Genomic DNA, 115,343 nt, shown 5'->3' on the forward strand with positions numbered 1-115,343 from the left:
TTGCGTGCAGCCGATGGGATGGGCGGCGGTGGACGCCGCAAGCTCCCGCATCGCGGTCGCGCCGTTCGGAAAAATCTGGAGGCGCGACGCGACCTCGTAAGCGATGCCGAGCTGATCCAGCACCTTTGCGACGTGCTGCCCCGCCGTCGAGGCTTTCGTGTCCGGGACGTAGATCGCGTCGGCGCTGCGCAGCACCTCGCGCAGGTCAGCCTCGGTCTTCACGGTCACCTTGGGATCGCGGCTGCGGACCGCCAGCGCGGTCTCGACCCGCCCGACATCCGAGATCGAGGAGGGGGTGACGAGCTTCTCCGCGGCAAGCTTTGCAAGCAGCGCCTGCGTCAGGATCACCAGATCGGCCGCCGTTCCCGCCCGCAGCTTGTCGGCCATGATGCCGACGGCGCCGAACTCGCCGTCGATGCCGAAGCCGGTCTGTGTCTTGAAGAGATCACTGAGGCCGCGCACCAGGCCTTGTGCCGCGCCTCCGCTCAAAATGGTCACCGTCGTCACGATGCCAGCTCCATGGCTGCAATGATCTTGTCGCGGGTGATCGGCAGGTCGCGCACCCGCACGCCGAGGCAATCGTAAACGGCATTCGCGATCGCGGCCGTCACCGGGCCGTGGGCGGCCTCGCCGGCGCCGACCGGCTCGATCTCCGGCCGCTGAACGATCTCGACATCCACCATTGGCACCTCGCTGAAGGTGAGGATCGGATAGTCGGTCCAAGACGTCGATGTGATGCGCGTTCGGTCGAAGCGGACGCGTTCCTTCAGCACCCAGCTCGTCGCCTGGATCGCGCCGCCCTCGATCTGGTTGATGACGCCGTCCGGGTTGATGGCCTCGCCGACATCGACCGCCAGCGTCAGCCGCTTGACGCGGATGTCATCGGTGCCCTCGATCTCCGCAATCGCGGCACAATAGGCCCCCGTGTTCTTGTAGCGGGCGAAGCCGACGCCATGACCGATGCCGGCCTGCTTCTGCGGTTTCCACTGCGCGCGGCGTGCCGCGGCCCGGACGACGTCCTTCGCGCGCTCGTCGCGCAGATGACGCAAGCGGAACGCGATCGGGTCTTCGCCGCGCAGGGCTGCGATCTCGTCGAGCAGGGACTCGATGGCGAAGACATTGCCTTGTCCGCCGAGTGTTCGCAGCGCCGAGGTCCGCACCGGCATGGTCAGCAGCCGATGGCTCGTGATCGTCCAGGCCTTGAGGTCGTAGAGCGGAACGGAGTTGCGGTCGCCGCCACCGCCATTGGTTGCGGGCGGATTGGTCGAGATCATGCGCGGCCAGGGATTCGCGATCTCGGTTGCGGCAAGCAGCGCGGGCTGGGCCGCGCGCCCGGGCCGCGCCGCGTGGCCGTTGCTCCAGATCGCATGGCGCCAACCGACGATCTCGTTGTCCGCATCGAGATCGGCCTCGATCTCGATCGCCATCGCCGCGCCGAACGGCGCATGGGACATCTCGTCGTGGCGCGACCACTGCACCCGCACCGGACGGCCGCCGGCCGCTTTCGCCAGCAGCACGGCATCGAGCGCGACATCGTCGGCGGCATTGTGACCGTAGCAACCCGCGCCCTCCATGTGCTCGACGACGATGTTTTCTGCCGGCAGCTTGAGCACGATCGCGAGGTCGGCGCGCAGCAGATAAACGCCCTGGCTGTGCGTCCAGACATGGACGCGATCACCGTCCCATTGTGCCATCGCACAGGACGGGGCGATCGAGGCATGCGCAATGTAGGGACGGATGTATTGCCGGCGGAGGGTGTGAGCAGCTTTATCGGTCGCTGCTACGGCCCTGGTATCAATGATGGTCGTTTCGACCGGTTGGCTCTTCAGAAACCCGGCCAGATCATCTTCGTCGGGCAACGGCTCACCGGCCGACCATGTCGCGCCCTTGCGCAAGGCCTTCAGCGCGGCTTCCGCCGCGGCCTCGCTGTCGGCAACCACGCCGGAAAAGCCGCCGTCGCGAACGATCGCGACGATGCCGGGAACGGCTCGCGTCGCCGTCTCATCGAGCGCGATCAGCCTGGCGCCCGAGATGTCCGGCCGCAGCACGCGTCCGTGCAGCAAGTCCGGCAGCGGACAGTCATGAATAAAGCGCGGCCGTGCGAACACCTTGTCGGGAATGTCGACGCGCTGGACCGAATGTCCGGCCACAGTGCGCTTGGCGACAATCTTCGCTGTCGCGCCCGAAATGGCGTCGTGGTCGAGCGAGACGTCGCCGGCCAACTCCCAATAGCTGGTCCTGACATTGCCGGGGCCAGAGATCGTGCCGTCATCGATCTCGAGCAGCGACGCATCGACACCCAGACGCTCCGATGCCGCGGTGAGGAAGCGCTGGCGGACCTCGGCACAGACCTGACGCAGCGCGCGACCGGATTGCTGGACCGAAAGGCTGCCCGAGGTGACGCCTTCGTTCGGGCTTGCCGCCGTGGAGGCGCGGATCATCTCGATGCGGCCAATATCGACGTCGAGTTCGTCCGCTGCGATCTGCGCCAGGGCGGTGACGATGCCCTGGCCGATCTCGACCTTGCCGGGCGAGATCGCGACACGGCCATCGCCGTTGAGCTTCACCCAGGATGACAGCTTGGGATTGGCCGCAAGGCTGACCGGCAGTGGCGGGGCAGGGGGGGCCGAACTCATGATGTCGCCATCTCCGACGCCGCCCGCAGCACGGCGCGGACGATGCGGTTATGAGATCCGCAACGGCACAGATTGCGATCAAGCGCGGTTCTCACCTCCGCCTCCGTCGGCGACTGATTGCGCTTCAGCAGCGCCGCCGCGCTGATCATGATCCCCGAGACGCAATAGCCGCATTGCATCGCCTGCTCAGCGATAAAGGCGCGTTGCAGCGGATGCGGTTGCTCCGCCGTGCCGAGGCCTTCCACCGTGACGACCTCCTTGTCCGCGACCGACCACATCGGCATGTCGCAGGAGGCCATCGCGCGATCGTCGACCATGACATGGCAGGCGCCGCACTCGCCGGCCCCGGAGCCGAAATGCGGACTTGTGACGCCGAGCCGGCCGCGCAGCACATCGAGCAGCGTCTGATCCGGATCGGCATCCACAGCCGCCGCCGTACCGTTGAGCTGGAATTGAATGGTGGGCATTGTCGCTCTACGGCTTCAGGACTTGTCGAACTTCTTGACCACGTCGGCCCATTTTTCGATGTCGCCGCGCAGGAATTTGTCGAATTCCTCCGGCGTCATCGACATGGGCATCGCGCCCTGCGCAGTCCAGAGCTTGACGATGTCGGGCCGCTTCACCATTGCGTTCACGGCGGCATTGAGCTTGTCGATCACAGGTTTCGGCGTGCCGGCCGGAGCCATCAGGCCGAGCCAGATCGTCGCTTCGTAGCCTGCTACGCCCGCCTCGATCGCTGTCGGCACGTTCGGCAGTACCGCTGAGCGCTGCTTGCCGGTGGTCGCGAGCGCGCGGACCTGGTTCTCGCCGATGTTCGGCGCCATCGCCGGCACCGCGTCGATCATCATCTGCACCTGCCCGCCGATCACGCCGCTGCGGGCCTCGCCACTGTTGCGGTAAGGGACGTGGACGAGGTCGATGCCGGCCATGGCTTTGAACAGCTCACCGGCCATGTGATAGGGCGTACCCTGGCCGGAGGAGGCGTAGTTCAGTTTGCCCGGCTGTGACTTGGCGAGCGCGACGAACTCGTGCAGCGTCTTCGCTGCGACTTGCGGGTTCACCACGATGACGAGATCGGAAGAGTTCACCGGTGCGATCGGCGCGAGGTCGCGCATCAGCTCGTATTTGCGCTTATCCGGCGTCAGCAGGGATTCGTTCGCGGTCTGGGTGTTGGACATCATCAACAGCGTGTAGCCGTCGGCGGGTGACTTCGCCGCTTCGACCGTGCCGATGACGCCGCCCGCGCCGGTGCGGTTCTCGACCACGAAGGGCTGGCCAAAACTCTCCTGAAGCGCATTGCCGATCTGCCGGGCCGCGACATCGGCCGGCCCGCCGGCGCCGAAGGGCACGACGATCCGGACCGCGTGATTGGGATAGTCTTGCGCCAGGGACGGGGGCGCGGAGAAGGCGCTGAGCAGGCCGGCGGCCAGCGCCAGCATGAATTGTCGGGCCGTCACACCCACTTCCCTGATGTCGTTCTTGTTGGCCGGCACTGTAGCGGCACGGGAGGCGGACTGTCGACGCCTCACAGGGCCGATGCGGCCTGGAATATCCTGCGGCTTCGGTGTGGCGGCGCCGCTCTTCGCGGTCGCGGCAGGAACCGGCGGCGCGTGATTTGAGCAAATCGAATGGGCGTTGCCGGATAAATACCCTCGGCTGACAGGTATTTTGGTGTTACCAAATTGGACATGAACCAGCACGCCAAGATCGAAATCCGCCACTCAACCTGTCCGCATGATTGCCCGTCGGCCTGTGCCCTCGATATCGAGGTGGTCGAGGGGCGCAGCATCGGTCGTGTCCGCGGTTCGAAAAAGCAGACCTATACGGCCGGCGTGGTCTGCGCCAAGGTCGCCCGTTATGCCGAGCGCATCCATCATCCTGAAAGGCTGATGTATCCGCTGCGCCGAACGGGTGCGAAGGGCTCCGGCCAATTCGCCCGGATCACCTGGGACGAGGCGCTGGACGAGATCGCGGATCGCTTCAACCAGGCCGAGCGCGAGTTCGGTGCGGACTCGATCTGGCCTTATTATTACGCCGGCACGATGGGGCTGGTGATGCGCGACGGCCTCAACCGCCTCACGCATGTGAAGAAATATTCGCGGTTCTATCAGACCATCTGCGCCAATGTCGGCCGCATCGGCTTTGCGATCGGCACCGGCAAGATCGCCGGCGTCGATCCGCGTGAGATGGCGCTGTCCGATCTCGTGGTGATCTGGGGCACCAACCCCGTCAACACGCAGGTCAACGTGATGACGCACGCCGCCCGTGCGCGCAAGGAGCGTGGCGCCAAGATCGCGGCCGTCGACATCTACGACAACGAGACCATGAAGCAGGCGGATATCAAGATCATCCTGCGGCCCGGCACCGACGGCGCGTTTGCCTGCGGCGTGATGCATGTCCTGTTCCGCGACGGCTATGCCGACCGCGCCTATATGGACAAGTACACCGATTGCCCTGGCGAGCTCGAGGCGCATCTGAAGACCCGCACGCCGGAATGGGCGTCCGCGATCTCGGGCGTGCCGGTGGCGGAGATCGAGGCTTTTGCCAAACTGGTCGGCGAGACCAAGCGGACCTTCTTCCGGCTCGGCTATGGCTTCACCCGCTCGCGCAACGGCGCGGCGCAGATGCATGCCGCGAACTGCATTCCCGCGGTGACCGGTGCCTGGCAATATGAAGGCGGCGGCGCCTTCTTCAACAATTATGCGCTGTGGCACTTCGACGAATCCATCATCGAAGGTCACGACGCCATCGACCCAACCATCCGCGCGCTCGACCAGTCGCAGATCGGCCGCATCCTCACCGGCGATTCCGAGGCCCTGCAGGGCAAGGGTCCGGTCAAGGCGCTGCTGATCCAGAACACAAACCCGATGACGGTGGCGCCGGAGCAGGCGCTGGTGCGCCAGGGTTTTGCACGCGAGGATTTGTTCGTCGCGGTGCACGAGCAGTTCATGACCGAGACGGCCGAGATGGCTGACATCGTGCTGCCTGCGACGATGTTCATGGAACATGACGATCTCTATTACGGCGGTGGTCACCAGCACATCTCGGTCGGGCCGAAGCTGATCGACCCGTCCGGGGAATGCCGCTCCAACCACGAGGTCTTGCAGGCGCTGGCGCCGCGGCTTGGCGCCAGGCATCCGGGGTTCGAGCTGACGCCGCGTGAATTGATCGACGCGACGCTGAAGCTGAGCGACCACGGCGACATCGCCGGTCTCGAAGCCGACCTCTGGCGCGACCTGCAGCCGGACTTCCGCACGTCGCATTATCTCGACGGCTTCGCCCATGCCGATAGGAAATTCCATTTCAAAGCCGATTGGGCGCATCCCCCGTTCGGCCAGAAGATGGGTGACTTCGACAAGATGCCGTCGCTGCCGGACCATTGGGCGGTGATCGAGCATTCCGACCAAGCCCATCCGTTCCGGCTTGCCACGAGCCCGTCGCGCAGCTTCCTCAACACCACCTTCAACGAGACGCCGTCCTCTCAGGCGCGCGAGGGCAAGGCGAGCGTGATGATCCATCCGCTGGATGCGGCCGCGCTCGACATCGCCCATGGCGACGCCGTGACGCTCGGCAACACCCGCGGCGAGACAACGCTGATCGCCACGCTGTTCGAGGGCGTGCGCCGCGGCGTGCTGATCGCGGAGTCCGTTCATCCCAACAAGAACCATATCGGTAATCGCGGCATCAACATGCTGACCGGCGCGGACACGATCGCGCCGATCGGCGGAGCCGCTTTCCACGACAACAAGGTCTGGATCAGGAAAGCGGTCGCGGCTTAAGCCGCGACCGCGCTTGGATCGCAAGTTTGTGTCGAGGCGCTAAAGCGGCACCGCGCCGCAAATTGCCCTTGCACCTTCCGCCCGAGCTGCCGCAAATGGCCGCTAAACGGGAGCCAAGGAAGCGAGCGTGCCATGACCGACACCACAGCCGTGATCACCGAGAAGCGCGGACAGGCGCTCTGGATCACCATCAACCGGCCCGAGAAACGCAACGCGCTGAATGGCGAGGTCATCGCCGGCATCGCACGCGGCTATCGCGACGCGCATGACGACAAGGACGTTCGCGTCATCGTGCTGACCGGCGCGGGCGACAAGGCGTTCTGCGCCGGTGCGGACCTGCAGAACTCCGGCGCGGCTTTCGCGATGGATCATTCGAAGCCGAATGTCGACTATGCCGATCTGTTGCGCTTGTCGCAGAACGCGACCAAGCCCGCGATTGCGCGCGTTGGCGGCGTCTGCATGGCCGGCGGCATGGGCCTGCTCTGCATGACCGACATGGCCGTCGCCGCCGATCACGTCATCTTCGGCCTGCCGGAAGTCAAGGTCGGCGTGTTCCCGATGCAGGTGTTGAGCCTGTTGCAGTCCATCGCCCCGCCGCGGCTCGTCAATGAGTGGGCGCTGACCGGCGAGCCGTTCGATGCGAAAGCGGCATTGGCAGCGGGCCTGCTGAACTACGTCGTGCCCACGGCCGAACTGGATGCCAAGGTCGACTGGCTGATCGGCCGCATCGTCGACAAGTCCCCGACCGCGATCCGTCGCGGCAAATACGCGATGCGCGCCATCGCCTCGATGTCGTTCGACGAGAGCATCGCCTACACCGAGAGCCAGATCGCGCTGCTCGCCATGACCGAGGACGCCAAGGAAGGCCTGAAAGCGTTCAGCGAGAAGCGCAAGCCGGTGTGGACGGGACGGTGAGGATAGGATTCTTCCGGGTCACTTGTTAACCCGTCATCCTGAGGCGCGAGCGATGGGGCGCGTCGCGCCCCATCGGGAGCCTCGAAGGATGTCCAGCCGAGATGCAGCCGGGCCGTCGCCCTTCGAGGGCCGCTGAAGAAGCGGGCACCTCAGGGTGACGGTGATGGTGTAGCGCTGGGCGCCCCAGAATGATGGGCTACCCCGCGTTGGCCTTCAACCCCGCGGCCTGGATGCCGGCCACCGCGCACGCCTCGTCATTGTCCGAGGTGTCGCCGGAGACGCCGACGGCGCCGAGCAGCGTTGGGCCGTCCATGATCAGCACGCCGCCGGGGACCGGCACCAGCGCGCCCTTGGCCATGGTGTTCACGGCATCGATGAAATAGGCCTGCTCCTGCGCGCGCTGGAACAGTGCGCGAGAGCCCATGCCCAATGCGAGCGCGCCATAGGCCTTGCCGTGCGCGATCTCGGCGCGCATCAGGCTGGTGCCGTCCTGCGCCGCGGCGATCTTGAGCACGCCGCGGGCGTCGAGGATGGTGACGACGAGCGGCTTCAGCTTCAACTCGGTGGATTTCGCGAAGGCGGCGTCGAGGATCTTGCGGGCGGTGTCGAGGGTGAGGTCAGCCATGGCTGGTTTCCTTTGCGAGGGGAGGGATTGTGGATTGGGTCTTCGCACGATCAAGGCTCATCGCCAGCACGCGCGCGACGTGAAGCGCCTCGCGCTGGGCGCCATCGTGGATCTGGTGCCGACAGGAGGTGCCGTCGGCAACAACGAGCGTATTCTGGTCCGCGCGTCGCACGGCGGGCAATAGCGAGAGCTCCGCCATCTCGATCGAGGCATCGTAGGTGTCCGCGCCATAACCGAAGGCGCCGGCCATGCCGCAGCAGCTCGACTCGATGGTCTCGACCTCGAGGTTGGGAATGAGGCGCAGCACCTGCTCGACCGGCCGGAACGCGCCGAAGGATTTTTGATGGCAATGGCCGTGCACCAGGGCTTTGTCGGCAACGCTGCCGAGCGGCAGTTGCAGCCGGCCGGCCTCGGCCTCGCGCACCAGGAATTCCTCGAAGGTCAGCGCGTGGGCGCCGACGGCCTTGGCGTCGTTGTCCTGGCGCAGCGAGGCGAGCTCGTCGCGCAGGGTCAAAAGACAGCTCGGCTCGAGCCCGACGATCGGCACGCCGCGCGCGGCAAACGGCGCGAAGGCGGCGACAAGACGATCGAGCTCGACTTTGGCTTCGTCGACGAGACCGGCGGACAGGAAGGTCCGGCCGCAGCACAGCGGACGGCCACCGCCTGCGGGTTTCGGCAGATGCACGCGATAGCCGCCGGCCGCGAGCACGCGCAACGCGGCCTCGAGGTTCTCGCGTTCATAGATGCGGTTGAAGGTGTCGGCGAACAGCACGACCTCGCGGCCGGTTTCCGGTCCGACCGCTTCGGCCGGCGGCACGAACACGTCGCTGCGGAAGGCGGGCAGCGCGCGGCGGGCGCTGATGCCGGCAAAACGCTCGAACAGCTTTCGCAGCAGCAGGCTGCGGTTGCGCAAATTTGCCAGCGGAGCGAAGCGCGACGCGAGGCCGGCATAGCGCGGGAGGTAGCCGACCAGCCGGTCGCGCAAGGTCAGGCCATGCGAGGCGGCGCGCGCGGCAAGCACCTCGATCTTCATCTTGGCCATGTCGACGCCGGTTGGGCATTCGTGGCGGCAGGCTTTGCAGGACACGCAAAGCTTTAACGTCTCCATCATCTCGTCGGAGGAGAGCGCACCCGCGCCAAGCTGGCCGGAGATCGCGAGGCGGAGCGTGTTGGCGCGCCCTCGCGTCACGTCCTTCTCGTTGCGCGTCGCGCGGTAGGACGGACACATCACGCCGCCCTCGAGCTTGCGGCAGGCGCCGTTGTTGTTGCACATCTCGACCGCGCCCTGAAAACCGCCGCCGGCCCCGGGATAAGCGGACCAGTCGAGTTTTGTCTTGAGCTCAGCGACGCGATACTCAGGCTTGAAGCGAAACAGCGAGCGGTCGTCCATCCTGGGGGCGTCGACGATCTTGCCGGGATTGAGCACGCCCTCGGGATCGAAGCGCTGCTTCACCTCGCGGAAGTCGGCGACCAGGCGCTCGCCGAACATCGTCTCGTGGAATTCGGAGCGCACCAAGCCATCGCCGTGCTCGCCGGAATGCGAGCCCTTGTATTCGCGCACCAGTTCGAAGGCTTCCTCGGCGATGGCCCGCATCGCCTTGACGTCCTTCTCCAACTTCAAATTCAGCACGGGCCGCACATGCAGGCAGCCTTCGGAGGCGTGAGCATACATCGTGCCGCTAGTGCCGTGCTTGGCAAACACCTCGCCCAGCCGCGCGGTGTAGTCGGCGAGATGCGGCAGCGGCACGGCGCAGTCCTCGACGAAGGAGACCGGCTTACCCTCCTGCTTCATCGACATCATGACGTTGAGGCCGGCGGCGCGGAAATCGGCGATCCCGCTCTGCAGCGCGGGTTCGGTGATTTCCACCACGCCGCCCCATTTGCGCTTGTCGTTGTTCCAGCCGAAGCCGAGATCGCCCATCAGCTCGCCGAGCTGCTTCAGGCGCACGAAATTGTCCGCCTGATCCTCCTCGGCGAACTCGACCACGAGCACCGCATCCGGATCACCCTTGATCGCGGCGGAGATGATGGGCCGGAACATCGCGATGTCGCGGCCGAGCGCGAGCATGGTGCGGTCAACCAGCTCGACTGCAATAGGCTTGAGCTTGACCAGATGCTGGGCCGCGTCCATCGCCTCGTAAAAACTGCCGAAATGGCAGATTCCGAGCACCTTGTTGCGGATCACAGGCCACAGCTTCAGCTCGACCTTGGTGGTGAAGGCGAGGGTGCCCTCGGAGCCGACGAGAAGGTGGGCCATGTTGTTGCGCGCATTGCGCGGCACCAGCGCATCGAGATTGTAGCCGCCGACACGACGCTGCACTTTTGGAAAGCGCGCGGCGATCTCCCCGGCCTCTCGGGTGCCGAGATCGAGCATGTCGCGGAACAGGGCACGCGCGCTGTCGTTCGCACCGAGATCGGAGAGATCGCGCGACACCTCGCCGAAGCGGCTCAGCGTGCCGTCGGCGAGCGCGGCCTCCATCGACAGCGTGTTGTCGCGCATGGTGCCGTAGCGCAGGCTACGGCCGCCGCAGGAATTGTTACCGGCCATGCCGCCGATGGTGGCGCGCGAGGCCGTGGAGACGTCGACCGGAAACCAGAGGCCGTGCTTTTTCAGCTGGCGGTTGAGGTCGTCGAGCACGATGCCGGGCTCGACCACGCAGGTGCGCCCTTCGACGTCGAGCGACAGGATCCGGTTCAGGTGCTTCGAGAGATCGACGACGAGGCCGTCGTTGACGGTCTGGCCGCATTGTGAGGTGCCGCCGCCGCGCGGGGTCACCTTCAATCCCTCGTCGCGGGCGATCGCCAGCGTCTTGAGGGCCTCGTCCATGGTGCGCGGCACCACCACGCCGTAGGGCATGATCTGGTAGAAGGAAGCGTCCGTGGCGTAGCGGCCCCGGCTGAAAGCGTCGAACAGGACGTCGCCGGTCAGGTCCCGGGCCAGACGTGCCGCAAGGCCGTCCTTTTTGGCCGATTCTTGTGATTTCCCGGGCACTTCCGCCGCCATGGTCCGCTCTTGCCTGTTCGCCGCCCCCGTCTTGCCTCCGGTCACGGCCCTTGGCAAGGCGAGCCCTGCTTCTTGTGCATTGACGGACCCCGCCCGGCGAGGGACAAGCCCGGCGAATAGTGATATTCGAGCGGCTCGCGCAGCGCCCTTCGGTCCGAAAGGCTCGAAGTCGAGCTGGGCTCAAGCCAGACTCAAAGACCGGGAAGGACGCCGATGACCGTGCATACTGGAAGGCATTTTCTCCAGATTCCAGGACCGACCAACGTGCCCGACCGGGTGCTGCGGGCGATGGACATGCCGACGCTGGACCATCGCGGTCCGGAGTTCGCCGAGCTCGGTTTCGCCGTCCTCGCCGGCATGCAGCGGGTGTTCCGCACCAAGCAGCCCGTGATCATCTTCCCCTCGTCCGGCACCGGCGCCTGGGAAGCCGCGATGGTCAACGTGCTCGCGCCCGGCGACAAGGTCCTGATGTGCGAGACCGGCCAGTTTGCGGTGCTGTGGCGCGGCATCGCCGACAAGTTCAAGCTCGACGTCGACTTCATCCCGGGCGACTGGCGCCATGGCGCCGATCTCGCCGAGATCGAGAAGCGCCTTGTCGCCGACAAGCAGCACACCATCAAGGCGGTCTGCGTCGTCCACAACGAGACCTCGACCGGCTGCGTGACACCGCCGCCGGAGGTGCGCAAGCTGCTCGACCGGGTCAAGCATCCGGCGCTGCTGATGGTCGACACCATCTCCGGCCTCGGCTCGATGGAGTACGAGCACGATGCCTGGGGCATCGACGTCTCGGTCGCCGGCTCACAGAAGGGCCTGATGCTGCCGCCGGGCCTCGGCTTCAACGCCGTCTCGGAGAAGGCGCTCGCGGTGGCCAAGGCCAACCCCGGCATGCGCTCCTATTGGGATTGGCAGGAGGTCATCGGCTTCAACAAGCTCGGCACCTTCCCCTATACGCCCGCGACCAATCTGCTCTACGGCCTGCGCGAGGCGATCAAGATGCTGGAAGAGGAGGGGCTCGAGAACGTCTGGACACGCCACAAGCGCCACAGCGCGGCGACGCGTGCCGCAATCAAGGTCTGGGGCCTGGAGACGCAGTGCGCCGATCCTGCCGCGCATTCGCCGGCGCTGACCGGCGTGCGCGTGCCTGATGGCCACGATGCCGACGCCTTCCGCAAGGTGGTGCTGGAAAACTTCGACATGTCGCTCGGCACTGGCCTGAACAAGGTCAAGGGCAAGGTGTTCCGCATCGGCCATATCGGCCATTTCAACGACCTGATGCTGATGGGCACGCTCGCCGGCGTCGAGATGGGCCTCGATCTTGCAAAGATCCCGCACCGGAGCGGCGGCGTGTTGGCGGCCATGGACGTCCTGAAGGGACGTGACGCGGTGCCGATGGCCAAGGCTCAGGTGGCTTAAGGGCTCAGGTGGCCTGAAGCCTCAGCTTGCCTGAACCAACTTCGAGAAAAGAGAGCGCGCGATGAACGCACCGACGACTGCCAGCGAAGACCTGCTCTACTCCGTCACGGACGGCATCGCGCGGATCACCTTCAATCGCCCGCAGGCGCGCAACGCACTGACCTTCGCCATGTACGAGCGCATGGCGGAGATCTGCCAGGAGATCAACGCCGACCGCTCGATCAAGGCGCTGATCCTGACCGGCGCCGGCGACAAGGCGTTTGCCTCCGGCACCGACATTTCCCAGTTCCGTGCGTTCAAAACCGCGCAGGATGCGCTCGACTATGAGGCCCGCATCGACCGCGTGCTCGGCACGCTTGAGCAGTGCCGCGTGCCCGTGATCGCGGCGATCGCGGGGGCCTGCACTGGCGGCGGCGCCGGAATTGCGGCCTGCTGCGACCTCCGCATCGGGACTGAAACGACGCGCATCGGGTTTCCGATCGCGCGTACGCTCGGCAACTGCCTGTCAATGTCGAATATCAGTCGCGTCGTCTCGCTGGTCGGCCCCGCCCGCACCAAGGATCTGATCTTCAAGGCGCGCCTCGTCGAGGCGCCGGAAGCACTGGCGCTCGGTCTCCTCAACGAGATCGTCCCTGATGTCGAGACGCTGCAGCGCCGCGCCGACGAGACTGCCAGGCTCGTGGCGAGCCACGCCCCGCTGACGCTTGAAGCGACCAAGGAGGCAGTGCGCCGCATCCGCCGCACGCTATCGCGCGAAGAGGGCGAGGATCTGATCCTCAAGGCCTATATGAGCGAAGATTTCCGCGAGGGAATGGACGCCTTCCTCAACAAGCGCACGCCGAACTGGAAGGGCAAGTAGCGCGGATCCCGCTTGGCTTCGTCAGCCAAAAGTCATAGGCGGCGCGATGCGCGCCGGCTTGAACTCGCCAGCATTCGTCCGCAAAATGCATCGAATTCCTGGCAACAAGCCAAACAATAACCAGGGGACGAAACTCGTGCGAATTCTAGTGAAAACTGTTGGCGTTGCAGCAGCGTTATCGTTGAGCACCCCGGCCTTTGCCGGCTGGGAGCCGACCAAGCCGGTCGAGATCGTGGTGGCGGCAGGCGCCGGCGGCGCCTCCGACCAGATGGCGCGGATGATGCAGGCCGCGATCCAGAAGAACAATCTGATGAAGCAGCCGATCGTGGTCTCGCTCAAGGGTGGGGCTTCCGGCGCCGAAGCGCTGATGTACATGAAATCCAGCGAGGGCGACCCCAACAAGGTGCTGATCGCCTATTCGCTGATCTACATGCTGCCGCTGTCGGCGAAGATCCCGTTCAACTGGCGTGAGCTCACCCCGGTTTCGGTGATCGCGCTCGACCAGTTCGTGCTGTGGGACAACAGCGCGGGTCCCAAGACGGTGAAGGAGTTCGTCGCCGCCGCGAAGGCGGCGAGCGCGCCGTTCAAGATGGGCGGCACCGGCTCCAAGCGCGAGGATCACGTGCTGACCGTGTTCCTCGAGCAGAAGACCGGCGCGAAATTCTCCTATCTGCCCTACAAGTCCGGCGGCGAGGCGGCGACCCAACTCGTCGGCAACCACACCGAATCCAACGTCAACAATCCATCCGAAAATCTCGAAGTCTGGCGCGCGGGCCAGGTGCGTCCGCTCTGTGTGTTCGACAAGGAACGAATCTCCTACACCAGCAAGGTGACGGAGACGCAGTCCTGGGCCGACATCCCGACCTGCAAGGAGGAGGGCGTCGATGTGCAGTATCTGATGCTCCGCGCGACGTTCCTGCCGGGCAAGGTCACGGCGGAACAGCAGGCGTTCTATGTCGAGCTGTTCCACAAGGTGACGCAGACCGCGGAATACAAGGACTACATGGAAAAGCAGGCGCTGAAGCCGATCTTCCTCACCGGCAAGGACATGGTGCAATTCCTCGAGGAGGACGATGCAGTCAACAAGTCGCTGATGACGGAAGCTGGATTCGTCGCGAAGTAGCTTTTGCTTCTCCCTTTCCCCGCAAGCGGGGATAGGGGGGAATTGAACTTACTCCGTCCCCAACGGCTCATGTCCAAAACCGATCTTGAAATCGTCGTCGACGATCCGACCGCGCCCGAGGACGACTCGCCTTCCGTCGTCTCCTCTGGCACGATCGAGATATTCGTCTGTCTCCTGTTGCTCGCGCTGGCCGCCACGCTCGGCTACGACAATTGGCGCACCGGCGCCTCCTGGGATTCGACCGGGCCGGAGCCCGGCTATTTCCCGTTCTATCTCTCCGTCATTCTCGGTGGTGCCAGCCTCTACGGCCTGATCGTGGCGCTGGTCGCGCACCGCGCGGCAGCTGAGACCTTCGTCACGCGTGCGCAGGCCCGCCGCGTGATGGCGGTGTTCGTGCCGACGCTGCTGTTCTGCCTGGCGACGCAGTTTCTGGGCCTCTATGTCGCGAGCTTCCTGCTGATCGCCAGCTTCATGCGCCTCGTCGGCAAGATCGCGCTGTGGAAGTCGCTGCTCACCGCTGTCGTATTCACAGCGATCATGTTCGTTACCTTCGACATCGCCTTCGACGTCATCATGCCGAAAGGGCCGCTCGAAGCGGCCTTCGGCCACTAAAGCGGGCCCGCGATGGAAGCTTTCGGTCTCTTGCTTCACGGCTTCGCCGTCCTGCTGACGTGGAAGACGCTCGTGCTGATGATGGTCGGGCTGGTGCTCGGCATCTTCGTCGGCGTCTTGCCCGGGCTCGGCGGGCCCAACGGCGTTGCGATCCTGCTGCCGCTCACCTTCACGATGGATCCGACCTCGGCGATCGTGATGCTGTCCTGCATCTACTGGGGCGCGCTGTTCGGCGGCGCGATCACCTCGATCCTGTTCAACATCCCCGGCGAAGCCTGGTCGGTCGCGACCACTTTCGACGGCTATCCGATGGCGCAGCAGGGCAGGGCGGCGGAGGCGCTGACGGCGGCGTTCACGTCCTCTTTCATCGGCTCGCTGGTCGCGGTGCTCCTGATCACCTTCCTCGCCCCGATGATCTCGTCCTTTGCGTTGAAGTTCGGCCCGCCCGAGTTCTTCGCGGTGTATCTGCTGACCTTCTGCTCCTTTGTCGGGCTGGGGCGCGAGGCCAAGCACAAGACCGTCATCTCGATGTCGCTGGGGCTGTTGCTCGCCGGCATCGGCATGGACACGGTGTCAGGCAATCTGCGCATGACCTTCGGCTCGTCCGAGCTGCTCCGCGGCATCAACTTCCTCGTCGCCGTCATCGGCCTGTTCGGCATCAGCGAGATCCTGCTGACGATGGAGGAGCGCCTGGCGCTGCGCGGACACGCGGCGAGCATTTCGTTGCGCGTCGTGCTGAGTGTGTGGAAGGACCTGCCGAAATACTGGGTGACGCTGCTGCGCTCCTCGTTCATCGGCTGCTGGCTCGGCATCACCCCGGGCGGCGCGATCGCAGCCTCCTTCATGGGCTACAATCTGGCAAAACGCTTTGCCAAGAATCCAGAGAGCTTCGGCAAGGGCCGCATCGAGGGCGTGTTCGCGCCGGAGACGGCGGCGCATGCCTCCGGCACCGCGGCGCTGCTGCCGATGCTGGCGCTCGGCATTCCCGGCTCCGGCACCGCCGCGATCCTGCTCGGCGGGTTGATGGTGTGGGGGCTCAATCCGGGACCGCTGCTGTTCGTCGAGCACAAGGATTTCGTCTGGGGCCTGATTGCCTCGATGTATCTCGGCAATGTCGTCGGCCTCGTGCTGGTGCTGACGACGGTGCCGATCTTCGCCTCGATCCTGCGCGTGCCGTTCGCCGCGGTGGCGCCGATGATCGTGGTGTCCTGTGCGATCGGCGCCTATGCGATCCAGAACGCGATGTTCGACATCTGGCTGATGCTCGGATTCGGCCTCGTCGGCTACGTCTTCAAGAAGATCGGCATTCCGCTGGCGCCGTTCACTCTGGCCCTCGTGCTCGGCAATCGCGCCGAGGATGCCTTCCGTCTGTCGATGATCGGCGCCGGCGGCGACCTCAAGGTGTTCTGGTCGAATGGCCTGGTCGGCTCGATCACGACCTTGGCGATCGTGCTGCTGTTTTGGCCTGTGATCGACGTCTTGCTTGCCCGTGTCGGATTGACGCAGCGTTCCGAACCGGAGCCACCTCGAGGGGAATCTCCTCTGGATTCAAGTGCATAGGGGGATGGCTTGGTCCTAGGCCTTACACGCCCCGATTGTTTCCCGTTATTGCTGGCGTGGCACAGCCGTCGGGCGCTCCCTCCTCGTATGTTTTCATCACAAAATTGTGCGGAGGAATTGCGATGAAGCGGATTGTGGTTGGAATGGCGGCGGCGATGTCGCTGTTTGCGACGGGCGCACTGGCTGCCGACCTGGCCGCGAGGTCCTATGTCAAGGCGCCGGTCATGGTTGACCCGGTCTGGAGCTGGACCGGGTTATACGTCGGCGCCAATGGCGGTTACAGCTGGGGCCCCTCGCGCACCGACGTCTCCTCCTTCAATTCGGCAACAGGTGCTGCGATCGTGCCGCCCGCCGGCTCCATCACCAATGCGTCGTTCGACACACGGTTCTGACGATTGATCAGCATCTCCAGTGGTTCGGCACGGTTCGCGGCCGCGTCGGCATCCTGGCGACGCCCAAGGTGCTGTTCTACGGTACCGGCGGTCTGGCCTTCGGCGAAATCAAGACGACGGGCACCATGACCGGCTTCACGCCCGCCGGTGTCGCGATCGCCTCGGTCGCATCCAATTCGACGACGCGCGCGGGCTGGACCGCCGGCGTCGGCGTCGAAGGCAAGATCACCCAGAACTGGAGCGCCAAGCTCGAATATCTCTACATGGATCTCGGCAGCTTCTCGTCCGGTCCGTTCACGCTGGCGCCGCTCTCCACAATCAGTGCCAACGTCTCGTCGCGCTTCACCGACCACATCCTGCGCGCCGGCATCAATTACCAGTTCGGTGGCCCGGTGGTCGCCCGCTACTAAGAACAACTGAGGCGTCAACAAGAAGCAAAGCCCGGCTCGAGCCGGGCTTTGTCGTTTCTGTCCTGATTTTAGGAAATGGCGCAAGGCCGACAGTCGGACGGAGCGATTGACTTGTTGCGGTCGCGCCACATCTGCGGCCTGATCTGCTCTGGTTGGACCTGCGAAGCCGTATGCGTCGAGCGCCTCCCGACGCCATCGTGCCAGTCCGCGAAAATCCATCCGACCATCAAATCCTGCTGAAACAGCAGCGATTTCGAGAACGCTTGGATAGTGCGCGCACGCCTTCCGCGCGCAACTGTCCGCTCGCATCCCACAAACGACTGACATTCGTTCGCACGACGCGGAGCGATGCGCTCTTCCCTAGGGTCGCGACACTGAATCGCCGGCCTCGCGCGAGGAAGCGAGCAGGCAACACCTTTTGTCGAGGGAAGATTGATGACACGAACTCTGCTGGTTGCGGTCGCGACCGCCATGCTGCTAGCACCGCCTGCCTTCGCCGCTGATCTCGCGGTGCCGCACATTTATACCAAGGCGTCGCCGGTGGCCGTGGATCCCGGCCACAATTGGAGCGGCTTCTACGCCGGCATCAATGTCGGCCATGGCTGGGGACGCTCGGCCACGACTGCTGATTTCATCGACAGCGGAGCTGGCGCGCTGCTGAATTCGAGCGCCGGCAAGTTCGATCTCAACGGCGTCAGCGGCGGCGGACAGATCGGCTACAACTGGCAGCGCGAGATGTTCGTGATCGGCTTCGAGGCTGATTTCCAGGGCAGCGGCCGGAAGGGCCGTGTCGACGCGCTGTGCGCCGGCGCGCCGGCGGGTTTGCAGGACGGCGTCTGCACGCCGGGTCATCGCGGCGACAACACGTTCGATCCCGCGCTGCCCGTGACCTTCAATCTCGTCCAGAAGCTCGACTGGTTCGGCACTGTCCGCGGCCGGCTTGGCGCGGCGGTGACGCCGCGCGTGCTGTTCTACGGTACCGGTGGTCTTGCTTATGGCCGCGTCTCCACCTCGGGCAGCATCGCCGCGACCAATGTCAGCGGCAGCCCTGGGAGCGACGACAACCTGGCGTTCACGCCCGTCGCGGCAAATTTCAGCAGCAGTACGACGAAGATCGGCTGGACCGCAGGTGCCGGCATCGAAGGCGCCTTCGCCGACAATTGGAGCGCCAGGCTCGAATATCTCCATGTCGATCTCGGAACCGTCTCAGGTTCGCTCGCAACGCCAGTGATCGCGCTCAGCGGCGCGCCCCTGGTCGTCGGCTATCGCTCGCACATCACCGACAACATCCTGCGCGTCGGCGTCAACTATCGCTTCAGCGGCACCTGAGCGGCGACGTGGCTCCGCGAGTCAAAAGCCCGGCGAGCGCCGGGCTTCTTCGCTGGCCGATCTCTAACGAAGCACTCACACCACTTTGGCGTCCCGGAGCTTGGCGATCTCGTCGGCGTCGAAGCCGAACTCCTTCAGCACTTCGTCGGTCTGCTCGCCGAATTCCGGCGGCCGCGCCACCATCCTGCTCGGCGTGCGTGACAGCGTCACGGGCTGGCCGACCAGACGGATGTCGCGATCCTCGTCATTCGGCACCTCCTGCGCGATGCCGAGATGCTTGACCTGCTCGTCTTCGAACATCTGGTCGATGGCGTAGATCGGCCCGCAGGGCACGCCGGCCTCGTTGAGTTCACGGACCCAGGTCTCGGTGGACTTCGTCAAGGTACGCTTCTCGATCTCGGCATTGAGCGCGTCGCGGTTCTTGGAGCGGGCTGGCGCGGTCAGATAGTCGGGATGGCTGTAGAGCTCCGGCGCGCCGATCGCCTGCGCGCAACGCTCCCAGATCCGGCCGCCCGTGGTGGCGATGTTGATGTAGCCGTCCGAGGTCTTGAACACGCCGGTCGGAATGCTGGTCGGGTGGTTGTTGCCGGCCTGCTTGGCCACTTCCTTCTCCATCAGCCAGCGCGCGGCCTGGAAGTCGAGCATGAAGATCTGGGCCTGCAGCAGCGAGGTCTGCACCCACTGGCCCTTGCCCGAGACCTCGCGCTCCAGCAGTGCGGTAAGGATACCCATGGCACAGAACAGGCCGGCGGTGAGGTCGGCGACGGGAATGCCGACCCGCATCGGGCCTTCGCCGGGCGCGCCGGTGATCGACATCAGCCCACCCATGCCTTGCGCGATCTGATCGAAGCCCGGCCGCTTGTGGTAGGGCCCGTCCTGGCCGAAGCCCGAGATGCTGCCATAGACGATGCGGGGATTGACCTTGGCGAGGCCCTCATAATCGATACCGAGCTTCTTCTTCACGTCGGGGCGGAAATTCTCAACCACAACGTCGGCCTTGGCGGCGAGGCGCTTGAACACGGCGAGCCCGCGCTCGTCTTTCAGGTTCAGCGTCATCGCCCGCTTGTTGCGATGCAGATTCTGGAAGTCAGAGCCCCGCCGCGGCCCGCCCGGCTGCTCGCCGCCGGCATCCTCGGTCAGCGCGTCGATCTTGATCACGTTCGCGCCCCAGTCCGCGAGCTGCCGCACGCAGGTGGGCCCGGACCGGACGCGGGTCAGATCGAGCACGGTGAAGCGTGACAGGGCTTCCGAGGCATGCGGAAAGGGCATCTTGATGGGCTCCGGGACAGATTGCGGGCCTACCATAGTGCCGTAAGACCATGCGGCAAGACATCAAGCGGCAGGTCAGGGCCGCGCCGATGCCGCCTGGCGAAATGCAATGCCTGGGGGCGCCCGCAGGATCAGCGCGCCAGCTGTTTCAGCTGGGCGCGCGCCTGCTCGGCCAGCGGGTCATCGCCGTGGCGCGCAATGAACAGCTCGAACGCCTCCCGCGTTCCCTTGCGACGGGCGGATTCATACTCCTCCGCGACCGCAGCCGAGGGGTCGCGGGCCATTGGAACGGAGGGCGCACGCCCCGCTGTGCCGCCTTGTTTGCCGCTCTCGTCCGCATTGGCTTTTCCGACCATGACAGGCAGTCCTCCGAAGGGCAGTTGGCCCGGCCCGGCGAGCGCCATCAAGGCGCCGAACAGACCGGCCGAGAGGGAACGTCGTTTCATGATTTCACTCGCGACACGGCAGCTGGCCGGAACCGACGTCCTTGTCCTGATCCGTATGAATACGGAATTTGATGGCTAACACGGCCTTATGGAAGGAGTCTGGACCGACTCGCCAAAATTAAACCAAACGTTTACTCCTGAAGCTAGAATCACCTGTCGCGCCCCGAATCGAACGGGGTTTGCTGTTTCGGAGATTCCCTTGGCTACCGCCGTCACCGTTAGTGCGACCAACAACGCTGAAATCGACGGCCTGCTGTCGGGCTACAAATGGTCCGGGGCGATCACCTACAGCTTTCCGGACGCTGCAAGCGACTACGCCAATCCCTATAGCGGCGGCGACGCTGAGCCGACGACTTCGGGTTTTGCCTCGGCGCCGAGTCAGATGCAGGCGGCGATCAATTACGCGATCGGACTGATCCTCGGCTACACCAACGCCAACATCCAGTACGCCGGGACGAACGGCGCCGACATCATGGTCGCGCAGTCGCCGGCCGCCAGTCCGACCTCCTATGCCTATTACCCCGGCAACTACGCGCCCGGCGGCGACATCTGGTTCGGAACCGCCTACAACTATTCGCTGGCTGCGCTCGGCAATTATTATTTTGCGACTGCGTTGCACGAACTCGGGCACGCCCTTGGCTTGAAGCACAGTCAGGAGGCAGGCGGCCCCGCCAATGTCGCGGTGCCGAGCGCGCACGACGACAGCGAATATACCGTCATGAGCTATCGCAGCTATGTCGGTGCTTCGACCACGAGCGGCTACACCAACGAGGCCTATGGATATTCGCAGACCTATATGGCCAACGATATCCTCGCGCTGCAGACGATGTACGGCGCGGACTACACGACCCAGGGCGGGACTACCGTCTATACATGGAGCCCGACCACCGGACAGGAGTTCATCAACGGCGCCGGCCAGCAGGCCGACAATGGCGGTGCCGGAGGCTCGGCCAATCGCATCTACGAGACGATCTGGGATGGTGGCGGCGTCGATACCTACGATCTGTCGAACTACACGACGAACCTGAGCATCAATCTCAATCCAGGTGCGTCGTCCGTGTTCTCGTCGGTTCAACTCGCCAATCTCGGAAACGGCCATTACGCGTCGGGCAACGTCTACAATGCCTATCTCTACAACAACGACGCGCGTTCCTACATCGACAACGCCATCGGCGGCTCCGGCAGCGACACGATCATCGGCAATGCCATCGCCAACGTACTGAACGGCGGCTCCGGCAACGATACGCTGACAGGCGGCGGCGGCAACGACACCGTCACCGGCGGCTCGGGCACCGACACCGCGGTGTATTCGGGCAACAAGGCGAACTACGCGATAACCTACAGCACGATCACGCAGAGCTTTACTGTGGTTGACCAGCGATCCGGTTCTCCCGACGGAGCTGACACCGTGAGCGGTGTCGAGTCTTTCCGGTTCGCTGATGGTGTGACGGTAAGCTCCGTCCTGATGGGGCCTCCTCAGCCCGATCTGTCCGAGTACCTCGCCGTCAGCCAGAGTTCCGTTCCGGCCGGAGGTAACCTGACGGTTGACGCCTACAACATGAATCTCGGTGATGACGTGGCGGGGCCATCCACCGCGCGGATCTATCTCTCCACCGATGCGACGATCACCAATTCGGACACCCTGCTCGCGACAGTGTCGAGCTCGATGACCCTTGCGACGGTGAACCAGCCCGGCTACTACGACCATCAGACGATCCTAGTCGCGCTTCCCGGCAATTTGGCGCCTGGCACCTACTATATTGGTGGTCTCGCCGACTACAACAACCAGCTTGGCGAACGCGACGAGACCAATAACACCTACAATGTGGCGCAGATCACGGTGACGGCGGCAGGTCATCCTGATCTGTCCGAATATGTGGCGGTGGACAAGACGACAGTTGCCGCCGGCAGCGGCCTGACAGTCGATGTCTACAACATGAACCTCGGCAACGCCGTGGCCGGGCCCACAACGGCTGGAATCTATGTTTCCGCCGACGCGACGATCACAACGTCGGATACGCTGCTCACGACGATCGCGACGTCGTCGACGCTGGCGACCGTCAGTCTACCCGGCTATTACGATCATCAGACGGTCGCTGTGACGCTGCCGGGTGGTCTGGCGCCCGGTACCTATTACATTGGGGGACTTTCCGACTACAATAATCTACTCAGCGAGAGCAACGAGGCCAACAATAGCTACAACGTCGTTCAGGTCACGGTGACTGCGCCGGCGCAGCCTGATCTCTCCGAATATGTGGCTGTGAACAAGACGACTGTTGCGGCCGGCGACAGTTTGACCGTCGACGCTTACAATATGAACCTCGGCAACGCGGTGGCCGGGCCTACGACGGCTGGAATCTATATTTCTGCCGACGCAACGATTACAACGTCGGATACGTTGCTCACGACGATCGCGACATCGCCGACGCTGGCGACCGTCAGTCTGCCCGGCTATTACGATCATCAGACGATCACTGTGACGCTGCCGGGCAGTCTGGCGCCCGGTACCTATTACATTGGGGGACTTTCCGACTACAACAATCTACTCAGCGAGAGCAACGAGGCCAACAATAGCTACAACGTCGTTCAGGTCACGGTGACTGCGCCGGCGCAGTCTGATCTCTCCGAATATGTGGCTGTGAACAAGACGACTGTTGCGGCCGGCGACAGTTTGACCGTCGACGCCTACAACATGAACGTCGGCAACGGAGTGGACGCGACCCCGACGACTGCCGGTATTTATCTCTCGACCGATGCGACGATCGCCACGTCGGACACGCTGCTCACGACGATTTCGACATCGACCACGCTGGCAACGGTGAGCCAGCCTGGTTACTACGACCACCAGACGGTCACGGTAACGCTGCCCGGCAATCTGGCGCCAGGCACCTATTACCTCGGCGGCATTGGCGACTACAACAATCATCTGACCGAGAGCAACGAGACCAACAACACCTATAACGTCGTGCAGGTTACGGTGACCGCGCCGGCGCAGCCTGATCTGTCCGAATATGTGGCAGTGAACAAGACGAGCGTTTTGGCCGGCGACAGTTTGACGGTCGACGCTTACAACATGAACCTCGGCAACGCGGTGGCGTCTCCGACGTCCGCCGGCATTTATGTCTCGACTGATGCGACGATCACGACGTCGGACACGCTGCTCACGACGATTTCGACATCGGCCACGCTGGCAACGGTGAGCCAGCCCGGCTATTTCGATCATCAGACGGTCACGGTGACGCTGCCCGGCAGTCTGGCGCCGGGCACGTACTACATCGGCGGCCTTGCCGACCATAACAGTCACCTCGCCGAGAGCAGCGAGACCAACAACGCCTACAATGCGGTGCAGGTCACGGTGGCTGCCGCGAGCAGCCCGGCCGCAACGCAAGCGACAGCGGCTTCGTCACCGCCGGCGCAGACAACGACGAATGTCCAGGACAACTTCGCGCTATCCCAGACGAGCAGCGGGCCAGCGAGCAGCGGAGCGCATTGGGGGGATCAAGGCCAACTCACGCAAGCCGTCTCGGCGCTGGCGACCGGGATTCAGCAATTGGCGGACACGACGGACACTCATTTCGTATTCGCGAATGTATCGGACGCCGCGCAGCCCCATATCAGCGATTATCACCTGATCTGATCGATACGCGCGCGTACTGCAGCTCTGGATTCTCGGGTTTCCCTGCACTAGTCTGGCGGCCCGGTAGCAAGCGGGCGAGAGGAAGACCTTCGATCGAGGGCTTCGCCCGGCGGTTTTGCGGGGACGGATGGGCGGTTTGACTCGACGAGGACTCTGGGCGTTGCTGATGCTCGCGCTTGTGCTTGCTGCCCCAGCGCACGCCCAGTCGTTCCGCCAAGGCGTCTCCGCCTTTCAGCGCCAGGACTATGTGACGGCCTCCCGCATCTTCATTCCGCTCGCCGAGCGCGGCAATGCGGCTGCGCAGTCCTATCTCGGCCTCTTGTTCGAGACCGGCCGCGGCGTGCCGCAGAACTACATCGAAGCCGCGATGTGGTATCGGCGGGCGGCCGAGCAGGGCGACAGCCGCGCCCAGCATTCGCTGGGCCTGCTCTACGATCGCGGCCACGGCGTGCCGCAGGACATCGTCGAGGCCTCCAAATGGCTCAATCTGTCGACGGCTGCGGCACCCCCGCCAGCGCGGGAGGCGCGGGCCAGGATCCGCGATGCCGTGACGTCGAAGATGACGCGCGGGGAGATCGCCCAGGCCCGCCTGCGCGCGCTGGAATGGGCGCCGAGCCGAGAGCACTGATCCGCGGACCTTCTCAGAAAATGGTGCGCGATCGACGGCGCTCAGCTCCGGTGGAAGCCGCTATCGCCATGATGACATCATGCCAGTGTTTTGCCCGACATGTCAAAGGGGCTTTGTAAAATCCGAAACTATTCGTGCCTCCGTCAAGCCATTGATAAAGCTGAGGTCGTCTACTGTGCATGGGGTTGTTTTCACGTTTTTGATGAGAGCGCCGTCGGAATGACGATGGATCGGATCATCCTAGCCCGGCCAGCCGCCGAGCCACTTCGCGTACCAGCTCTCGCCCAACCAGCCGACCCAGATCGCCGGCGCCAGGAATAGTCCGAACGGCAGGAATGCCGTGGCGCGGAGCCGCTCTCGTCGCAGCGCGGTACTGGCGACATAGGCGCCGATCGCGAGCAGCGCCGCAAGCTCGATCACCGCGGCCACCGTCGCGAGATCGAGCCAGGCCCCACAGACCGCGGCGAGCTTGACGTCGCCAAGCCCAAGCCCGTCACGGCCGCGCCAGCGCCGGTAGAGCAGCATCAGCAGCAGGAGCGGGAGTGCGACCGAACTGGCGCGGACGACCGCCCAGAGCAGCGCCTCGGCGCCCGTCTCCGGCGTCAAGGCGCCGGCGCGGAGCAAGGCGAGCGCGAAGGCCGCGCCCGTCAGCTCGTTTGGAATAAGGTAGTGGCGGGCATCGTTCGCAGCGACCGCGATGCGCCCTCACTGATCCCGTTGATCGAGCAGTCCCAGCATTTTACCCGCGCGACCTTCTACGCCCCGACGACGCGTGGCCCATCCGATCCCGGCGAACGCTTCCACATCGAGGCGCGGATCGAACCGAGGAACGCGCCATGAACAGGATCATGAGCAGCGCCAAGGCCGCAAACGGAAATGCGGTTGAGCGGGCGCTCGTCGGCTCGCCACTGATCGCGGTCACGCTCTATCTCGCGATCACCGGCGGGCTGTTGCTGATGGCGGGGCTGTCGATTGCCGAGGTCATCGCCCACCGTCAGGCGCTGGCGCAGACCTCCGACCTGCTCGACCAGCTGCGCGGCCGGAAGAGCGGCGCCAAGAGCGCCGCGGCTCTCTCCGCCGAGCATCCCGGCACGCCGTTTCTGGAGGGGCCGACCGTGACGGTCGCGGGCGCCAATCTGTTGCAGCGGGTTGCCGCCGCGGTCGCCGATGTCGGCGGCTCGGTCCAGTCCTCGCAGGTCGACGTAACAGGCGCGCAGACCAAGGACGGCTTCGTCGGCCTCGTCGTCAGCTGCGAGCTGGAGCAGCCCGCGCTCCAGAGGCTACTGTACGATCTCGAAGCCGGCATGCCGTTCCTGTTCGTCGACCAGCTCGACGTCCAGGTGCCGCAGACCACGGCGCTGAGTGATTCGGCCACCGGCCGCGTCAGGGTGATTTTGGGCGTCTCCGGCCAATGGCAGGCGGGGAAGTAGGGCGGCCTCCTCAACTCACGACGTCCGGCTCACCAAGCGTACTTGAACACGCCCTTGCCGGAATAGCTGGCGACATTGCCGGAGAACTCGCCGTCGAAGGTGCCGGCGATCGAGAAGCCGCTCAGCCATTTCATCTCGGCGCTGGCGCTGACGAGCGCGGAGTCCGCGTCGACCCGGGCGCCGTTCACGACGAAGCTGGTGCCCGGCAGGGTCTGGAACAGCGCGGTGACGGCGCGGCCCGGATTGTAGTCGTGCGCCCAGGCGGCGCGACCGCGCAGCGTCAGCACGCCGTTCTGCATCGCGTACGACTTGTCGGTGCGCAGGCCGAGCTCGGAGCGGGTGTCGGTCAGCGATTGCGAGGCATAGTTCAACGCGAACAGTCCGCCGCCATTGAGGCTGACTTCGGAGTAGTTGGGCAGGTTGAAGTTCGTCACCTGCGCCGCCGCATAGGGGGTGAGGCCGATCATCGGCGTCGCGAAGCGGTAGCCGCCCTCGAAGCGGGCTGAGAAGGTGTCGGCTTTGAAGCGGCCCTGCAGCTGGTCGAAGCCGCCGGGCGCCACGGTGCGGTTGGTGGTCACGTCGTGCCAGCCATAGGCGAGCGCGGCGGAGACATAGGCCGGTCCGAAATTGTGCCGGCCGTAGACGCCGGCCTGGAACAGGTCTGCTGAGCCCGAGCCCATCGCATTGGCGAGCGAGTAGCTCAGTCCACCGCCGCCGAGCGCGAAGCCGACCAGCGTGTCCACCGAAACCCTGTAGTCGGCGCCGGCCGCGCCGCCCCAGACCCGTGCGGTCAGGTCTTGCGAGCCGACTGGCGCATTGCCGCCGACTTGTGCCGATCCGCCATAGCCGGCAGTCCAGAGGCTCCAGCGGCTGGCCGGCTGCGAGGCGAGCAGCGGGGCCTTGGTCGCCATTGCATAAGCCTCGCGCTCGCGCGCGTTGGCCGGGCGCATGGACGCATAGGCGGCCGCGTCGTCGCTCTCGGCGAATTGCGCGACGCTGCCGGCCTTGGCGAAACCGCCCGAGCGGCCGATGACGGTCGGGTCGAGCATCAGATTGAGGAACTGCCCGTCGGCATTGATCGCGGACTGGATGATGCCCGTGCCGAGTTCGCCCGAGGCCGTCGTCAGCCCGGCCGGCGTCAGCGCAGCGAAGGCTGCCGGAATGCCGCCGGTCGAGTTGAAGAAGCTGGTCAGCGTGTTTGCAACGTTTTGCTGGTTGACGGTGAGGCCGCCGCCGCTCGGCGCGAAGTTGAGGCCGATGTTGAGGAACACATTGCTGGTGCCGTAGCTCAGCGACGCGTTGATCGTCGGCATGTTGGAGACGACGGCTGGATTGAAGGTGGTGCCGCCGAAACCGCCGGTCGCCGACAGGATCGTGTACTGCTTCTTGATCGTGCCCGAGGCGAACATCGCGCTCACTGTCGCGTTGCCGAGCGTGGCCGCGCCGTTGACATTGGCGAGGCCGGCATTGCTGGAGGAGACCTGCACGAGATAGGTCGAGGCTGCCGTGAAGCTCAGGAGGCCGTTGATCGTCAGCGGCGCGAAAGGGGTCGCCGCGCTGCCTGGGGCGAGCGTACCGCCAATGATCGCGACGCCGGCAGCCGTGCCACTGCCGGCGAGTGTGCCGCCCGTGTTGACGGTGGTCGGGCTCAGGATCGAGCCGTCCACGATCAGTTTGCCGCCGTTGATCGTGGTGGCGCCGGTATAGGTGTTGGCACCGGACAGTGTCTGCGTGCCGCCGGTCAGCGTGAGGCCGCCGCCGGCGCCGGCATCGTCGATCACGCCCGCGAAATTGCCGATGCCGTTGGTGATCGTCAGCGTGTTGGCGCCGATGTTGACGTTCCCGGAGCCCGCCAGCGACTTGATCGAGGTGCCGGCGCTCAGGGCCGAGATGTCGAAGAAGCCGTTGGCGACGACATTGCTCGAGGTCGCGATGCTGCCATCGTTGCCGCCGAAGTTAATGAGATCGAGTTCGCCGCCGCTCGCGATGGTCGTGGTGCCGGTATAGGTGTTGGTGCCGTAGAGCTGCTGGGTGGCGCCGTTGGCGATCGCGACATTGCCGCCGGCGCCGCCCGCAATGCCGCCATCCTGAATGACGCCGCCGAAGAAGCTGCCACCGGTGATCGTCAGTGTCTTCGATCCGAGTGCGACGATGCCGCCAGCGGTCAACGAGAACAGAGCGTTCACCGACGTGCCGGAGGTTGTTTGCGAGATGTCGAACATACCGCCTGCGCCTGGCGTGAACGTGACGCTCGCCGAATTCGCGATTGATCCGCTGCCTTTCAGCGCTAACGTCGCGCCGGCATCGATCTGCGTCGTATTGGAGTAAGTATTCACACCGGAGAGGGTCTGCGTTCCGCCGAAAACCTCAAGCCCGCCTGTGCCCTGGATCACGCCTGCGAATTCGGTCGAACCGTTGGTGATGAACAGCCCGTTGCCGCCCATGTTGACGACGCCGCTCGTGCTGCCGGCAAGTGTCGTGATCAGGTTGAACGCAACCGAGGATGCAGAGATGTCGAACGTCGCGTTCACCGTGACGACGCTGGAGCTCGCGATGCTGCCGAAGCCCGAGATCGCCAGTGTTCCCGCCGAGATCGTCGTCGCGCCCGTGTAGGTATTGGTGCCAATCAGCGTCATCGTGCCGGTGCCGACCTTGGTCAGTCCGCCGCCGGTGCCGGAGATCACGCCGTCGACCTGGGTCGAGGTGTTGAGGCTGCCTGTGGTGAGGGTCTTGGCGCCGAGCACGTAATTGCCGGCGCCTTCGATCGAGCCGGCGGTCATGCCGATGCTGGTAAGGCCCGACATGTCAAAGATGCCGCCGGTATTGGTGATGAAGCGAGCATTGCCGCCGGTCGTGGTGCCGGTGAAGCTCGTGGTGGCAAGATTGTTCGTGGTGATCGTAGAACTGCCCGCGGTGGCGGAACCGGCGAAGCTCAGCGAGCCGTCATTGCTGATCGTCGCGGTGCCTGCCGTGGCGTTGCTGATGAAGGCCAGGAAGCCGGTGGCGGTGTTGGTGATGGCGGCACCGCCTGCCGAACTCGAATCACTGAAGTTCATCACCGCGTTGTTGGCGATCGTTGCGGTTCCGGCATTGCTGCTGCCGTTGAACTCGACGTCGCCGTTGCTGGTGATGTTCGCCGTGCCCGCAGTGCTGGTATCGTTGAAAATCATCGCGGCCCCGCCGCCGACACTGAACGTGACGGCATTGGTGCCGCCGCTCGCGCTGCTCGAATTCGTGAACACCGTGGTCGAGCCGAGGTTGAACGTCTGGGCGTTGGTCGAATTGTTGGAGATGCCAGCCCCGTTCACCAGGAAGATATCGCTGGTCGTGATCGTGTAGGCCGGGGCGTCGGGCGAAGCGGTGAAGATCACGCTGCCGATATTGACGATGCCGCTGCTGGTGATGTTGGTGTCGGCCGACGTCGAAAAGGTCGCGATGCCGTCCGGCACGATCGGAGTGGAGGTCCAGTTCGCTCCGTCGGTCCACTCGCTGCTCCCGCCAACCCATGTGCCGTCCTGAGCTTGCGCGGCGACGATGCCGAGCGCAGTGGTCGCCAGCAGGGTCGCCAAGGAGTGGCGCGCGACGGATCGCAGCCCGTATCCGATCCGCCCACCAGCCTTTGTCGGTCCAGCCATCCGGTCTTCTCAAATCAGCAAAGAAATCATCGCAAACGTGCAACAGCGGCACGTGGCAAGCCCCGCGCCATTCGATGATCCCATGGCGCTGCAGCGTGCGGCAATGAACGGATGTCCATCTGCGCCGGGTCCTTCCTGTTCCGGCTTGCATTTTCAGCCAACGTGGCCGTCGGGCAACATATTGATGCATTGCAGCATTTGCCGCTGGAATGGGAGCCCGGAGGGCTCGCGGAGCGCGGCGGGTTGATGACACCCCCGATCGGAACTAGTTTGGCGGGGACGGCTGTCGGTTCTTTCAAGCGGCCGGTGGTCTGAGGGGAATGTCGATGGCCCGGTGGTTGAGACCGTCAGGATTGGCCGTGCTAGGCGCGGTTCTGGGCACCGCCGGAACAATGGCCGCCACGTCGTCGCGCATCGACATGCTGCCCGACGATGCGGCGAGCAGCCCCGCCGACAATGTCGAGGTCGGAACGATGCGCCCGATCGCACGGCCAGCGCAGCAGGCTCCCGCCAGGCCCGTTCCCCGCGGCAATCCCCTGTGGTCGGTGCCGTTCTCGGCCCTGACCGCGACCCAGGAGCGCCCGATCTTCTCGGCCACGCGCCGGCCGCCGCCGCGCGCGGTCGCGGCATCGCCGGCCGAAGAGATGTCCGCACCGCCGCCCAAATCGGTCGAGGCACCCCCTCCGTTATTGCTGGTCGGGGCCGTGGTGGGTGAGGGCGACGCCATCGCCATTCTCGTCAACCGCACCGATCAGAACGTGGTGCGCCTGCGGCAGGGCGAATCGCTCGCCGGCTGGTCGCTGACCTCGGTGCAGCCGCGTGAGGTGACGTTCAAGCAGGGCGAGCGCAGCGAGGTACTGGCGCTCCAGCGGCCGGACGCAGCCGCTTCCGCGGGCCCGCCCGCGGACGTCGGCGGCAGGCCCACGATGCCAAGCGCGGTCGATCCGGCGTTCTCGCCTTCGGTGCCGCGCTCCACCCCGAAGAACGGCGAGTCGGACGGGCTCTGAGCGTGCCTTCCCGGGCGCCTGGCAAGCCTCGGGCGGAGCCCTGAAACGCAGGCCGAACGGGTCCGCCAAGCGGGCCGGCCGCGGCCCTGCCCAGCTATCGACATTCCGTGGACTGACTGCTAGCCCGAATTCGCGATGCCTTGGGAAGGACCCCGATCGGTGTGGGCAAAGGCTTGCTGAGGTGATGGCCGGGTGGCTGGCATGACGTTGAGAAAAACACCGCCCGATCTGCTGGGGAATTCCGCGTGGAATGCGACGGCCTTCCTGGTGGCCGTGGTGCTGAACCTGGCCATCCTGCCTTTCGTGATCACCCATCTCGGGCTCGCGGCATTCGGTGTCGCGGGTCTTGTCACCGCATGCATTGCCCCGGCACTGGTGTTCAGCAACGCGCTCGGACTCTCGACGTCGCGCGAGCTTGCACAGCGACTCGAGCCATCCGACCGCGACGACGCGCGACGCCTGTTCGCGACCGCGGTCATGCTCGCGGTCGGCGCGGGCGGGCCGATCGCCATTTTCCTTTTGGTTGCCGGGGCTCCGCTCGCGCGTCTCGGATTTCATCTGGCCGGTCCGGCTGCCGCGGATCTTGCGCTGGCGTTCGCGCTGGCCGGTATCGGCTGGTTGTGTCAATGTGTATCGGCCGTCTTCATATCGTTGTTCACCGCGCGGCAAGACTATCGCCGGATCGCCTCGATCGGCATCGTCAGCACCGTGGTCTCGACTCTTTCGATGCTCCTCCTGATCCCCGCCGCGCCATATGCATCGACATTCTTGGGTTGCCAGGCGCTGGGGTTGGCGATTGGCCTGCTGCTGGCCTTGGCCTGGTCTAGCGGCCAAATGCGTCAGTGGCTGGCACCTCCAGCATTGCATCGCGACGCGCTTGGCAGGCTGGTTCGTTTCGGCGGATGGCAGGTTGCCGCACAGGGCGGTGCGCTGCTTGCGGGGCAGGCCGATCGATATCTGCTTGGCGCGCTGCTGCAACCGCAGTTTGTCGGCTTCTACGGCGTTGCGCAGCGCCTGCAGGAGGCGACCTATATCGGGATCCTGAAGGTCGGCGAGATCCTGTTTCCCTTCTTCAGCACGCTGCAGGGGGAGAGCGAGGACCGCAAGGTCGATCTGCTATTCCGAGCGTCGTGGATTCTCAATGTCCTGGCCGCAAGCGCGCTCGGCGGATTGATCCCCGTGGCCCGTCCGCTGCTGCATGTTTGGACCGGCGCCGAGGTCGCGGCCGAGGCTGCACAGGTTCTCGTCGTGCTGTCGATTGCCGGGATCCTCGGATCGAGCGCGAACGTCTTCGGCTTTTACTTGCTGGCGCACGGGCGGTCACGCTCCAACGCGCTCATCGCCCTGATCACGGGTGTCGTCACACTCGTAACCAGCGCCATCGCATTGCCACGCTTCGGATGGCACGCCGCAGGCTGGAGCGCATGCGCCGGAATGATCACGCAGATGGCGACCATTGTCTTCCTGTTGCGCCGTAGTTTTGATCTCGCCGGCATGTGGTCGCGCATCGTGCATTGCGTGCTGATGCCGCTCGGCATCGGGATCGCGACGGCGCTGGCGGTGCGATACGGTCTCGAGCGCGCGCCATTCCAGCCCGCGCCGTCCTGGTGGTCGGTGGGAGCTGTCTCGTCGGTGACGGCCGCGACGATTTTCGCGATCGCGGTTGCGGCGTCGCAATTGGGTCCGTATCGAAGGGCTTGCCGGCAAGATATTCGTTCGATCGTCAGTCGCTTCTTGCCCATCAAGGCTGTCTAGGACATGTGCGGAATCGCAGGCATCGTAAATCTGGGTGGCAATGCGGTCGAACCGGCCGACATCTCGCGGCTGACCAGCCTGATCGCGCATCGCGGTCCGTTTGGCGAGGGGACCTGGTTCAGCGCGGACCGAAGCCTCGCATTCGGCCACCGCCGCCTGGCGATCATCGATCCCGGCGAGGGCGGCTATCAGCCCATGCTGTCCGCGGACGGCCGCCATGTGATCGTGTTCAACGGCGAGATCTACAACTTCCTCGAGCTTCGCCGCGAGCTCGAGGCGCAGGGCGCGGTGTTCCGCAGCCAATCCGATACCGAAGTGATCCTGGCCGCGTGGCAGGCTTGGCGGGAAGACATGCTGCCCCGCTTCAACGGCATGTGGGCCTTGGCGATCTTCGACACCAGCACTCGCGAGCTGTTCCTTGCGCGCGACCGCTTCGGCATCAAGCCGCTGCTCTATGCCGCGTCGTCGGAACGATTCATCTTCGCGTCCGAGCAACGGGCTCTGGTGCGGAGTGGATTGATCGATACTTCCGTCGACATGGAGGTTGCACGCCGGCTGCTGCTCGATGCCTTCGGGATAGAAGGAAGCGAGCGGACCCTGTTTCGGCAGGTTCGCCGCTTGCAGGGCGGCCACTGCATGTGGCTTCGCCAGGGCAAGGTCAGTGTCAAGCGTTGGTGGCGGACCGTGGATCATCTGCCGCCGGTGCCGGCCACCGAAGCCGAGCGTGTCGAGCGCTTTCGCGAGCTGTTCCAGGATGCCGTGGCCCTGCGCATGCGTAGCGATGTGCCAATCGGCACATGCCTGTCCGGCGGCTTCGATTCGTCGGCCGTGATTTGCGCCATGGCGGCGCACGAGAAGGAAGGCATGGGGCCGCGCGACAGCGCAGCATGGCGTCACGCCTTTGTCGCGACGTTCCCCGGCGCCTTGAACGACGAGAGGCCGATGGCCGAGGAGGCCGCCGTCTGGGCCAACGTCGCGCCAACTTTTCTCGAAATCGGACAGGCCGATGCGCTGACGGACCTCGATCAGATTCTCGACGATCTCGATGACGTCTACATCGCGTTGCCCAGCGCCATTTGGCTGCTCTATCGGCAATTGACCCAGAACAACGTGACGGTGTCACTCGACGGCCACGGGGCGGACGAGCTGATGGGCGGCTATTTGCAGGAAGGACAAGCGCGCGCGTTTCAGATACGGAACGCGGCAGAGGACCTCGCGTCGCGTTCGAAACTGGCCCGGCGTTGTGTGGATGTCCTGCGTGCGTTGGCCCTCAAGCGGAAGGGCGTGTATTTTCTGCGCGGTGGCCTGCGCAATCTTCCCGCCCCGCTCCCGCTGATAGCGGAGGACGATGTGCTGCCGCGTGAATGGGGTGGCTTGAACAAGCGCCTCTACCGGATGTTTCACAGCACGGTGCTGCCCACCATCCTGCGCAACTTCGACCGCCTTTCGATGGCGCACGGTGTCGAAGTCCGCATGCCCTTCATGGATTGGCGGCTGGTGACCTATACGATGGCGCTTCCCGAGAGCAGCAAGTCGGCGGACGGCTATACCAAGGCTGTTGCCCGGCGGGCGATGGCCAATTTTATGCCGGAGTCCATTCGCACCGCGCGCCGCAAGGTCGGCTTCAACTCGCCGATGCCGGAATGGTTGAACGGACCGCTGGCCGGCTGGACGGCTGACCTGCTGGACAGGAATGTGCCGGCGTTTGCGGAACTGGTGGATGAAGCGGGTCTGCGCGCGGCGGTCAGCCGTTTGACGGCGTCGAAGTCCTGGGATTGGGAGTCGGTCGGGCGGATCTGGCCGTATCTGAATATGAAATGGATGTTGGCGAGGTACGCGTAGACGATGCGGCTGTTCCAGAATAGCGCCCTCTATCCGTCTTATCTGCCGCGGTTGAACCAACTCGCGGCAGGCACGCAAAGCTTCGCGGAGCGGCGGCGCGTGTTTCTGCACGATCGTTTCGGTGCGTCGCATTTCCTTCAGCCGGTGCTCGACGGTTCGCCGGAGGCCTTCTTCACCAATGGGGACGACGAGGTCCTGCAGCGCCGCTGGGCGCGCGAGCAGGGCATGTCGGGCGAGCCGACGCTCGAGGCCATTCTGCTGGCGCAGATCGAGCATCACGCCACCGAGGTGTTCTACAACCTCGATCCCGTGCGCTACCCGAGCGCATTCGTTGCCAAGCTGCCGGGCTGCGTGAAGAAGGCGCTATGCTGGCGTGCCGCGCCGTCGGGAAATGCCGATTTCACGGCCTATCGCGCCGTGCTCGGAAACGCTCCATCGATCCTCGATATCTGGCGCCGCAACGGATGCCGGGTCGAAACATTCTTTCCAGCGCATGATCCGGTGATGGACGAGTATGGCCACGGCGAGCGCCCGATCGACGTCGCCTTCGCCGGCGGCTACTCGCGCCACCATCGCGTGCGGGCCAGGACGCTGGAGCAGGTCGCGCAGCTCGCCGATAGCCGCAATATCGTGCTTTGTCTCGATGCATCGCGTCTGACCAGGCTCGCGGAGAGCACCCTCGGGCGATTGCTGCCGCTGCGACAACACCGGCGCCCCGATGCCATCGCGGCCATTGCGAGACCGCCGGTGTTCGGCAGAGCCCTCTACGAACTGATTGGCTCGTCGAAGATCGTGTTCAACGGCGCGATCGACATGGCCGGCACGGATCGCGGCAACATGCGTTGCTTCGAGACGATGGGATGCGGCGCACTGCTTGTGTCCGACGCCGGCAGCTATCCGGCCGGCATGCAGGAGGGCGTGACCATCGAGACCTACGGTACCCCGGAACAGGCCGTCGAGGTCATTTCACGCAGTCTGCAAGACTGGCCCAGAATGGCGGAGATCGCTGCGCTTGGTCGGGCCCGCATCCGGGACATCTACAGCAAGGACGTGCAATGGAAGCAGTTCGGCGACCTCGTCGGACGGGTTTAGCCGTGCTAGAGCGTCCGGAACGACGCGATTTCAGTTGATTGCATGACCCTCGACTTCCTGATCCAGCGGCTCACCGGCCGTAACACCGACTACCTGATCCAGCGCATGATGGGTCGGGCGACTTGCCGTCTCGATGACGGGGCAGCGCTCGGAGCGAGCGCGAGGATCAGGAACATCCGCGGCGATGCCGGCAGGATCGTCATCGGCGCACAGAGCCGGATCCTCGGCGAACTCATGACCTTCGCCCATGGCGGAGAGATCAAGATCGGCGAATGGTGCTATGTCGGGGAGGGGACGCGGATCTGGTCGGCCGGCTCCATCGAGATCGGAAACCGGGTTCTGATCTCCCATTCGGCAAACGTCTTCGACAGTCTGACCCATCCGATCGGGGCGGCCGCTCGGCACGCGCAGGTCCGGCAGATCTTCACAAGCGGTCATCCGCGCGAACTCTCGCTTGACGAAAGCCCGGTCCGGATCCGCGATGATGCCTGGATTGGCGCGGGGGCCATGGTGCTGCGCGGCGTGACGGTCGGGCAGGGGGCCGTGGTGGCGGCCGGCGCAGTCGTGACCAAGGACGTGCCGCCCTTCTCGATCGTGGCTGGAAATCCGGCGGTGCTGGTCAGGGAGCTCCGGTCCGATGAGCGGTGACGGCAAGTTCACGACGTGGGAGGATGCAGTTGTCTGGCTGCGCAATCAGCCCGATCAGGGTCAGCTCGTGCGTGACGCCTTCTACGATGATCCGCTGACCGGGGCCGCCGAGCGTTACTTTCAGAGCTCCGAATGGCAGTCGGTCACGGCGCTATTGGCCGGGCGCTCCGGCTTGGCACTCGATGTGGGAGCCGGTCGCGGCATTGCCAGCTACGCGCTGGCCCGAAGCGGATTCGAGGTGACGGCACTCGAGCCCGATGGCAGCGCCATCGTCGGCGCTGCGGCAATCCGGGCTCTTGCGGCGAGCACGCAACTGCCCATCCATGTGGTCGAGGAGTTTTCCGAGCGCCTGCCGTTCACTGACGACGCTTTCGATCTCGTCTTCGCGCGCGCCGTGCTCCATCATACGCGCGACCTTGATGGTGCCTGCCGCGAGATGTTTCGCGTGCTTCGCCCCGGCGGTGTGCTGATCGCAGCGCGTGAGCACGTGATCAGCAAGGAAAGCGATCTTCAGAAATTCCTCGATCAGCATCCGCTGCATCACCTCTACGGGGGCGAGCATGCTTACCTGCTCGACCGCTATACCGGCGCGCTGAAGTCGGCCGGCTTCGCCAACGTCGAGACACTGGCTCCGCTGCAAAGCGCGATCAATCTGTTCCCGTATACGACGCAGACGCTGCGATCCGCAGTCGTCGAAAAACTGACGCGGAAGATTCCCGTCGGTCCGCTGTGGCGCGCCGCGCTTGCTTCGCAGCATGTCTTCGCGTCCCTGCTCGCGCTTGCCGAGCGCTTTGACCACCGGCCCGGCCGGCTCTATTCGTTCGTCTGTCACAAGGTCTAGGACATGTCCAATTGGGTTACCGGTGCGAACGGATTCATCGGACGTCATCTCGTTCGCGAGTTGGCGAGCGCCGGGCATGTGGTCCATGGCGTCGGTCACGGTGCGCTCGATCCGGCCCAGGCACAGGCCCTCGGTTTGCAGACCTGGATCAATGGCGAAGTTGACGCGGCCAATCTGAACGCGCTCGCAGCCTTGCACGGGCTGCCGTCGCAAGTCTTCCATCTGGCTGGCGGATCGTCGGTCGGGCTGTCGATCGCGCGCCCGTTCGAGGATTTTTCGCGGACCGTGACGAGCACGGCGCGTCTGCTCGAATGGCTCCGAAGTTTTGCGCCCAGCAGCCGGCTGATCGTGGTGTCGAGCGCCGCCGTCTACGGCGCCGATCACACCGGTCCGATTCCCGAGAGCGCGGCGCTCTTGCCGATGTCGCCGTACGGACACCATAAGCTGGTGATGGAGCAGTTGTGCCAAAGCTACGTCCAGAGCTTCGGCATCCACTGCATGGTCGTGCGACTGTTCTCTGTCTACGGTCCCCACCTTCGCAAGCAACTGCTCTGGGATATCTGCTCTCGGCTTTGGAGCGGGGTAGAAACGCTGAATCTCGGAGGGACGGGGGCCGAGATAAGGGATTGGACCGACGTTCGCGACGTCGTTCGCTTGCTGGCGCGCGTCGCGGAGGCGGAGTGGCAGGACGATCTTGGCGTGATCAATGGCGGTTCGGGGCGCGGCGTGAGCGTTGCCGATATTGCCGAGGGACTGATCAGGCATTGGGGTGGTAAAACGGTCGCGCGCTTTTCCGGCGTGGCGCGGCCGGGGGACCCAACGAGCTTGCTGGCGGACAACAGGCGCATGCTCGACATGCATTTCGATTGGCGTATCCCGCTGGAGCGCGGGCTGGCCGACTACGTCGAATGGTTCAGGAGCCAGGCTCGTGCCTGAGAGCGCGCCGCTGCGGATTGCATTCACCAATATCCCACGCCGACTATGGGCGGGTGGCTACAACTATCAACGCAATCTGTTCGAGGTGCTCAACCGGCATTCTCCGGGGGCGGTGGTACCCGTGCTGTTTGCCGGAACGGCGGACGATCCCGAGGAGATCGCGGTGCTGGCCGGCATTCCTGGCGTTGAGGTCGTGCGCTCGACGGTGTTCGATCACGCCGCGACCGGTCTTGCCCGCGCGACGGACCTCGGCCGCGCGCTCTTCTTTGGTTTGGACGCACCTGCCGCCGCCGCGTTCACGGCCAGCAGGATCGACATGGTGTTCGAATCCGCGCGCTTCTTTGGTTGGCGCCTGCCATTTCCGGCGGTCGCATGGTTTCCGGATTTCCAGCATCGGCTACTCCCGCATCTGTTCTCCAGAAGTGCATATTGGCGGCGTGATCTCGGCTTTCGGGTTCAGATCGCATCGGGCCGGCACATCATGTTGAGCAGCGCCACGGCGCTGGGCGATCTCAAGAAGTTCTATCCGGGCAATTCGAGCGGCGTCTCGGTCGTCCGGTTTGCGACCGAGCCGCCCGCCAGTCTTCTCGCCACGCAGCCGTCCGACGTGATTGCGCATTATGGTCTTCCGTCACGGTATTTTTATCTGCCAAACCAGTTCTGGCGGCACAAAAATCATCAAATCGTGGTCGATGCGCTTGATCTGCTGAAATCTCAGGGTCTGGATGTCGTCGTCGCGGCGTCGGGAAGCACACAGGACTTCCGCGAGCCCGGCCTTTTCGAAACGATGATGAAGGGAGTCAAGGCGCGCGGCCTGGAGATGAATTTTCGGCATCTGGGAATGATTCCGCTGGATCATGTCTATGCGCTCCTGCGCGCATCGACGGCGCTGATCAATCCTTCGGAGTGCGAGGGGTGGAGCACCACTGTCGAGGAAGCCAAGTCGTTTGGTGTCCCGATGATCCTGTCGGACATCAATGTCCATCGCGAACAGACCGAGGGCGGCGCGCGATACTTCGGCATCCGCGACCCCAAGTCGCTGGCCGATCACATGTTGCAGGTTGCGCAGACCGCCGGGCCTGTGTTCGTCCGCAACTTGTTGCCGAACCTGGAGCATCGCGTAGAGGCGTTCGTTGCCGATTTCATCCGACTGACCCGGGATGTGATGGCGTCGCGAGGCGGCCAAGCCTGACGAGAAGCGTGGATGCGAGCGGCTTGGTTTCAAGACCTTGGTTTGCTCAGAGCGATCCAACCCTCGCTGCATGGCGACTGGCGCCGGTCCGAGCCTTCTCGGCTGAGGTCTGGCGGCGACATTTACAAGTTGATGCCCCAGTGCTAGCAGGTACGCGCAGTAACGCGTCGGCGCTCGCCCAGTTGTAGTCATGATTGACATCGATACCATTGGGCTTTTTGCGCCTTGCGTCACAGCGACAAGGTTATTGATCGTCTCGGCGATCGGGTTTCAGCGATCAGGCCGATGACGAAGACTTGGTTGACGAACGCAGCAGTAGCGGTTTGGATTTCAACTAACTCAATCCTTATCCTCTTGTATGGCCTGAGTGGCACGAAGGGGCATGCAGCCGTAACAGCGGCTGTCATGATTGCGCCGCTGCTCGTCGTATCGGGGAGGTTTCGCCCGCTACCTGCAGACTATTTGTTCGCTGCATTGGCCGCGCTCATGGTGGCGTCGGTTGTCGTCCACGGTCGAACGACGACTGATCGCGATTATGCGCTGCTCGCCCTTTCGATGGCCGCCTATCCCGCGTTCCGGGCCGTGGGTCATCGTTTTGATCTGTTGCGCTTCTCCTACATCATGGCAGCGCTCGTTTCGGTCGGGACCCTGCTGACGGCTTGGGCGGTGGTTTACGACCGGAGCGGCGCGTTCAAGCCGCAGGTTCTGGGTTTCAACGAAGGTCCCACCGTGTTTTCGCTGACGTGGTGCTTTCTGGTCTTTGCTTTCCTTTCGATGAACTTATCGTGGGGTCAATGGCGTGTTGTCGGCGGATTGGTCGCCCTGCCTGCGTTCGTGTTTGCCGCAGCAATGGTGCGACACCCGTTTGTCGCCTTGGCTCTCACGCTCGCTGCGACGGCCAGGATGGGCAACCGGCGCCAGATTGTCGTAGCCGGCGTGGTGGGACTGAGCATTGTCATCGGTTTGGCCGCGCGCCCCGAGATGTCCGGCAAGATCATCGGGCTTGTCTTCGAGAATGCGCAGAAATCGGTCGTGGCATGCGACACCGAGGATACCTTTGCGATTCGCATAATCCTCACACGGGAAGCCTTGAACCTGTTGCCGAAGGTTGGCCTTCTCGGCAAGGGCCTCGGAACGTTCGCTCAACAATCTTGCTATAAGACGGAGCCTCACAACGTTGTGCTGCAAGCCGCAGTCGAGGTTGGTGTTGCCGCAGCGCTGCTCTTGGCTGCTGCGTTCATTTTAGCGGCGATGTCGGCGAGAAGGCGTGCGCGCTCCAATGCCGCCGCGTCCTTTGTGTTTGCGGGCCTGATATTCGTCGGGATCGAGTTTTTGATGAGTGGTTCGCTGACGAACTCAGCGCTGCTATTTGGATTTATGGGTTGGGCGGTTGGGCTGCCGCAGAATGACGGGCACGAGGCAAGCGATCAACCGCATTCGCTCGCCGGCCCACAGCCGGTGCCCCAGTCGTAATCACCTCTCTGCGGAAGCTCGCTTGCGGCCGACGGAGGTTGCGAGCCGGATCAGGCCAGCTCGAGCGTACGTTTGAAATAGGCGATCGTCTCCTTCAGCCCGTCCTCGAGCGCGACCTTCGGCTCCCAGTCCAGTGCCGCCTTTGCCTTGGTGAGGTCGGGTTGGCGCTGGCGCGGATCGTCCTGCGGCAGCGGCTGGAAGATCAGTTGCGAGCGCGAGCCGGTGAGCTTGATCACCTTCTCGGCGAGCTCGCGGATGGTGAACTCCGAATTGTTTCCGATGTTGATCGGCCCGGTGATGTTCTCGCCGGTCGCCATCAGTCGCATGATGGCTTCCACGAGATCGTCGACATAGCAGAACGAGCGGGTCTGCCCGCCGTCGCCGAACACGGTGATCGGCTCGCCCTTGAGCGCCTGGACGATGAAGGACGACACCACCCGCCCGTCATTGGGCTGCATGCGGGGGCCGTACGTGTTGAAGATGCGCGCGACCTTGATCGGCAGGCCGTGCTGGCGCCAATAGTCGAAGAACAGCGTTTCGGCGCAGCGCTTGCCTTCGTCGTAGCAGGAGCGGATGCCGATTGGGTTGACGTTGCCCCAATAGTCCTCGGTCTGGGGATGGATCAGCGGATCGCCGTAGACCTCGCTGGTGGAGGCCTGGAAGATGCGCGCCTTGAGCCGCTTGGCGAGGCCGAGCATGTTGATGGCGCCATGCACCGAGGTCTTGGTGGTTTGTACGGGATCGCGCTGGTAGTGGATCGGCGAGGCCGGGCAGGCCAGGTTAAAGATCGCGTCGACCTCGATGTAGAGCGGAAAGGTGACGTCGTGCCGGACCGCCTCGAACAGCGGATTTGCGATCAGATGAGCGATGTTGCGCCGGCTGCCGGTGAAGTAATTGTCGACGGACACCACCTCGGCCCCCGTATCGAGCAGCCGCTCGCAGAGATGGGATCCGATGAAGCCGGCGCCTCCGGTCACGAGGATGCGGCTGTTCTTGTAGGTGTCAAACGGCATGATCGGTTCCAGATTGTCCGCGGCGGCGCGCGCTGAGTGGTATCGGCAACGGCCGGACTCGCCAATAGCCAAATGGCTTGGTCCGTGGTATCTAAATACCGATACTGTGCATGGGGTTGTTTTCGGTATTTTTGTCGGAGCGCTCGTCAGGGCGCTGGCTAGAATTCGCGCCGCTTCAGCCAGGCCCGCGCACCCCAATGAGCAAAACACCAGCTCGATCTGATCAGGGAGAGGCGTTCGACATTGCGGTAGATATGCCAAACCCATTTGGCGGAGCGCACCGGGCGGCTCGAGACCGAAGAGCCCCTGACGCGGTAGCGTGCAAGGTCCTCGTTGAGGCCGTAGGCTGTATGGCCGCGCTTCAGGATCGAGAGCCACAAGCAGAAATCGTCGTAGCCCTCGTTCTTCATCACGACGGGACCGGCGATCTCGCGGTCGACCATCGCGGTCAGCGTCGCGATCGCGGTGTTCTCAAGGAGCTGGTCATAGGTGAGCGACGCCGGCACCTCGATCAGCCGTCCGGTGACCGTGTTGCTCTCGTCGATGCGGCGGAACGCGGTGTAGCTGAGGGCGGCCCGCTTCTCGCGGGCGAAGGCGAGCTGGCACTCGAGCTTCCCCGGCAGCCACAAATCGTCGCTGTCGAGGAAAGCGAGATAGCGGCCCTGCGCGGCGTCAATCGAGGCCTGGCGGGCGAGTGCCGGGCCGCCATTTCGGGCCTGCCGGATCAGCTTGACGCGGGGATCGCGCTCGCCGATCGCGGCGATGATCGCCGGCGTCCTATCGGTCGAGCAGTCGTCGGCGATCAAGAGTTCCCAATCGGCGAACGTCTGGTCCTGCACCGAGCGGATCGTTTCCTCGATCAGGCCTTCGACATTCCAGGAGGGTGTTATGATCGAGACGAGCGGCATCATGGATCCGTTCAGTTCACGCGGGCCGGAGCGGCGATTGCCGCACGCAAGGAGGCCGCAAACGTGTCGAGCAGCTTGGGATCGCCGATATAAAGCTCGCCCGGATAAGACCGGCGCCAGGCAGACTCGAAATAGGGCGCCACCCTGGCCGGATCGAATGGCCCGGCGGTGAGCGCTTCGCGTAGCCGTGCCGGCACATCGGCCAGGCGGTCAACCGCATACACCAGCGGGCAGGAGCGGTAGAAGGCATCGCCCATCACCACGACCGGTTTGCCGAGCAGCAGTGCTTCGGCGCCCGACTTGCTGTTGACGGAGATGACGGCCTCGGCGCGATTGAGCACCGTGTAGTTGTTGGTCTGCGGCGGCAGCAGCACGAAATTGTCGAACCGTCGCGCGAGCTCGAACAGGCGCGAAGCCGCGATCGCGCCGATCTGGGCGGGGTGTTCCTTGACCACGAGCACATGCGAATCCGGAATCGTGCGCAGCAGGAAGTCGACGGTGGCGACCTGGTCGAGATAATCCGGCGAGCGCAAAGTCAGCGCCATGTCGGCGGGAACGTGGAAAGGGTAGTAGACGAAGGGCGTTTCAGGAAGCGGGCGATAGAGCTTGCGCAGCCGCGTCGCGTTGAGCGCCATTGCCGCATGAACACGCGCGTGGCGCAGATTGTGTCCGAACTCCTGGTGTTTGCCGAGCGCAAACTGGTCCCAGAGTTTTTCGACAAGACGGTGGGCATTGCCCAGGTTCACGACCTTCTTGAAGGCCGCCGAATAATGGTGCTGGTCCTTCTTGGGGATGACGATCGCACGCTGCGTCAGCGTGTCGTCCAGATAGGCGCGCACCTCTAATGAGACCGTGTCCGCCGGCGTCGCCATCACGTCGGGAGCTGCGAGGCTATCGGGCGTAAAATACATCCGGCCGCGGAAGAACGACGGCTCGATGAACCAGTTGCGAATGTTGCGGCGCCTTGCGGCGTAGAAGCTCGCGATGACGGAGAGAAAGCCGCCGAGCTCCTGCACCAGCTCGGCGCGCGTGCCTTGCGCCTCCAGCCGGTCGAGCAGCGCCTCCATGGCGTTGGCGTAGATCATGAATCGCCGGCGCAGCGCGGCCGTGTCGCGGATGCCGAAAGTGAAACGTTCATGACTGAACAGGAAATTGGTCCCATCGAGTCCGTAGGCAGCAACGCGCGCGTCGAACGCCTTGCGGTCGTCGGGTGCAGGGCCAGCCTTGAGGCCCTCGCGGTACATGTTCGTGACCGGCACGCCTGCAGCGGCCGAAATCTCCGCGCTGCGATCGTCGAAGGCGAGCAATTCGACATTATGGCCTGCGGCGCGCAACCGCTGCGCGACCGGAATCCAGAACCGGGTCTGGTATTCCGCGAGGGTGGTGATCAGGAAGGTTTCTGCAGATGTGGTCATGGTGCTATTGGACCTGTTCGATCGCAATGCTCGCGAGCGGCAAGCCTGTCGTGGTGCAATGGGCGCGTCGCGCCGCGAATTGCGACGGACTCGCGCGATCATGAGCTGCGATCCGCTGAAGCAGGGTTTTGACGAAAACCGGCTCGATCCGCTTGTCCCGCCGGGCTGGATTGAACCGGCTGCGCAGCCGCTCGGTGACGGCCGAGCCGAGCGCGGCGCTCGCGGCGCCCTTGACGATCTGGCCGAGGCTCGGCTTGGCGCGCGTGCCCTTCACGGTCGCAAGCAGCGACACGTAAGGTCGGTGCGAACCCTGTGCGCGGGTCAGGACATCGGCGACACGATCGGCAGCCTGTCCGTCGTTGAGATGGAAGAAGGCCTCGATGTCAGCGGCGTGAACGCCTTCGAAGTCGAAGGTCTCGGTCTCGCGCTTGACGTGGTCGATTGCACCAAGCAACTCGTCGAACGAGGCGACCTGCCGGCTCACGCGCGCGGGCAGTCCGGCATGGCCCGCGGTAGTCGGTGTGTTCAGATATTCGAGCTGGAGCGGCAGCTTTCCGAGCAAGACCGATTCGACGGCCGTCCCGCAGTTGAGATGAATGACTGCGGCCGCGTTGCGGATGCGGTCGAGCACGCTGCCGGTGCCGTCGATCACGACGTTGGCATGGCGCGAGAGCGCGTTGCGATAGACGTCCTCGCTTTCGAAGGGATGCGGACGTACGAGAATTTTGCGGTCGGGTCGCGCTGCGGCGAGCCGCCCGATCTCGGCGAGATAGTTCGCGAAGACCTGCTTCAGGTCCGCAATGAAGCGATCGACATAGGCGCCGTCCCAACCGGCCCGCACCATCGCCTCGCGCTCCCCGCCCGGCTTGCCGGTGAAGCGCGAGTTGACCAGCGGAAAGTTGGCGTTGACGAGCAGATAGCCGCGCGGTTCGCCGTCGAGCAGCGCGCGCCAGCGTGAAGCTGCAAAATCGAAGCGCGGGCAACCGGTGAGGTGAAGCTGCGCCGGCTGCATCGTTCCGGCCGCCAGGAACGCGTCGTGCAACCGGCTGCCCCAGAAGAAATAGCCCGCCAGGATGTCGGCGTAGCCGCTGTTCTTGATGTGCGCCGCCATCGCCGGCGGCGAGTTGCCGCCCTTTTCCGCGAGCACGCCGCCTTCGGTATCGAGCACGTACAGCGCGAGGCCGGCTTTGGCAAAGCTGCGCATCAGGTCGAGAGTGGCCGGGCGCGCATAGTTCACGACCAGGGCGTCGAGCCCGAGCCGCGGCACATCGACCGCCTGCTCGTACATCGGCACCAGCACGACGGAGGCGCCGCGCCGCGCGAGTTGATAACCGAGCATGACTGCCCCCGGCAGGTCACGCTTGGGGTGATCGACCACCAGGCCTATGCGCAAGATCGTGGCTCCCGGCAGGCCCGATTCAGAGGCGCATCACGGCGCGATCGATATCCGTGAGCGGCCCGGCTGCCCGGAAGCGCGGAGCCGGTTCGGGGTAGATGCGCGGCTGCTGAATATAGGTTGCGGTATACAGAAGGCGGTTGCGATCGGATTGAATCCGGCTGCCCATATGTAGGCAGCGAGCCGTATTGACGATGAACGACGACAGGCGCGGCGCAACCATCTCCTTCACCGCATCGGGCCCGGTCTTGGCAAACACCTGTTGGTCGCTCATGTGGCTCTTCAGCGTGTTGCGGAACGGCTTTGAGGGGCCTGCCGGAATGAAGGTGAATGGACCATCAGCGGTGTCGCGGACGTCGGTGAGATAGATGAAGAGCTTGCAGACGCGCTTGTCGTCGTGATCGAGATGCCAGAGCTGGGAATAGCTCAGCATCTGGCTTGCTGTCGGCTGAGACAAGGTCAGCAGCACGTCGGAGAGCTGCGGCAAGTCACGCATGTAATCGCCGATGATGCGAAGCGCCGCGGGCTGTAGTGCATAACGCACGAAGGGATGGTCGGTCGCAAACGCACCGTTGACGAGATCCTCATCCAGGAGGCTAACCCAGAATGATTTGTGTCCGAGCTGCTGCTTGCCGGAGAGTTCGTTGAGTCGGCTCACTTTGCTTTCTGAAACTGCAGCGACGGCTTCCGCAAGGCTGCGCTCCATCAGCGACGAGACGTCGACATAGCCGTCCTCGTCGAGCTTACGGCTCGCGGCGGCCCATTCCGGCTTCGAGGGAAGCTGCTTCAGGAGCGCGATCCGTTTGGCGCGCGCGCCCGGTTGCAGGCTGCTCAGGGCCGCCTTGGTAACCCAGCCGAGATCAGTCCGGTTAATGTGCCATAGCAGGCGGCGGAACTGGCTGATCTTCTGCTTCTTCACAGCCGGTGCATCCGAAGCGGTGTTGATGGTTGTCATAGCGGCTCCCAGCAATACAGGAATCCATCATTGTTGATGGCAGGCGCAAAAGGCATTCGCTCGCGTGCGATGATGCGGATCCGTCCCTCGCGTTCGAACTGGTCGAGCGTGGAGAACAGCACGGTCTGGTAATCGACCGAGCGGATATAGAGCAGGCTGACGATGTCGCGGGGCGATTTGAGGTCGAGGAATTCGGCATTCGGTTCGATGTTGATCACGCGCCGAGGCTTGCCCGCGATGATGTTCTCGATCACCTTGCGAACGTCGTAGGGAATTTGCTCGATGCAGAAATAAGTGAGCACGACCTCGCCGTTGATCGCCGCCAGATTTGGATCCGAGCTGTCGGTCAGGTCGATGCGGTCGAGCGTCACCTTGCCCGATACGCCGAAATGCGCAGCGATCTCGCGTCCGATGGTGATGCCGTTCGGTGAGATGTCAAAGCCCTTCAGCGTCCAATCGGGATGGCTGTGGAGGAGGGAAAACAGATTGTAGCCGTAACCTGTCCCGAGCTCGACGATCCGGCTGGCGCCGTCGGCGTATCGAGCGATCAGTTCTCCCAGCGCGGACAAGCGGTAGCGATAATATTGCTGAGCGCTGATGCGCATGATCTTGCCGTCGACTTTGCGCAGGCGCACGGACTGATCCGGGAAGATCAAGAAATCGGACAGGCTCTTGGCGTCGCGCCAAGCCTTGCGAGACAGAATCTTCTGCCAGTGCGATCCGTCATACTCCGACTGCACCTTATCCTGGGTCCGCTCCATCCGCCGCATTGCGAGGCGATAGAGGCTCTTGGCGCCGTCGAGCGCGTAGGAGGCGGCGCGGTCGGGCAGGGATGCCGGAGAGAGCGACTCCAGAATATCGTTCGCACCCGTTTTCATTCCATCGATCCAGAGAGCATCCGCTCAGTTGCTTTTGGGGGCTAGCCCCATGAGGGAACCGACTGCGGGAAAAATGGCGCGATGCCGCTTTTCGAGTACCAGGAAGTACTGCGCGGCCCACGTCAGCACGCAGAATATTCCCGAAATCAGGCAAAGCTTTAGCACGCTGTCCGGGTGAATGTAACCCGCAAATAACCACAGTAATAAGCTGCTCAGGAGCAGGATGGCGGCCTGAGTTCCGATCGCTTTTGCAAAGCGTTCAAGGTTGAGATCGAGCGCACTGCGCAATTGGCTGAGTTGCAGCGGCAGGACCAACACATTGGCCACGGCTTGGCCCAAGATCAAGGCCCGCTCCGCGAACAGGTGCAGCGTTGCGGCAGATACGACCGCCCAGATCAGCAGCTGAAGCCCCATGAGCAAATTGAGCCGTGCCTGGATCTCTGGGCGGGTCAGAAAAATCAAGCTGCCAATCGCAATATATTGCGTACAGATCGGTGACACGAAACTTATGCCCATCCAGGCAGCGTAGGGCGTCAAAAGCGGACCGATCCAAATTCGCAGGATGTCCGGCGACAGGATGGCGGCGGCTACGAAGATAGGAACCGTAAACATGGGCAGCAGAATAAGACCCAGTTCACCCAACCGTTGAAACGTTGTCGAGCTGCCGCGCTCGTCGAGACGGCTCGCGACCGGAAGTAGTGCCGAGGTTAGTAGGCTGACCACGGTCCTGGATACGCGCGAAAGCCGCACCAGCGCATCGTAAGTGCCGACGCCCGTTGGGCCGAATAGGAACCCGACCACCAACGGTTGGAGGGGGCCGGAAATGCCGCCGATCAACCGGCCCTGCAGAAGAAGCATACAGCGATGCAGGAGGTCGCGGCGAATGTCGGAAGTCCATGATGAGAAACGCGTGTTCTTCCGCCCCAGCGCGACCACGGCGCCGAGCAGCACCACGAGCGCGCGGCCGATAAGCGTGGCGAGATAGATATAGGCGACGACCTCAAAGCCAACAGACCTATAGGAGGCTAATATTGTCAGCCCGACATAGGCGACGGTCGAAGCAACCTCCGTCACCCGCAACAGATTGTAGCGTTCGAATCCCTTGATGATCCCTTCCCACACCAAGGCCGGAATAAGGATCAGATTTCCGAGTGCAGTGAAGCGGAGTATGCTGACGAACGCCTCGAAGTGAGCGGCGTCGACCTTCATCAACATCGCAAGGTACGGAACTCCGAACCAGATCGCGGTGCTCAGGGTCAACGCGAGGACGATTGACACCACGCTAAGAAAAGAGAGCTGTCGGGCAGCCAGAGCCCAATCGCGATGCTCCCGGCCCCGCGCCACCGTCTGAGTGGCCACCTCCGAAAGACCAAGATCAAACACGGCCATCATCCCGGTCGGCAGGAGCAGCCGTGCGAGCACTATGAGACCGAACTCGGTCACGCCCCACGTGCGGAGGATCACGGGAATGACGACGAGGCCGAGCACGGCGGCGCCGCCGAAGGCGATGATCGAGATCAGGGTGTTGTGGATCAGGCGCTTGATCATTGCGATATTATATCACCAGGAACTCAACCCGCCGTCGACGGCGACGTTCTGTCCGGTGACGTAGGATGCCGCATCGGACACCAGGAACAGCATTGCGCCCACCATCTCGTCCGCGCGGGCCATCCGGCCGAGCGGAATGCGGGCAGCATAGCGCGCCTTGAAGGTTTCGTTTTGCCCGCTCTCCACCCCGCCCGGGGTGAGGGTGTTGACGCGAACGCCTTTCGCCGCCCAATAGGTCGCCAGATGCTTGGTCAGTCCGATGACCCCGGCTTTGGACGCCGTGTAGACCGCAGGCGTGTTGATGGCGCGGCCGAGATATTCGGAGCCTTCGTAGATGCGCTGGTCGGGCGCCATCAGGCCGTAGATTGAGGCGGTCTGCACGATAGCGCCGTAGCCGCGTTCAGCCATTCGACCGCCGAAGGCTTGGGCGACGTTGAACATGCCGTCGAGATTGACCGCCATGATCTCCCGCCAGGTCTCCAACGAAAACTGCTCGACCGGCGCGAAGAAGGCGTCGACGTCGCGGGTCTTGCTCGCGGCGTTGTTGAGCAGGATCGAGACCGGCCCGAGGTCCGCTTCGATCGCATCGGCGGTGTTGCGTACCGCGTCGGGCTGGGTGATGTCGCAGCCATAACCCCTGCTGCGGACGGTATGGCGTGACGTGATGTCGGCTGCCGCCGCATCGGTCGCGGCCTGGTCGAGATCGACAATCGCGACATTGGCGCCGAACTCGGCGAGGCCCTCTGCGAAACGTCGGCCGAGAATGCCGCAGCCGCCGGTGACGACGGCGGTACGTCCGGTGAGATCGAACAGAGCCTTGAAGCTCGTGGTCATTGCTTAAGCCCCCTCAGGCCGGCAGTCGCTGGCGCAGCAACAGCTCCACCAACGCAAAGTCGAGATCGGAATCGATATCGATCGAGCGTTCTTCCGGCATCTCGAACAGGCGCGTGTCCGGATAGAATACCGCGGGCTGCGCCAGGAACTGCGCGACGCGCCAGACGTAGATCGATGCGTTCATGTCGAAGCAGCGCGGCGCATCCTGCCGGCGCGTGATTGGAGGACTGGCGGATTTGGAGAGGCCAACGCTGCCATCGGTGCGCTGCTCGACCAGATTGAAATAGGGGGAGCGGCGTGCCGGCGCGCCGGTGATGACATTGCGGGCGTCGCTCTCGCGCAGCAGTGCCACCGCGCCGGCGATGTCGGAGGCGAGCCTGAGCGGCGAGGTGACGTCGAGATCGACGAAAATCTCGGGCGTCTTGCCCGTTTGCGCGATGGCCTGCTCGAGACAATGGCGGATCGCCGGCAGCTTCGGCGCGGTATCCGTCGCCATCTCGTCCGGACGCTTCACGGCGATGTCGGCGCCCGCCTTCAGTGCCGCATCGAGCAATGCGTCAGAATCACTGCTGAAAGCGATCGCGTCGAACAGGCCGGTCTCGCGCGCCTGCTCGATACTCCATGCGAGCACGGGCTTGCCCAGGAGCTCGCGCGCATTCTTGCCGACGACCCCTTTCGAGCCGCCTCGCGCGCAGATCGTGCAGAGGAGACTCATGGCGATATCCAGGTCTTGGTGCGCAGAGCGCGCTCGCTGGCATCGATCAGATGTACGACGCCGAGCGCCTCGGGCAGAGAGCAGGCTGGGCTCGCGCCATGCATCGCCGCGATATGCATGTCGCGATAGGTTTGGTCGCGCTCGCTGGGGATCTCGGTGATCTTGCCGTTGATCGCAAGCCGGCTGCCGACGAGATCGGCCTCGATGGTGTCGTCGTCGACGTTGACGCGAATGCGGCGGATGCCCTGACGGTCGAGATAGTCCATGTGGACGTGGACCGATGGCGCCCGCTGCATATCGAGCAGCAGGTCGAGGTGGTCGTCGACGTCGATATCGCGCGCACCGGACGCGCCGCCGAGCGCCGCGACGCGATGCCACGGTCCGAACAGCCACAACAGATAATCCAGTTCGTGGCTGAGATCCCGCAGCACGCCGCCGCCGGCGTCAGCCGTGGCGGATGCAGTCGCACGATGATCGCGGCCGGGGCGCCAGTCCCTGATGTCCTGGCCGACATAGGCGGCGACCGTGATCACTTCGCGCCCGCGTAATCTTTCGGCCAATGCCGTCATCACGGGGTGAAAGCGCAGATTGTATCCGACGCTGACGTGGGAAAACGGATATTTCGGCGGCGGTGCCGGTGTTGCGAATAGCGGTTTTTCGACAAGGACTTTGCCATGGAAGCCGACCTGCGCGAGTTCTTGCAGATCGTCCGCATGGCGCGCAGTCTCGGTGGCGATCACCGCATAGTCCGGATTTGCTCCGGCGATCGCCTGCGCAATCGAGCCGTAGTCGCCGCCTTCGCGGCGGCTGACGGTCACGACACGAAGCCCCAGCTCTCTCAGGACGCGCGCATGCCTTGTGCCAATCGAGCCGAGGCCGACCACGACGGCGGTTGTCGATGTCACGGGAAGACCTCGTGAAATTCCGCATGCGCCTGCTCGAAATCCTCCAGGCGACCGATGTCGAGCCAGTATTCGCGGATCGGATAGACCGCGACGCGTCCCTTGCCGGCGATCACGCGCTCCAGCACGGTCGGCATATCGACGCTGACTCCCGGCGCGACATGGTGAAAGACGGAGCTGCCGATCACATAGATGCCAGCACTGACGAACCAGCTCTCGGTCGGCTTCTCGCGGATGGCATCGAGAAAGCCCTCCGACGTGGAAACCACGCCGTACGGTACGTGCACCTTGTGCTCGCGGACGGCCATCGTCGCTTCCGCCGGCGTTCCGTTGTGGAAGTCGAGAAGAGCCCGGTAGTCAATCGTGGTGAGAATATCGCCGTTGGTGACGATCATCGGCAGAGCCGGTGGCGTCGGGAAGAGGCCGAGCGCGCCTGCGGTTCCCAGGCGTTCCGTTTCGTGTACGTACTGGATATTGGCGCCGAAGGCGGTGCCGTCGGCAAAGTACTCTTTGATTGTCTCCGCCTTGTAGTTGACCGAGATGAAGATGTTGCCAAAACCCTGCTGCACGACGTTGCGAACGATCGTCTCGAGCAGCGGCCGGCCGCCGACGTTGAGCATCGGCTTCGGCACCTCGCGCGTCAGCGCGCCCAGGCGTTCGCCGAGGCCGCCCGCCATGATCAGGACCGGATTGGGATAGTGCCGCGGTTCGAGCAACTCATCGAGGGTCTCGACCAAGACAAGATGCCCGCCCTCGTCGACGAGCGGGAGTTGCTTGATCGACTTCTGCCGCATCAGCTGCAGGCGATCCTCGCGCGGCAGTGCCGCAGGAGCCGACACCGGCGCACGGCTCATGATGTCGGTCGCAAGTCCTGCGAGCGGGATGCCGCGGAGCAGGCCGCGCCTCACATCGCCGTCGGTGACCACGCCCAAAAGGCGATTCTGGTCGTCGAGCACGAGCGCAATCTGGATGCTTCCACTCTCGATGGCGGCAATGGCCTCGCCCACGGTGGCCTGCGTTCCAACGACGGCCTTACGCCAGGATTTCATGGCAATCTGCCTCGTATACGCCGGATATCGGGGCCGCCCGCGGCTTAAGTCTGCTATATCGCGGCTGCGAGACGCGGCGTCAACCCCAACCGCATTTCTAAGGCAGCCCCGTTAACCTCAGCTTTTCGCGGTCGAATCAACGGTTTGAACACCCGCCGTCCGGCCGCTAAGGTTGTGCAGCGCAGGGGAATCGGCATGAACGATCTCATCATCATAGGCGGCGGCGAACACGCCTTTATGGTCTACGAAGCGGCGCTGTTCTCCGGCCAGTTCAACGTTATCGGCTTCCTCGATCGCCAGCCCGCAACACTGGGCGACGTCAGCTATCTCGGAACCGACGACGCTGCGCCGAACTATCCGGACGCGGCCTTCGTCATGGGGATCGGAACGATGCAGGCGGGGCCCGCTCGCCGGCAGATGATCGGCTGCATGCAGGTCGAGCGCTGGGCGACCGTGATTCATCCGCGCGCTATCGTCTCGCCCTCGGCCGGGATTGGTGCAGGCACCGTCATTATGCCCGGCGCAATCGTCAATGCGCGAAGCCGGATCGGTGATCACTGCATCATCAATTCCGCTGTCGTCGTCGAGCATGACGTACGGATTGGTGACTGCACGCATTTGTCGCCGGGAACCGTAGTTGGCGGCGGCGCGAAGATCGGCGAGAACTGCTTCGTCGGTCTCGGCAGCCGGGTCAGGGACCACATCGCGATCGGCGACGACACGCTGGTGGCGATGGGATCGGTGGTCACCGCCCCATGCCCGCCAGGGTCCGTCCTTCGCGGCATTCCGGCAAAGCCGCAAGGCTAGACCGGATCGTCCGGCTCGAGCGCGCGCGGCACTGCCGTCCCAACCAGTGACCAGTATTCGATCGGCGGACGGCCGGCGCCGGGGCGCTTGGCGGTGATATCGGCCGGGCCGATGGTCTCGCCGGCCTTCAGCGCACGCGCCGCCACGATGCTCTTGCGCGCGACTGGAACGTTCCTGATCTCGGACTCTTTCGGCGCCTTCACGCCGTCGCCCAGTGCACGCTCCACGTTGCGGATGGCCGCAACCATTTGCTTGAAATCGTCCGGCTCCAGCGAGGCCGCGTGGTCGGGGCCCGTGGCGTTGCGGTCCAGCGTCAGGTGCTTTTCGATCGTTGTGGCGCCGAGCGCGACGGCGGCCACTGAAACTTCGAAGCCGTCGGTGTGATCGGAATATCCGACCGGGAGCTGGAACGCGGAGCGCATTGTGGCCATTGCGGCGAGGTTCACATCCGCGATGGGGCAGGGATATTCGGTGGTGCAATGGAGCAGGCTGACGTGCCGCGCGAGCATTGTGCGTGCCGCCGGATCGCGCCACGCCGCGCGGAAGGAGGCAATGCCGGGCGGATCGTTGCGTTGGCCGTAGCCATGAGCGAGCACGCCGAGCGCTTCCTCGATCTCGCCGAGTGTCGCCATGCCCGTCGACAGGATCAGCATCGCGCCGGCCCTCGCCGCCGCATGCAGCAGCGGCGCATTGGTGAGATCGCCTGATCCGATCTTGATGTGCGGCAGGTTCAGCGACAGCAGGAAGGCGAGCGACGCGTCGTCGAAGGGCGTCGACAGGAACTCGATGCCACGCTCCTTGGCGCGCGCGATCAGCGTGTGGTGCGCGGCTTGCGGCAGTTCGAGCCGTTCCAGCATTGCGAGCTGGCTCTCGGCGGCGTTCGTCGTGCGCCGCTGATACTCAGCCTTCTTCGCCGCACCGCCCGCCAATGCCTTCGCATTGAAGGTCTGGAACTTGACGATGTCGGCGCCGGCGTCGGCGGCCGCGTCCACCAGCGCCAGCGCCTTCTCCAGGCTGCCGTCATGATTGACGCCGGCTTCCGCGATGATCAGCGTTTGCGTCGTCATGGCCGCGCTCCACTTGCCGGAAGGTCGTAAAAGCCCTTCGCCAGAAGCTGCCTGAAATCGGGGAAGCCGGCGACGATGTCGGCAAATCGCCGGCTGGATTCGCCGTCGCCGTAAGGATTGACGGTGGCTTGACGGCCACGCTGGAGCGCCGCCGAGATGGCGGCGGCGATTGCATTGCGCTCGGGCGCTGCGTGAAATACCGATGCGGCGCGTTCACGTCCCTTCTGGCGGTCGCCGATATCGACTGTGGGAACTCCGAAGGAGGGCGCTTCGAGCAGGCCGCTCGAGGAATTGCCGATCACCAGGTCCACCTGGTTCATCAGGCTGAGATAGCGGAGCTGCCCAAGCGAGGCGACCGCGATCGTGTTCGGCCGGCCTGCCGCAAAAGCTTCGATCCGTGCGTTCAACGCGCGGCCCTCGGCATCGGCGTTGGCGAGGGTGAACACGAAACGAAAGTCGGGATCGAGCGCCGACAGCGCCGCAAACAACTCGTCCAGTTCGGCTACCGAGCGCCCGGCCCCGACCGTGACGGGGTGGAACGTGACGAGCGCATTGCGCTCGCCGAGCGCCATCCCGACCGCGCGACCGATGCCGTCGCGGTCCATCAGGGCGAGATGTTTGATGGCATCGATGCCGACCGAGCCGATGGTGTGAATGCGCGAGGGGTGCTCGCCGAGCTGTATCAGCCGCCGCGTCGAGTCCGGATTGCTGGTGAAATGTAGATGCGCCATTTTGCTGATGGCGTGACGAATGGACTCATCGACCGCGCCCTCGGTGACGTCGCCGCCGAACAGATGCGCCATCGGCAGCCGCATGAACATCGCCGCCTGCGCGGCCGCGAACATCTCGAAGCGGTCGCCGAGGACGACGACGAGATCCGGTCCTAGCCGCGTGAAAGCATCGGCAAAGCCGATGACGCCGAGCCCGACCGATTTCGCGATGCCGGCCCCGGTGTCGCTGCTGAGCAGCGTCTCGACACGCTCGTCGACTTCGAACCCCTCGTCGCGGATGGCGGCAAAGGTGTAGCCAAACTCCGGTGCGAGATGCATGCCGGTGGCGACGAGCTGTAGTGTCAACCCAGGCGTCTCGCGGATTGCATGCATCGGCCAGACCAGCAGCCCGAAATCAGCGCGGCTACCCGTAACGAAGCAGATTTTTCGCGCGACGCTACTCATCGCGAACCCTGATGCTGGCGCTGCTGGGGAGGTTGATTAGCCGACGTTCGATGGATTCCGCGGTCGACAGATCGCCGCGCGGGCTTTGCGCGAACATCGGCAGCTTGTGCATCAAGGTCCAGGCCGGACGGGCGCCGAAGCCGGCGTCGTTGAGCGCGGCGAGCAGATCGTCGCGCCGATCGGCATGGGCTTCGTCGAGCAGGATCGCGTTCAGCCAGTAATTGCTCGTTGTGTCCTTCGGCTCGCGCGAGAAGCAGACCCCCGGAATATCGGCGAAGGCGCGCTGATAGGCTGCAGCTAACTTGCGCTTGCTTGCGAGGAAGCCGTCGAGCTGCTCGAGCTGCGCGCAGCCGAGCGCGGCGTTCAGATTGGGTAAACGGTAGTTGAAGCCGATCTCGTCATGGATGAAGGCCCATTTGTGCGGCAGCTTCGCGGTGGTCGTCAGGTGCTTGGCGCGGCGCCCCAGTTCCTCGTCATTGGTCAGGATGGCGCCGCCGCCGCCGGTGGTGACGATCTTGTTGCCGTTGAAGCTCAGCGCCGCGAGCCGCGTCTGCGATCCGACGGCGTGACCCTTGTAGGTCGAGCCCAGCGATTCTGCGGCATCCTCCACCAGCGCAATGCCCCACTCGCGGGCGGTCGCGGCAATCTCGTCGAGCTCGACCGGATGCCCGAACGTATGCATCGGCGTGATAGCGGCGATGCGGCGCCCGGTCTCGCGATTGACTGTCCCCTTGGCGGTTCGCTCGGCGATCTCGTCGAGGCGCGTTGCGAGTGCGCGAGCATCCATGCCGAGCGTGACGAGCGAGCTATCGACGAAATGCGGCGTCGCGCCGCAATAGGCGATCGCATTGGTCGTCGCGATGAAAGTCAGCGCCGGCGAAATGACCTCGTCGCCAGGCTCGACGCCGGCGAGGCGGAAGCAGGCATGCAGCGCGGCCGTGCCGTTGACGACGGCTACCGCGCGCTTGGCGCCGGTGGCTTCCTCCAGCATGCGCTCGAACCGATCGACGAACGGCCCGACCGAGGAGACGAAGGTGCTCTTGATGCACTCTTGGAGATACGCGATCTCGTTGCCGGCGAACACCGGCTCGTGCAGGCCGAGAATTCCGTTGGGTGTTCCCACAGCGCGCCGTACGGCATCGACGATGGTCTTGGGTTCGAAACCTGATCTGGTCACTGGACTGTCCACCATCGCCTCAGACGTTGTAGACGTCAGCCTTGTAGCGGCTGAGGTTTGCAGGATTGGTGAACCACTCGACAGTCTTGATCATCCCGCGGCGCATGCCGTCGACACCGCCGAATTCAGGGCTCCAGCCAAGCTGCTGGCGCGCCTTGGAATTGTCGGCCCAGAGCCGTTCGACCTCGCTGTTGGCGGGACGCAGGCGCGCCTCGTCGGTCTGGATTTCGATGGTTGTCCCCATGACATCGGCGATCATCTGCGCGGTCGCGCCGACCGCTATCTCAAAACCGCTGCCGAGATTGATGGTCTGGCCGACGACCTGCTCCGCAGGCGCCGTAAGGCCCGCGATCAGGCCGCGCGCGGTGTCGGTGACGAACGAGAAATCGCGCGTCGGGCTGACGGCACCGAGGCGGATGTTCCGCTTGCCGGTCGCAATCTGGCTGATGATCGTCGGGATCACGGCGCGCGCCGACTGTCGCGGGCCAAAGGTGTTGAACGGGCGGATTACCACGACGGGCATATCGAACGAGGCCTGGAACGACAACGCCATCTGGTCGGAGGCGATCTTCGAGGCGGAGTAGGGCGACTGTCCGACCAGCGGATGGCTCTCCTTGATTGGAACGATCTGCGCCGTGCCGTAGACCTCGCTGGTCGAGGTCTGCACGAAGCGGCGCACGCCGGCCATGCGCGCGGCCTGGAGCACGTTTACGGTGCCGCGCACGTTGGTCTCGACATAGGAGTCGGGCGCGACATAGGAGAACGGGATCGCGATCAGCGCCGCCAGATGCAACACGTCGGTGCAGCCGCTCGCGGCCGCGATCATGAAGTGCGGATCGCGGATGTCGCCTGCCACGACCTCCACCGACGTCATGATGTCGGCCGGCACCGTGTCGAGCCAGCCCCAGGAATTGAAGGAGTTGTAGTAGACGATCGCCTTGACGCGGGCACCGGCTTTCACCAGTTCCTCGACGACATGCGAACCGATGAAGCCGTCGCTGCCGGTAACGAGGACGCGGGCGTCCCTCAGATCTGCCATGCCGGACCCCAAAGGGCGATTAAGCCAGTGTTCGCAACAAGATGGCGCTATAGCACACTGGCCGTCGCGTGCAACAGAGCACCGTTCGATATCGGTCAAATGCCCGGGGATGCAGCGCTTTTGGGCGCCCGTCTAGGCGTTCCCAGTGGGGATCAGGCGTTGCTTCACGAACGCCTCCAGATTTCCGCCCTCGAACAGATGGCCGGCAAGGCCCGCGGCCTGCGCCGCCCCCATGTCGCTGTCCTTGTCTCCGATTACCATGCTGCGCGTCATGTCGATTGGGAAACGTTGTGCGAGGTCATTGATCATGCCAGGCGCCGGCTTGCGCCGGTCGCTCGTGCGGCAATAGTTTGCGACGGTGCCGTCGGGGTGATCGGGGCAATATTCGAACGCGTCGATGTGTGCGCCGACCAGCGCCATCTGGTCCGCCATCCAGCGGTGCAGGGTGACGACGTGATGCTCCTCGTAGTAGCCGCGTGCGACGCCGGATTGATTGGTGATGACGAAGGCGAAGTAGCCGGCGTCGTTGACGGCCTTCACTGCCTCGCGTGCGCCCTCGGTCCATTCGAGTTTGTGCGTCTCGAAAGTGTATCCTGAATCGTGGTTGAGCACGCCGTCGCGATCGAAGAACACTGCTGGCCGGCGCAGCTTCTCCCGCAATTCCCGATCGGCGCGTGCGAAATCATCGGGAACGCCGATGTCGATGAAGTAGCCGCGATAGGCCGTGCCGCGCAGTGCGCCGGACTTGACGAGGCCGGGGAACACGTCCTGCTCGAGCGAGGCGGGAAGCGTCGCGATGTCGGTGAGAACGGATTTATCCACGACGTAGATCCCGGCATTGACCGGCCCCGTCGCGCCCGCACCCGGGGCGATGAAGTCACGCACCACGTCACCCTCAAGCACGACGCGCCCGTAGCGATCTCCGACGACGCCGTCGCGCAGTGCCATGTGAACGCGCCCACGCTGCGAGCGCGCGATCAGATCGAGCAGATTGAAGTCGAATAGCGAGTCGCCGTTGAGCAGCAGGAACCGTTCGTGCAGCAGATCGCGCGCATGCACGAGCGCGCCGCCGGTGCCGAGCGGCTCGGTCTCGCGCGACACGACGATTCGCGCCTGTCCCCTCGAAGCCGCAGCGTAGTGCGTTTGGACGATCTCCGCCTTGTGGCCCGCAAGCAGGAGAATTTCATCGAACACGCCATAGCGTACGATCTCGTCGATCAGCGTGTCGAGAAACGGACGTCCGCCGATATCGAGCATCGGCTTCGGCACCAGTCTGGTGCGGTCACCCAGCCGTGTGCCGAGGCCGCCGACGAGGATGACGGCCTGTGTTGGCATGGCCGCGCGCTGCGGAGCCATCCCTCAGTATTGGTACCCGACGTGCTCGGGACGGTCCCTGAAGGGATCAACGCAAATGCCGCCATTGGTGCTGAGCAGATTGCGATGCCGGGCGAAATGTGGGCGCCAGGGAATGTCCGACGGAATCAGCACAAAGGTCACAACATCGCGGTGCTCGCGCTTGGGCGAGGTGGCCTTGTGGATGCATCCGCCATTCTCGAACAGCAACCGGCTTCCGGTCGGCCCCTCGAGAACCTTCGTCGTGCTGGTGTCGGACAGGCGGTCGATGAACTGGTTGATGCGCTTGCGGTCGAAGAATCCTTCTTTCCGCAGATCTTGGCTGAAAGGCTTGTCCTTCACGCTGAACGCCCCCGTGTCGGCAACCACGTCGTCCAAATAGATCATCAGCTTGATCTCTTGCTTCGGGCAGTTGTCGAGATGCCAGAGGAAGCTCGAGTCAGGTTTGTCCGGAGTAGGCAGAGTCCGATAGAAGGAAATCGCGAAGATCTTGAAGTGGCTGCCGTAGTAGTTTTCGACCACGGCTTCGAGATCGGCGTCGATGAAGTCGACAATTTCGGGCATCACTTCGAGGCCGTCGATCAGCCGGGACATGCCGACGCCGAGTGAGAACCCGTTGCTTTGTTGTTCGAATCGTTTGTCGACGGCTTCCTTGATCGCCCGCAGCTTCTCCGGGGTCATGCCTCTGGGCGGCGGCAAGACTTCGAAGCCGTTCGTCTTGAAACGCTCGGCGGCGGCAAGCTGCTCGGGCGTCGGATTTGATTCCGGCTTCCAACTGCGGCGCGCTGTATTCTCGTAGGCTGCGTATTTCAGATTGACCTTGAACGAATGGTTGTTGCCGAACATCGCGACGCGCGTTTTCATTCGCGCCCGTGATGCCATCTTGCGAAGCGACTGCATTCGGAGCCTCCCCTTTGATCTAGTGAGCAGCGCTGTTGGGTTTGGACAGGCGGAATACGACCGAGGACGTGAAACGGCCCTCGCTTTCGAAATCCTCCTTCCAGAACACGTGGCCGACACGGTCGCCAAACAGTGCGAGCAGGTCGTCCGGACCGCTGCCGAGGTTGTTCTTGCCAAAGCGGTTGCCCGCACCCTCAGTGAGGTGCTCGAAGGCGAAGATCACCAGAGCGCCGTCTCTTGCGACGCGAATGGTTTCGGCAACAGCTTTCGGAATGTCGTCGCTGTAGGTGATCACAAAGGCGCTGTAGACCGCATCGAAATGGCCGTCGGCGAATTTCAGGTCGTGCATGTCCATCAGGCGCACGGCCGGCGAATAGGAGAACAGATCAATCGCGGTCAGCTTCGCCGGATCGAACCCGTACGAGGACAGCAGCATTAACTCGGCCTCGTTGCGGGGGCCGACGACCAGGGTATTTAACGCGCGAAGCTTCAATCCCCGGATCGAGCGAAGCAGGGCAATGATGCGCTCGGTCCGCCCGCGGTTGATGATGTTGATGTTACCGAGGTTGTACGGCAGCACCTGCTCGGCAACGAAGCCACTCTCGACGCCGCCGCCCTTGACGAGCTGCTTCAGGCCATGACCGGTGAGCCGCCAGTAGAGCCGTCGCGAGTGGAACCGCATCGCGAAGATCGGCGGCAGAAGCGTGAAATACCGCCACGGCGACAAAAGGACCGGTGACATTGGGACCAGAAACCGGCCAACGAAATGTCGCAGCTTTCGCCCGAAGGATGCATCCGCGGCCGTTCCGGCGCCATTCATCGTCATGCTCATCCTGTCGACCCATTTGGCCCGTTTCCTGGTCTCTTACCGACACTTAGGGCTAGTTGCAAGGCGCGGAAGCGCAGATTTCTATCGGTGGTTGTTCTCGACTGGACTGCATCGCGGGCGGTATGGACGAGCAGGAGTAACTCGTCGGAACTCCCGGCATGAAGCCAATTTTTTCTCACTGGAGATGATGCCAATTGCAGCAGCTGCCGTCCGACGCTGGCGAGACGCCCTCCAAGGAGCACGACCACCAGTGCGCCAATCTTCCTTCAGTGGGATAACAGCGATGAAAACGGTTTGCGACAGCGTTGCACAGGCCAAATCGCTGACTTCCGCGACGAGTTGCTCAGTAGGCCGTCGGCTGAGTACAACGGATCAAGAGGACGGCGTTCTGTCCATCCGAATACAACAATGGAAAGTCGCCCCGTCCAAATTTTTCCAGCAGTTCAGGGTCAAGTGGCCGGTCCACCGGAAAGTACGATAGCCGCCCCCCCGGGCCAAGGTGAAGCCATTGCATCGTCCGGGGATTGATGATGGCAACCAGATTCCAAGTGCCATCCGGCGTCTGCAATGCGGCCATCGCGCTGTTGATTGCCTCTGCCTGGACTGCGCGGGCTGCAGCTATTTCTCCCGCTCTTTTGAGCGTCTCTTCCCGGATCCGGGGGGCTGCCATTTCCTTTCCTACGCCCGGGTCAGGTAGAATCGGTACGACCGGTAGTTGCACACCTGGCCTCACGGCCTTTAACATGCCCTCCGTCAAACTCGCCGCGCCCATCTGAGCGCGCGCTTCAACATTAAGTCTGTCCATCATGGGTGCAATGATCGCGCAAGCCCTCGGGACTGTTCGAAGGCTGTCGGACTCAGGCCGCACGATTGCCGAAATCACTTCCCTGATGTTATCGGCCAGGGGCGGGTAAACTGTATCCAGGTTTGAGAAGAGGTAGAAGCCGGGGACCCCGGCAACCGCCCTTGCCATCGCCAAGGTGACAGGATCGGTTATGACGATGGACTTCGGAAGATTTTCATGCAGCCAGCGATCGGTCGCGAGCTCGCTGGCGCTATAATGAGAAATAAAGGTCGCTCCAACCGGAGGCCGGCCATAGCTGTAGACCCTGAAAAGATTTGCGACGGCCGACCGATCGATTGCAACGCTGAGGCTGATAACCACCGCGGCCCCCACTATCTGTGTGCGCCGCCGGTCCGAAAATGTCAGCCCGGCGCAAACCGCTGCGACAGCCAGCAGCCCGATTTGCATCGGCCTGAGCATGGTTTGGTAGGTGCTGTATGGCAGGTCAGGCCACCAACTGAATGCATAAACACCAATTGTGAGAGCCGTAATCAGAGCCAACGCAAAGAAGCTGAGGCGGCGCAGCCGTCCGACCGGGGCTGGAGCGGGATCCCAAATAAGCTGGCAGAACAGTTCAGTAGTCGCGACGGTAAACAGCCCGAGTACTACGAAGAGGATCCGGTACAGGAAGGGAAAGCCGGACAGCACCGCAAGGCTGAAGGTGCACGCGGCGATCCACGACCAGAGCAAACGCAGAATGGCCGCACTCTGACCCGGAATGGCTACCTGCTGAATGAGCCGGGCGGGCGGATTCTTTGCGCACCACCACAGGTACAAACTACCGATCAGGATCGGGAACGCCGGACCTATTGCGCGGCTGATCTCGATCGCGGCGACCTCCGGTCCGGCGCCGAGCATGATCTCATCGCCCTCGTTCAAGCCCCTGCCTAGAAGAAACTGTGTGAGGTGGGAGAACAGGCCGTTGGCGCTGACTTTCGGCGCGTAGCCGGCGCGGGCCGCCGCAATATAGAGCAGGCCGAGAACACATATTGAGGGGAGCAGCAGGCCGGCCACCCACAGGGACTTCAACAGCCGCGGCTCGGGCCGCGACGCGGCGCTCAATACCGCAACATAGAAGAGCCAGCTCGCGATCACAATGGCGACGAAGAGATACGCGCTGCGGTGAACGAATATCAACGCGATCGGCCAAGCACTTGTGATGAGGAGACTAGCCGCGGTTCCTCCGCCGCGGCTGCTCGAGCGACCGACCGCATTCAGCGTGAGTAGCACTGCAGGCAGGACCGCCAATAGCAGCGAATTGTTGTTGAGCAAAAAGGCGATGACCACTGCAGCCAGTGCGGTTGCGGCGGGCACGATGGTGGACGGAAGCAGAGTTTGACCGGAGGCCGCGATCGGGGCAACCCCCACGAGCATCGCCAAGAAGACGAAGCTGCTGGCTATTGCAAGGCTGCCATTGGTCAGGATACCGAGCGTATTTGTGCTCACCGCAAAGAGCACGAAGAACCATTTGCGGCCCGAGTCGGGGAATAGCCTGCTGGCGGCGGCGTAGAAGAACAGTCCCAGACAGAGAATTGAGATATAGCGGTAAGCCCAGTGGAACTGTAGCAGGTCCAGGCCCAGTGTTCCCGACAGCAGGCCCGCGACTGCGGCGCGTAAGTCCGAATAGGTCTGGCCGGCGTAGGGATTGAGAACGCCAGTATCGGCAAATTCCTGTGCGATCTTCATCCAATGGGCATCGGCGCCGATGTCGGTGAACGGGAAACTCGAGAAGGCGCCAAACGAGCTCCACCAAGTCATGGTCGCAAGCGGGATGACGATGGCAATCCAGATCGCAATCTCGCGCAGGTCTTGCCGGCGCACGCGCCACAGGCTTCTTGTCGTGAAAAGGCCAATCAGAGAAATCAGCGACAGCACCGCGAGATCGATCTTCAGATCGCGCTGAACGAGGCAGAGCAGTTGAAGAAAGGTTCCTGATCCGGGCGCTCCAATCGTAAACCCAAAGATCAGCAATTCGAGGCGGCTCAGGCCTGACGCCTCGATCAGCCTGGGCGATGCCAATACCAGGATGAACAGCCCAAAGCCCGTCGAAATGACGAAGAAGAGCAGCGTCAAGCCAATCGTTTGCAGCCACATGTCAGAGCTTTCCAGCGACACCGCGAGCAAAAGGCCCATCAACGAAACCCGAACGTGCCACAATTCATCGTAAAATCCGTGTGCAATGAGACGGTCAGGTCGGTGCGAACGATCGAACCCTGTTGGACAGATTCGACCCTCGTCACGTCGACGACTATTGTTTCGAAGAGGGCTCGGGCGGATTCGATAAACCGGCTATTTCGGAAGAACTGTCGCAAAATGCTCCTTGTGTCTGATCGGCGCCGCCTGAGTGCACAAAGAGCGGGTAATCGCGAATTTGAAGCAGCCGCGTTGACCATGTGGCCCAAACTTCTCACCAGATCTTACTCAGTCGGTTGAGGACCATGTTGAATGAAACGAGCTGTTGTCACTGGTCCGGTTTTGGCCCCAGGACGCCAGGGATGGGGCCGACCTCGAGGCGGGTCTCGGCGAGCGTGTCAGCCAATTTTCCCGCGTCGCAGAACAGAAACACACAGCGATAATATTGCATGGACAACTGATAGTTGGTCAATATTGGTTCCTTGGGGACGAATTCGATGTTTGCTTGTGGGCCCCATGCGGCGACGTTCGAGAACGCGCTGCCCGGCGTTCGGCTCAACTTGTCCATGTCGCGAAGGATTGTCGGCGACTCGTTGCGGCGCACGAATCCCAGCAGCGGTCTGTCATCCCATGCCGCGTGCAGAATGCCTGTCACTTCGCTTACGCCGAACCCGGTCTGCGCGGAACGCTCCAGGAAGTGGTCTGTCAGGGCGAACACGGCCGCTGGCGGCTCGTGATCGGCGCGCTGCAGTCCGTAAATCAGCGCGTTCTGGCGTAGCGACCTCGCCTGCTGATGGAAGTAGCTGCCCCAGAGCGAAGACAGGTTCACCGTGAGAGCGAAGACCGCGGCCATGAGCGCAAGCGGCGCGGCTCTGGGGCTCGAACGCAAGATACGAAGCGCCGAGATCGTCAGCAGGCCTAGCGGAATTCCGAACAGCAAGAGATGGCGGGACTCGTAAAAATGGCCGGTCGGTGCGGCGGCGATGCTGATATAGGGCAGCATGAGCACAGCGAACGTCGCAAGACCCGCGACCATGGGCCAAGCGAGCGAAATCGGACCGTCCCGCCGGGGCAGCCGGGTGCGCTCCGACAGGGACGAGAGAGCGACGAATATGAAGCCTACGAGCGCGGCAAAAACGAAGACCCGACGGTTCTCACCCATCAACCTCGTCGCTTGCGCCAAGGGCGTATACGCACCCTCCCTAGCGAATTGGCCAAGCCCGGCCAGAGCCGTACTGAGGTCGGGAATGCGTGCGCGGTAATATTCGCTGTATAGCTCCGATCTGGGAAAGAGCAATTTGGTCGAGAACCAGTAGACGAAGGGCAGCGCAAAAAAGTCCGCCCAACGGCTAAGCGAAAGAAGCGAGGACAGGCGGTCGCGATCCGCGATCGGCCGCGCCAAAAGCACCGCAAGCAAGCCGATGAAATAGGCCACCATCATCGAATTGACGGAGAAGCTGCAAAGCAGGGCGACAAGGCTGAACGGCCGCCACCAGCGCTGCGGATTCTTCGACGTGGTGATCGCGGCAAACAGATTGAGGCCCAGGCAAAGCAGCGCGAAGCTGAAAATATAAGTCGCGAGCACCTTGGCGGTCCAGACTTGGAAGCCAGCATAGGTCCACACCAGATAGGTCAGAAACTGCGCCTCGCAATCCGAGAAAACTCGGAGGCGGCCCAGAAAAATCCTGAAATTGATTGCGCCGACGGCAATGCCCGTGATCGCCATCACTTTCATAAAGGCGATGGGGTGATTGGTGAGATTCGCGAGCGTGCAGTAGATGTACAGGATCGGATGACCGGCGCCGTGCAGCAGGAAATCGGTCTGTGCCGGGTACCCCGGCTTGATCCCGAAAATCAACCAGTCATCTGCAATCAGCCCATCGTTGAAGAAGATCGGCGCATGCGCGATCGCGAGGGCGCAGAGAAGCAGAATGGCATCCCATCCGGGCACGACAGGCTTTTGATCGACGAGGCGTCGATCGAGATGGGACGATGTATCGGTCAACTGGCGCTCCGTGACATGTTCCTGTCACTCGCCGCCTCGAGCAGGCGAAGGTCGCATTGCGCGTTCATGGGACCCATCACCATACGCTTCTGCCGCCGTCTATGACCAGGTTCTGACCGGTCATGTAGCTCGATGCATCCGAGCAGAGGAACTGCACGGCGGAGCGGTATTCGTCGACCTCGGCCATACGCCCCATGGGGATCAAGCGTGTCAGTCGATCGACGAAGGCGGGGTCCTGGTTGTTGAAAACACCGCCTGGCGAGATCGCGTTGACACGCACGCCGTGATCGGCCCAGTAGGTCGCCAGATATTTCGTCAGCCCGATCAAGCCGTGCTTGATCACCGAGTAGGTCACGGGTTTCACCGGCTGTTCTTCTTCGCGCGTCACTTGCGGCTGACGATAGAGCCGCTGATCCGGCGCGATCACGCCGAGATCGGAGGCGATGTTGAGGATCACGCCGCGCCCGTTTTTGGCCATGTCGCCGCCGAACACCTGCGCGCACAGCATCGCGCCGGTCAGGCCTACGGCGATCTCGGTCTGCCATTGCGGCACCGGGAACGCCTCGAAGCGCGAGGAGTGCATGACGCCCGGACTCGACGTCACTTTCGGGTCGATGGCGGCGTTGTTGACGAGGATATCGACCGTGATGCCGCGGCCTGCGAGTTGCTCGTTCGCGGCACGCACAGAGTCGAGCGAGGTGACGTCGATGGCAAGCGCGATCAGATCGGCTGAAGCGGCGATCTGCTTCAGCGCCGCGACGGCGGCTTGGGCCTGCGTCAAGCCGACATCGGTGACGACCACGCGCGCGCCGGCTTCGCTGAGCGCTGCAACATGCTGCTTGCCCAACAGGCCGCCGGCGCCGGTCACGAGCGCGGTCCGTCCGGTCAGGTCGTAGCGGGAGGAGGGGTTTGCCATCAAAGGCTCCTGTTCAGCTTCTGAGCTGGCCGCCGTCGGCCACTATCACGCTGCCGGTGACAAAGGCGGCGCGGGGCGAAGCAAGGAAGGCGACGACGTCAGCGATCTCCTCGGGAGTGCCGAGCCGGCGTAGCGCCACCTCGCGCTGGAGCATGTCGTCGACCGCCTGCTTGTTTTCGGCGATCTTGCGCGCCCAGGTACCGTCCGGGCTCGAGATGTTTCCGGGCGCGACTGCATTAATGCGGATGCCTTTCAGCGCCAGCGGCCGCGCCAGACCGCGCACGGTCGCATTCAGCGCCGCTTTGGCGGCGTAGTAGGTGACCGGCGCGCCGAGTGCGGCCATGCCAGCGATCGAGGAGATGCAGACGATGGCGCGGTCGCCGCTGCCACGGGCCATTAGCGGTCTGGCGGCCTCGATCATGTTGGTGGTGGCGAACAGATTGAGGTCGATCACCCGCGACCACTCCGCCGCAGTTTCCTGCCCCGGGGGCACGGACGCACCGCTGCCGACATTGCAGACGAGGATGTCGAGCCGGCCCCACTGCTTTTCGACATCCTGAACAAGGTTCGCCGCGGCGGCGGGATCGGTGACGTCCGCGATGTGAATCGAGCTCCGTCCGCCGACCGTCGAGCGCGCGGTGTTCAGCGCATCGGCGCCGCGCGCCGCAACTGCCACCTTGGCGCCTTCTGCCGCGAGCGTTGTCGCGATTGCAAGCCCGATCCCGCGACTGGCGCCAGTGACGAGTGCGACGCGATCGTCCAGCTCGAGCTTCATCGCGCCGCGTCCTCGATCCAGCGAACCGTCATGTCGCGGTATTTTGCCAGCGCGCCCGCGTGGTCGCCGTCGGCGGCACGCGCGGTTTGCAGGACGTATTGGCCCTTGTAGCTGGATCGCTCGATCAGCCGGATCGTCTTGGCAAGGTCTGCGTTGCCGGTGCCGAGCGGCACGGTCGTGCCGCCGCGGACGCGGTCTTTCACGTGCACATTGAGGATGCGCGGCGCGTAGGCGCCGATCTCGTCGTCGCTGTCGTAACCGAGCGAGGCGCTGTTGCCGCTGTCGTAGTTGATGCCGAAGACGTCGGCTGGATAGGCCTCCATGAACCGGGCGAGCTCGCGCGGCGGCAGATCGGATTCGAAGACGATCTTGACGTTCCGTCTTGCAAGCTGCTCGGAGCGAGCGAGCAGCACGCGCTTCAACGTATCGCTATCGCTCTCGCGCTCGATCTTGCCGTTGTCGACCAGCGGGATCACGATGAATTCGATGCCGATGCGGCTACAGGAGGCGATCAGCAGATCGAGGTCGGCGACGAGCGCGTCGCGCACGACGGCATCGACCTTCCAGAACGGCGCCTGCATGAAGCAGTCGCCGGTCAGGCTCGGAATCCGCACGCCGTTCTCGCGTGACAGCGCCAGAACGTCCTGTTGGCCCGGCTCGGTCGTCAGCGGGTTCTCGCGCAGCCGTTCCTGATCGATGGTCCATTCCATCCGCGTCAGGCCGAGCTCCTTCGCACGCGAGAATTCCTCGCGCCACTCGTCCCAGGGGAATGCCTGGATCTTGCCGTCGACGAGAGCCGAAAGCCTGCCTTGCATGAAGCCGATGCGTTCGAGCGTTGCGGTCACGGTTGCTTGTCCGAGTTGATGGCGAGGCCCTTTGTGGTCCAACCGCCGTCGATGAAGAGTTCCTGTCCAGTCACATAGGCGGAGGCTTCCGACGCCAGGAAGACGGCGGCTCCCACCATGTCGGCGGGCTGTCCCCAACGGCCGAGCATCGTGTGGCGACGCCGCGCCTCGTGCATGTCGGGATCGACAAAACTCTTCGCGGTCATCTCGGTCGCGACATAGCCGGGCGCGAGCGCGTTGACGCGGATGCCGTCGGGCGCATAGTCGGCGGCGAGCGCACGCGTCAGTCCGGCAAGACCAGCCTTCGCCGCCACGTAGCCGGGATTTCCGGGAAAGCCGCGGACCGAATTGATGCTGGTGACGTTGATGATCGCAGCAGAGCCCGCATTCTTCAAAAGTGGATGGGCGGCAAGGATGGTGGCGTAGACGCCGGTGAGGTCGGTTGCGACCGTGGCACGGAAGCGCGCGAGCTCGCCCTCGGCGCTTTGGGCCGGCAGGCTGATGCCGGCGGCGTTGACCAGCGCGTCGATGCGTCCGCCTTGAGCGGCCACGATGCGGAATGCGCTCTCGATGGCCTCGTCATCGGAGAGATCGCAGGCAATCGCGCTCACGCCCTGTGGTGCGGTCCCGGAACGGCTGAGGCCGAACACTGTGGCGCCCGCATCCTGCAGGCCGGTCGCGATCGCAGCGCCAATGCCGCGGGAGGCGCCGGTGACGACCGCGATCTTGCCGGCGAGAGAGAAGGCGCTGAGGTCAGGCATATCCGTAACTACGCATGATGGCGGCGCAAAGCTTGACGTCCTCGGGACGATCGATCTGGAACATCTTGTGACGTTCCATCACGTGAAAGCCAATCTTGCCGCCGAGACGATTGTTCTGCTCGCGCAGGAGCGATGGGATCAGGACGTAGAACGAGCCGTTCTCCAGGTAGCGCTTTTCGATCTGTTGCCGCATGCGCCGATTGCGATAGTCGTAGTTGATCGGCTCCGGCCCGCTCGCGCCGATACGCCAGTTGAAATAATCCTCGACCTCGCAAACCGAGAGCAGGCTGTCGAGATGGTCGCGATCGAAGGTCGCGAGCGCGTCCTCGATGTCGCTGGACTCACGGATCGGCGACGTCGCCTGGAGCGCGACGATCCGCTCGAACCGTCCCATCCGCTCGTCGGTCGCATTGAGCGCGTGCAGCCAGGCGGACTCGGAGGAGGCGAGGTCACCCGAAATATCTTCGGGACGTCGCACGCCGATGGCGCCGGCGGCTTCCGCCGCGGCGAGGATATTGTCGCTGTCGGAGGACACTGCCACGACGTCGACGCCGCGCGCCGCGCGTGCCTGCTCGACCGTCCACGCGATCAGCGGCTTACCGCAGAGATCGAGCAGGTTCTTGTGCGGAATGCCCTTGGAGCCGCCGCGCGCGGCGATCACGGCGAGCGTCTTGCGCGCCATCAGATATGCCCCTCGAGACGCTCGAGCGCGACCCAGAAGCCTTCACCCATGTTCTTGTGGCCCTGCCAGATTTCGGGAATGAAGGACGCAGTCGGCGCATGCTTGCGCAGCACCCGTCCGATCTCGTCGAAATCGATCTCGCCTTCGCCGACCTGGAGCCCTTCGCCGTCGAGCCCCTTGGCGTCCCCGAAATGCAGATGCGCGGTGTGCGGCCCGAGCTGCGCCAAGCCTTGTGCGAAGTCGAAGCCGAAATGGTTGGCGGCGAGCTTGGTGTGGGAGATGTCGACGCACATCCGCAGATCATGCTTGGCGCAAAACGCGGCGGATTCCTCTGGGAAGATAAAGATGTTCTGGTGGCGCTGGCCGCCGAAATGCCATGGGAACGGCGCCATGGTCTGCGGCGTCAGCTCGACGCCGTCCATGTCGAGCTCCTTCAGGCTCTGGGCGAAGATGCGGTAGCGCTCGGCCTTCGCCTCCGGCGGCAATGGCTCGTCCATGGTGAAACCGCCGATATTGGCGACGATGGGCGGGCGCTTCGTCTTGGGAAAGAATTTCTTCAGGCCGCGGGTGATGTCGATCACGGCCTGGGTCTGCTCCAGCGAATATCGCCGCAGCGACTCGTCGGGAGTTGCGAGGTCCATCAGCTTCGAACCGGCAAACAGCTCCGGCGCATGCACGACGAAGCCGAGATCATAGGTGCCGGAGAGATACGTCGCGGGATCGCGTTCCATGTCGCTGTAGCTGAGATGGAACTCGATGATATCTGGCTCGCAGATCTCCAGGAAGCGCTCGGTATCGTGATAGCGCACCGGCACGCCCCAGGGCCGGTCGAAGCGGTAGCGCCGCGCTTTTGCGATGCCTTCATCGAGGTCGCTCTGGAAGAAATAGTCATCGGCCGCCATCGTCCGCGTCAGCTTGCGGCCGAGCAGGGCCGGCATCTTCAGCGGCGACAGGCCTTGACCCGGGCTCTTCACGGCGATGTCGCTGTCGGAGATCACGGTGCCTGCCGGAAGGTCGCACGCGGCCACCAGGCTCTTGGCAAGGTTTTCACGGTTGATCAGCTCACCCTGGCTCAGCGCGCGCTCTGTCAGCTTCTCGCCGCGCGCCGCCTCCACCTCGCGGATGCCCGAGACCAGCGTCTTGAATTCCTCCGGCTCCAGGCTCGCGGCGTGGTCCGGACCTTCCATCCCGCGGTCGAGCGTGATGTGGCGTTCGATCACGACGGCGCCAAGCGCCACCGCGGCCGTCGAAACGGCAACGCCGCGCTCGTGGCCCGAATAGCCGACGATCGGATGGATCTCGCGCAGCGTTTCCATGAAACGCAGATGGATGTTGTGGAGCGCGGCCGGATAGGTGCTCTGGCAGTGCAGCAGGACGTAGCTCGCATCGTGGTCGTCGAGGAATTTCGCCGCCGTCTTGATTTCGTCCGTCGTGCTCATGCCGGTCGAGACGATCAGCGTCTTGCCGGTGGCGGCAAGGCACGCGAGCAGCGGCAGATTGGTGAGATCGGCGGAAGCGACCTTGTAGGCCTTGACGCCGAACCCTTCGAGCACGGCGACGCTCTTCGCGTCCCAGGGCGTGCAGAGATACTGGATACCCTTTGCCGCGCAGTACTCGGCGATCTTCTTCTGCTGCTCGGTCGGGAGTTCGAAGCGGCGCAGTAGATCGAGCGTATATTCGACGGCGAGGTCGTCGTCCTTCCCGGACAGGCTCGAAGCGCGATAGACCTCGTCGAGCTTGCGCATCTGGAATTTGGCGCAATCGGCACCGGCCGCGACCGCGGCATCGACCAGCGCAATGGCGCGATCGAAGTCGCCATTGTGGTTGTTGCCGATCTCGGCGATGACGTAGCAAGGCGCGCCGTCTCCGACAGAGCGGCTTCCGATCTTTGGGGTCAGCGGATTCCGAATCACGGCACTATTCATCGCGCCTGCATGGCTCCTGTTTCCGATGGTTTGGGCTTCACGGCGTAGACATTGTGTCCGAGCAGCGAGATTTTTGCGGTTTCGAGCACCGCGCGCGCAAAATATCGATAGTCACGCGCGGTCAACGCGTGGAATCCGAACGGCGTGGCTTGCAAGCCACAATAGGCGAACATCCTCCTGACGTCGCTCATGGAGAAGTAATTAATGTGGTCGGGCGGAATCCAGTGTCTTGCATCGCGCCAGCTCGGCACCATCTGCCGCAGATCGTTGCGATTGGGGACAATCACGACGGCCAGCCCCCCGCCGTTCAGCGTCTTAACCGCGTCCGCAAGCAACTGCTGGGGATCGAGCACATGTTCGAGGACGTTGTCGATGACGATGGCGTCGGCGGGCGGCGCTGTCTCCGGTTTGAAGAAATCGTGGACGATATGCACGCCGTGCTGCTGACCGAAACGGGACAGGCCGCTGGCGGGCTCGTAGCCAGTATACCTGTAAGGATCGTCCTTCATGAGGTAGCCGAGTTCTCCCCGCCCGCAGCCGATCTCGACAATCTGGGATCCCGGCTTCAAGTGCAGATGGATCAACCGTCTGATCTGATGATGACGGTTGCGGAAACGCCAGTAGAGTTTTGCCAGATCCCCGTGATCCGCCGTATCGAAACGTGCGGTCGAGGTGTACACGAATCCACAATCGGAGCATTGTTCGAGGTGATAGGTCGATCCGCCGCGCTCGACGGCGCGAAATGGAGATCGTGCTTTCGAACCGCAGAGCGGGCAAACGTCACGAGAGATAGTTCCGGCGTGACCTTCGGAAACCGCAGTTACCAACGAAGCTCCATCGCTGCTCAGCATCATCAGCCTCAAGTCAGTTAATGAAACGCGACTTCCAGGTTCGAAGACCGTTCTCCTCGAACATGATGCGCGAGCAGACATGCCCTCGCTGTTCCAGCGCCGAGATCAACGGGTAGCGCTCGAACGGGCGCACAAAGAACATGAAATAGCCGCCGCCGCCGGCGCCGAGCAGCTTTCCGCCGACCGCACCGTGCGACTTTGCGAAATCGTAAATAGCGTCAAGCTCGCTCGATGAGATCTTCGAGCTGAGCTTGCGCTTGGCGTGCCATGCTTCATCGATGAGGCGCCCACATTGCAGCAGCCGGCCGCGCAGGAGATGCCTACGGATCTCGCGCGTCACTTCCTTCTGCTTGGCGGCGGCCGCTGCGGCGTCGATCGTCTCGTGCTGGGCCTTCTGATCGCGATGGATCGCGCCGGAGTCATGACCCGAACCAGTGTAGCAGAGCACCAGGCTTTCCTCGAGCTCGGCTATGATATTGGCGTCGAGCCGCAGTGGTACGATGATGTTCTGGTCGGAGGAGAATTCCATGTGGTTAAAGCCGCCGAACACGGTGGCGTATTGGTCCTGCCAGCCGCCGGGAATGTTGAGCATCAGCCGCTCGGCCTGGAACGCCATCTCCGCAATCTCGTGGCGGTCCCACTGATCTGAGCGGAATTCGTTGAAGCAGCCGATGATGGCAGACGAGACGACCGCCGAGCCGCCGAGGCCGGACCCGACCGGGAAGTCCGCGGAGACTTCGAGATCGAATCCGTAAGTCGGCTTGATGAGGCGCACCACCGACTTGATCAGTGCGAGATCGCCGTCGGTGCCGAGCTCGGAAAGATCGTGTGCCTCGATCGTGCGTCGAAAATCGTGCGAATAGATCCGGACCCGGACATCGCTCCGGCGCCGCAACGTCGCATGGGCATACATCTTGATCGTCGCGTTGATCACCGACCCGCCGTCATTCGCCATGAAATAATGCGTCAGATCAGTGCCGCCGCCGGAGAAGCTGATACGCACCGGCGAGCGGGCACGCGCAAACACCTCGCTCTCTTCCGAGAGGTTGAACAACTCGCGGCTGAATACGTCGACCAGGCGTCCCTCACCGTCGAGAATCGGTACGACGTGCACACGCTGGTCGAGCAGCTTGAGGATCTGCTCGCGCGGCCCGCCGCTCCGCGCCGAGACGAAGTTGCGATTGATGCAGGTTGCGACCTGGTCGTGGATCGTGATGCCCGTCAGCATCCGCCTGCGAATGTCGCCGTCGGTCACCGTGCCGACGATCCGCCCGCCAACGTCCTGTGCAAACAGGATACCGAGCATGTTGGCATTGAGGCGGCGAAAGGCCTCCTCAATCGTCTCGGTTTCTGCGATAGTAACAAGGGTCCGCTCGAGCACGATTTCGGGTCCAGAAAAGGCCCGTTCCCCGGCCTTGAAGGGGCAGATGAGCCCGGTAATACGGTAGCCAAAGGGGCGATGCAAGGATGGCTTTTATCCTCCCTGCGTGGATCTCGATCGACTTCCGAGATCGACGATGATCCGAACGAATCCGGTGTCGTGGGCACACAGCCGCTCGGATTGAGCTTCCGAGATCGGTACGCTCTGTTCGTCAGCCAGCGCTCCGGTTACGGCCATTCGTTCCACACCCGCGAGGCTGCTGATTGGCGGCAAGAGCTGCCGGCACGCGGCTCTAGGCAGGTCATGGAGATCTATGGTCAGCCGCGGACCCGACTTCGCCAGTACCATGATGCCCGAGAAGGAGACCAGTCGCCGCCCCCTCACCAGACCTTGAGGAATTTCTGCGCCTGTGCGGCCCAGGGCGGAAAAATTCACGGGACCGTCCGGGAGGGCATGGCCCACCGTTCGAAGACCGCTGATCAGTGATGCAATATCTTGCAGAGCCTCCGTCGACCGGTTCGCGAAATCATCGGCCATGTCCTGTTCGATGCACGGATCCGACGATTGCGGGTCGCCAGCCTGTTGGAACTGGTAGGCAACAAGCTCTCGTGTCCGTCCGAGCGGATGGCAGAGCGAGCCGCTTGCTCGGATCCGGTCCAGGATAGCCTTTTCGAGTGGTCCCAAACCTGCATCGTTGCGGCGCATGACAATCAGATCGCCGGTTTTGAGAGCCACCCGACTGGCCAGGATGCGGGTGGCGAGTGCCGGAACAAGCTCATCGGAAAAGGTGAACGATCGCGGCCAAGTGTGCCACTTGCCAGCGTACATCAGCGCAATGTCGCTGAGCATATCCTCATGGTCGGCGCTTTCGCCGAGCAGCACCGTAACCCTTATTGAACTCCCAGAAAACCGGTCAATGAAGTTCTTCGCGTCTGCGATGACGATGCGATCGAAATCGTCTAGAGACCAAAGGCCGGTTTGGGAACGAAGCGCGAGCTCGTTGGCTACTCTGTCGGACAGGTTCCGGGTCAAAGCAGCGGGCGTACAACGACCGTGATCCCTGCATTCCTGCAGCAGCAGCGAATAGGGCGACTCGGCACGAAACAGGTAGAGGCAGGAGAAGACCGAGACCCAGAACAATGCGACAACAGGCACCACGGTCAACTTGATCGCCACTCGATCCCCGCTGAGCGCAAGATCAGCTAGCCAGAGGGCGGCGGGCAAGAACAAAAGTGCGAACGGCAACAGCGCGATGAGCACGGTGAAGTCGACCGCCCGGCCGGCAAAATAGGCCCCGGTGATGGCAGTCAATATAGCTGCTGGCAATGCGTGGCGCAGCCAAGTGTCACTCGCGGCCTGCAGCGAGATGCGCTTGTTGTCGATCACCAGCAGCCAGCAGCCAGCGACCGCTATTGCAACCGCACCCAACATCGGAATCCAGCCCCAGAATCTCGCGTCGAACGGTATGGACCAGAACTGTGCAAGCGGGTTGTAGCTGGAGAGAAAGCTGAAGTAGATATCGAAGGCGGGCCAACTCCCGGCCACCAGAAGCGTACCGATGGACAGTGCGGAGAGCCCCGAAATCATTGGCAGCGACGCGATGGTGAGATCCTTTGCCAACCTGCCGTAACTTCGATCGCGGAGGTTGAACAGGGTCAGGGAGCCGACATAAAGAGCAACTGCTCCAACAAAGGCCTCGATGCTCCACAGGCTGGAGAGAAATCCGGCCAGGAAGACGAACGCCGAGTGCCGGACGCCCTGTCGCGCGCCGAGCGCAACGGCCATGAGCAAAATGGGAAGATACCGCACCCCCAGCACGGAAGGTGCGGCATTCACGTTGCCTTGGCCGTAGTTCCAATCGGATAGCCAGAATAGGATGAACACCAGGCCAAACCAGACCGCGCTCATCCGAGACCGGCTGGACTGCCACAGCGCGACGATGAAGAGGGTGTAGAAGATCAGGTTGCAGAGCTGGATGGCGATGTTGGCGACGGCGAAGGATGGTGGCCCAAGCTGGAACGCAAGGTAGGCAACCAGGACGGGGCCGGGTCCGTACTGAGAAAAGGTGTCGACCATCAGCGTGCCGCCGTGCAGGAGGTGCAAGGCGGGGCCGACCACCGTCATGTAGTGAAACGGGTCGGCGGCGAGCGAAAAATCGAAAGTCAGGACGGTGCCGGCGACGAGGGCCAAAGCGAGTGCCGCTCGCTGAAACGACCGTAGGTGCGCGGGGCGGTTCCTTACAAGCCACCGTTCGAAGATCAGGAGGCCGGCGCCCACCAAAACGAACAGCATCGCCGTCAGTGTTGCGAGCACGAGGTTTGACCGTTCCGGAAATCCTCCGGGGACGGTGCGAAAAACGAAGCCGAAGACCGGGTTGAAGTATCTATATCCCGGCTCGATCCTGAAAAGGGCGATGACGGCGGCTGCCAAGGCGAACGCGAGAGCGATCGTTTGCGTGGACCTTGAACTTCGCCGCTTGATGACTGTGACCGCCCGATCAAGGAATCCTTCCTTTCGGCACGCGGAGCGCAGCCAGGTGATCAGCAGGATATACCCGATTGCCGAGACCTCGGCCACGTGCAGCGCGCCTTTGCGCCAGAATTCGGAGCCGTCCTTGCTGGCCCAGGCGGTGATGGCGACGAGCGCGAGGCTCACTAGGGCTGCGACAGCGCACCAGACATTTGTCGCCTCCAGGAGACGACCTGCCTCAGGCGAACGACGGTCGAGCCAGTGCTGCAGCGTCACGGTACATACCGGCAGGATCGAAATGCCCGAGATGAAGACCAGCATGGTTCGCAGCCGGGGTTCAATGCCCAACTGCTTGGCAAGCGCGATTTCGAACAGAATGCCGAGCAACGTCAGAGCTGCGCTCGACAGCAGCGGCGCCACGTCGTCGAGCCAGACGCCTGATCGCTGCCGCACTGCCTCGTGGCGATGCTCATGCATGACTGATTTCATGTAATCGTACCGAAAGCCTCAAGCGGCAAGGTGAGAGGGCAACGGGCGGCGCACTGCGCCGCGACATTGGTCGATGCGGGCTGCTTCCGCGCGAGGCTTGAGTGATGCGCCTCAGGAGGGCGCATGGGCTGCCATGCAGTATTGCGCTCCGAGCGGCAGCCAGCCGAGGCTCGCCTCCACCTTGTGGAAGAATGGCGTATCGAACGGTGTGAAGATGATGAATTGCTGCTTCGGATCGACCATGCCGGCGGCGCGAAACAGCTTGGCAAGCCGACCGGAGCGGAGCAACACGGCGTTCTGGTCGAACGGGCAACTCCTGACGATCTTCTGCGTCAGCGGATTGAGCGGATTGTGCTCGATGATGATGACGAGGCCTCCCGGCCGGACCACGCGAGCCGCTTCGACGAGAAAGGACTCCCAATCGTCCGGCGGAACGTGATGCATGACGGCTATCGCGTAGGCGATGTCGAAGCTGCGATCCTGGTAGGGAAGCCGCGTGCCTTCATAGACATCGTAGTGGACATCCGGATTGGTCGCTTTTGCTTCTTCGATGACCGTACCGGCCACGTCGATTCCGGTGAGCTTGATGGCGGATTGCGCAGGCCTTAGGTGGGGATGAATCAAGCCCTGCCCGCAGCCGATATCCAGGACGTCGAGCGGCCGCAATGAAATATCGTTCTGTGCGCGGAACTTGGAGAACGCATCCAGCAGGTAGCGCGCCTTCGCGCGCGTGAAGAAATCCTGCGGCTGGCCGCTGAAAGCGATGGCACTGTCGATTTGCTTGCTATAGCCGTCGCGATATTGGTCGAATTCCGTCATGATGGCTGCTCCGTCCCGGTCCGGCGGGAGATCTCGACTGGTGCTCTTCGGAGGCCCGCCGCCGCCGGCGCTTGTAGTGCAAGACGTTCCAGGGACACATCCGGCAGATTGACGCTGAACTCGATGACCGTCGTCGGCCGAGAGCGTACCTGATTGTAGATGCGTCCCACATACTCGCCGATGATGCCAAGAAAGATGGCATTGAGACTGATCCCGAACAGCAGCAGCACCGTTGTCGTGGCAAAGCCCGCCGGCCAGTTGATGCCGAAGAATAGCCGCGAGAAGATGTAGAAAAAGCTCGCGAGGCAGGTCAGCACCGAGATTCCCAGCCCAATGAAGGCGGCGAGGCGAAGCGGGAAGATCGAGTGCGTGATCAATCCGTCCACCGCCAGCGATATCAGCTTTCCGAGCGGGAATTTGCTGACACCTGCTTGCCGCGCGTGTCGGTCGTAGGCCACGCCGATCTGCTTGGTCGCGAGCAGCGACGTCAGACCGCGCGTATAAGGCGCGACATCGTTGATCAGATGAAGCTGATCCAGCACGCTGCGGTCGATCAGCCTGAAATCGCCGCTGTCGAGCATCAGATTATCGTCGGATAGTCGCCTGAGCAGCCGGTAGTAGACCCGTCGCGCCCACTGCAGCAGCTTGCTTTCCTGCCGGAAGCGCCTGATACCCACGACCACATCGTGACCCTGCTCCCACAGCTCCAGAAATTTGGGGAATACTGTCGGTGGATCCTGGAGGTCGCAGTCGATCTGGATGGCGGCGTCTCCGGAGGCCAGACGATAGGCCGTAAGCACGGACCTCTGGAAGCCAAAGTTTCGGGCAAATCGTACCGCGCGAACGCGCGGATCGGCTGCTGCCAGTTCGGTGACAATAGCAATCGAGTTGTCGGTGCTGTGGTTGTCCGTGAAGATGATTTCGAACGTATAGCGATCATTCATTTGTTCGAAGACATGACGAACGGCGTCATAGGCCCTGCGGATGTTGCCTTCCTCATTGAAGACAGGAATCAAAATGGAAATGAGCTTGCGTTCCGTGTCGGCGGGCTTTCCGCGCATTTCGTTTGTTGTCCTGTCCGTGTGTATCGGTATTCATCGAGGGTTGCTGTCAGCTGAAAAATGCTAGTACCAGATGCTGCGCATCGCGCAAAGCCACCCGGACCTCTCGCGGGCAAATTACGTAGTATTCCGAAGGGCATATGCTTGATTAATGGGGGGCTTTCCAGTAAGGCTCGCCCGCCGCGTTCCATGTCGCGCCACCGCTCGGGAGGATCGCCTCCCGGAAATCTGCCGTATCTCGTTGTTGCAATTAAGGTTCCGAATGCCCCACGCCTCACATCATGACATCCCAACCGGGAAGCTGACGCGCTGTCAGGTCTGCGGCTCCGAGCGGCTCGAGCTCGTCATCGACCTTGGACATCAACCGCTGTGCGACTCGCTGCCCTCGAAGGCACAGCTCGACGGTCCCGAAACGAGCTACCCGCTTCGTCAGGTGTGGTGCCGCGATTGCTCGCTGTCGCAGATCGACTACGTCGTTCCGCCGGAAGTCGTATTTCACCCCGAATATCCGTACCGCTCTGGCATCACCAAGGAGCTCGCGGTCTATCAGGACGCGTTCGTGCAGGATGCGGTCACAGACCTCGGGCTCAAGCCGGACGAGCTCGTTGTCGACATCGGGTCCAACGACGGAACGCTGCTCTCAGGGTTCAAGCGGCGCGGCATGCGCGTTCTCGGTATCGAACCGACCAACATCGGACGCATTGCGCAGGAACAGGGCATCGAGACGCTGCAGGCGTTCTTCGACGAGGAAACTGCCCGCAAGGTCGTGGAGACGCACGGCCATGCCAAGGTCGCCACCGCCACCAACGTCTTCGCGCATGTGGCCCAGCTCGGTGGCTTCATCCGCGGCCTGGAACGCCTGCTGGCGCCCGACGGCGTCTTCATCCTCGAAAACCATTATCTGCTCGACGTCATCGAGGGCGGCCAGTTCGATACGATCTACCACGAGCACCTTCGCACCTATTCGCTGAAGTCGATCGTCAAGCTGTTCGAGTTCTTCGATTTCACCTGTGTCGACGCGCAGCGCGTCAGCCGTTACGGCGGCAATATCCGCGTGTACGTGGCGAAGGGCAGGGGGCGTCCGGTCAAGCCCGCGCTCGCGCGACTGCTGAAGGCCGAGGATGATTTCGGTCTCTCGAACCCCGAATGCTACGCGGCTTTCCGTGCACGCGCCGAAAAGGTCAAGCGCGACCTCCTCGAGCTCGCTCTCGACTGCAACAAGAAGGGCCTGAGCTTCGTCGGCAATTCGTGCCCTGGCCGTTGCAGCACTCTGCTGAACTATGTCGGCATCGATCGCATGCTGATGCCGTATATCTGCGAGCAACCCACTTCGCTCAAGCTCGGCTTGCATTTGCCCGGAAAGCAGATTCCGATCGTCGACAACGAGCGCCTGATCCGCGAACAGCCGGATTACGTGGTGCTGCTCGCCTGGCACTATGGTCAGCCGATTGCCGAACAATTGAGGGCAAGAGGACTGAAGTCGAAACTGGTCATGCCGTTGCCCGAAGTCAGCATACTTCCGGATTGAGCGTGGGCCGGACGTCAAGCCGGCGCGCCGGATCGCCCTCGGTAGGAATGGTGTCATGAAAGCGATGATTCTGGCGGGAGGCCTCGGCAGTCGCCTCAGCGAGGAGACCTCCGTCCGACCGAAACCGATGGTCGAGATCGGCGGTCATCCGATCCTCTGGCACATCATGAAGATCTACTCGTCGTTCGGCATCAACGACTTCGTGATATGCTTGGGGTACAAGGGCTACCTGATCAAGGAATATTTCTCACACTACTTGCTGCATACGTCCGACGTCACGATCGATCTCAAGAACAATCAGATCGACTTTCACGCCAGCCGGTCGGAGCCGTGGCGCGTAACGCTGGTCGACACCGGCGCCGAGACCGAAACGGGTGGCCGCATCAAGAGGGCGCTCCCCTTTGTGCAAGACGACGATGCGTTCTGCCTGACCTATGGTGATGGCGTCGCCGATATCGACATCGCGAAGCTGATCGCGTTTCATCGTTCGCACGGCAAGCTTGCGACCGTTACCGGCGTGCGTCCACCAGGCAGGTTCGGCAGTCTCGAACTCGAGGACAGCGTCGTGAAGGGCTTCAACGAAAAGCCCCTCGGCGATGGCGGATGGATCAATGGCGGGTTCTTCGTGCTCGATCCTCGCATCGCCCAGCTGATTGCCGGCGACTCCACGACCTGGGAGCGGCAGCCGCTCGAGCAACTGGCCCAAAGCGGCGAACTGCGTGTGTTTCGCCACGAAGGGTTCTGGCGATCGATGGATACGCTGCGAGAACGCAATTTGCTCGAGGCGCTCTGGAAGGAGAACAACCCGCCGTGGCGTATGTGGACGTAGACCCGGAGTTCTGGCGTGGCCGGCGCGTTCTGGTGACAGGACACACCGGCTTCAAGGGCGCCTGGCTCAGCCTGTGGCTATCCGCCATGAACGCCCGCGTATTCGGTTTCTCGCTAGCTCCACCGACGACGCCGTCTTTGTTCGATCGGGCAGAGGTCGCGGCCGTCGTCGATGACACGCGCGGCGATATCAGGGATATCGGGGCATTGTCGCATGCGTTGGCGACCAGCAGGCCCGAAGTGGTGTTTCACCTCGCCGCGCAATCCGTCCTGCGTGAATCCTATGTCGATCCGATCGGCACTATCTCGACCAACGTAATGGGTACGGTGAACCTGCTCGAGGCGGTGCGTCAGTTCAATCTCAAGGCAAAGGCGGAGGGTACGGGTGACGGCATCCGTTCGTTCGTCATCGTCACCAGCGACAAGTGTTATGAAAATCGCGAGTGGGTGTGGGGCTATCGCGAGAATGAGGCGATGGGAGGCCACGATCCTTATAGTACGAGCAAGGGATGCGCCGAGCTGCTGCTGACGTCGTATAATCGCAGCTTCGCGGAGCCGCCGGCGGCTTCGGGACGTGCGGGCAATGTTATCGGCGGTGGCGATTGGGCGAAGGATCGCATCGTGCCGGACGCGATCCGCGCCTTTGCGATGCAACGCGCACTGGAGGTGCGGCGCCCGCGGGCCATTCGTCCCTGGCAGCACGTGCTTGAGCCTCTTGCCGGATACCTGCTCCTGGCCGAGGCTTCGTTCAGGCAAGGCGCCGCCGTGGCGGACGGCTGGAACTTCGGCCCAGGGCCGGAGAGCGAGCAGCCGGTATCACGCCTCGCCGACACGCTGGCCGCGATTTGGGGCAATGGCGCGCAATGGCAGCATGTCGGCAGCGACGACTTGCACGAGGCGACCTTCCTGAAGCTGGATTCCTCGAAGGCGCGAACACTGCTTGGCTGGCGACCCCGGCTCGGATTTGACGATGCGTTGAAAATGACTGTCGATTGGTACAAGGCCGATTTGGAGCGGTCGGCCTCCTCAATGCGTGATTTCACGCTCGGACAGATCCGAGACTATTGCCACGCGACCTGACCGGACGTTTCCGACGGCTCACTCCGTGCGGAGGTGAGGAAAGTTTCAATGAGCGGGCTCACGGTGGCTTTGGTCGGTGGCGGACGATGGGGGCGGACGCACGCTTCCATCTTGGCGCAGCTTTCCGACCGTGTCGGTTGTGTGCTGTGGGTGTCGCGCCACAATGGCGAAGCCCTCAATGCGTTTCTCGCCGATCGTATAGGAGTGCCTCCTCGGTTCACGCCGCTCCCAAGCCTTGACGCTGCGCTGGCTCTGCGTCCCGATGCCGCCATCGTTGCTACACCTGCCGCCGATCACGCCGGAACTGCCGAGAGCCTGCTGCGCGGGGACGTGCCAACCCTGGTCGAGAAGCCGCTTGCGCTGAGCGTCGACAGTGCAAGGCGCCTGGTCGATCTGGCGGCTGAGCGCAACATCCCGCTCCTTGTCGGCCTGCATCTGCTCAGTGCGCCATTCTTGCGTCATTTTCTGGGTTTGTGCGCAGGGCGTGAAGTCGCTGCCATCGAATTGGAGTGGCTGGATGCTGAGCAGGAGATGCGGCACGGCATGGCCAAATTGTCCAACGTCACGACGCACAAGGTCGACGAGATCATTCCTCATCTTTGGTCGATGCTGCATCTGATCGACGACAGCGCCGAGCCGCAATTGCGCGAGGTGAAGCCGTTGCCGCGAGGTGCGGTCGAGGTTGCGCTGGGCTTGGGGCAATCGCTTGCCGTACTTCGGTTCGGACGGAGGGCTGTGGCGCGCAAGCGATTGATCCGCCTCGAATTACGCGATGGCGGCAGGGCCGAGCTTGATTTCACCATCGAGCCCGGCCAGATCTTCATCGATGGCGTCGAGTTGCCAGGCTTCGATGTCGGCGGCAGGCTCGGGCCGCTTGCGACGGAGCTGGCTGGCTTTTTGGACCTCGTCCGCGCGGGTCGGGACTTCTCGTCATCGCCCCAGCTGGCGTCCCGTTGCATCGGTGCCGTCGAGCTGGCTGAAGCGGTGCGGATCCGCTTGATTGCAGAGGAGGCGAAGGCAGTGTCAGCCCGTCTCGCGCGGGGGGGCACGATGAGGGATCCCGACGTCTTGGCCTGGATCATCGATAATGTCGCCCCGCTCCTGGATATTCAGGAACCGCGTACCAGCGACCTGAGACGGGAGCTTGCAGACGTTATCGTTGGTGCGGTCGAAGCCGTTGACCTGACGGCTCACATCCATGACGACAGGCTGCGCCCCGTGATCGCAACGATACAGCAATCGGACTTCTTCGCGCATCTGACGCTGAGCCGGTTGGCTTAAGCGGCACGGCTTGCGTAAGGCTGGGGGGCTGTGGTTTCTCGATTGAAGCACGAACGCTCAGTCACGAAACGTCGCGGATAGGCTTTGGGTACCAACGCGGTCTTCGCCTGATTTCATTGTCATCGCTCGTCCGCGATCACCTTGCCGTCGTTCGGCAGCGCACCGGGCCTCACCAGTTCAACCTCGCCTCCGAGTTTCGTCACTGCCCGCAAGGTGCCCGCAATCTCCTCGCGCAACGCATCGTTCGCGGCCACCGTCTCCGCTTTCAGCGTCATTGCATCGGCCTCGCCTTGGCGCGTGACGACGAGGCGCAATCTTCCGAGCGCGGAATGGCGCTTGCCGATCTCGGCGACCTGCTCGGGCCGGACGAACATGCCCTTGATCTTGGCGGTCTGATCGGCGCGGCCCATCCAGCCCTTGATGCGCATGTTGGTGCGCCCGCAGGGGCTGGTCCCCGGCAGTGACGCGGTGAGGTCGCCGAGAGCGAGCCGGATCCAGGGATGGTGCGGGTCGAGCGAGGTCACGACGATCTCGCCGACGTCGCCGGGCGCCACGGGATCGCCGGTACCGGGCTTGACGATCTCCATGATCAGATCCTCGTTCACGACCATGCCATCGCGCGCCACGGTCTCAAAGGCGATGAGGCCGAGATCGGCGGTGCCGAAGGCCTGGTAGGCATCGATGCCGCGCGCCTTGATCTCCGCCTGGAGCGAGGGTGGGAATGCTGCGCCCGAGACCAGCGCGCGCTTGATCGAGGAGACGTCGCGGCCGGAGCTTGCGGCAGCATCGAGCAAGATCTTCAGGAAGTCCGGCGTGCCGCTGTAGCCGACAGGACGGTAGGCCTCGATCAGCTCGAATTGCTGCTCGGTATTTCCTGGACCTGCGGGGATCACGGCGCAACCGAGCGCGCGCGCCGACGCATCGAAGATGAAGCCGCCGGGGGTGAGATGATAGCTGAAGGTGTTGAGCACGATGTCATCAGGTCGGAACCCGGCCGCGAACAGCGCCCGTGCGCCGCGCCAGGGGTCGGCTTGCCGCCCCTCCGGCTCGAAAATCGGCCCTGGGGAGGTGAAGAGACGGGCGAACGAACCGGGCGCCGCCGCGACCAACCCTCCGAAGGGCGTCGAGGCCTTGTGCAGGGCCGGCAGTTCCGACTTGCGCAGCACCGGCAGGCCCGCCAGGGCCGCCCTGGAGGTCACGGTCGCCGGATCCACGCCTTTCAGGCGATCTGCATAGACGGGCGCGGTCATCGCAGAGCGCAGCACGCCGGGCACGCGGGCGAACAGATCGGCCTCGCGCGCGGCTTGTTCGCGCGTCTCGAGGGCGTCGTAATGGGCGATCATGGCTGATCTTTCCGGGTTGGCATCCGTTGCGTGCCGCCGCCGGCATGGGTATCAGACGGCCATGGGCGAGGTTTGAAGAGGACGCGATGGCGGACGAGGGAATCAGTGCGGCGGACGAGGCGGCGGACGTCGCCGCGCGCCTGAAGCGCCGCATGATCGACGAGGCGCTGCCGCTGTGGTCGACGGTCGGTTGGGACCATGGCGCGGGTGGTTTCATCGATCGGCTGCACCGCGACGGCACGGCGGACGTGATCGCGCCGCGACGCGTGTTCGTGCAGGCCCGCCAGATCTGGTGCTATGCCAAGGCCGCGCAGATGGGCTGGTACCCTGAGGGGCGCGCCATCGCGCTCAAGGGGCTGGAGCATCTGCTCGCCAAGGCAAAGGCCCCCGACGGCCGGCCCGGCTACGTGCACCGGCTGACGCCGGAGGGGGCGGTGCTGGACGGCCGGCGCGATGCCTACGACCACGCCTTCATCCTGTTTGCGCTCGCGACCGTCTATGCGCTCGACCAGGACGCACAAATTCGCGCCGAGATCGACGCGCTGCTCGCCTTCCTCGACGGCCATCTGCGCTCGCCGCACGGCGGCGTCCACGAGAGCCTTCCGGTCTCGCTGCCGCGCCGGCAGAACCCGCACATGCATCTGTTCGAGGCCATGATCGCGTGCTTCGACGCGACCCACGATTTGTCGTTCCAGAACCGTGCCGGCGAGTTCTTCGCGCTGTTCCTCGCCAATCTCTACGACAAGCGGACGCGCGCGCTCGGCGAATATTTCGAAGAGGACTGGTCGAAGATCGCGCCGGTCAGCGTCGAGCCCGGCCATCAGGCGGAATGGGTCTGGCTGCTGAAGGGATTCGAACGCATCACGGGCTGCCCGACCGGACAGCGGCGCGCCGAGCTGCTGGAAACCGCGCTGCGCTATCGCGATGAAGCCACCGGCTGTCTGGTCGACGAGGGTGACGACGCCGGCAACATTCGCCGCAACACGCGCCGGCTGTGGCCGCAGACCGAGATCGCGAAGGCGTGGATCGCGCAGGCCGAATCCGGCGAGGAGGGCGCGGCGGACGAGGCGCGCATGGCGCTGGCGCGGCTCGAACGCCATTATCTCAGCCATCCCGTGCGGGGCGGCTGGTACGACCAGTTCGACCGCGACGGCAAATCGCTGATCGACACCATTCCTGCGTCGTCGTTCTATCATGTTCTCTGCGCAGTCACGGAAGCGGAGCAGGTGCTGGAAGGTTAAAGCCAGCGCTTGCGCCGCTTGAAGCTCTTGAGGTTCTTGAAGCTTTTGCGCTGGTCGCCGGCGCCGCCGAGGTAGAATTCCTTGACGTCCTCGTTGTCGCGCAATTCGTCCGCGGTGCCGTCGAGCACGACCTTGCCCTGCTCCATGATGTAGCCGTGGCTTGCCACCGACAGCGCAGCGCGGGCGTTCTGCTCGACGAGGAGAATGGTGACGCCGAGGTCACGGTTGATCTTCTGGATGATCGAGAACACCTCTTTCACCAGCAGCGGCGACAGGCCCATCGAGGGCTCATCCATCAGGATCATCTTCGGGCGCGCCATCAGCGCGCGACCGATCGCGAGCATCTGCTGCTCGCCGCCGGAGAGATAACCCGCCAACCCGGTGCGCTCCTTGAGGCGCGGGAAGTAGTTGAAGACCATGTCGAGATCGGCGCCGACCTCGCGGTCCCTGCGGGTGAAGGCGCCGAGCTTGAGGTTTTCCAGCGAGGTCATGTCGGCAACGATGCGCCGGCCCTCCATCACCTGGAAGATGCCGCGACGGACGATCTTGTCGGGATCGATGCCGTTGATGCGCTCGCCCTCGAACAGGATCTCGCCGCGCGTGACTTCGCCGTCCTCGGTCTTGAGCAGCCCCGAGATCGCCTTCAGCGTCGTCGACTTGCCGGCGCCGTTGGCGCCGAGCAGCGCCACGATCGCGCCCTTGGGCACGTCGAGGCTGAGACCGCGCAGCACCAGGATGACGTCGTCATAGACGACCTCGATGTTGCGCACGCCGAGGAGAGGCGGCGCGGGTACGATGCCGGGGGAGGGGCGAGCTGCTTCGAGGGTGTCGGTCATATCAGGTGCCGCCAATTTGCTTTGCTCGTCGTGCCCGGGCTTAGCCCGGGCATCCACGTACTTCGTCCGAGTGGTCAGGCGTGGATGGCCGGGACAAGCCCGGCCATGACGTCCGATGTTGTGGCTACCAGCCCAGCAATTCCGGCTTGCGCGGCAGCTCGACGGTCTTGACCTTCTCGAGCTTGATAGCTCCCTTGGCCATGAGGTCGTTGAGGTCGCCGTCGGTCGCGCCCGCAATCTTGGTGCGGTAGAGATCGACCTTCAGCGTGCCGCGGTGGTCCTTGCCGGTCCAGGTCGAGGCATTGCAGACGCCTTCCATGCCTGATGGCACCCAGTCCTTCTTCTGGTAGAAGCCCTTGGCGACGTTCTCGCCGGTGGCGCCGCCGTTCTTGGCGGCCCAATCGATCGCTTCCTTCATGTAGAGCGCCGAGCAGACGGCCGCGATGTAGTGCACCGGGCGATAGACTTTGCCGGTGGGATCAGACATCTTCGAGATCTCCATCACCGTCTTCATGCCGGGCGCATCGCCGCCCCAGCTTACAGCGGTGCGCAGCGGGAAGATCACGCCGTCGGCGGCGTCGCCCGCGGTCTTGGCGGCATTCTCGTCCATGCCCCAGACATTGCCCATGAACTGGATGTCGACGCCGGCGGTCTTGCAGGCCTTCATCACCGAGATGTTGGACGCGGCGGTGTTGCCGAGATAGGCGTAGTTGGCGCCTGAGGATTTCAGGCTCAGGCACTGCGCGCTGTAGTCACCCGGCGCGAGCGCGAACACCAGCGGCGGCAGCACCTCGAAGCCGAGCTCCTGCGCCATCGCTTCGCCGGCGGCCTTCGGCGCGTTCGGATAGGGATGGTTGGCCCCCATGTGGACGAATTTTGGCTTGCCGGACTTGCCCTTGGTCTTCCAGTCTTCGGCTGCCCACATCAGCATCGCGCGCAGCGAGTCCGAATAGCTCGGACCGTAGAAGAAATTATAAGGCGCGGGCTTGGCCTTGCCGCTGACGCCTTCGGGATCGGTGAGGGCGGCGGCGTAGGAGCCGGAGAGGTCGGGGATTTTATCCTGTGCGAGGAAGCCGGTCAGCGCCTCGGTGTCTGCCGTGCCCCAGCCCATGATCGCCGCGACTTTGGAGTCCGGCGCCGACCACTTCTTGTAGAGCGCGATGGCGCGCGGTACCTGGTAGCCATAGTCGTTGGTGTCGACGTTGATCTGCTTGCCGCCCACGCCGCCGTTCTTGTTAACCCAGGCGAAGGTGTCGGCGACGGCCTGGCCGTAGGGCGTGCCGACGTCGGACGTGCCGCCGGAATAATCGGCGAGATGCCCGATCGCGATCTGCGCCTGCGCGCATGACGAGAATGCGGCGATCGCCAGGGTGAGCGAAGCGGTGCTCAAAAGGGATTTTGTCTTCATTGGTTGCCTCCTCCTGTTTATTTGTTGGTTAGAGAGTTGCCCGCGCTCAATGCGAGAACGGGTAGAGTTTCCAATACGCCTTGATCTGTCGCCAGCGATGGGCGAGCCCGTCCGGCTCGAACATCAGGAACGCGATGATGATCACCCCGATCGCGATCTCGCGCAGGAAGGTGATGTTGTTGTTGAGCGACAGCGCCTTGTCGATCGCGCCGCCCTTCAGCGTCACGCTGAGGAACTCCATCGTCTCGGGCAGCAGCACCACGAACGCGGTGCCCATCAGCGTGCCCATGATCGAACCGGTGCCGCCGATAATGATCATGGCGAGGAACAGGATCGAGCGTTCGATGCCGAAACCCTCTTGCGACACCACGAGCTGGTAGTGCGCATAGAGCGCGCCGGCGATGCCGGCGAAGAAGGCGGCGAGCCCAAAGGACAGCGTGCGGTACTTGGTGAGATTGATGCCCATGATCTCCGCGGAGAGATAATGGTCGCGGATCGCCACCAGCGCACGGCCGTCGCGGGTGCGCATCAGATTGGTGACGAGCACGTAGCTTGCAACTACGTAGGCGAGTACGACGTAGAAATATTGCCTGTCGCCGCGCAGCGTGTAACCGAAGATCGAGAACGGATTGGCGCTGGCCGGCACCGAGCCGCCGGTGAACCACTCCGCGCGGGAGAAGAAGTCGAGCAGGATATATTGCGCGGCGAGCGTGGCGATCACGAGGTAGAGCCCTTTCAGCCGCGCCGCCGGGATGCCGAAGATCAGTCCGACCAGCGCAGTGACGACGCCCGCGAGGGGGATCGCGAAGAAGACCGGAATCGATGTGCTGTTGGAGATGTAGGCAGACGTGAAGGCGCCGAGCAGGAAGAACGCGGCATGGCCGATCGAAATCTGGCCGGTGAAGCCAACCAGAATGTTGAGGCCAAGCGCGGCGATCGAGAAGATGCCGATCTGGATCAGGATGCTGAGCCAGTAGCCGCCGAGAATTTGCGGCACAAGGCAGAGCAGCAGCACGCCGAAGATCGCAAAATTGCGGCTGGTCGTAGTCGGGAAGATCGTGGTGTCGGCCGCGTAAGAGGTGCGGAAATCACCAGCAGGGATGAGGGCGGGGCCGGCCATGGATCAGATCCGTTCGATGTCGTGGGTGCCGAACAGGCCGTAGGGCTTGATCATCAGCACGATGATGAGGACGTAGAACGGCGCGATCTCGTAGAGATTGCCCCAGTGCAGGTATTCGCTGTCGACATACTGCGCGATGTTTTCGAGCAGGCCGATGATGATGCCGCCGAGCACGGCGCCCCCGACGGAATCGAGCCCGCCGAGGATCGCCGCCGGAAACACCTTTATGCCGTAAGCGGCGAGGCCCGAGGATACGCCGTTCACGACGGCAACAACGACGCCTGCCACCGCCGACACCGTTGCGGAGATCGCCCAAGCCATCGCGAACACGCTCTTCACGGAAATGCCGAGCGATTGCGCGACCTGCTGGTTGAACGCGGTGGCGCGCATCGCAAGCCCGTACTTTGAGGCGCGGAAGAACCAGGCCATGCCGATCATCATCGCGATCGAGACCACGAGGCTCATGACATAGACGGTTTGGATCTGAAGCCCGAACAGGCTGACGGACTGGCTCTCGAACACGCGCGGGAACGGCTGCGGATTGACGCCGAACATCCATTTCAGCGTCGCCTGCAGCACGGTGGACAGGCCGATGGTCACCATGATGACGGAGATGATGGGTTCGCCGATCATCGGCCGCAGGATCAGAACCTGCACCGCGATGCCGAACACGAACATGAACACCAGCGTCATCGGCATGCCGATCCAGAACGGCACCTGATATTTCGCGAGCAGGGTCCAGCACACCCAGGCGCCGACCAGCAAGAGTTCGCCCTGCGCGAAATTGACGACTTGCGTGGCCTTGTAGATCAGCACGAACGACATCGCGACCACGCCATAGAGCGTGCCGACCACGAGGCCGTTGACCAGGAGCTGAATGAGAAAAGCGGTGTTCATGTTATGCTATCCTTCGCCTCTCCCCGCTTGCGGGGAGAGGGCGTATCGACTGGCAGCGTGCGCCCGTTTGAAAGCGTGCTCACTCCGCGGCCTCCGCGAGCTGGCCCGGTCCACCCAGATCCACGACCCTCAGCGTTGTTCGTACGCGCTGTGTGGTGCCGTCCTGGAACCGGATCACAGTGTCCACGGGGATGTCGGCCTGGCCGCGGTAGATCGCGTCGATGATGCCTTCGTATTTCTCGTTGATGACGCTGCGGCGCACTTTCCGCGTGCGGGTAAGCTCGCCGTCGTCGGCGTCGAGCTCCTTGTAGAGCAGCAGGAAGCGCGAGATGCGCTGTGCCGGCGGCAGAGTGGCGTTGACGGTCTCGACTTCCTTCTTGAGCAGCGCATAGACCTCGGGCCGCGAGGCGAGATCGCTGTAGGTCGTGAACGAGAGCCGGTTCTTCTCAGCCCATTTGGAGATGATGGAGTAGCGGATGCAGATCATCGCCGCGAGCGCGTCGCGGCCTGCGCCAAGCACCACGGCTTCCGCGATATAAGGCGAGAACTTCAGCTTGTTTTCGATGAACTGCGGCGAGAAGCGCTCGCCGCGCGAGGTCTCGGCGAGATCCTTGATGCGGTCGATGACCACGAGCTGGCGATTCGCGTTGAAATAGCCGGCGTCGCCGGACAGCATCCAGCCATCCCTGACGTCGGCGACGCTCGCCTCCGGGTTCTTGTAATAGCCGAGGAACATGTGGGGATGCCGCACCACGATCTCGCCGACACCGTGAACGTCGGCATTGTCGATGCGGATTTCGATGCTGTCGGCCATCGGCACGCCGGTGGTGTCGGGATCGACCTTGCCCGCGGGATGCAGCGTGTAGGCCCCCAGCAGCTCGGTCTGGCCGTAGAGCGTGCGCAGCGGCACACCCATCGCCTGGAAGAACTTGAATGTCTCGGGCCCGAGTGCCGCGCCGCCGGTTGCGGCTGAACGCAGCCGGGTGAATCCGAGGCGGTCGCGCAATGCACGGAACAGGATCGCGTCGGCAAAGCCGGAACGCTGGCCCTGTTCGAGCGCGGCAAGCCCGCTCTTCATGCCGATGTCGAACAGGCTTTGCTTGAAAGGCGTTGCGTCCATCACCCTGGCGCGGACGTCGGCGGCGATCGATTCCCACACGCGCGGTGCAAACAGGACAAACGTCGGTGCGATCTCGCGCAGATCGCTCATCATGGTCTCGGGCTCTTCGACGAAGTTGATCTTCATCCGGCACAAGAGGCCTTTGCCGAGTACATAGACCTGTTCCATGATCCAGGGCAGCGGCAGCACCGACACGTATTCGTCGTCCGGCCCCTTCGGGTCGAAAGCCAGATACGTCGCGCAATGGCCGAGCACGCGGCCGGCGGCGAGCATCGCGAGCTTTGGATGCGAGGTGGTGCCAGACGTCGTGCAGAGGATCGCGACGTCCTCGCCCTTGGTCGCGTCCACCAGCCGGTCGTAAAGCTCCGGTTCGCGCGTCGCCCGCGCCCGGCCGAGTTCGGCAAACGTCTCCGCCGACATCAAACGCGGATCATCGTATTTCCGCATGCCGCGTGGATCGGAATAGATGATGTGCTTCAGCTTTGGGACGCGGTCGGCGAGCGTGAGCAGCTTGTCGACCTGCTCCTCGTCCTCGGCAAAGACGAGCTGCGCCTCGCCATAATTGAGGAGATACGAGGCTTCTTCGTCAAGCACGTCGCGATAGAGCCCGAGGCTCAATCCGCCGATCGCGTGGGTTGCGATTTCCGCCGCGACCCAGTCCGGCCGGTTGTCGCCGATGATGCCTATGACGTCTTGGCGCCCAAGGCCCATTTCGACGAGGCCGAGCGCGAAATCGCGCACCCGCCTCTGGTAGGCGTTCCAGGTGAACGGGCGCCATAGCCCAAGATCCTTCTCGCGCAGCGCAATCTCATTGCCGTACTCCTTCGCATTGAGCCGGAGCATCTTCGGATAGGTGTCGGCCTGCGCGACGCGGCCTGCGTAATCCATCATGCCGCGCTCTCCTGCGCCGGCGGAGCATCGTCAGGATCGACCAGCACCTCGTCCTCTTCGCCGAGATAGGCGCGCCTGACGTGGGGATCGGCGAGCACGGCGGCCGGATCGCCCTCTGCGATCTTGCGGCCGAAATCCAGCACCATGACGCGGTGGGAGATGTCCATCACCACACCCATGTCGTGCTCGATCATCACCACGGTCATGCCGAACTCCTCGTTGAGATCGACGATGTAGCGGGCCATGTCCTCCTTCTCCTCGAAGTTCATTCCGGCCATCGGCTCATCGAGGAGAATGAGGCGCGGCTCCAGTGCCATGGCGCGCGCGAGCTCGACCCGCTTGCGCAGGCCATAGGAGAGGGTGCCGGCTTGCGCCTTTCGCACCGACTGGAGATCGAGGAAATCGATGATCTCCTCGACCTTGCGGCGGTGCTCGAGCTCTTCCTTGCGCGCGCCGGTGAACCAGTACAGCGAGCCCGTGAGAAAATTGTTCTTCAGGAGGTGATGGCGGCCGACCATGATGTTGTCGAGCACGCTCATGTGGTGGAACAGCGCCAGGTTCTGGAAGGTGCGGCCGATGCCGAGCGAAGCGCGCGCGTTGGGCGTCAGGCCGGTGATGTCGCGGCCCTGGTAGAACAGCTGGCCTTCGGTCGGCTTGTAGCGGCCGGAAATACAGTTCACGATCGAGGTCTTGCCGGCGCCGTTGGGGCCGATGATCGAGAACAGCTCGCCTTCCCTGATGGCGAAGCCGACATCAGTCAGCGCACGAACGCCGCCGAATCGCAAGGACACGCCGCGCACTTCAAGACTGGTAGCCACCAAACAGATCCCTCCCGGTGATGGCGCTTTCAGTGGCGCTCTTCGTCCGTTCTATCGGGCGATCCTAGTACGGCCGTGCCGGTGAGACCATGCAGCAGATGGTCTCGACCGAAGCCGCGCCGCTCTCGTTCCCGTTTGGGATCAAAAGCCGCATCGCCCGAGGTGGTCCTCAATAGGGGAAAGCGCTATTTTGAAATGTCTCCCGGCTGACAATTCTGCGACAAAGTTTTTGGATGGGAGCATCCTCCATCTTTCGTCGGATGGTGGTCGGAACGATCATGCTGCATTGCAGCAGAATAAGGAGTGACGCACGGTGCGGCTGGCTTCGGGATCATGATTTCAGAAGATCAACTGAAGCGCGTCGCTGCCTGGTCGCGCGAGCTCACGCAAGCGGAGATCGAGGTCGCTCGCGCCGGGATAACGGAGCGGTCCTACGGCACCGGCGAGACCGTCTTCATGCGCGGCGACACGTTCGACTATTGGGCCGGCATGGTCTTCGGCCTTGCCCGGATGGGCGGGGTCTCGCGCGACGGCAAGGAGACGAGTCTTGCCGGTCTGACGGCAGGCGCCTGGTTCGGCGAAGGCAGCGTGCTCAAGAACGAGCCGCGCCGCTATGACGTGGTCGCGCTGCGCAACAGCCGTGTCGCACTGATGGAACGTAGCGCCTTCATGTGGCTGTTCGAGAACAGCGTCGGCTTCAACCGCTTCCTGGTGCGCCAGCTCAACGAGCGGCTCGGCCAGTTCATCGGCATGCTCGAAGTCAACCGCACGCTGGATGCCACCGCGCGGCTTGCCCGCAGCATCGCCTCGCTGTTCAATCCGATCCTCTATCCGGAATCCACCGCGCATCTGGAGATCACCCAGGAGGAGATCGGCGCGCTTTCCGGCATGTCCCGCCAGAATGCCAACCGCGCGCTGAACCGGCTGGAGAAAGAGGGCTTGCTCCGGCTGGAATATGGCGGCGTCACCATCCTCGATATCGAGCGATTGCGCGGTTACGGGGATTAGCGCCCATTGGCGGGGGCGTGCACCGGCCAGAGGTCAGCGCGCCAGCGCACCGCGATCGCCATCATTGCGATGAACCCCGATACAGCATAGAGCGACCCCGTCGCGGAATAGCCGATGAGGTCGATCAGGCTGCCGGCCGCGAGCAATCCGAGCGGCAGGCCGTAGATCACCATCATGCGCACGCCCATGACGCGGCCGCGAAGGTGTGCGCTGGCCGTCCGCATCAGGATGACGGCAGCTGATATCATCGACATGCTCTGGGCGATGCCGGCGAGCACGAGGCAGGCCATCGCCACCGGCATGGTCCTGATCTCGACGAACACCAGCAGCATGGCGTACCAGGCCAGCGTCGCTCCGATCAGGAGCCGGGCAATGCGCAATCCGCTGACGAGGCTGAGCGTGATGGAGCCGATCAGCGAGCCGACGGCGAAGCTCGCCGAGAGATAACCGAGGCCGGTCTGGTCGGTATGAAAGATATCCCGCGCGATGTAGGGCAGCAATCCGCCGGTGAAAGGAAATGCGGTTAGGTTGGCAAGGAAGGCGACGCACAGCGCCGCGCGCATTCCCGGGCCATTCCAGGCGTAGACGATCCCTTCCTTCAAATCGACCAGCAATCTCGAAACGGCGCGACTGTCCGCCGGAAGATGAGTTGTGGCAATGGTCCTTTCCGGCCGGGTCAGGCAGAGCATGAGCAGCGCGGCCGCGAGATAGAGGCAGACGATCACCACGTAAACGAAGCCAATGCCGAGGACGGCAAATAGTCCGGCGCCCGTCAACGCGCCGGCGATGCGCGCGCTGTCCTGGGTCGTGCGCGCAACGCTGATGGCGCCCACCAGTTGCTCGGTCGGCATGATCTCGGCAAGCAGCGCGCCGCGAACGCCGAGGTCCGAGGGTCGAATCAGGCCCATGATTGCGACGATGATCATGACGCCTGGCGGCGTCAGGTGACCGGTCAGCGCCAGAATCATGATGGTCGACGCGAGCACCATATAGGCAAGACGCATCGCGACCAGGAGATCGCGATGACCCATGCGGTCGCCGATCATGCCGAACACCGGCGCCACCAAAGTCCCGACGAACTGGAGCGACGCAAGCACGGTGAGCAGCAGCACCGAGCCGGTCTCGACCATGATGTACCAACCGAGCACCAGCGTCTCGATCTCGAATGCCCAGGAGGTGAGCAGATCGGACGGCCATTGAAAGCGATAGTTGCGGATGCGGAATGGCGCGAGCGCGGAAAGGCGTATGGTCGTGCTCAAGTCTCGACGACGGGTATCACGGCGATTCCCTGCCCTTTGTTATTCGTTTTTCTGCTCGCAGGGTAACCCCGGCGATCCCGGTGTCAATCGGCGCTGCCGCATAGTGCCATGCTCGCCGACGACGCGCGATCAACGCGCAGGAGCTTGCTTCCGCTCCGCGAACGCCGTCGCCATGGCCGAGATCAGGGGCCGCATGAAATAGGCTTCGTCGGCCGGCGAGACGTCCGTGCGCAAACCATGCGCGGTGAGCTCGCCCGAGACCGCCGGTCCTACCGACGCGATCAGCGTCCGCTCGAGACCTACGCGCAGCTTCGCCTCGCTGCCGTGGGCTTTCGCGGCTTCGATCAGCCGGCGGACCTGCCCGAGATTGGTCAGCGCGATGGAATCGATCCGCCCTTCGGCCATGTCGTCGATGGCGGCGACGATATTAGCATCCGCCGCCTTGGAATCGTAGGCATAGGGCAGCACGCTATCGACCTCGGCCCCTTGCGCCGACAGCGCATCGGTCAGCGCGCTGTGATCCTTGTCGGGATAGAGCTGGAGGCCGAGGCGATGCCCCTTCAGGTCGAGATTGCCCAACATCTCGATCACGCCCTCGGTGGTCGGCTTCTCCGTGGTCTGCTGCGCCTCGAGCCCGACTTCGCGCAGTGCCTTGCCGGGCTTCGGGCCACGGGTGAATTTCCGCGATCCGGCAAGCGCCGCCACGAGGGCCTGATCGAGCCCTCGCGCGACGGCGAGCTTCATGATCCGCCGCAGTCCTTCGCCGGTCATCAGCACGAGATCGTCGAAGGGCTTGTCGATGGCACGGCGGATCCAGACCTCGACCGGGGCGGGGTCCGGTGCATCCTGGATGGTGAACATCGGGCATTGCACGACCTCGGCGCCTTGCTCGGCCAGCAGCTTCGAAAACTGCGCCTCCTCGCGCGTTTCGAGGATCAGGATGCGGGTGCCGTTCAAGCGGTCGGCCATGAGCCTACTCCGGTCAGTCAAAGCAATGGTGCGTTCATCCTGACTCCACGGTCGGGATTGGCGCAAGGGTGGGGTCGGTGATAGAGCAGGGCGCAATCGCGGATCGTTCCGCAGCCGTTGCCCAAACCTTCATCAAGGCCCATGCCAGATCATCAATATGTCCTGACCCTGTCCTGTCCGGATCGTCCCGGCATCGTCTCGGCGGTGTCGACCTTCCTGGCCCATAACGGACAGAACATTCTCGACGCCCAGCAGTTCGACGACATCGAGACCAACAAGTTCTTCATGCGGGTGGTGTTCACCGCCGCCGATCTCGCCGTGGAGCTGTCGGCGCTCCAGACCGGCTTTGCCGCGATCGCCGAGCGTTTCGGCATGGAATGGCAGATGCGAGATCGCGCCGCGCTTTGCAAGGTGATGCTGCTGGTATCGAAGTCCGACCACTGCCTGGTCGACATCCTCTATCGCTGGCGCACCGGCGAGCTGCCGATGACTTTGGCCGCAATCGTCTCCAATCATCCGCGCGAGGTCTATGACGGGCTCGATTTCGGCGGGGTTCCATTCCACTATCTGCCTGTTACGAAAGAGACCAAGCGCGATCAGGAGGCGCAGATCCTCGACCTCGTCGCCAAGACCGGGACGGATCTTGTCGTGCTTGCCCGCTATATGCAGATATTGTCGGACGATCTCTCGGCGAATCTGTCGGGGCGCTGCATCAACATCCACCACTCATTCCTGCCGGGTTTCAAGGGCGCAAGACCCTATCACCAGGCCCATGAGCGTGGCGTCAAGCTGATCGGCGCCACTGCGCATTACGTTACGCGCGACCTCGACGAGGGCCCGATCATCGACCAGGACGTCGAGCGCATCAGCCATCGCGACACGCCAGAGGATCTCGTCCGAAAGGGCCGGGACATCGAGCGCCGCGTGCTGGCGCGCGCGATTCGCTACCATCTCAACGACCGCGTCATCCTCAATGGCCGCAAGACCGTGGTGTTCGTGGATTGATTTGGCCCACCTCTCGCCGCAAGCGGCGAGAGGGCACGATTTAACGCACCGCGGTGCCGGAGGCCGAGCCCGTTGCGCCCTTCTGCGCCTGCTCTTCCTTTTCGCGATCCGCTGCCGGCATCAGCCGCTTGCGCTCGCGCTCCTTCATGTAGGCATCGTATTGCGGCGTGCCCGCCCGCGGCGGGGCGTCCGCCGGCAAGCCGCCGGCCCATTGCGGGACGTAGTCGCCCATGCCGGACGAGAGCTTTTCGTTGACGGTGCCGCAGCCGGACAGGCCCGCGGAGAGCGCGAGGAGGATCAGGAGGGAACGGAAGAATCTGGGCATTGTACGGGGGCGCGCGCGATCAGTCGTGTTGGACGCCAAGTCAGGCTGGCACCGGGAGAGTAGCCTTCAACAGGTAAAATAGACTTATTCGAGGTAGGTAACTTGGTACCGGAATATGTCGACCCCAAGCCTTGGCCGATGTTCAAATTCTGCAAACAAAGACGAAATCCTCCATCCCCTCGGCTGGCTGCGTTTCCAGACTGCGGCAAGAGCTCGCGACAAAGTGGCTTGATTGGAGATGAAGCTTTTTCGTTGACAGGTCCATTTGGTTTGTACAATCGTACAAATGAAGGTGATCGTAGTCACGATGCCGAGGTTACCCGGACGTGACCGATATCGCTTCTGCCGTCGACAATCGGAACGCTCGGCTTGCGCCGAATGGTCGCCAAACGTCCGATTGACAATAAGGGCGCGAAAGACGCCATGTGGCGCGCGACATCACGCGTGCGTGAGCTAAACTTAAGGCAAGGACCGGGCACTCGGTCCGGCGCACAAGAGATCAGGAATGAAGGGGAGGGACATCTGATGTTCGAACGCAAACAACTGTCTCGTACGACTATTTGGGCCGCTGCAGCTACCGCCATCGCGGGCCTTGCGGCCATCGCTCCGGCCAAGGCTGAGGACAGCGTCAAGGTCGGCCTGATCCTGCCGATGACCGGCGGCCAGGCCTCGACCGGCAAGCAGATCGAGAACGCGATCAAGCTCTACATGCAGCAGAAGGGCGACACCGTCGCCGGCAAGAAAATCGAGATCATCCTCAAGGACGATGCTGCGATTCCGGACAAGACCAAGACCGCCGCGCAGGAGCTGATTGTCAACGACAAGGTCCATTTCATCGCCGGTTTCGGCGTGACGCCGGCCGCGCTCGCGGCGGCGCCGCTGGCCACGCAAGCCAAGATCCCGGAAGTCGTGATGGCGGCCGGCACCTCCATCATCACCGAGCGCTCGCCCTATATTGTGCGCACCAGCTTCACCCTGGCGCAATCCTCCACCATCATCGCCGACTGGGCGGTGAAAAACGGCATCAAGAAGGTGGCGACGCTGACCTCGGACTACGCGCCGGGCAATGACGCGCTCAACTTCTTCAAGCAGAACTTCACCGCCGGTGGCGGCGAGGTGGTCGAAGAGGTGAAGACGCCGCTTGCCAATCCGGATTTCGCACCGTTCCTCCAGCGTATGAAGGATGCCAAGCCTGACGCGATCTTCGTGTTCGTGCCGGCCGGCCAGGGCGGCAACTTCATGAAGCAGTATGCCGAGCGCGGGCTCGACAAGGCCGGCATTAAGGTGATCGGACCGGGCGACGTGACCGACGACGATCTCCTCAACAACATGGGCGACGCCGTGCTGGGCACGGTCACCGCGCACCTCTATTCGGCGGCGCATTCCTCGCAGATGAACAAGGATTTCGTCGCGGCCTACAAGAAGGCGTACGGAAACCGGCCGGGCTTCATGGCAGTGAGCGGCTATGATGGCATTCACCTGATCTACGAGGCGTTGAAGAAGACCAATGGCGACACCGACGGCACCAAGCTGGTCGAAGCCATGAAGGGCCAGAAGTGGGAGAGCCCGCGCGGGCCGATCTCGATCGACCCCGAGACCCGCGACATCGTGCAGAACATCTACATCCGGAAGGTCGAGAAGGTCGACGGCGAGCTTTATAACGTCGAGTTTGCGACCTTCGAGGCCGTCAAGGATCTCGGCAAGACTAAGAAGTAACGCGCGAAAGCGCGTCATCCCCGAGCGCGCATCGGGGATCTCGCCCGCCACTCTCGTCATGACCGGGCTTGACCCGGGCAACCACGAGAGCCGAACCAAGAACGTGGATGGCCGGGACAAGCCCGGCCATGACGATAACTCCAAGCTGAGACGATGACCTCAATCCTCACCAACCTGTTCGATGGCGTTGCCTACGGCATGCTGCTGTTCGTGCTGGCTTGCGGGCTCGCGGTCACGCTCGGCTTGATGAACTTCGTCAACCTTGCCCATGGCGCCTTCGCCATGGCCGGCGGCTATGTCTGCATGGTGCTGGTCAACCGGATTGGCTGGCCATTCTTCGCTGCATTGCCGCTTGCCTTCGTCTCCTCTGCTGCGATCGGCATCGTGCTCGAGCGCACGCTGTACCGACACCTATATGCGCGCAGCCATCTCGATCAGGTGCTGTTCACGATCGGCCTCACGTTCATGTCGGTCGCGGCCGTCGACTACATCCAGGGCTCCTCGCGGGTCTTCATCAACTTGCCGGCAGCGCTCCAGGGCCAGTTCGACGTGTTCGGCGTCGGCATCGGCCGCTACCGCCTGATGATCATCGTGATCTGCGGGCTGCTCACCATTGGTCTCCAGATGGTGCTGGCGAAGACGCGGTTCGGCAGCCGTCTGCGCGCCGCGGTCGACGATCCCCGCGCCGCGAGCGGCCTCGGCATCAACGTGCCGCAGGTGTTCGCTTTCACATTTGCCTTTGGTTGCGGCCTGGCTGGTCTCGGCGGCGCGCTGAGTGCCGAAATCCTCGGCCTCGACCCGTACTTTCCGCTGAAGTTCATGATCTACTTCCTGATCGTGGTCACCGTGGGCGGCTCGTCCTCGATCACCGGCCCGTTTCTGGCCTCGCTGCTGCTCGGCATCGGCGACGTCGCTGGCAAATATTACGTCCCGAAGATGGGGCCTTTCGTGATCTACACCATGATGATCGTGATCCTGATCTGGCGCCCGAACGGTCTGTTCGGCCGCACGGCCGCGCGTTGAGTTCGCCGATGAGCGCCTCCTCCGACGTCGGCTATCACGCCCAGCGCAAGGCCCGCTGGCATTATGGCGAGGCCGCTTTCTGGCTGATCGTGCTGGCCTGCGGCTTCGTATTTCCCACGCGTTATTTGATCATGACGGACATCCTGCGGCTCGCGCTGTTTGCGATGTCGCTCGATCTGATCCTCGGCTACGCTGGCATCGTCTCGCTCGGCCATGCCGCCTTCTTCGGCGTCGGCGCCTACGCGGCAGGGCTTCTTGCGCTGCACGGAATCATCAACGAACCCGTGCTTGCGCTTGTCGTCGCCGGCCTTGTCGCGATGGTGCTCGGATTCGCCACCAGCTTCCTCGTGATCCGCGGCGTCGACCTGACGCGGCTGATGGTGACGCTCGGCATCGCGTTGTTGCTCGAGGCGCTGGCCGAACGCTTCTCCAACATCACCGGCGGCACCGACGGCCTGCAGGGTATCGAGATGCAGCCGATCTTCGGTGAGATCCCATTCGATATGTTCGGCAAGACCGGCTTCTTCTATTCGCTCGCCGTTCTGTTCTTGTTGTTCCTGTTCGCCCGCCGCGTCGTGCATTCCCCGTTCGGACTGTCATTGCGCGCGATCAAGAACAACCCGCTGCGCGCGGCCGCTATCGGCATCCCCGTCAACCGCCGCTTGATTGCGATCTACACGCTCGCAGCGTTCTATGCCGGCATCGCAGGCGCGCTGTTCACCCAGACCACTGCGATCGCCTCGCTCGACGTGTTCTCCTTCGAGCGCTCGGCGGACCTGATGCTGGTGCTCGTGATCGGCGGCACCGGCTATCTTTATGGCGGGCTGATCGGCGCAGTGCTGTTTCGAATGCTGCAGGAATTGTTCTCCACCATCACCCCGCAATACTGGCAGTTCTGGATCGGCCTCGTGCTCGTCGTGATCGTCCTTGTCGGCCGGCAGCGACTGCATCGCTGGATGCTGTATGTGCCCAATCTGGTCATCAGGCAGATAGCCGGGCGCAAGGCCGTCGTCGCCGTACCGGAGAGCGACGCATGATCATTGCGCTCGAAACCCAAAGTCTCGAAAAGCAGTTTGGCGGTCTGCGTGTCACTCGCGACTTGTCGCTAAAAATCGAACAAGGCGCCCGTCACGCGCTGATCGGCCCGAACGGCGCCGGCAAGACCACGGTCATCAACCAGCTCACCGGCGTGCTCAAGCCGAACTCGGGCCGCATCCTGCTCGAAGGGCAGGACATCACGGATCTGCCCGTGCACAAGCGCGTCTTGCGCGGCTTGTCGCGCACCTTCCAGATCAACCAGCTCTATCCCGACCTGACCCCGCTCGAGACCATCGGTCTCGCTGTCTCAGAGCGCCTCGGCCATGGCGGCGACTGGTGGCGGCGGATGGGTACGCGCAGCGACGTCAACGGCGAGATCGCCGACCTCCTGACGCGCTTCCACCTGCTCGACGTCATGAACGAACAGACCGTGACGCTGCCTTACGGCAAGCAGCGCCTGCTCGAGATCGCGGTCGCGATCGCCGCCAAGCCGCGCGTGCTGCTGCTGGACGAGCCCGCCGCCGGCGTGCCCGAGAGCGAGCGCCACGACATTCTTGCCGTCGTAGGCAGCCTGCCGCGCGACGTCACCGTGCTGCTGATCGAGCACGACATGGACCTCGTGTTCTCCTTCGCCGACCGCATCTCTGTCCTGGTCTCAGGCGCGCTGCTCACCGAAGGCCCGCCCGAGCAGGTCGCGCGCGACCCGCAGGTCAAGGCGGTCTATCTCGGCGAGGAGGCGGTCAATGTCTGACCTGCTCGCGATCGACTCGCTTCGCGCCGGCTATGGCGAGGCAGTGGTGCTGCCTAACATGTCGCTGCGTCTTGCCGAAGGTCAGGTGCTGGCGCTGTTGGGGCGCAACGGCACCGGCAAAACCACGCTGATCAACTCCATCGTCGGCGTCACCCGTCGCTTCTCCGGGACTGTCGGGCTGGGCGGTACCGACGTCACGACCTTGCGGCCGGACCAGCGGGCGCGCGCCGGGATCGGCTGGGTGCCGCAGGAGCGCAACATCTTCCGCTCTCTCACGGTGGAGGAGAACATGTCCGCAGTGGCCCAGCCCGGTCCCTGGACCGTCGAGAGGGTTTACGAGATGTTCCCGCGGCTGAAGGAGCGGCGTAGCAATTTCGGCAACCAGCTCTCCGGCGGCGAGCAGCAGATGCTGGCGATCGGCCGCGCGCTGACCCTCAATCCGAAAGTGCTTCTCCTGGACGAGCCGACCGAGGGCCTCGCCCCCATCATCGTCGAGGAGCTCTTGAAAGCGATCGGGACCATCACGCGGGCGGGCGGCATCTGCTCGATCATCGTCGAGCAGAATGCCCAAAAGATTCTGGGGCTGGCCGACCGTGTTGTGATATTGGAGCGCGGAACGATCGTCCACGACGCCCCGAGCGCCGCGCTGAAGGCCGACCCGTCGGTCCTCGAGCGCCACCTCGGCGTCGCAGGGGCGGCGGCCCACTAAAAATAACTGGGAGTAAGAAATGCAGCGAACCAAAGCCCCCTTCCGCGCCGACGAGGTCGGCAGCCTTCTGCGTCCCGCCAAGATCAAGGAAGCCCGCGCCAGGCTGGAGAAGGGCGAGATCTCGGCCGACGATCTGCGCAAGATCGAGGACATGGAGATCGAGAAGGTCGTGCATAAGCAGGCCTCGCTCGGCCTGAAGCTCGCGACCGACGGCGAATTCCGCCGCTCCTGGTGGCATTTCGACTTCCTGGCCAAGCTCACCGGCTGCGAAATGTTCCACCCCGACACGGGCATTCAGTTCGCGGGCGTCGAGACGCGGCATGACGCGGTGCGGGTGATCGGCAAGCTCGATTTCCCCGATGACCACCCGATGCTGGATCACTTCCGCTTCCTGAAGAAGGTCGCCGACCAGGCCCACGTCACCGCCAAGATGACGATCCCTTCGCCGGCGGTGCTGCACTTCCGCGGTGGCCGCAAGGCGATCTCCAAGGACGTCTATCCCGATCTCGACGCCTTCTACGAAGACCTCGGCAAGACCTACCGCAAGGCCGTGAAGGCGTTCTACGATGCCGGCTGCCGCTATCTCCAATTCGACGACACCGTGTGGGCCTATCTCTGCTCGCCGGACGAATTGCAGAAAGCGCGCGAGCGCGGTGACAATCCGGAAGGCCTCCAGCAGATCTATGCGCGCATCATCAACTATGCGCTGGCCGAGAAGCCCGCCGACATGGTGGTGACGACGCACGTCTGCCGCGGCAATTTCCGTTCGACCTGGATTTCGTCAGGCGGCTACGAGCCGGTTGCCGAGACCATGCTCGCCGGCACCAATTACGACGGCTATTTCCTCGAATACGACAGCGACCGCGCCGGTGGCTTCGAGCCGCTGCGCTTCCTGCCCAAGGGCAACAAGGTCGTCGTGGTCGGCGTCATCACCTCGAAGTTCGGTGAGCTCGAGAACAAGGACGCCATCAAGCGCCGTCTCGAGGAAGCCGCCAAGTTCGCCCCGCTGGAGCAGCTCGCACTCTCCCCGCAGTGCGGTTTTGCGTCGACGGAGGAAGGCAACGTCCTCTCCGAAGAGGAGCAGTGGGCCAAGCTCAGCCTCGCCGTGGAGATCGCAAAGGAAGTGTGGGGCAATTGAGCTCTACACAGCCCGTCTCGTGAGTGACGGTTAACTGGTGCAACACCCTCGGTGTCGTCCCGGCGAAGGCCGGGACCCATACCCCCAGGGAGATGTTGTGACGCGAAGGCGGCAACTCCGAGTCTTCGCCAAACTACGTCCTGTGGTTATCGGTCCCGGCCTTCGCCGGGACGACACTGAGTATGAGCACGACGCTTCGCCTCACCGCAGCAGACACGCCCCCTCACTTCTCCGCCAGATAAACCTCGCCCAGTAGCGACGAGTTCGACCACGGCACCTGCTTGTTCTTCGTTGTCGACACCACCTCGGCCCGCACCCGCGTCAGCATCTGCTGCACTTCCAGGCCCGGCGTGCCGAGATGGCGGGAGAGCGCGGCGGAGAACGGCGAGTTGGCACCCTCGCCGTCGAGCGCGACCTGGCCCGGTGCAGTGGCGAAGGCGATCAGCGTGCCGGCCCCGAGCGTCGCGCCGGCTCCCAGGCTGGTCGGCGCCGCGAGGCCGGAGGCAGCTTCGATGGCGCGGTTGGTGCCGGCGGATGCGACCTGCTGTGCCATCGGATTATTGCGGCAGGCATCGAAAATCAAAATGTTGGTGCGGACCTGGTCGTCGAGGCCGGCCATGATCGTGTCCATGTCGATCATCGCCTCCGTCATCCTCGCGCCCGGCTTGAGTTCGACGTCGACGGGAATGAGATAGTTGCGGCCGTCGACCTGCACACCGTGGCCGGCATAGTAGACCACCACGACCTGTGCTCGCGCCGCCTCCCGCAAGAAGTCACGCGTCATCTTCTGCATCGCCGCACGGTCGAGATCGACGCCTTCTGACACGGTGAAGCCGATGTTGCGCAGGCTCTTCGCAACGGCGCGCGCGTCATTGGGGGGATTCGGCAGGGCCTTTACATGCGCATAGGCGCCATTGCCGATGATCAGCGCCATGCGCGTGCCGCGCGCAGCTGGAGCAGGCGAGGGGGGCGACGCGGCACCCGTCTGCTGGGGAGCCGGCGCCTGTGCCGGCTCCGTCGTCGGTGACGGCGCATCGCGCGGGATCGGCACGCTTGCGTCGGTGACCAGCGACAGCCGCACCTTTGCGGTGGCCTGATTGGCCTTGCTGCCGGCATCGGAAGCCGCGATCGCCAGCGACGCCTTGTAGTCGTCCCTCGCGTGCGCGTAGTCGCCTTTCACCTCATAGGCTAGCGCGCGATGGGTGTAGCCTGAGATCAGCACGCTGTTCGGCGGCGTCATGATATTGACTGGCGGCTTCTCTTTCGCGAGCCGGATCGCTTCGCTGCCGTCGGCAATCGCGCGATCGTAATCGCCTCTGACACGCCAGATCGCGGTCCGGTTGATCAGCGGCTGCGGCAGCGTCGGGTCGAGCCGGATCGCCTGGTTGATGTCGGCCAGCGCGCCGTCGAGATCGCCACGTGCCTCCTTCGCGATGCCGCGGTTCTGGTACGAGAATGCCGATTTGGGATCAGCTTTGATCGACATATCGTAATCGCTAATGGCCTTGGCGTAGTCGCCCTTGCCGCGCCAGGCATTGCCGCGATTGTGGAAGATGGTACCGCTCGGCGGGCCTAGCTTCAGCGCGTCGTCGAAATCGGCGATCGAAATCTCGTACTCGCCTCTGTCGTAGTAGGCCGATCCCCTGAGATTATAGGCCGCCTGGCTCGGCTGGAGCCGGATCGCTTCCGTGGCGTCGGTGATGACCTTTGGGTAATCGCCCTTCTTGTTCCAGCCTACCGCGCGCCAGAAGTAGACCGTCGCGAGCTGCTCGCCTTTGAACACCTTCAGCGCAATGATCTTGGTGCAAGCGTCGATCATCTGGTCGGCCGGCGTGGTGTCGGTGGTGCAGAGCGGCCCAAGCTGGTTGCGCGCCTGCGCAAAAGCGGATGCCGACCACAGGGTTGCGGCGAGCACGAAGAGCGCGACGAGCAGGCGACGCATTGGCAGTGGTCCCGTTGAGGAGAGGCGTCTGTTTGTTGCCCGGCAGCGCGTGGTGGTTCACGGCCTCGCTATTGTCCACACGGCAAACCAGGTGGATGTATCCCTATTCCCTCAGTGGGCAGATTTTGCTAGGAGGCATTACCCAACCCTTCTGCCCACTGCGTCCCACTTCATGAAGAATGACGAAATCCTGAGCCAAATCACCGAGTTCTGCCGTAAGGCGGACATGGCGGAGTCGACGTTCGGCCGGCGCGCGGTGAACGATGGGAAGCTCGTGCACCGCCTGCGCGAGGGCAAGCGCATCACGATCGACACCCTGGACCGGATCCAGGCCTACATGGCCGCATCAATGGCCGGCGGCGTGCCGCCCCCGCGCGGACTTCAGGTGCCCCTGGAAAAGCGCGATCCGCGCGGCAATTTCCGCTTTTTCGAGAATCGCCAGAAATACCTGCTGTTCGTCCACACTTGCAGCGAGAAGCGGGTGGTCGCCGAGCGCGTGGCGCTGGAGCTTGCCAGCATCCATCCCCGGCCGCCGGCGCTGCGCGTGTTCGATGCCGGCGTTGGCGACGGCACGGTGCTGGCGCGCGTGCTGCGCTCGATGCATCAGCGCTTTCCGCACATGCCGTTCTATGTCGCCGGCAAGGAGCTCAGTCTCGAGGACCTCCGCCTGACGCTGGACAAGGTTCCGGATCGCATTTTCGAGCATCCGGCCTCGGTGTTCGTTTTTACCAACATGCTCTACGCGGAGGCGCCCTGGCTCACGCCGGCATCGCCCGCGGCAGCCGCCGCGACCGTCTGGCACGAGGTTCCCTTGCGGGGTGCTTCCTCGGGCGAGTTCGAGACGCAAATTACGGAATTGAAGCCGTTCTTGGAGCAAAACTGGCGCGCGGCGGTCAGCCCGCGCACGGGGATGCCGCTCTATGAGCGGCCTGTCGTGCTGGTGCTCTACCGTGAAGACCAGCGGTTTCTGCTCGATTCGACCATTCCACGGCCGGGCCAGGCCGAAGCAAATTTCGACCTCGTTATTGCATCCCAGCCATACCGCGCGCTGTCTTCGGTTAATTTCAGGGCGAAACGGATCATTGCGCCCCTGGCGCGGGCCTTGCGGGCAGGCGGCCGCCTGATCGGAATTCACTCCCACGGCCAGGATCCGGGCATGGAGATGATCCAGGCGATCTGGCCTGGAGAAAATCCTTTCTCGGTGAGCCGTCATGAGCTATTGCGCGCGGTGAAGTACGAGCTCGGCTCGGTGGGCCGCGACTTAAATTTTAATGCTTATGCAGATAACCGCTCGATCTTCAGGTATGATATGGAAGCGCTGCCCAACGAGGTGACAGGCACTATCGGAACCTCGACGGCCTTTGCAGCCTGGAATGCGGCGGTGTATGTCGCTCAGATTGAGGACGACCGGTTGGCGGAAATGACTCAAAACGGCCGCACTCTGGATGCCGCCAGGGACGTGCTGCGAAAGTACAATGGGCTCTGGTTTCTCGACGAATCCTACGTCATCTCGCGCCGGCGTGATTGACATCATTCAAAGCTAAATATCACAACGCCCGCCAGCTAGCGGCGGAACAAGGGGTTACTGATGCGCGCGTCCTATCTCTTCACCAGCGAGTCCGTGTCCGAAGGCCATCCGGACAAGGTGTGCGACCGGATCTCCGACGAGATCGTCGATCTGTTCTACCGCGAAGGACCGAAAGCCGGCATCGATCCCTGGCAAATTCGCGCCGCCTGCGAAACGCTCGCGACCACCAACAAAGTCGTAATCGCCGGTGAGACCCGCGGTCCCGCATCCGTCACCAACGAGCAGATCGAAGGCGTCGTCCGCGACGCGATCAAGGACATCGGCTACGAGCAGGAAGGTTTCCACTGGCAAAAGGCCGATATCGAGATCCTGCTGCATCCGCAGTCCGCCGACATCGCGCAGGGCGTCGATGCGCTGCAGCCGGGCGAAGTCAAGGAAGAGGGCGCTGGCGACCAGGGCATCATGTTCGGCTACGCCACCAACGAGACGCCCGATCTGATGCCGGCGCCGATCTTCTACGCCCACAAGATCCTGCGCCTCATCTCCGAAGCGCGCCACTCGGGCCGCGAGAAGGTGCTGGGCCCGGACTCCAAGAGCCAGGTCACCGTGCAGTACGAGAACGGCAAACCGGTCGGCGTGCGCGAGATCGTGGTGTCGCACCAGCATCTGGTCGAGGACATCTCGTCCAAGCAGATTCGCGACATCGTCGAGCCCTATGTGCGCGAGGCGCTGCCGAAGGACTGGATCACGGCGAAGACGATCTGGCACATCAACCCGACCGGCAAGTTCTACATCGGCGGTCCCGACGGCGATTCCGGCCTGACCGGCCGCAAGATCATCGTCGACACCTACGGTGGTGCGGCCCCGCACGGCGGCGGCGCGTTCTCCGGCAAGGATCCGACCAAGGTCGACCGCTCCGCGGCTTACGCTGCCCGCTACGTCGCCAAGAACATCGTCGCGGCCGGTCTTGCGGATCGCTGCACGCTGCAGCTCGCCTACGCCATCGGTGTGGCGCGTCCGCTGTCGATCTACATCGACACCCACGGCACCGGTAAGGTGTCGGAGGATCAGCTCGAGAAGGCCGCCGCCAAGGCGATGGATCTCACCCCGCGTGGCATCCGCAGCCATCTCGATCTCAACCGCCCGATCTACGCGCGCACCTCCGCCTACGGCCATTTCGGCCGCACCCCCGACAACGAGGGCGGTTTCTCCTGGGAGAAGACCGATCTCGTCGAAGCGCTCAAGCGCGCGGTCTGATCGCCGACGTCATCCCGGGACGCCGCGACAGCGGCGAACCCGGAATTCTTCCATCGTATCGAGATTCCGGGCTCGCCTCTCCAGGGCGACCCGGAATGACCAATTCAACAACAGGACGCCCGCAATGAACGCGAAGCCCGGCTTCACCGATTACATCGTCAAGGACATTTCGCTCGCCGATTTCGGCCGCAAGGAGCTCTCGCTCGCCGAGACCGAGATGCCCGGCCTGATGGCCACCCGCGAGGAGTACGGCCCGAAGCAGCCGCTGAAGGGCGCGCGTATCGCGGGCTCGCTGCACATGACGATCCAGACCGGCGTGCTGATCGAGACGCTGGCAGCGCTCGGCGCCGACATCCGCTGGGTCTCCTGCAACATCTATTCGACGCAGGACCACGCCGCGGCGGCAATCGCAGCCGCCGGCATTCCGGTGTTCGCCGTCAAGGGTGAGAGCCTTACCGAGTACTGGGACTACACCGCCAAGCTGTTCGACTGGCACGGCGGCGGTCACCCGAACATGATCCTCGACGACGGCGGCGACGCCACCATGTACGTCCACCTCGGTCTGCGCGCCGAGAACGGCGACACCAAGTTTCTGGACAAGCCGGGTTCAGAGGAAGAGGAAGTCTTCTTCGCGCTTCTGAAGAAGCAGCTCAAGGAGAAGCCGAAGGGCTACTTCGCCGAGATCGCCAAGAGCATCAAGGGCGTTTCTGAAGAGACCACCACGGGCGTGCATCGTCTCTATGACATGCAGAAGGCCGGCACGCTGCTATGGCCGGCCATCAACGTCAACGACAGCGTCACCAAGTCGAAGTTCGACAACCTCTATGGCTGCCGTGAATCGCTGGTTGACGGCATCCGCCGCGGCACCGACGTGATGATGTCCGGCAAGATTGCGATGGTTGCGGGCTTCGGCGACGTCGGCAAGGGTTCGGCCGCCTCGCTGCGCCAGGCCGGCTGCCGCGTCATGGTCTCCGAAGTCGATCCGATCTGCGCGCTGCAGGCGGCGATGGAAGGCTATGAAGTCGTGACCATGGAAGACGCCGCGCCCCGCGCCGACATCTTCGTCACCGCGACGGGCAACAAGGACATCATCACAATCGAGCACATGCGCGCGATGAAGGATCGCGCCATCGTCTGCAACATCGGTCACTTCGACAACGAGATCCAGATCGCGGGTCTGCGTAACCTGAAGTGGACCAACATCAAGCCGCAGGTCGACGAGATCGAATTCCCCGACAAGCATCGCATCATCATGCTGTCGGAAGGCCGCCTCGTGAACCTCGGCAATGCGATGGGCCATCCGTCCTTCGTGATGTCGGCCTCCTTCACCAACCAGACGCTGGCGCAGATCGAGCTTTTCGCCAACAACAAGGACGGCAAGTACAAGAAGGAAGTCTACGTGCTGCCGAAGTCGCTCGACGAAAAGGTCGCGCGCCTGCACCTCGCCAAGATCGGCGTCAAGCTCACCGAGCTGCGCAAGGACCAGGCCGACTACATCGGCGTCAAGCAGGAAGGTCCTTACAAGTCGGACCATTACCGGTACTGATCCGCTGATCGTATCCATTATCGACGCAAAGCCCCGGAGCGATCCGGGGCTTTGTTGTCTTAAGCGCGACGCACCTGTTTCCTTCCCGGTTGTGTCAGGCCGATTGCCAGTTGACGAGCGACGATCCCGGTCAGACAATCCTCGGCTGCGGAGGAAACAATGGCTCAAGACCATTTCGACGTGCTGATCGTCGGTGCCGGCTTGTCCGGCGTCGGCGCGGGCTTCCACCTGCAGACGAAATGTCCAGGCAAGAGCTACGTCATCCTCGAGGGCCGCGACTGCATCGGCGGGACCTGGGACCTGTTTCGCTATCCCGGCGTCCGCTCCGACAGCGACATGTTCACGCTGGGCTATTCCTTCAAGCCCTGGACCGATCCGAAGGCGATCGCCGACGGTGCGCAAATCCTCAACTACGTTCGCGAAACCGCAGCCGAGAACGATATCGAGAAGCACATCCGCTTTCACCATCGTGTCGGGCGTGCGGCGTGGTCGACGAGTGAGGTGAGCTGGACCGTCGAGGCCGAGCGCAACACCGGCGAGGGCGCGACCGAAACAGTGCGCTTCACCTGCAATTTCCTGTTCATGTGCTCGGGCTATTACAAATACGAGGCGGGCTACACGCCGGAGTTCAAGGGTGCGGCGGATTTCGCCGGCCGCATCGTGCATCCGCAGAAATGGACCGACGACATTGACTGCGCCGGCAAGCGCGTCGTCGTGATCGGCTCGGGCGCGACCGCGGTGACGCTGGTGCCGGAGCTCGCCAAGACGGCCGCGCAGGTCACCATGCTCCAGCGCTCGCCGACCTATGTGGTGTCGCGCCCGGCGCAGGATCCCGTCGCCAACAAATTGCGGCGCAATCTGCCGACGCGGCTTGCCTATCACCTGATCCGCTGGCGCAACGTGATGTGGGGAATGTTCTTCTTCCAGCTCAGTCGGCGCCGCCCTGCGAAGGTGAAGGAGCTGGTTCTCAAGGGCGTGCAGATGGCGCTCGGCCCCGACTACGACGTCGCGACCCATTTCACGCCGCGCTACAATCCCTGGGACCAACGACTCTGCCTCGTGCCGGATGGCGATCTGTTCAAGGCGATCCGCGAGCAGCGCGCGTCCGTGGTCACCAAAGAGATCGACACGTTCACGCGCGACGGCATCCGGCTGAAGGACGGCAGCGAGCTTGCGGCGGACATCATCGTGACCGCGACGGGACTGGTGCTCCAGGTCGTCGGCGGGTTGGAGGTGATCGTCGACGGCCGCGCCGTCGATTTTGCCAACACGCTGACCTACAAGGGCATGATGTATGCGGACGTGCCTAACATGGCCTCCGCCTTCGGCTACACCAACGCATCATGGACGCTGAAATGCGATCTCACCTGCGAATATGTCTGCCGTCTCATCAACTACATGGACCGGCATAATTTCCGTCAGTGCATGCCGCACAATGACGACCCCACGATCACTGCGCAGCCATCGCTCGATTTCACCTCGGGCTATGTGCAGCGCTCGGTCGCAAAGATGCCGAAGCAAGGCTCGAAGCAGCCGTGGCGGCTCTACCAAAACTACGCGCTCGACATCGTCTCGTTGCGGTTCGGCCGGATCGATGACGGCGTGATGCGGTACTCCTGATCGCAACGATTTCGGCGTTCTATGCGTTGTGGGTGGTAAGCGGCAGCGCAAGATCAATCGCGAGTGCGAGCACCACGGCGCCGCCGCCCAGCGCAAACAGGCCGAGATAATCGCCGCCGGTCTGCGCGTAAATCCAGGAGAAGCCGTAGGCCGCGGCCGCCTGGAACAGCGCAAAGCTGGTCGTGGCATGGCTCCATGTCGTGCGCTGCTGCTCGGCAGAATGTGGGACCAGCTCATGGATGCGTCCGAGCACGAGCGGTACGATGCCGGGTGTGAAGCCACCGACCACCACGCTCGACACGATTAGCGAGAGAGGCGCGGTACTGACGGTCGGGAGCAGCACGGCGGCCGCCTCGATCAGGAAGGCGGCGCGCAGCGCGGGTCCAAACCCAGCGCGGTCGCCGAGATGACCGGTGATCAGCGGGCCAACGATTGCGCCAAGGCCATAGAGCACCCAATAGTGCGATCCCGCGGCGATACCCTGGCCGAGGCCGCGCGCGACAAAGTCGACGATGAAGACCATGTGCGGCACCAGCGCCACCGCGTTGAGGCCGTATTGGACGAGCAAGCCGCGAAGAACGGGCGAAGCGTGGTCGTGCTTCGCGCGATACGATGGCACGGTATCGGCTTTCACTTCAGCAGGCCAGTTCCACCAGCTCACCAGCGTGAGCGTGCCCGAGAGCACGCCAAGGCCATACCAACTCTGTTGCAAGCCTTGCTGTAGCAGCAGTGGCACCAGAGTGCCCGATGCGGCCACGCCGAGCCCAACGCCCGCAAAGATCACGCCGCCGACGATGCCGCGCCTCGCGGCCGAGGTATGCGGCAGAATGACGGAGGCCGCCAGCACCATGATGATTCCCCCGGTGAGCCCCGACAGGAAGCGCCATGCGAAGAACCAGGTGAACGACACCGGGGTTGAACTGGCAAAAAAGGACAGGGTGGCGAGCAACATCATCGCCCGCACGGCACGGGCGGCCCCGATGCGCGAGGCCACAGCCCGCGCCGCGAGCGCGCCGGCGAGATAGCCGGCCAGGTTAGCGGCACCGAGATAGACGACGTCTGACGCGCCGAACCATTTCGCGGCGATCAGGGCCGGGATCAACGGCGTGTACGAAAAGCGCGCGAGGCCAAGTCCGACCAGCGATGCCGACAATCCTGCCACCGCATATCGCCAGGTTTGCCGGGAAGCTGCTTGTGATGCCGCTCCCGGCCGCCGCTGCGGCCGGGTATCGTGCTTGGAATTTGCATTGAGTTCGGTCATCTCATTCTCCTGCGCGCGCGATGGCGCCCGGATCATCCTGTCCGGGCGGCGCGGCGCCGCCGGAATTCCGGCACAGGCAGGCCGCCCCAGCCCCAGTTCTCGAGGTCGACTTCCTCGATCACGACAAAGGTGGAATCGAGCGGCTTGCCGAGCACGTCGAGCAGGAGCTCGCTCGATCCCTTGATCAACGCCGCCTTCTCCTCCGCCGTGAGCGAGGCCGTTCCCGGCGTCGTTCCTTCGCGAGTCACTTGAATGGTGACAATGGGCATGTCGTCTCTCCTCTTGGGCTAATGGCCGGCGCTCTGGCCGCCGTCGACATGCAGGATCTCGCCGGTGACGAAGGAGGCACCCTCGAGATAGAGCACGGCGTCGACGATGTCGGACATCTCGCCCATATGGCCGACGGGATGCAGCGCATCGAGCTGGGCGTGCGTCGCGACGGGGTGCATCGGCGACTTGATAATGCCGGGCGACACCGCGTTCACGCGGATACCGCGCTTGGCATATTCGATCGCGAGCGACCTGGTCGCGGCGCTCAACCCGCCCTTGCTCAGCGAGGCCAGCACCGAGGGCACGTTCGAATTGGCTTGGTCAACCAGGGACGTCGTGATCTGGACGACATGGCCCGACCCCTGCTTCTCCATCTCGCCGATGGCGAGCTGCGTGACGTGGAAGAAGCCCGCGACGTTGGTGCCCATCACCGCCGCATAGTCCTCCGCCGTGTACTGCGTGAACGGCTTTGCGACGAAAATGCCGGCGTTGTTGACCAGCGTGTCGACGCGGCCGAAGCGGGCAACGGCTTGCGAGACCACGCGCTCCGCCGTGGCCCGCTCGGAAATGTCGCCGGGAACGGCGAGGACATCATCGTCGGCCGACGGCTTGATCGAGCGTGCCGTTGCGACGACACGATAGTTGCGATCGCGAAAACCCTGGACTAACGCGGCGCCGATGCCCTGCGAAGCACCGGTGATGATGGCAACCTTCTGTTCGATACCCATGATGGGCTCCTGTTGTTGGCTTTCAGAACCTGCGCCAGCAGTGGCTGGCTTGGCGGATGAAATACGCCGCAGCGGGCCGGCTGCGAATATGCGCTGTCCGGCAGACACTCTTTCGCGGCGCGAACGAATGCCGGGCCGGCGCCGGCGATGGTTGCTGCAGCGGGAGCGAACGCCTAGCTTGCAGTCGGACCTCGATGGGCTTGGTGGGAGACGTATGGATCGTCTGGATGCGATGAAGGTGTTTGTCCTTGCGGTGGGCGAGGGCAGCCTCGCGGCTGCGGGCCGCAAGCTCGGCCGTTCGCCGGCGGCTGTGAGCCGCGCCATTGCGTTCCTGGAGCAGCGGGTCGGTGCCGAGCTGCTGCACCGGACCACACGTTCGATCAAGCTGAGCGAGGAGGGCGAGCGCTATGTCGCGGTCTGTCGCCGCGTGCTCACCGAACTGGAGGAGGCCGACGACATCGCGGCCGGGCCGCGCACGGCACCCCGCGGCCTGCTTACGATCACCGCCCCGGTGGTGTCGGGCGAGATGGTGCTGCGGCCGATCCTCGATGCGTTTCTCGACGCCTATCCGACCGTGTCGGCAAAACTCCTGCTGTTCGATCGCGCCGTCAATCTGATCGAGGAGGGGGTCGACGTCGCGCTCCGCATCGGCCATCTCGCGGATTCGGCGATGGTCGCGATGCGGGTCGGCGAGATCAGCCGCCTCGTGGTGGCATCATCACGCTATCTGAAGCAGCATCCACGTATCACCGAGCCCGGCGATCTCGCCAAGCACCAGATCGTCGCGATGGCCCACCTTCCCAATTCCTGGACGTTTGCGCCGCTGGCCGGCTCGTCGGCTGCCCGCACCGTGCAATTCAGCCCCCGCCTCGTCGTCAACAGCACCTATGCGGCGGTGGCCTCGGCCGTCGCCGGCCGCGGTGTGGCGCGAATGTATTCGTACCAGGTGGCCGAGCAGGTCGCGCGCGGCGAGCTCGAGATCGTGCTCGCCGGCGACGAGGATCCCGAGATGCCTGCGCATTTGATCTGTCCGCAGGGCCGGCTCTCGGTGCCGAAGGTGCGGACCTTTACGGACTTTGCAGTGCCGCGGCTGAAGAAGCAGTTCGCACAGCTCAAGAACAGCATCACTGCGCGGTGAGCCGCCGCACCCCGGGCAATGCGTTGTTTTGCGTATACGGCCGCTCAGGTGAATCGGCCATGCTGCCCGAACGGTTAACGCCGGATTAACCGCGGAGTCCTAGCCTGTCTCGGCCGGGGTTACTTGCAAGGCCGAGGTGAGCCCAATGGAAGCCCAGAGAATCGCGGTCGACGCCGTCGTCGCGTTGACCGATTGCGACCGCGACGCCGTCATCGCGTTCATCCGCCGCCTGTATCTCGCCGGCGTCACCGACCCAAAGCGCCTGACCTTCAAAGGTCTCCAGGCCCTGTCACGGGCGTGACCCGGGGCGCCAATCT

The 115,343-nt window shown here is 63.5% G+C and carries 97 protein-coding genes and 1 pseudogene (1 of these 98 cut by a window edge); 43 read left to right on the forward strand and 55 right to left on the reverse strand.

Translation table 11 applies throughout. From position 1 onward, the window contains the following. The 4 genes in view from ABIB66_RS10225 to ABIB66_RS10240 are tightly spaced (at most 15 nt apart) and all read right to left on the reverse strand, a layout consistent with a single transcriptional unit that may run on beyond the window. Positions 1–507: the 5' portion of a molybdate ABC transporter substrate-binding protein gene (locus ABIB66_RS10225; RefSeq protein WP_354100990.1), read on the reverse strand. It extends 192 nt beyond the left edge of the window; only the first 507 of its 699 coding nucleotides appear in the window; its start codon is at positions 505–507; the stop codon falls past the left edge of the window. After that, positions 504–2,636 carry a xanthine dehydrogenase family protein molybdopterin-binding subunit gene (locus ABIB66_RS10230; RefSeq protein WP_354254747.1) on the reverse strand — a complete coding sequence of 711 codons (2,133 nt, stop codon included), beginning with the start codon at positions 2,634–2,636 and terminating at the stop codon, positions 504–506. The genes ABIB66_RS10225 and ABIB66_RS10230 overlap by 4 nt, the downstream gene beginning before the upstream one ends. After that, a complete protein-coding gene (locus ABIB66_RS10235; RefSeq protein WP_354254748.1) occupies positions 2,633–3,103 on the reverse strand; it encodes a (2Fe-2S)-binding protein in 471 nt (156 codons plus the stop codon). Before ABIB66_RS10235 ends, ABIB66_RS10230 begins: the two co-directional genes overlap by 4 nt. Positions 3,104–3,118: 15 nt before the next feature. Beyond that, complete coding sequence (locus ABIB66_RS10240; RefSeq protein WP_354254866.1) at positions 3,119–4,075, reverse strand: tripartite tricarboxylate transporter substrate binding protein; 957 nt, start codon at positions 4,073–4,075, stop codon at positions 3,119–3,121. A gap of 249 nt (positions 4,076–4,324) precedes the next feature. Here ABIB66_RS10240 and ABIB66_RS10245 point away from each other — a divergent pair, with 249 nt between their 5' ends. Next, complete coding sequence (locus ABIB66_RS10245; protein ID WP_354210178.1) at positions 4,325–6,415, forward strand: molybdopterin-dependent oxidoreductase; 2,091 nt, start codon at positions 4,325–4,327, stop codon at positions 6,413–6,415. Between the two features lie 132 nt (positions 6,416–6,547). Beyond that, positions 6,548–7,330 (forward strand): enoyl-CoA hydratase/isomerase family protein, encoded by a 783-nt coding sequence (locus ABIB66_RS10250; protein ID WP_354210176.1) that lies wholly within the window; start codon positions 6,548–6,550, stop codon positions 7,328–7,330. Between the two features lie 196 nt (positions 7,331–7,526). Here the strand turns inward: ABIB66_RS10250 and ABIB66_RS10255 are convergent, their stop codons facing one another. Next, positions 7,527–7,955: a GlcG/HbpS family heme-binding protein gene (locus ABIB66_RS10255; protein WP_354100986.1), complete on the reverse strand. Its 429-nt coding sequence runs from the start codon at positions 7,953–7,955 to the stop codon at positions 7,527–7,529. After that, entirely contained in the window at positions 7,948–10,959 is a 3,012-nt protein-coding gene (locus ABIB66_RS10260; RefSeq protein WP_354254749.1) for an FAD-binding and (Fe-S)-binding domain-containing protein, read from the reverse strand. The genes ABIB66_RS10255 and ABIB66_RS10260 overlap by 8 nt, the downstream gene beginning before the upstream one ends. 213 nt (positions 10,960–11,172) lie before the next feature. On the opposite strand from ABIB66_RS10260, the gene ABIB66_RS10265 reads away from it, so the two are divergent. The 8 genes from ABIB66_RS10265 (at position 11,173) to ABIB66_RS10300 (ending at position 18,657) form a co-directional block, all read left to right on the forward strand. Continuing rightward, on the forward strand, positions 11,173–12,372 hold the full coding sequence (locus ABIB66_RS10265) for a pyridoxal-phosphate-dependent aminotransferase family protein (protein WP_354254750.1): 1,200 nt from the start codon (positions 11,173–11,175) through the stop codon (positions 12,370–12,372). Positions 12,373–12,433: 61 nt separating this feature from the next. Then, positions 12,434–13,231: an enoyl-CoA hydratase/isomerase family protein gene (locus tag ABIB66_RS10270; protein ID WP_275169846.1), complete on the forward strand. Its 798-nt coding sequence runs from the start codon at positions 12,434–12,436 to the stop codon at positions 13,229–13,231. A gap of 136 nt (positions 13,232–13,367) precedes the next feature. Then, complete coding sequence (locus tag ABIB66_RS10275) at positions 13,368–14,354, forward strand: Bug family tripartite tricarboxylate transporter substrate binding protein (RefSeq protein WP_354254751.1); 987 nt, start codon at positions 13,368–13,370, stop codon at positions 14,352–14,354. 69 nt (positions 14,355–14,423) lie between these two features. After that, positions 14,424–14,966 carry a tripartite tricarboxylate transporter TctB family protein gene (locus ABIB66_RS10280; RefSeq protein WP_354254752.1) on the forward strand — a complete coding sequence of 181 codons (543 nt, stop codon included), beginning with the start codon at positions 14,424–14,426 and terminating at the stop codon, positions 14,964–14,966. Positions 14,967–14,978: 12 nt separating this feature from the next. Next, entirely contained in the window at positions 14,979–16,526 is a 1,548-nt protein-coding gene (locus ABIB66_RS10285; protein WP_354254753.1) for a tripartite tricarboxylate transporter permease, read from the forward strand. Between the two features lie 122 nt (positions 16,527–16,648). Beyond that, positions 16,649–16,918, forward strand: coding sequence for a hypothetical protein (locus tag ABIB66_RS10290; protein ID WP_354254754.1), 270 nt, complete (start codon positions 16,649–16,651; stop codon positions 16,916–16,918). A 68-nt stretch (positions 16,919–16,986) separates the two neighbouring features. After that, entirely contained in the window at positions 16,987–17,328 is a 342-nt protein-coding gene (locus tag ABIB66_RS10295; RefSeq protein ID WP_354100980.1) for an outer membrane protein, read from the forward strand. A gap of 435 nt (positions 17,329–17,763) precedes the next feature. Then, entirely contained in the window at positions 17,764–18,657 is an 894-nt protein-coding gene (locus tag ABIB66_RS10300) for an outer membrane protein (RefSeq protein WP_354254755.1), read from the forward strand. 75 nt (positions 18,658–18,732) lie between these two features. Here the strand turns inward: ABIB66_RS10300 and ABIB66_RS10305 are convergent, their stop codons facing one another. Both ABIB66_RS10305 and ABIB66_RS10310 read right to left on the reverse strand, forming a co-directional pair. Then, entirely contained in the window at positions 18,733–19,926 is a 1,194-nt protein-coding gene (locus ABIB66_RS10305; protein ID WP_354254756.1) for a CaiB/BaiF CoA transferase family protein, read from the reverse strand. A gap of 131 nt (positions 19,927–20,057) precedes the next feature. After that, the gene (locus tag ABIB66_RS10310; protein WP_354254757.1) at positions 20,058–20,372 is read right to left on the reverse strand and encodes a hypothetical protein; all 315 of its coding nucleotides are present in this window, start codon (positions 20,370–20,372) and stop codon (positions 20,058–20,060) included. Positions 20,373–20,571: 199 nt separating this feature from the next. On the opposite strand from ABIB66_RS10310, the gene ABIB66_RS43560 reads away from it, so the two are divergent. Both ABIB66_RS43560 and ABIB66_RS10325 read left to right on the forward strand, forming a co-directional pair. Continuing rightward, the gene (locus ABIB66_RS43560; RefSeq protein ID WP_502918320.1) at positions 20,572–24,009 is read left to right on the forward strand and encodes a CARDB domain-containing protein; all 3,438 of its coding nucleotides are present in this window, start codon (positions 20,572–20,574) and stop codon (positions 24,007–24,009) included. A gap of 166 nt (positions 24,010–24,175) precedes the next feature. Next, positions 24,176–24,637, forward strand: coding sequence for a tetratricopeptide repeat protein (locus ABIB66_RS10325; protein ID WP_354254758.1), 462 nt, complete (start codon positions 24,176–24,178; stop codon positions 24,635–24,637). A gap of 240 nt (positions 24,638–24,877) precedes the next feature. Here ABIB66_RS10325 and ABIB66_RS10330 read toward each other — a convergent pair whose 3' ends face one another. Further along, positions 24,878–25,336, reverse strand: a complete 459-nt coding sequence (locus tag ABIB66_RS10330; RefSeq protein ID WP_354254867.1) for a prepilin peptidase — start codon at positions 25,334–25,336, stop codon at positions 24,878–24,880. Between ABIB66_RS10330 and ABIB66_RS10335 the strand changes: the two are divergent. Next, a pseudogene (locus tag ABIB66_RS10335) lies at positions 25,328–25,477 on the forward strand (PilN domain-containing protein); the annotation flags it as partial. The gene ABIB66_RS10330 and the pseudogene ABIB66_RS10335 sit on opposite strands and share 9 nt — an antisense overlap. Next, a complete protein-coding gene (gspM, locus tag ABIB66_RS10340; RefSeq protein WP_502918321.1) occupies positions 25,474–26,067 on the forward strand; it encodes a type II secretion system protein GspM in 594 nt (197 codons plus the stop codon). The pseudogene ABIB66_RS10335 and the gene gspM, both read left to right, overlap by 4 nt. A 29-nt stretch (positions 26,068–26,096) precedes the next feature. Here gspM and ABIB66_RS10345 read toward each other — a convergent pair whose 3' ends face one another. Beyond that, complete coding sequence (locus ABIB66_RS10345) at positions 26,097–29,702, reverse strand: autotransporter domain-containing protein (protein WP_354254759.1); 3,606 nt, start codon at positions 29,700–29,702, stop codon at positions 26,097–26,099. Positions 29,703–30,028: 326 nt separating this feature from the next. On the opposite strand from ABIB66_RS10345, the gene ABIB66_RS10350 reads away from it, so the two are divergent. The 9 genes from ABIB66_RS10350 (at position 30,029) to ABIB66_RS10390 (ending at position 40,488) form a co-directional block, all read left to right on the forward strand. Next, positions 30,029–30,709, forward strand: a complete 681-nt coding sequence (locus tag ABIB66_RS10350; RefSeq protein WP_354254760.1) for a hypothetical protein — start codon at positions 30,029–30,031, stop codon at positions 30,707–30,709. 201 nt (positions 30,710–30,910) lie between these two features. After that, the gene (locus ABIB66_RS10355) at positions 30,911–32,464 is read left to right on the forward strand and encodes an oligosaccharide flippase family protein (protein ID WP_354254761.1); all 1,554 of its coding nucleotides are present in this window, start codon (positions 30,911–30,913) and stop codon (positions 32,462–32,464) included. A gap of 3 nt (positions 32,465–32,467) precedes the next feature. After that, positions 32,468–34,306: an asparagine synthase (glutamine-hydrolyzing) gene (asnB, locus tag ABIB66_RS10360; RefSeq protein ID WP_354254762.1), complete on the forward strand. Its 1,839-nt coding sequence runs from the start codon at positions 32,468–32,470 to the stop codon at positions 34,304–34,306. A 3-nt stretch (positions 34,307–34,309) separates the two neighbouring features. Then, a complete protein-coding gene (locus tag ABIB66_RS10365) occupies positions 34,310–35,398 on the forward strand; it encodes a glycosyltransferase family protein (protein ID WP_354254763.1) in 1,089 nt (362 codons plus the stop codon). Positions 35,399–35,440: 42 nt separating this feature from the next. Then, the gene (locus ABIB66_RS10370) at positions 35,441–36,046 is read left to right on the forward strand and encodes an acyltransferase (protein ID WP_275169863.1); all 606 of its coding nucleotides are present in this window, start codon (positions 35,441–35,443) and stop codon (positions 36,044–36,046) included. Further along, entirely contained in the window at positions 36,036–36,887 is an 852-nt protein-coding gene (locus tag ABIB66_RS10375) for a class I SAM-dependent methyltransferase (RefSeq protein ID WP_354254764.1), read from the forward strand. Before ABIB66_RS10370 ends, ABIB66_RS10375 begins: the two co-directional genes overlap by 11 nt. 3 nt (positions 36,888–36,890) lie before the next feature. After that, positions 36,891–37,823 (forward strand): NAD-dependent epimerase/dehydratase family protein, encoded by a 933-nt coding sequence (locus ABIB66_RS10380; protein ID WP_354254765.1) that lies wholly within the window; start codon positions 36,891–36,893, stop codon positions 37,821–37,823. Positions 37,824–37,986: 163 nt separating this feature from the next. Beyond that, positions 37,987–39,015, forward strand: a complete 1,029-nt coding sequence (locus ABIB66_RS10385; RefSeq protein ID WP_354254766.1) for a glycosyltransferase family 4 protein — start codon at positions 37,987–37,989, stop codon at positions 39,013–39,015. Between the two features lie 405 nt (positions 39,016–39,420). Then, the gene (locus ABIB66_RS10390) at positions 39,421–40,488 is read left to right on the forward strand and encodes a hypothetical protein (protein WP_354254767.1); all 1,068 of its coding nucleotides are present in this window, start codon (positions 39,421–39,423) and stop codon (positions 40,486–40,488) included. 50 nt (positions 40,489–40,538) lie between these two features. Here ABIB66_RS10390 and ABIB66_RS10395 read toward each other — a convergent pair whose 3' ends face one another. The 11 genes from ABIB66_RS10395 to ABIB66_RS10445 all read right to left on the reverse strand — a co-directional run bounded on the left by ABIB66_RS10395 (position 40,539) and on the right by ABIB66_RS10445 (position 52,101). Further along, positions 40,539–41,501, reverse strand: coding sequence for a UDP-glucuronic acid decarboxylase family protein (locus tag ABIB66_RS10395; protein WP_354254768.1), 963 nt, complete (start codon positions 41,499–41,501; stop codon positions 40,539–40,541). A 158-nt stretch (positions 41,502–41,659) separates the two neighbouring features. Then, positions 41,660–42,412: a glycosyltransferase family 2 protein gene (locus tag ABIB66_RS10400; protein ID WP_354254769.1), complete on the reverse strand. Its 753-nt coding sequence runs from the start codon at positions 42,410–42,412 to the stop codon at positions 41,660–41,662. An 8-nt stretch (positions 42,413–42,420) separates the two neighbouring features. Beyond that, positions 42,421–43,824: a capsular polysaccharide export protein, LipB/KpsS family gene (locus tag ABIB66_RS10405; protein WP_354254770.1), complete on the reverse strand. Its 1,404-nt coding sequence runs from the start codon at positions 43,822–43,824 to the stop codon at positions 42,421–42,423. 4 nt (positions 43,825–43,828) lie between these two features. Continuing rightward, on the reverse strand, positions 43,829–45,217 hold the full coding sequence (locus tag ABIB66_RS10410; protein ID WP_354254771.1) for a surface carbohydrate biosynthesis protein: 1,389 nt from the start codon (positions 45,215–45,217) through the stop codon (positions 43,829–43,831). Between the two features lie 25 nt (positions 45,218–45,242). Continuing rightward, complete coding sequence (locus ABIB66_RS10415; RefSeq protein ID WP_275169871.1) at positions 45,243–46,175, reverse strand: phytanoyl-CoA dioxygenase family protein; 933 nt, start codon at positions 46,173–46,175, stop codon at positions 45,243–45,245. Next, positions 46,172–47,053 (reverse strand): class I SAM-dependent methyltransferase, encoded by an 882-nt coding sequence (locus ABIB66_RS10420; RefSeq protein WP_354100960.1) that lies wholly within the window; start codon positions 47,051–47,053, stop codon positions 46,172–46,174. Before ABIB66_RS10420 ends, ABIB66_RS10415 begins: the two co-directional genes overlap by 4 nt. A 24-nt stretch (positions 47,054–47,077) precedes the next feature. Then, positions 47,078–48,601, reverse strand: coding sequence for an oligosaccharide flippase family protein (locus ABIB66_RS10425; RefSeq protein WP_354254772.1), 1,524 nt, complete (start codon positions 48,599–48,601; stop codon positions 47,078–47,080). 12 nt (positions 48,602–48,613) lie between these two features. Next, positions 48,614–49,435: an SDR family oxidoreductase gene (locus ABIB66_RS10430; protein WP_354254773.1), complete on the reverse strand. Its 822-nt coding sequence runs from the start codon at positions 49,433–49,435 to the stop codon at positions 48,614–48,616. A 13-nt stretch (positions 49,436–49,448) separates the two neighbouring features. Beyond that, positions 49,449–50,150: an acylneuraminate cytidylyltransferase family protein gene (locus tag ABIB66_RS10435; protein WP_354254774.1), complete on the reverse strand. Its 702-nt coding sequence runs from the start codon at positions 50,148–50,150 to the stop codon at positions 49,449–49,451. Further along, positions 50,147–51,055, reverse strand: a complete 909-nt coding sequence (locus ABIB66_RS10440) for a Gfo/Idh/MocA family protein (protein WP_354254775.1) — start codon at positions 51,053–51,055, stop codon at positions 50,147–50,149. The genes ABIB66_RS10435 and ABIB66_RS10440 overlap by 4 nt, the downstream gene beginning before the upstream one ends. Beyond that, positions 51,052–52,101: a nucleotidyltransferase family protein gene (locus tag ABIB66_RS10445; protein WP_354254776.1), complete on the reverse strand. Its 1,050-nt coding sequence runs from the start codon at positions 52,099–52,101 to the stop codon at positions 51,052–51,054. Before ABIB66_RS10445 ends, ABIB66_RS10440 begins: the two co-directional genes overlap by 4 nt. Positions 52,102–52,296: 195 nt before the next feature. Between ABIB66_RS10445 and ABIB66_RS10450 the strand changes: the two genes are divergently transcribed. Then, positions 52,297–52,908, forward strand: a complete 612-nt coding sequence (locus ABIB66_RS10450; protein WP_354254777.1) for an acetyltransferase — start codon at positions 52,297–52,299, stop codon at positions 52,906–52,908. On the opposite strand, the gene neuB is transcribed toward ABIB66_RS10450, so the two are convergent. The 20 genes from neuB to ABIB66_RS10550 form a co-directional block, all read right to left on the reverse strand. Beyond that, positions 52,905–53,975 carry an N-acetylneuraminate synthase gene (gene neuB / locus ABIB66_RS10455; protein WP_354254778.1) on the reverse strand — a complete coding sequence of 357 codons (1,071 nt, stop codon included), beginning with the start codon at positions 53,973–53,975 and terminating at the stop codon, positions 52,905–52,907. The genes ABIB66_RS10450 and neuB overlap by 4 nt on opposite strands. After that, entirely contained in the window at positions 53,972–55,150 is a 1,179-nt protein-coding gene (gene neuC / locus ABIB66_RS10460; protein ID WP_354254779.1) for a UDP-N-acetylglucosamine 2-epimerase, read from the reverse strand. The genes neuB and neuC overlap by 4 nt, the downstream gene beginning before the upstream one ends. After that, positions 55,143–56,327, reverse strand: coding sequence for a LegC family aminotransferase (locus ABIB66_RS10465; RefSeq protein ID WP_354254780.1), 1,185 nt, complete (start codon positions 56,325–56,327; stop codon positions 55,143–55,145). The genes neuC and ABIB66_RS10465 overlap by 8 nt, the downstream gene beginning before the upstream one ends. A 19-nt stretch (positions 56,328–56,346) precedes the next feature. Further along, positions 56,347–57,366 carry an NAD-dependent 4,6-dehydratase LegB gene (locus ABIB66_RS10470; RefSeq protein WP_354254781.1) on the reverse strand — a complete coding sequence of 340 codons (1,020 nt, stop codon included), beginning with the start codon at positions 57,364–57,366 and terminating at the stop codon, positions 56,347–56,349. 132 nt (positions 57,367–57,498) lie between these two features. Beyond that, positions 57,499–58,701: an HAD-IIIA family hydrolase gene (locus tag ABIB66_RS10475; RefSeq protein ID WP_354254782.1), complete on the reverse strand. Its 1,203-nt coding sequence runs from the start codon at positions 58,699–58,701 to the stop codon at positions 57,499–57,501. Positions 58,702–58,725: 24 nt separating this feature from the next. Beyond that, on the reverse strand, positions 58,726–59,748 hold the full coding sequence (locus tag ABIB66_RS10480; RefSeq protein ID WP_354254783.1) for a hypothetical protein: 1,023 nt from the start codon (positions 59,746–59,748) through the stop codon (positions 58,726–58,728). Then, positions 59,639–60,445 (reverse strand): class I SAM-dependent methyltransferase, encoded by an 807-nt coding sequence (locus ABIB66_RS10485; RefSeq protein WP_354254784.1) that lies wholly within the window; start codon positions 60,443–60,445, stop codon positions 59,639–59,641. Before ABIB66_RS10485 ends, ABIB66_RS10480 begins: the two co-directional genes overlap by 110 nt. Positions 60,446–60,791: 346 nt before the next feature. Then, positions 60,792–63,425, reverse strand: coding sequence for a hypothetical protein (locus ABIB66_RS10490; protein ID WP_354254785.1), 2,634 nt, complete (start codon positions 63,423–63,425; stop codon positions 60,792–60,794). 328 nt (positions 63,426–63,753) lie between these two features. Then, positions 63,754–65,430 carry a hypothetical protein gene (locus tag ABIB66_RS10495; protein WP_354254786.1) on the reverse strand — a complete coding sequence of 559 codons (1,677 nt, stop codon included), beginning with the start codon at positions 65,428–65,430 and terminating at the stop codon, positions 63,754–63,756. 76 nt (positions 65,431–65,506) lie between these two features. Next, on the reverse strand, positions 65,507–66,346 hold the full coding sequence (locus tag ABIB66_RS10500) for an SDR family oxidoreductase (protein ID WP_354254787.1): 840 nt from the start codon (positions 66,344–66,346) through the stop codon (positions 65,507–65,509). 13 nt (positions 66,347–66,359) lie between these two features. After that, the gene (locus tag ABIB66_RS10505; RefSeq protein WP_354254788.1) at positions 66,360–67,121 is read right to left on the reverse strand and encodes an SDR family NAD(P)-dependent oxidoreductase; all 762 of its coding nucleotides are present in this window, start codon (positions 67,119–67,121) and stop codon (positions 66,360–66,362) included. Further along, positions 67,118–67,966 carry a sugar phosphate isomerase/epimerase family protein gene (locus ABIB66_RS10510; RefSeq protein WP_354254789.1) on the reverse strand — a complete coding sequence of 283 codons (849 nt, stop codon included), beginning with the start codon at positions 67,964–67,966 and terminating at the stop codon, positions 67,118–67,120. Before ABIB66_RS10510 ends, ABIB66_RS10505 begins: the two co-directional genes overlap by 4 nt. Then, entirely contained in the window at positions 67,963–68,727 is a 765-nt protein-coding gene (locus ABIB66_RS10515; protein ID WP_354254790.1) for an SDR family oxidoreductase, read from the reverse strand. The genes ABIB66_RS10510 and ABIB66_RS10515 overlap by 4 nt, the downstream gene beginning before the upstream one ends. Further along, a complete protein-coding gene (locus ABIB66_RS10520) occupies positions 68,720–69,409 on the reverse strand; it encodes an acylneuraminate cytidylyltransferase family protein (protein WP_354254791.1) in 690 nt (229 codons plus the stop codon). The genes ABIB66_RS10515 and ABIB66_RS10520 overlap by 8 nt, the downstream gene beginning before the upstream one ends. Further along, positions 69,409–71,334 (reverse strand): N-acetylneuraminate synthase family protein, encoded by a 1,926-nt coding sequence (locus ABIB66_RS10525; protein ID WP_354254792.1) that lies wholly within the window; start codon positions 71,332–71,334, stop codon positions 69,409–69,411. Before ABIB66_RS10525 ends, ABIB66_RS10520 begins: the two co-directional genes overlap by 1 nt. Further along, positions 71,331–72,185 carry a class I SAM-dependent methyltransferase gene (locus tag ABIB66_RS10530; RefSeq protein ID WP_354254793.1) on the reverse strand — a complete coding sequence of 285 codons (855 nt, stop codon included), beginning with the start codon at positions 72,183–72,185 and terminating at the stop codon, positions 71,331–71,333. Before ABIB66_RS10530 ends, ABIB66_RS10525 begins: the two co-directional genes overlap by 4 nt. 13 nt (positions 72,186–72,198) lie before the next feature. Then, the gene (locus tag ABIB66_RS10535; protein WP_275169895.1) at positions 72,199–73,566 is read right to left on the reverse strand and encodes a GHMP family kinase ATP-binding protein; all 1,368 of its coding nucleotides are present in this window, start codon (positions 73,564–73,566) and stop codon (positions 72,199–72,201) included. 93 nt (positions 73,567–73,659) lie between these two features. Next, positions 73,660–76,512: a hypothetical protein gene (locus ABIB66_RS10540; RefSeq protein WP_354254794.1), complete on the reverse strand. Its 2,853-nt coding sequence runs from the start codon at positions 76,510–76,512 to the stop codon at positions 73,660–73,662. A gap of 123 nt (positions 76,513–76,635) precedes the next feature. Next, positions 76,636–77,343 carry a class I SAM-dependent methyltransferase gene (locus ABIB66_RS10545; protein ID WP_354254795.1) on the reverse strand — a complete coding sequence of 236 codons (708 nt, stop codon included), beginning with the start codon at positions 77,341–77,343 and terminating at the stop codon, positions 76,636–76,638. After that, positions 77,340–78,404 carry a glycosyltransferase family 2 protein gene (locus ABIB66_RS10550; RefSeq protein ID WP_354254796.1) on the reverse strand — a complete coding sequence of 355 codons (1,065 nt, stop codon included), beginning with the start codon at positions 78,402–78,404 and terminating at the stop codon, positions 77,340–77,342. Before ABIB66_RS10550 ends, ABIB66_RS10545 begins: the two co-directional genes overlap by 4 nt. A gap of 262 nt (positions 78,405–78,666) precedes the next feature. Here ABIB66_RS10550 and ABIB66_RS10555 point away from each other — a divergent pair, with 262 nt between their 5' ends. The 4 genes from ABIB66_RS10555 to ABIB66_RS10570 are packed head-to-tail and all read left to right on the forward strand — an operon-like array spanning position 78,667 to position 83,121. Further along, the gene (locus tag ABIB66_RS10555; protein WP_354254797.1) at positions 78,667–79,932 is read left to right on the forward strand and encodes a class I SAM-dependent methyltransferase; all 1,266 of its coding nucleotides are present in this window, start codon (positions 78,667–78,669) and stop codon (positions 79,930–79,932) included. 55 nt (positions 79,933–79,987) lie between these two features. Beyond that, positions 79,988–80,761: a glucose-1-phosphate cytidylyltransferase gene (gene rfbF / locus ABIB66_RS10560; protein ID WP_354100940.1), complete on the forward strand. Its 774-nt coding sequence runs from the start codon at positions 79,988–79,990 to the stop codon at positions 80,759–80,761. Further along, positions 80,743–81,840: a CDP-glucose 4,6-dehydratase gene (rfbG, locus tag ABIB66_RS10565; RefSeq protein ID WP_354254798.1), complete on the forward strand. Its 1,098-nt coding sequence runs from the start codon at positions 80,743–80,745 to the stop codon at positions 81,838–81,840. The genes rfbF and rfbG overlap by 19 nt, the downstream gene beginning before the upstream one ends. A gap of 48 nt (positions 81,841–81,888) precedes the next feature. Next, positions 81,889–83,121, forward strand: a complete 1,233-nt coding sequence (locus ABIB66_RS10570) for a Gfo/Idh/MocA family protein (protein ID WP_354254799.1) — start codon at positions 81,889–81,891, stop codon at positions 83,119–83,121. A gap of 119 nt (positions 83,122–83,240) precedes the next feature. On the opposite strand, the gene ABIB66_RS10575 is transcribed toward ABIB66_RS10570, so the two are convergent. Continuing rightward, positions 83,241–84,464 (reverse strand): phenylacetate--CoA ligase family protein, encoded by a 1,224-nt coding sequence (locus ABIB66_RS10575; protein ID WP_354254800.1) that lies wholly within the window; start codon positions 84,462–84,464, stop codon positions 83,241–83,243. An 86-nt stretch (positions 84,465–84,550) separates the two neighbouring features. Between ABIB66_RS10575 and ABIB66_RS10580 the strand changes: the two genes are divergently transcribed. Then, entirely contained in the window at positions 84,551–85,705 is a 1,155-nt protein-coding gene (locus ABIB66_RS10580) for an AGE family epimerase/isomerase (RefSeq protein WP_354254801.1), read from the forward strand. On the opposite strand, the gene ABIB66_RS10585 is transcribed toward ABIB66_RS10580, so the two are convergent. The 6 genes from ABIB66_RS10585 to ABIB66_RS10610 all read right to left on the reverse strand — a co-directional run bounded on the left by ABIB66_RS10585 (position 85,702) and on the right by ABIB66_RS10610 (position 92,795). After that, positions 85,702–86,541: an ABC transporter ATP-binding protein gene (locus tag ABIB66_RS10585; RefSeq protein ID WP_354254802.1), complete on the reverse strand. Its 840-nt coding sequence runs from the start codon at positions 86,539–86,541 to the stop codon at positions 85,702–85,704. The genes ABIB66_RS10580 and ABIB66_RS10585 overlap by 4 nt on opposite strands. A 124-nt stretch (positions 86,542–86,665) precedes the next feature. Further along, positions 86,666–87,949: an ABC transporter substrate-binding protein gene (locus tag ABIB66_RS10590; RefSeq protein ID WP_354254803.1), complete on the reverse strand. Its 1,284-nt coding sequence runs from the start codon at positions 87,947–87,949 to the stop codon at positions 86,666–86,668. A 46-nt stretch (positions 87,950–87,995) separates the two neighbouring features. Further along, the gene (locus ABIB66_RS10595; RefSeq protein ID WP_354211024.1) at positions 87,996–89,069 is read right to left on the reverse strand and encodes a branched-chain amino acid ABC transporter permease; all 1,074 of its coding nucleotides are present in this window, start codon (positions 89,067–89,069) and stop codon (positions 87,996–87,998) included. A 3-nt stretch (positions 89,070–89,072) separates the two neighbouring features. Further along, positions 89,073–89,966, reverse strand: coding sequence for a branched-chain amino acid ABC transporter permease (locus tag ABIB66_RS10600; RefSeq protein WP_007612526.1), 894 nt, complete (start codon positions 89,964–89,966; stop codon positions 89,073–89,075). Between the two features lie 79 nt (positions 89,967–90,045). Continuing rightward, entirely contained in the window at positions 90,046–91,977 is a 1,932-nt protein-coding gene (locus ABIB66_RS10605) for a long-chain fatty acid--CoA ligase (RefSeq protein ID WP_354254804.1), read from the reverse strand. After that, positions 91,974–92,795, reverse strand: a complete 822-nt coding sequence (locus ABIB66_RS10610) for an ABC transporter ATP-binding protein (RefSeq protein ID WP_354057951.1) — start codon at positions 92,793–92,795, stop codon at positions 91,974–91,976. Before ABIB66_RS10610 ends, ABIB66_RS10605 begins: the two co-directional genes overlap by 4 nt. A 333-nt stretch (positions 92,796–93,128) precedes the next feature. Between ABIB66_RS10610 and ABIB66_RS10615 the strand changes: the two genes are divergently transcribed. Next, entirely contained in the window at positions 93,129–93,803 is a 675-nt protein-coding gene (locus tag ABIB66_RS10615; protein WP_106946375.1) for a Crp/Fnr family transcriptional regulator, read from the forward strand. On the opposite strand, the gene ABIB66_RS10620 is transcribed toward ABIB66_RS10615, so the two are convergent. Beyond that, the gene (locus ABIB66_RS10620) at positions 93,800–95,062 is read right to left on the reverse strand and encodes an MFS transporter (RefSeq protein WP_354254805.1); all 1,263 of its coding nucleotides are present in this window, start codon (positions 95,060–95,062) and stop codon (positions 93,800–93,802) included. The two genes, ABIB66_RS10615 and ABIB66_RS10620, sit on opposite strands and share 4 nt — an antisense overlap. Before the next feature lie 129 nt (positions 95,063–95,191). After that, positions 95,192–96,031 carry a uroporphyrinogen-III synthase gene (locus tag ABIB66_RS10625; protein WP_354254806.1) on the reverse strand — a complete coding sequence of 280 codons (840 nt, stop codon included), beginning with the start codon at positions 96,029–96,031 and terminating at the stop codon, positions 95,192–95,194. A gap of 141 nt (positions 96,032–96,172) precedes the next feature. Here ABIB66_RS10625 and purU point away from each other — a divergent pair, with 141 nt between their 5' ends. Further along, on the forward strand, positions 96,173–97,036 hold the full coding sequence (purU, locus tag ABIB66_RS10630) for a formyltetrahydrofolate deformylase (protein ID WP_354254807.1): 864 nt from the start codon (positions 96,173–96,175) through the stop codon (positions 97,034–97,036). Between the two features lie 40 nt (positions 97,037–97,076). On the opposite strand, the gene ABIB66_RS10635 is transcribed toward purU, so the two are convergent. Beyond that, positions 97,077–97,361 (reverse strand): hypothetical protein, encoded by a 285-nt coding sequence (locus ABIB66_RS10635; protein WP_354057963.1) that lies wholly within the window; start codon positions 97,359–97,361, stop codon positions 97,077–97,079. Positions 97,362–97,886: 525 nt separating this feature from the next. Here ABIB66_RS10635 and ABIB66_RS10640 point away from each other — a divergent pair. The 6 genes from ABIB66_RS10640 (at position 97,887) to ABIB66_RS10665 (ending at position 103,736) form a co-directional block, all read left to right on the forward strand. Further along, positions 97,887–99,077 carry an ABC transporter substrate-binding protein gene (locus ABIB66_RS10640; protein WP_354254808.1) on the forward strand — a complete coding sequence of 397 codons (1,191 nt, stop codon included), beginning with the start codon at positions 97,887–97,889 and terminating at the stop codon, positions 99,075–99,077. A gap of 153 nt (positions 99,078–99,230) precedes the next feature. Then, entirely contained in the window at positions 99,231–100,100 is an 870-nt protein-coding gene (locus ABIB66_RS10645) for a branched-chain amino acid ABC transporter permease (RefSeq protein WP_354211031.1), read from the forward strand. A gap of 8 nt (positions 100,101–100,108) precedes the next feature. Then, on the forward strand, positions 100,109–101,137 hold the full coding sequence (locus tag ABIB66_RS10650) for a branched-chain amino acid ABC transporter permease (protein ID WP_354057967.1): 1,029 nt from the start codon (positions 100,109–100,111) through the stop codon (positions 101,135–101,137). Beyond that, entirely contained in the window at positions 101,134–101,889 is a 756-nt protein-coding gene (locus ABIB66_RS10655; RefSeq protein WP_275169915.1) for an ABC transporter ATP-binding protein, read from the forward strand. The genes ABIB66_RS10650 and ABIB66_RS10655 overlap by 4 nt, the downstream gene beginning before the upstream one ends. After that, positions 101,882–102,598, forward strand: a complete 717-nt coding sequence (locus tag ABIB66_RS10660) for an ABC transporter ATP-binding protein (protein WP_354254809.1) — start codon at positions 101,882–101,884, stop codon at positions 102,596–102,598. The genes ABIB66_RS10655 and ABIB66_RS10660 overlap by 8 nt, the downstream gene beginning before the upstream one ends. A gap of 19 nt (positions 102,599–102,617) precedes the next feature. Next, positions 102,618–103,736, forward strand: coding sequence for a cobalamin-independent methionine synthase II family protein (locus tag ABIB66_RS10665; RefSeq protein WP_354254810.1), 1,119 nt, complete (start codon positions 102,618–102,620; stop codon positions 103,734–103,736). Positions 103,737–103,959: 223 nt separating this feature from the next. On the opposite strand, the gene ABIB66_RS10670 is transcribed toward ABIB66_RS10665, so the two are convergent. Continuing rightward, positions 103,960–105,678, reverse strand: coding sequence for a caspase family protein (locus ABIB66_RS10670; RefSeq protein WP_354057975.1), 1,719 nt, complete (start codon positions 105,676–105,678; stop codon positions 103,960–103,962). A 172-nt stretch (positions 105,679–105,850) separates the two neighbouring features. On the opposite strand from ABIB66_RS10670, the gene ABIB66_RS10675 reads away from it, so the two are divergent. The 4 genes from ABIB66_RS10675 (at position 105,851) to ABIB66_RS10690 (ending at position 111,629) form a co-directional block, all read left to right on the forward strand. Continuing rightward, a complete protein-coding gene (locus ABIB66_RS10675) occupies positions 105,851–107,206 on the forward strand; it encodes a hypothetical protein (RefSeq protein WP_354254869.1) in 1,356 nt (451 codons plus the stop codon). 60 nt (positions 107,207–107,266) lie between these two features. Continuing rightward, positions 107,267–108,463 carry a methionine adenosyltransferase gene (metK, locus tag ABIB66_RS10680; protein WP_354057977.1) on the forward strand — a complete coding sequence of 399 codons (1,197 nt, stop codon included), beginning with the start codon at positions 107,267–107,269 and terminating at the stop codon, positions 108,461–108,463. 124 nt (positions 108,464–108,587) lie between these two features. Then, the gene (gene ahcY / locus ABIB66_RS10685; RefSeq protein ID WP_275169919.1) at positions 108,588–110,009 is read left to right on the forward strand and encodes an adenosylhomocysteinase; all 1,422 of its coding nucleotides are present in this window, start codon (positions 108,588–108,590) and stop codon (positions 110,007–110,009) included. Positions 110,010–110,168: 159 nt separating this feature from the next. Further along, positions 110,169–111,629 carry a flavin-containing monooxygenase gene (locus tag ABIB66_RS10690; protein WP_354254811.1) on the forward strand — a complete coding sequence of 487 codons (1,461 nt, stop codon included), beginning with the start codon at positions 110,169–110,171 and terminating at the stop codon, positions 111,627–111,629. Positions 111,630–111,648: 19 nt separating this feature from the next. On the opposite strand, the gene ABIB66_RS10695 is transcribed toward ABIB66_RS10690, so the two are convergent. Genes ABIB66_RS10695 through ABIB66_RS10705 form a run of 3 tightly spaced genes read right to left on the reverse strand, consistent with a single transcriptional unit; the run spans position 111,649 to position 113,888 of the window. Next, positions 111,649–112,890, reverse strand: coding sequence for a YbfB/YjiJ family MFS transporter (locus ABIB66_RS10695; RefSeq protein ID WP_354254812.1), 1,242 nt, complete (start codon positions 112,888–112,890; stop codon positions 111,649–111,651). Between the two features lie 32 nt (positions 112,891–112,922). Beyond that, entirely contained in the window at positions 112,923–113,159 is a 237-nt protein-coding gene (locus ABIB66_RS10700; RefSeq protein WP_106946322.1) for a tautomerase family protein, read from the reverse strand. A gap of 18 nt (positions 113,160–113,177) precedes the next feature. Next, positions 113,178–113,888 (reverse strand): SDR family NAD(P)-dependent oxidoreductase, encoded by a 711-nt coding sequence (locus ABIB66_RS10705; RefSeq protein WP_354254813.1) that lies wholly within the window; start codon positions 113,886–113,888, stop codon positions 113,178–113,180. A 214-nt stretch (positions 113,889–114,102) separates the two neighbouring features. Between ABIB66_RS10705 and ABIB66_RS10710 the strand changes: the two genes are divergently transcribed. Further along, positions 114,103–115,026: a LysR family transcriptional regulator gene (locus ABIB66_RS10710; RefSeq protein ID WP_354254814.1), complete on the forward strand. Its 924-nt coding sequence runs from the start codon at positions 114,103–114,105 to the stop codon at positions 115,024–115,026. A 145-nt stretch (positions 115,027–115,171) separates the two neighbouring features. Next, positions 115,172–115,327, forward strand: a complete 156-nt coding sequence (locus tag ABIB66_RS10715) for a hypothetical protein (RefSeq protein WP_007612486.1) — start codon at positions 115,172–115,174, stop codon at positions 115,325–115,327. Positions 115,328–115,343: the final 16 nt, after the last annotated feature.

This window comes from Bradyrhizobium sp. F1.13.3 (genome assembly GCF_040548265.1).
In the GTDB taxonomy this organism is placed as follows: domain Bacteria; phylum Pseudomonadota; class Alphaproteobacteria; order Rhizobiales; family Xanthobacteraceae; genus Bradyrhizobium.

What these genes read in the sequence shown, in the direction of transcription:
- ABIB66_RS10540 (WP_354254794.1), bottom strand. Translation starts at nt 76,512, where the DNA reads ATGCATGAGCATCGCCACGAGGCAGTGCGGCAGCGATCAGGCGTCTGG.
- ABIB66_RS10405 (WP_354254770.1), bottom strand. Translation starts at nt 43,824, where the DNA reads ATGACCACATCTGCAGAAACCTTCCTGATCACCACCCTCGCGGAATAC.
- gspM (WP_502918321.1), top strand. Translation starts at nt 25,474, where the DNA reads ATGAACAGGATCATGAGCAGCGCCAAGGCCGCAAACGGAAATGCGGTT.
- ABIB66_RS10705 (WP_354254813.1), bottom strand. Translation starts at nt 113,888, where the DNA reads ATGGGTATCGAACAGAAGGTTGCCATCATCACCGGTGCTTCGCAGGGC.
- ABIB66_RS10285 (WP_354254753.1), top strand. Translation starts at nt 14,979, where the DNA reads ATGGAAGCTTTCGGTCTCTTGCTTCACGGCTTCGCCGTCCTGCTGACG.
- ABIB66_RS10245 (WP_354210178.1), top strand. Translation starts at nt 4,325, where the DNA reads ATGAACCAGCACGCCAAGATCGAAATCCGCCACTCAACCTGTCCGCAT.
- ABIB66_RS10255 (WP_354100986.1), bottom strand. Translation starts at nt 7,955, where the DNA reads ATGGCTGACCTCACCCTCGACACCGCCCGCAAGATCCTCGACGCCGCC.
- ABIB66_RS10450 (WP_354254777.1), top strand. Translation starts at nt 52,297, where the DNA reads ATGAACGATCTCATCATCATAGGCGGCGGCGAACACGCCTTTATGGTC.
- ABIB66_RS10250 (WP_354210176.1), top strand. Translation starts at nt 6,548, where the DNA reads ATGACCGACACCACAGCCGTGATCACCGAGAAGCGCGGACAGGCGCTC.
- asnB (WP_354254762.1), top strand. Translation starts at nt 32,468, where the DNA reads ATGTGCGGAATCGCAGGCATCGTAAATCTGGGTGGCAATGCGGTCGAA.
- ABIB66_RS10615 (WP_106946375.1), top strand. Translation starts at nt 93,129, where the DNA reads ATGATTTCAGAAGATCAACTGAAGCGCGTCGCTGCCTGGTCGCGCGAG.
- ABIB66_RS10230 (WP_354254747.1), bottom strand. Translation starts at nt 2,636, where the DNA reads ATGAGTTCGGCCCCCCCTGCCCCGCCACTGCCGGTCAGCCTTGCGGCC.
- ABIB66_RS10435 (WP_354254774.1), bottom strand. Translation starts at nt 50,150, where the DNA reads ATGAGTCTCCTCTGCACGATCTGCGCGCGAGGCGGCTCGAAAGGGGTC.
- ABIB66_RS10710 (WP_354254814.1), top strand. Translation starts at nt 114,103, where the DNA reads ATGGATCGTCTGGATGCGATGAAGGTGTTTGTCCTTGCGGTGGGCGAG.
- ABIB66_RS10370 (WP_275169863.1), top strand. Translation starts at nt 35,441, where the DNA reads ATGACCCTCGACTTCCTGATCCAGCGGCTCACCGGCCGTAACACCGAC.
- ABIB66_RS10415 (WP_275169871.1), bottom strand. Translation starts at nt 46,175, where the DNA reads ATGACAACCATCAACACCGCTTCGGATGCACCGGCTGTGAAGAAGCAG.
- ABIB66_RS10600 (WP_007612526.1), bottom strand. Translation starts at nt 89,966, where the DNA reads ATGAACACCGCTTTTCTCATTCAGCTCCTGGTCAACGGCCTCGTGGTC.
- ABIB66_RS10260 (WP_354254749.1), bottom strand. Translation starts at nt 10,959, where the DNA reads ATGGCGGCGGAAGTGCCCGGGAAATCACAAGAATCGGCCAAAAAGGAC.
- ABIB66_RS10395 (WP_354254768.1), bottom strand. Translation starts at nt 41,501, where the DNA reads ATGCCGTTTGACACCTACAAGAACAGCCGCATCCTCGTGACCGGAGGC.
- ABIB66_RS10350 (WP_354254760.1), top strand. Translation starts at nt 30,029, where the DNA reads ATGGCCCGGTGGTTGAGACCGTCAGGATTGGCCGTGCTAGGCGCGGTT.
- ABIB66_RS10235 (WP_354254748.1), bottom strand. Translation starts at nt 3,103, where the DNA reads ATGCCCACCATTCAATTCCAGCTCAACGGTACGGCGGCGGCTGTGGAT.
- ABIB66_RS10290 (WP_354254754.1), top strand. Translation starts at nt 16,649, where the DNA reads ATGAAGCGGATTGTGGTTGGAATGGCGGCGGCGATGTCGCTGTTTGCG.
- ABIB66_RS10590 (WP_354254803.1), bottom strand. Translation starts at nt 87,949, where the DNA reads ATGAAGACAAAATCCCTTTTGAGCACCGCTTCGCTCACCCTGGCGATC.
- ABIB66_RS10265 (WP_354254750.1), top strand. Translation starts at nt 11,173, where the DNA reads ATGACCGTGCATACTGGAAGGCATTTTCTCCAGATTCCAGGACCGACC.
- ABIB66_RS10505 (WP_354254788.1), bottom strand. Translation starts at nt 67,121, where the DNA reads ATGAAGCTCGAGCTGGACGATCGCGTCGCACTCGTCACTGGCGCCAGT.
- ABIB66_RS10670 (WP_354057975.1), bottom strand. Translation starts at nt 105,678, where the DNA reads ATGCGTCGCCTGCTCGTCGCGCTCTTCGTGCTCGCCGCAACCCTGTGG.
- ABIB66_RS10665 (WP_354254810.1), top strand. Translation starts at nt 102,618, where the DNA reads ATGCAGCGAACCAAAGCCCCCTTCCGCGCCGACGAGGTCGGCAGCCTT.
- neuB (WP_354254778.1), bottom strand. Translation starts at nt 53,975, where the DNA reads ATGACGACGCAAACGCTGATCATCGCGGAAGCCGGCGTCAATCATGAC.
- purU (WP_354254807.1), top strand. Translation starts at nt 96,173, where the DNA reads ATGCCAGATCATCAATATGTCCTGACCCTGTCCTGTCCGGATCGTCCC.
- ABIB66_RS10365 (WP_354254763.1), top strand. Translation starts at nt 34,310, where the DNA reads ATGCGGCTGTTCCAGAATAGCGCCCTCTATCCGTCTTATCTGCCGCGG.
- ABIB66_RS10715 (WP_007612486.1), top strand. Translation starts at nt 115,172, where the DNA reads ATGGAAGCCCAGAGAATCGCGGTCGACGCCGTCGTCGCGTTGACCGAT.
- ABIB66_RS10645 (WP_354211031.1), top strand. Translation starts at nt 99,231, where the DNA reads ATGACCTCAATCCTCACCAACCTGTTCGATGGCGTTGCCTACGGCATG.
- ABIB66_RS10300 (WP_354254755.1), top strand. Translation starts at nt 17,764, where the DNA reads ATGACACGAACTCTGCTGGTTGCGGTCGCGACCGCCATGCTGCTAGCA.
- ahcY (WP_275169919.1), top strand. Translation starts at nt 108,588, where the DNA reads ATGAACGCGAAGCCCGGCTTCACCGATTACATCGTCAAGGACATTTCG.
- ABIB66_RS10700 (WP_106946322.1), bottom strand. Translation starts at nt 113,159, where the DNA reads ATGCCCATTGTCACCATTCAAGTGACTCGCGAAGGAACGACGCCGGGA.
- rfbF (WP_354100940.1), top strand. Translation starts at nt 79,988, where the DNA reads ATGAAAGCGATGATTCTGGCGGGAGGCCTCGGCAGTCGCCTCAGCGAG.
- ABIB66_RS10660 (WP_354254809.1), top strand. Translation starts at nt 101,882, where the DNA reads ATGTCTGACCTGCTCGCGATCGACTCGCTTCGCGCCGGCTATGGCGAG.
- ABIB66_RS10375 (WP_354254764.1), top strand. Translation starts at nt 36,036, where the DNA reads ATGAGCGGTGACGGCAAGTTCACGACGTGGGAGGATGCAGTTGTCTGG.
- neuC (WP_354254779.1), bottom strand. Translation starts at nt 55,150, where the DNA reads ATGAGTAGCGTCGCGCGAAAAATCTGCTTCGTTACGGGTAGCCGCGCT.
- ABIB66_RS10570 (WP_354254799.1), top strand. Translation starts at nt 81,889, where the DNA reads ATGAGCGGGCTCACGGTGGCTTTGGTCGGTGGCGGACGATGGGGGCGG.
- metK (WP_354057977.1), top strand. Translation starts at nt 107,267, where the DNA reads ATGCGCGCGTCCTATCTCTTCACCAGCGAGTCCGTGTCCGAAGGCCAT.
- ABIB66_RS10595 (WP_354211024.1), bottom strand. Translation starts at nt 89,069, where the DNA reads ATGGCCGGCCCCGCCCTCATCCCTGCTGGTGATTTCCGCACCTCTTAC.
- ABIB66_RS10475 (WP_354254782.1), bottom strand. Translation starts at nt 58,701, where the DNA reads ATGCCAACACAGGCCGTCATCCTCGTCGGCGGCCTCGGCACACGGCTG.
- ABIB66_RS10430 (WP_354254773.1), bottom strand. Translation starts at nt 49,435, where the DNA reads ATGACCACGAGCTTCAAGGCTCTGTTCGATCTCACCGGACGTACCGCC.
- ABIB66_RS10380 (WP_354254765.1), top strand. Translation starts at nt 36,891, where the DNA reads ATGTCCAATTGGGTTACCGGTGCGAACGGATTCATCGGACGTCATCTC.
- ABIB66_RS10605 (WP_354254804.1), bottom strand. Translation starts at nt 91,977, where the DNA reads ATGATGGATTACGCAGGCCGCGTCGCGCAGGCCGACACCTATCCGAAG.
- ABIB66_RS10240 (WP_354254866.1), bottom strand. Translation starts at nt 4,075, where the DNA reads ATGCTGGCGCTGGCCGCCGGCCTGCTCAGCGCCTTCTCCGCGCCCCCG.
- ABIB66_RS10445 (WP_354254776.1), bottom strand. Translation starts at nt 52,101, where the DNA reads ATGAAATCCTGGCGTAAGGCCGTCGTTGGAACGCAGGCCACCGTGGGC.
- ABIB66_RS10515 (WP_354254790.1), bottom strand. Translation starts at nt 68,727, where the DNA reads ATGCCTGACCTCAGCGCCTTCTCTCTCGCCGGCAAGATCGCGGTCGTC.
- ABIB66_RS10270 (WP_275169846.1), top strand. Translation starts at nt 12,434, where the DNA reads ATGAACGCACCGACGACTGCCAGCGAAGACCTGCTCTACTCCGTCACG.
- ABIB66_RS10400 (WP_354254769.1), bottom strand. Translation starts at nt 42,412, where the DNA reads ATGATGCCGCTCGTCTCGATCATAACACCCTCCTGGAATGTCGAAGGC.
- ABIB66_RS10545 (WP_354254795.1), bottom strand. Translation starts at nt 77,343, where the DNA reads ATGACGGAATTCGACCAATATCGCGACGGCTATAGCAAGCAAATCGAC.
- ABIB66_RS10390 (WP_354254767.1), top strand. Translation starts at nt 39,421, where the DNA reads ATGATTGCGCCGCTGCTCGTCGTATCGGGGAGGTTTCGCCCGCTACCT.
- ABIB66_RS10640 (WP_354254808.1), top strand. Translation starts at nt 97,887, where the DNA reads ATGTTCGAACGCAAACAACTGTCTCGTACGACTATTTGGGCCGCTGCA.
- ABIB66_RS10520 (WP_354254791.1), bottom strand. Translation starts at nt 69,409, where the DNA reads ATGGCGCGCAAGACGCTCGCCGTGATCGCCGCGCGCGGCGGCTCCAAG.
- ABIB66_RS10425 (WP_354254772.1), bottom strand. Translation starts at nt 48,601, where the DNA reads ATGATCAAGCGCCTGATCCACAACACCCTGATCTCGATCATCGCCTTC.
- ABIB66_RS10690 (WP_354254811.1), top strand. Translation starts at nt 110,169, where the DNA reads ATGGCTCAAGACCATTTCGACGTGCTGATCGTCGGTGCCGGCTTGTCC.
- ABIB66_RS10530 (WP_354254793.1), bottom strand. Translation starts at nt 72,185, where the DNA reads ATGCTGAGCAGCGATGGAGCTTCGTTGGTAACTGCGGTTTCCGAAGGT.
- ABIB66_RS10675 (WP_354254869.1), top strand. Translation starts at nt 105,851, where the DNA reads ATGAAGAATGACGAAATCCTGAGCCAAATCACCGAGTTCTGCCGTAAG.
- ABIB66_RS10470 (WP_354254781.1), bottom strand. Translation starts at nt 57,366, where the DNA reads ATGGCAGATCTGAGGGACGCCCGCGTCCTCGTTACCGGCAGCGACGGC.
- ABIB66_RS10625 (WP_354254806.1), bottom strand. Translation starts at nt 96,031, where the DNA reads ATGGCCGACCGCTTGAACGGCACCCGCATCCTGATCCTCGAAACGCGC.
- ABIB66_RS10525 (WP_354254792.1), bottom strand. Translation starts at nt 71,334, where the DNA reads ATGAATAGTGCCGTGATTCGGAATCCGCTGACCCCAAAGATCGGAAGC.
- ABIB66_RS10695 (WP_354254812.1), bottom strand. Translation starts at nt 112,890, where the DNA reads ATGACCGAACTCAATGCAAATTCCAAGCACGATACCCGGCCGCAGCGG.
- ABIB66_RS10420 (WP_354100960.1), bottom strand. Translation starts at nt 47,053, where the DNA reads ATGAAAACGGGTGCGAACGATATTCTGGAGTCGCTCTCTCCGGCATCC.
- ABIB66_RS10555 (WP_354254797.1), top strand. Translation starts at nt 78,667, where the DNA reads ATGCCCCACGCCTCACATCATGACATCCCAACCGGGAAGCTGACGCGC.
- ABIB66_RS10310 (WP_354254757.1), bottom strand. Translation starts at nt 20,372, where the DNA reads ATGAAACGACGTTCCCTCTCGGCCGGTCTGTTCGGCGCCTTGATGGCG.
- ABIB66_RS10355 (WP_354254761.1), top strand. Translation starts at nt 30,911, where the DNA reads ATGACGTTGAGAAAAACACCGCCCGATCTGCTGGGGAATTCCGCGTGG.
- ABIB66_RS10280 (WP_354254752.1), top strand. Translation starts at nt 14,424, where the DNA reads ATGTCCAAAACCGATCTTGAAATCGTCGTCGACGATCCGACCGCGCCC.
- ABIB66_RS10485 (WP_354254784.1), bottom strand. Translation starts at nt 60,445, where the DNA reads ATGACGATGAATGGCGCCGGAACGGCCGCGGATGCATCCTTCGGGCGA.
- ABIB66_RS10575 (WP_354254800.1), bottom strand. Translation starts at nt 84,464, where the DNA reads ATGATCGCCCATTACGACGCCCTCGAGACGCGCGAACAAGCCGCGCGC.
- ABIB66_RS10500 (WP_354254787.1), bottom strand. Translation starts at nt 66,346, where the DNA reads ATGGCAAACCCCTCCTCCCGCTACGACCTGACCGGACGGACCGCGCTC.
- ABIB66_RS10585 (WP_354254802.1), bottom strand. Translation starts at nt 86,541, where the DNA reads ATGACCGACACCCTCGAAGCAGCTCGCCCCTCCCCCGGCATCGTACCC.
- ABIB66_RS10655 (WP_275169915.1), top strand. Translation starts at nt 101,134, where the DNA reads ATGATCATTGCGCTCGAAACCCAAAGTCTCGAAAAGCAGTTTGGCGGT.
- ABIB66_RS10635 (WP_354057963.1), bottom strand. Translation starts at nt 97,361, where the DNA reads ATGCCCAGATTCTTCCGTTCCCTCCTGATCCTCCTCGCGCTCTCCGCG.
- ABIB66_RS10325 (WP_354254758.1), top strand. Translation starts at nt 24,176, where the DNA reads ATGCTCGCGCTTGTGCTTGCTGCCCCAGCGCACGCCCAGTCGTTCCGC.
- ABIB66_RS10550 (WP_354254796.1), bottom strand. Translation starts at nt 78,404, where the DNA reads ATGCGCGGAAAGCCCGCCGACACGGAACGCAAGCTCATTTCCATTTTG.
- ABIB66_RS10650 (WP_354057967.1), top strand. Translation starts at nt 100,109, where the DNA reads ATGAGCGCCTCCTCCGACGTCGGCTATCACGCCCAGCGCAAGGCCCGC.
- ABIB66_RS10305 (WP_354254756.1), bottom strand. Translation starts at nt 19,926, where the DNA reads ATGCCCTTTCCGCATGCCTCGGAAGCCCTGTCACGCTTCACCGTGCTC.
- ABIB66_RS10490 (WP_354254785.1), bottom strand. Translation starts at nt 63,425, where the DNA reads ATGGGCCTTTTGCTCGCGGTGTCGCTGGAAAGCTCTGACATGTGGCTG.
- ABIB66_RS10345 (WP_354254759.1), bottom strand. Translation starts at nt 29,702, where the DNA reads ATGGCTGGACCGACAAAGGCTGGTGGGCGGATCGGATACGGGCTGCGA.
- ABIB66_RS10580 (WP_354254801.1), top strand. Translation starts at nt 84,551, where the DNA reads ATGGCGGACGAGGGAATCAGTGCGGCGGACGAGGCGGCGGACGTCGCC.